Raw genomic sequence first — 114,268 nt, 5'->3', positions numbered from 1 at the left:
CGCCGAGCACGCCAAGCTTACGATAGTCTATGAAAACAAAGGATCCAGTTCCGTTTCGATCCCCTTCAACAGCATTCCAAACACGCTAAAAGATGGCCGCCTTTTGAGCGACTCGTTCCAAATTAGAGCCATCGATGGAACCACGCCAGCTTACCGAGGAATAAATGTCAACCTGACACAGGACGCACGCAGAGAGGTTGTGGTACTGGCCCCCGGAGAAAACAAAACAGTAACCATTGATATCTCTGCAAGTTATGATCTCCGCTCCGGCATGACGTATCGCATTTCGCCGCCCGGCGTACGCTACCAAGAAAACAAGTCCACCTCAACGACACCCCGTCAAGAGGGGGCGAGAAATTACATTTACGCGCCCGCTCCCTTCATCGACATTGTTGCCCCGAAAGGGGAATCAAGAGCGACACCGCAATCAGGACAAGCACGTAAAATCACTTCGGCTGCAACAAGGTGCGCACCAGATAAGCTTCGCGTGATCAACGAAGCCATGCCAGTGGCGCGAAAGCTCGCAGCTGATGCAAAAAGCTATCTTGATTCGCTCTACGGCTTTGAAGAGACCGAAACTTCGATAATAGCCACCTTCAGACAGACCCCAAGATACACGAGTTGGTTTGGCATCCATGGCAACCCAAACATTGTCAATCCCGTAAACATCACAGTACGTGAAATTATCGGTGCAACCGCCACAAGATTTGGAATGCTGCAACAACCATCTTGCGAGTGCCCCACTGAAATCGTCAACCGAGTCAATGCGTGGACGACCCCAGGCATCAACTACCTGATCAACTACTGCCCAAACTTCTTCTCACTGCCAAATGACGTACATAGCGAGAGCGGCTCAAAAGCAGTAACCATCTATCATGAGATTTCTCATTTTGACGATTTTCTGGCGAAAGGGACGGACGATTACGATGCCAACTTCGCGCTACCGTCTGAAGCAAGCGATTTAGCGAGAACCGATCGAGATCTTGCCGCAGAGCACTCATATGGACTGGAGTACTTTGCCAAGAACGCATTTTCGGAAGAATAACGCCCCTCTCCACGGCTCAAGATTCGAACAAGCCGTCGTCGGATTCGGCACAGATAGGCGTCCTCGCACAAGAGAAAGGACGCACCCCGTTAGCCACCAACGTCAGCGCCCGGTCTTCACCTCGGTCCACAGCCGGGTATAGAGCTTGTCGACCTCGGGCGTGTTGATCGAATAGGTGAACATCTTCGCCGCCACATCGGCCGGCGGGTAGATGGTCGGGTCGGTACGGATCGCTTCGTCCACCAGCGGCGTGGCCGTGGTCACCGGGTTGGCGTAGTGGATGAAGTTGGTGTTGGCCGCGGCGACCTTCGGCTCCAGCAGGTAATTGATGAAGGCATAGGCGGCCTCCGGGTGCTTGGCATCCTTGGGGATGGCCAGCATGTCGAACCACTGCGGGGCGCCTTCGCGCGGGATCGAGTACGCCACGGTCACGCCGTTGGAGGCCTCGGCCGCGCGGTCACGGGCCTGGATGATGTCACCGGACCAGCCCACGACCAGGCAGGTACCGCCGTTGGCCAGCGAGCCCACGTACTGCGAGGAGTGGAAGTTCTGCACGTACGGGCGGATGGTCTTGAGCAGCGCGGCGGCCTTCTCCAGCGTGGCCGGATCCTGGCTGTGCGGATCCTCGCCCAGGTAATGCAGCGCGATCGGGATCATGTCCGACGGCGTATCCAGGATCGTGATCCCGCAGTCCTTCATCTTGGCGATGTTTTCGGGCTTGAAGATCAGGTCCCAGCTGTTGGCGATCTCGGTGCTGCCACCGAAGCGCTGCTTGAGCAGCTCCACGTTGTAGCCGATGCCGGTGGTGCCGATCATGTACGGCACGCCGTATTCGTTGCCGGGATCCTGCTGCGCGATACGCTTCATCACGCTCGGATCGAGATTGGCCAGGTTCGGGATCCTGCTCTTGTCCAGCGGCAGGAACACGCCGGCCTTGATCTGGCGGCCGAAGAAGTTCAGCGTCGGCACGACCACGTCGTACCCGCTGTTGCCGGCCAGCAGCTTGGTTTCGACCATCTCATCGCTGTCGAACACGTCATAGGTCACCTTGGTGCCGGTGGCCTTCTCGAAATTCGGGATGGTGTCTTCCGCGATGTAATCGCTGTAGTTGTAGACGTTCAGCACCTTGGCGTCGTCCTGCTTGTCACCGCCGCCACAGGCGGTCAGCACGGATACGGCAATGCCGAGGGTGAGGATTCGCAGCTTCATCGGACTCTCCACAGGTCAGGTGCGAGTTGGGGGGAACCGGCCAGACCGGCGCAACGGGGGCCAGCCTACCGGGCATGTCCCCATTTTCCCAGCACACGGCCCTCACGGCCATGCCGGATGGGGTGCCTGGGGTCAGACGTTGAGCAGCAGGAACTCGCGCTCCCAGGAGCTGATCACCCGGAAGAAGGTCTCGTATTCCTTGCGCTTGACCGACACATAGGCGCGGCAGAAGCGCTCGCCGAGCATCTCGCGCAGCTCCGGGCAGCCTTCCAGCCCGTCCAGCGCCTCGCCCAGCGAGCGCGGCAGGTCGTAGCCGAGCTCCTTGGCGCTGCCGCTGATCGGCGCGGTCGGCGAGCCCTGCTCGCGGATGCCGAGCAGCCCGGCGGCCAGGGTCGCGGCGATCGCGAGGTAGGGGTTGGCGTCCGAACCGGCGAACCGGCTTTCCACCCGCATGTTCTCCGGCGTGTCCAGCGGCACCCGCAGCCCGCAGGTGCGGTTGTCGAAGCCCCAGTGCACGTTGCTGGGCGAGACTTCGCCGAACATCAACCGGCGGTAGGAGTTGACGTTCGGCGCGAAGAACGCCATCGCGGCCGGCACGTATTTCTGCAGGCCGGCCAGGTAGTGGCCGAACAGCGGGCTGAAATCCTCACCGCCATGCTCGCCGGTGAACACATTGCTGCCATCGCTGATCTTCAGCAGGCTCTGGTGGATGTGCATCGCACTGCCCGGCTCGTTCTCCATCGGCTTGGCCAGGAACGTGGCATAGATGCCGTGGCGCATCGCCGATTCGCGCATGGTGCGCTTGAACAGGAACACCTGGTCGGCCAGGTCCATCGCGTTGGCGTGGGTGAAGTTGACCTCCAGCTGCGCCGCGCCGGATTCGTGGATCAGCGTGTCCACGTCCAGCTTCATCGCATCGCAGTAGTCGTACATCAGATCGAGGATCGGATCGAACTCGTTGACCGCATCGATGGAGTAGGACTGGCGCGCCGTCTCCGGTCGCCCGGAGCGGCCGGCCGGCGGCAGCAGCGGGAAGTCCGGATCGGTGTTCTTCTGGACCAGGAAGAACTCCAGCTCTGGTGCCACCACCGGGCGCAGGCCCAGTTCGGCATAGGCATTGAGGACGCGACGCAGCACGTTGCGCGGGGCCAGCTCATGCGGCTCGCCGGTCTTGGTGAAACAGTCATGGATGACCTGCGCGGTCGGATCAGTCGCCCACGGCACCATTCGGACGGTGTCCGCGTCCGGGCGCAGGATCATGTCCGAATCCGAGGGGGAGGTCAGCTCGTAGTAGTCGTCCGGGAATTCGCCGGTGACCGTGGTGGCGAAGATGCCTTCCGGCAGGCGCGTGCCGTAATCGTGGGAGAACTTGTCGGCCGGAATGATCTTGCCGCGGGCATTGCCGGTGATATCCGGCACCAGGCACTCCACCTCGGTGATCCGCCGGTCCTTGAGCCAGCGCAGCAGCGTGCTCTCCTGCGGAACAGGCTTGGGGGCGGCGGCTTTGCGCGAACGCGTTCGGGTGGTCATGACCGGTCTGCTGTAAGGGAGTTGCGGCGACAAGCATCGCCGAAGGCATGGAAAATACTGTGATAGAACGGATTGTCGGCCACCCGCCACTCCGGATGCCACTGCACCCCGAGCACGAAACGATGCGTGGTGCTGCGCGCGGCCTCGATCAGGCCGTCCTCGGCGACGGCCTCGATCTGCAGCCCCTCGGCCAAGCGATCGATGCCCTGCCCGTGCACGGAATTGACCCGCGCCGACGATGCCCCGGCCCAACCGGCCAGCCAACCGCCGTCGGACAGCCGGATGTCATGTGCAGGACCATACTGCACCTCGACGGGCGCGTCCGGATCTTCACGATGATCGCTCAGCCCCGGCACCTCGTGCACACGCGGATGCAGGCTGCCGCCCAGGGCGACGTTCAACTCCTGGAAACCGCGACAGATCGCCAGCACCGGCAGGTCGCGCGCCAGCGCTTCGTGCAGGAGCGACAGAGCGTTCGCATCACGGGCCGGATCATGGCGGTTGCCCGGCCAACTGGGCGGCCCGGCATACAGATGCGGCTCGATGTTGCTCACCGCGCCGGTCAGCAGCACGCCCTGCAGGCGATCCAGCCAATCCGCGGCCGGCAACGGCGGCTGCAGGCTGGGCAGCAGCACCGGCGTGACGCCGGCCGCCTTGACCAGCGCGCGGAGGTACTTTTCACCCGCCGCCGCGAAGCGGTGATGGCCCAGCATCGCGCTGTCGGTGGGCAGGCCGACCCAGGGGGGCGAGACCATGCGTCATGCTCGGATGACCTGCGGCCACGTTACCCCTGCGCGCAGACCCCGCGCAACACGCGGCCGCGCTGGCGAAGCACGACCCATCACATGCCGGCGGCAAAGGCTGCGACAGACTGCGTACTGTTCCGCGCGTCGGTTGCTGGCATCCTCTGTCCATGATTGTCGTCCTCACCTTTTTCCGCCGGTGCCCGGCGTGACCGCCGCCGGCGAAGCGCACGCGCCGAGCTGGTACGCCGACAGCGTGCCTGGCACGCCACTGCGTGCGCCGCTGGCCGGCGACCTGAACGCCGATGTCTGCGTGCTCGGCGCCGGCTACACCGGGCTGTCCGCCGCCCTGACCCTGGCCGAGCGCGGCTATCGCGTCGTGCTGCTGGAGGCCCATCGTGTCGGCTGGGGCGCCTCCGGCCGCAACGGCGGCCAGGCCATCGTCGGCTACGGCTGCGAAGTGGATACGCTGGAGCATCTGGTCGGCGCCGAGGACGCGCGGGCGCTGTTCGCGTTTTCACGCGACGGCATGCGCCTGCTGCGCGACCGCATCGCCCGCCACCAGATCGACTGCGACTGGCGTGACGGCCATGCCAGCGTGCCGATCAAACCCCGCCAGGAACGCATGCTGCGTGCCGGGCTGATCGATCTGGCCCAGCGCTACGACTATCCCCTGGAGTGGTGGGACCGCGCGCAGTTGCGCGGACAGCTGGACAGCCCGCGCTACCGGGGGGCCATGTTCGATCCCCACAGCGGCCACCTGCATCCGCTGGCCTATGCGCAAGGCCTGGCGCGCGCGGCCGAGGGGGCCGGGGCGGTGATCCACGAACAGTCGCCGGTCCTGCAGCTGATCCGAGGGGCGCGGCCGCAACTGCGCACCGCGCACGGCACGGTGACGGCCGACCATGTGGTGATCGCCGGCAACGCGTGGCTGGAAGGCATCGCGCCGGAGCTGGAATCGCGGATCATGCCGGTGGGTACGTATATCGGCGCCAGTACGGTGCTGGGCCAGGCACGCGCGCAGTCGCTGATCCGCAACGACATGGCCGTGGCCGATGTCAGCTGGGCACTGGACTATTTCCGGCTGAGCCGCGACCACCGCCTGCTGTTCGGCGGCCAGGCCAGCTATTCCGCCCTGCCCCCACCCGGCCTGCGCGGGGTCATGACCCGGCGCATGCGCGCGGTGTTCCCGCAGCTGGCCGATGTGGAACTGGAGTACGTCTGGGGTGGCTATGTCGACATCACCCGCAACCGCGCCCCGCATTGGGGCCGGCTGACCCCGAATGTCTATTTCGCGCAGGGCTTCTCGGGCCACGGCGTGGCGGCAGCCGGGCTCGCCGGCCAGGTCCTGGCCGAGGCCATCGCCGGGCAGGCCGAGCGCCTGGATGTGTTCGAACGCATCCCGCACCGGCCCTTCCCCGGCGGGCGCATGCTGCGGACGCCGCTGCTGGTCGCGGCGATGTCCTGGTACAAGCTGCGCGATGCGTTGTGGTGATCCCGCGTAGACGCGATTCAGCCATTTGCGCCGCGTAGCGGCCGCCGCGCGTCGACCTAAAGTTGCGTGTGAAACCGCCGCTATCTGTCCCGACCCACTCGGAACCGAGCGTACGCCTCATGCCGGCACTGTTGCAGGGCGCTGTCCTCAGCGACCCCGGTGATGCCCTGCCCCAGCGGATCCTGCTGGTGGAAAACTCGCGCACGTTCACCAGCATGCTGGGCGAGGCGATCGAGCAGCGGCTGGAGCTGCCGGTCTCGGTGGCGACCAGCCTGGCCGAAGCCGGGCGGCTGCTCGATGAGGAACATGGCTGGTTCCTGGTCCTGACCGGGCTGGTCCTGGCCGATGGCGACCGCGACACCGTGGTCGATTACTTCCTGTCGCGCGGGCTGCCCACGGTGGTGGTCAGCGGCGTCTACGACGAAGACCTGCGCAAGCGCGTACTGCAGCAGCAGATCATCGATTACGTACTCAAGAACACGCCCGGCAGCATCGACTACCTGGTGTGGCTGGTGCAGCGGCTGGAGCGCAACCGGCGCATCGCCGCCCTGGTAGTGGACGACTCGATGTCGGCGCGGATGTACGCCGCCTCGCTGCTGCGCATGTACGGGCACGACGTCTACGAGGCCGCCGACGGTGCCGAGGGGCTCAAGGCGATCGAGGCCCATCCGGCGATCCGGCTGGCCGTGGTCGACCAGGAAATGCCCGGCATGGAGGGCGTGGAGTTCACCCGCCGCCTGCGCACCATGCGCTCGCGCGACAAACTGGCGGTGATCGGCATTTCCGGCAACACCGATCCATCGCTGATCCCGCGTTTCCTCAAGAACGGCGCCAACGACTTCCTGCGCAAGCCCTTCTCGCGCGAAGAGTTCTTCTGCCGCGTCTCGCAGAACGTCGATCAGCTCGAGCTGATCGGCACCCTGCAGGACCTGGCCACCCGTGATTTCCTGACCGGCCTGCCCAACCGCCGGTGTTTCCTGGAGCAGAGCCAGCGCCAGCTTCCGCAGCTGCACCTGGACGGTGAACAGGTCGCGGTGGCGATGATCGACATCGACCACTTCAAGCACATCAACGATACCCATGGCCACGAAGCAGGTGACGATGCGCTGCGCGCGGTCGCGGCGGCGGTCGCCCAGCACGCCCGCCAGGACGACCTGGTCGCGCGCTTCGGTGGCGAGGAGTTCTGCCTGCTGGTGCCGGGCCTGGACCAGGAGGCGGCGCTGGTCTACTTCGACGAACTGCGCCAGACGATCGCCGCGCTGGAGGTCGACCTGGGCCATACCACCCTGCGCATGACGGTCAGCATCGGACTGTGCTGCCTGCGCCCGCACCGCGATTCGCTGCACCGGCTGATCTCCGAGGCCGACCGGCAGCTGTACCTGGCCAAGGCGGGGGGCCGCAACCGGGTCCACTGCGCCACCGTGGCCACCGGCCCACGCCAGCGCGAGCCCGCCCTGGCGCCTTGATCGAGATCAACGCGGCCCCGGCCGCGACTGCCTAGAGTCGCCCCCAGTTGAACAGCGCGGGGAACGCACCATGGCACTTCTGGTCTGGCAGGACGATCTGAACATCGGCATCGATGTCATCGATCACCAGCACATGCGCATCGTGGAGATGCTCAACCACCTGCACGTCGCCCAGAAGAGCCTCGAGCGGCTGGCCGTGGCCGAAGTGATCGACGAGCTGGTGGACTACACGATGTCCCACTTCGCCTTCGAAGAAGAACTGATGGAGGAAGCCGGCTACCCGTTCTGCGCGGCGCACAAGCGCGTGCACGAGATTTTCGGCAAGCGCGTGGGCGAGTACCGGCTGCGCTTCCAGGCCGGCGAAGACGTCACCGAAGAGCTGCGCACCATGCTGTCGCGCTGGCTGTTCAACCACATCCGTGGCGATGACAAAGCCTACGCGCCGCAGGTCAAGCAGCACCTCAACCAGTTCGCGCGCGACCACCAGCAGGGCAGCTGGCTGGGCCGCACGCTGAAGCGCTTCTTCCGCTGATCAGCGCCCGCGCCGCCCCATCGCCAGCAGCGCCACGATGGTGATCAGCGCGGTCACGCACAGGTAGTAGCCCACCGCCACCAGCCCATAGCGTTCGGCCAGCCAGGTGGCCACGTACGGCGCCGGTGCGGCACCGAGGATGCCGGCCAGGTTGAACGACAAGGACGCGCCGGTATAGCGCACCTGGACTGGATAGATCTCGGCCAGGAAGGTGCCGCAGGGCCCATACGTCAGCCCCATCAGGAACAGCCCCAGCGCCAGGAAGCCCAGCACCAGCCAGGGGCTGCCCGCCTGGAACAGCGGCGCGAACACCACGCCGAAGGCGAGGATCAGGCCACTGGCGACGATCATGGTGCGGCGCGTGCCCCAGCGGTCGCCGTACAGCGCGGAAATCGGAATGCCCGCCGCGAAGAACAGGATGCCGACCATCTGCAGCAGCAGGAACTGCTCACGCGAATACCCCAGCACGGTGGTGCCGTGGCCCAGCGTGAACACCGTCATCAGGTAGAACAGCACGAAGGTGGCGAATGCCCCCAGGGTGCCCAGCACCAGAGTCAGTGGATGCTCGCGCAGCACGGTCAACATCGGCAGCTTGACCCGTTCGTTGCGGTCCAGCGCGGCCTGGAACTGCGGGGTCTCGTGGATGTTCAGGCGTACCCACAAGCCAATGCCGACCAGCAGCGAGCTGGCCAGGAACGGCACGCGCCACCCCCATTGCAGGAAGTCGGCCTCGCTCATCGCGCGCCCCAGCAGCAGGAAGATGCCGGCCGAGAGCAGGAAGCCCAGCGGCGCGCCCAGCTGCGGGAACATGCCATACCACGCCCGTTTGCCGGGCGGTGCGTTCTCGGTGGCCAGCAGCACCGCGCCGCCCCACTCCCCGCCCAGTCCCAGGCCCTGGCCGAACCGGCACAGCGCCAGCAGCGCCGGCGCCACCAGGCCGATGCTGGCATGCGTGGGCAGCAGGCCGATCGCCACGGTCGAGATGCCCATCGTGAGCAGCGCCGCCACCAGGGTGGCCTTGCGCCCGATGCGGTCGCCATAGTGGCCAAACACCGCCGAGCCGACCGGCCGCGCGATGAACGCGACGGCGAAGGTCGCCAGCGACTGCAGCATCGCCGCCCCGTCGCTGCTCTCCGGGAAGAACAGGTGCGGGAACACCAGCACCGCCGCCGTGGCGTAGATGTAGAAATCGAAAAACTCGATGGTGGTGCCGATCAGGCTCGCCAGCAGGATGCGGCGGGGGGAGTTCACGACAGGGGCGACAGCAGGTGTGGACATCGGGTACGCAGGAATAGGCAGCTGCCGGATTCTGCCACGCCCACCCCGGGCCTGCCGCGATGGTTGCAGACGAGACTGTCAGGCTGTGACCGGGTCGGCGACCTGCGCATCGGGCAGGAACTTCCCCTGCACCGCCCGGTCTCACCGCGGTCACCCCACCAGGACGGTAACGGATGTCTGCCTCAAGGAAGAGTGCCACCGCCTCACGCTGGACACAGCCGACCGCCATCGCCGTGGTGATCGTGATGCACGGGCTGATGCTGGGCGTGCTGCTGCGTTCACCGGCCCCCCGTGTTGCCGCTGATGAAGCGCGCCTGGCGCTGTACTGGTTGCCGACGCCGTTGCCTGCACCGGTTCCCCCGCCCACGACGGCCGCCCTGCCCTCCCCGGCGCAGGCCGCGGCACCGCGGCGCGTGCGTGCGCCCGTCGCGGCTACGCCCCGCCCCGCATCGCACGCCGCCGTGGATTCCCTGCCCGAGCCCGTGCCGCTGGACCTGAGCGTGCCGTCGTCGTTGACCGGCAGCGGCATCGACGCCGCGTCACTGGTGCCGCACGTGCTGGGCGACCGGGACGTCCATCCGGCATTCCAGCCCCGGCGCAAACGCTTCCGCATGAAGGCCGGCATGACGCCGGAGCAGATCGTGCAGGGCATCTTCCAGATGATCGGTGCCTGGCCGCCAGGCTACATGGTGGATCAGTGCGGACTCACCCGGCAGCAGATCGATTACCTGCGCAACGCCGTGGACGAGATGGATCGCGACCTGCTGCGCGAGTCGCTGATCCGCCACAGCCAGGACTGCTGAGGTACTCATTCGCCCAGATGAATCCAGGTTGCTTTGAGCTCGGTGTATTTGTCGAAGGCGTGCAGGGATTTGTCGCGGCCGATGCCGGACTGCTTGTAGCCACCGAACGGCGCGCTCATGTCGCCGCCGTCCCATTGGTTGACCCAGACACTGCCCGCACGCAGCCCGCGGGCCACGCGGTGCGCACGCCCCAGGTCGCGCGTCCACACACCGGCGGCCAGGCCATAGACCGAGTCGTTCGCCATGCGCAACGCGTCCTCTTCATGGTCGAAGGTCAGCACCGACAGCACCGGCCCGAAGATTTCCTCGCGGGCGATGGTGTGCTGCGGATCGACGTCATCGAATACCGTCGGCTCCACATAGCTGCCGCCCGGCACCACCTCGCGCCGCTTGCCGCCCAGCAGCAGGCGCGCGCCCTCGGCCTCGCCGCGTGCCACGTAGTCCAGCACGCGGCCCGCGTGCGCCTCATCGACCAGCGCGCCCATCGCGGCGTCCGGCTCGAACGGATGCTGCGGCTGCATGTGCCGGCCCTGTGCGAGCACCCGCGCCACGAAGGCATCCTTGATCGAGCGCTGGACCAGCAGGCGCGAGCCTGCCGTGCACACCTCGCCCTGGTTGTAGAAGATGGCGGTGGCGGCGGCCTGCGCGGCCTTGTCCAGATCCGGCGCGTCGGCGAACACCAGGTTCGGGCTCTTGCCACCGCACTCCAGCCAGGTGCGCTTGAGATTCGATTTACCCGCGCACTGCAGCAACCGGCGGCCCACGGCGGTGGAGCCGGTGAAGGCCAGCGCATCCACGTCCATGTGCAGCGCCAGCGGTTCGCCGGTGCGCTCGCCATGGCCCGGCAGCACATTGAACACGCCGTCGGGCACCCCGGCTTCGGCGACCAGTGCGGCGAGGCGGATCGCGCTCAACGGCGACCGTTCGGACGGTTTGAGCACGATCGAGTTACCCGCCGCCAGGGCGGGCGCGATCTTCCACGCCGCCATCAGCAGCGGGAAATTCCACGGCACGATCACCGCGACCACGCCGACCGGCTCGCGGGTGATCAGGCCCAGCGTGTCCAGCGCCGTCGGGGCGACCTCGCCGTACACCTTGTCGACCGCCTCGGCCGTCCAGCGCAGGCAGCGCAGCACCCCGGCCAGGTCGCCCTGGCGCGCGTCGCGCACCGGCTTGCCCATGTCGAGGGTTTCCAGCAACGCGAGTTCGTCGGCGTGCCGTTCAACGAGATCGGCCAGCCGCAGCAGGACCTGCTTGCGGTGCGACGGTGCGGCCCGCGACCAGTCCCCTGCGTCGAAACTGCGCCGCGCCGCCGCGACCGCACGGTCCACATCCACGGTATCGGCGTCGGCCACCTGCACCAGCACGCGGCCGTCGATCGGGCTGATGCAGTCGTAGCGCGCGCCGCTGGCGGCATCGACATACCGTCCATCGATGAAGGCCTGACCCTGGAAGGCCAGTGCATCGGCCTGGCGCTGCCAGTCGTCACGGGTGCGTGCGGTGGTCATGGGCGTCATCGTCGCGGTGTCATTCGGGTAAGGCGGTTATACCCGCCGCCGTCACGGGATGACGTGAGGCGGGTGCGATAAAGTCGTGACCATCGCGACCCTGCGGAGTGCCTCATGCCTCGTCCCGAATCGTCGTTGTCGACCCTGGCCAGCCAGGCGCCTGCAGACCTGGATGCGTATTGGATGCCGTTCACCGCCAACCGCCAGTTCAAGGCCTCCCCGCGCCTGCTGGTCCGCGCCGAGGGCATGTACTACCACGACGCCGACGACCGCCCGATCCTGGATGGTGCGGCCGGGCTGTGGTGCTGCAACGCGGGGCATGCGCGGCCCCGGATCGTGCAGGCGATCCAGCAGCAGGCCGCCACGCTGGATTTCGCGCCGCCCTTCCAGATGGGCTCGCCGCTGCCCTTCGTGCTGGCCCAGCGCCTGGCCGCGCTGGCGCCGGGCAGCTTGAACCATGCGTTCTTCACCAATTCGGGTTCCGAAGCGGTCGACACCGCGATGAAGATCGCGCTGGCCTACCATCGCCTGCGCGGCGAGGGCCACCGCACGCGCTTCATCGGCCGCGAGAAGGCGTATCACGGCGTCGGCTTCGGCGGCCTGTCGATCGGCGGCCTGCCCAACAACCGCAAGAGCTTCGGGCCGTTGCTGGCGGGCAGCGATTTCCTGCGTCACACGCTCGACCTGCAGCGCAATGCCTTCAGTCCCGGCCTGCCGCGCCACGGCGCCGAGCTGGCCGAGGACCTGGAGCGGCTGATCGCCCTGCACGATGCGTCCACCATCGCGGCGGTGTTCGTCGAGCCGATCGCCGGCTCGGCCGGCGTGATCCTGCCGGCGCCGGGCTACCTGCAGCGCCTGCGCGAAATCTGCGACCAGCACGGCATCCTGCTGGTGTTCGATGAGGTCATCACCGGTTTCGGCCGGGTCGGCAATGCCTTCGCCGCGCAGCGCTTCGGGGTCACCCCGGATCTGCTGACCCTGGCCAAGGGCCTGACCAACGGCGCAGTGCCGATGGGGGCGGTGCTGGCCAGCGATGCGATCCACGGTGCCTTCATGCAGGGTCCGCCGGCCGCGATCGAGTTCTTCCATGGCTATACGTATTCCGGTCATCCGCTGGCCTGTGCAGCCGCCCTGGCCGCCCTGGATACCTACGCCGACGAGCATCTGTTCGAGCGTGCCCTCGAGCTGGGCGACTACTGGCAGGAGCGGCTGCACAGCCTGCGCGGGCTGCCGCATGTGATCGACATCCGCAACTTCGGCCTGATCGGCGCGGTCGAGCTGATGCCGCGCAAGGATGCCCCGGGCGCACGGGGCTACGAGGTATTCGAGCGCTGCTTCCGCGACGGCCAGCTGCTGGTGCGCTGCACCGGCGATGTGATCGCACTGTCGCCGCCGCTGATCCTGGAGCGCAGCCACATCGACCGGATCGTGGACGTGCTGGGCGAGATGATCCGCGCGACCGGCTGAGCCTGAATCCATCGGCGACGACGGCGGCCGCCGCGATCCTTACAATGGTCGGTCACGTTTCGCTCGCGTACCGGATTGCATGGACATTGTCGTCAAAGAAGAACTCAAGGCCTACATCGACCCGCTGACCCCGGACGAGCACGACGCCCTGGAGCGCAGCATCCTCGCCGAGGGCTGCCGCGATGCGCTGGTGCTGTGGGGGGAGGTGCTGGTGGACGGCCACAACCGCTACGGCATCTGCCAGAAGCACGGCCTGCCGTTCCAGACGATCCAGAACACCCGGTTCCAATCGATGGACGACGTCCACCTGTGGATGATCGAACAGCACCTGGGCCGCCGCAGCGTGTCCGATTTCCAGCGCGGCGTGCTGGCGCTGCGCAAGCGCGACATCCTGGCCGAGCGTCATCGCGCCGACCAGGCCCAGCTGCAGAAGGAAAGCGACGGCGAGATCAGCGGCCCGGCCGATGCCGGTGACGAGGACAGCCCGCCATGGGCCGCCGCGCCGAAGGTCAGCCGCGCCGACATGGCCCGCGAAGCGCGCCTGAGCAGCAGCCAAGTGACGATGATCGAACGCATCCACAAGCAGGCCGCGCCGGAGCTGGTGGAAGCAGTCAAGACCGGGGTGATCTCGATCAGCGCCGCGGCCGCCGTGGCCGACCTGCCCGAAGACGAACAGCGCGCCGCGGCCGCCGCCGGCAAGGACGAACTCAAGCAGGCCGCCAAGCGCGTGCGCGAGTCCAAGCGCAAGCCGCGCAAGCCGGCCCAGGAGGTGCTGCACAGCGCCGATGGCGACGCCGAGGTCGACCCCAGCCGCGCCGCCGAGATCGCCGATGCGCTCAACGCACTGGGCGAAGGCCCGGCCGAGCTGCGCCAGCGCATCATCGCGCTGACCCTGGAGAACGACACCCTGCGCCAGCAGCTGGCCGCACTGCGCAAGCAGGTTGCGGACGTCTGAGGTAGTGGCGGGGGGGGGGGGGGGGCCGCCGGCGGCAGAGGGGGGGGGGGGGGGGGGGGGGGGGTGGGGGGGGGGGGGCGGGGCCCCGCCCCCCGGCACTACCTCGCAATCATCCTTCGGTCGTTAGACTGCCGCAATGACGCCGATCTCCCCGCCCGACCCGCGCCGCGCCCAGCTGCGCCGCCTCAAACTGATCGCCTTGGCCATGCTGGTGGCGATGCTGGCCGGATTCGCGGTCAGCCACTGGCACGGCGAACGGGGCATCTGGGCCTGGGTCTCGGCCTTCTGCGAAGCGGCCGCGGTCGGCGCGCTGGCCGACTGGTTCGCGGTGGTCGCGCTGTTCCGGCGGCCGCTTGGCCTGCCGATCCCGCATACCGCCATCATCCCGCGCAGCAAGGACCGCATTGCCGACAGCCTGGCGTTGTTCGTGCGCGACCAGTTCCTGGAACCGCAGGCGCTGCTGGCGAGGCTGCAGGTGTTCGATCCGGCCAGCCGTCTCGGCAGCTGGCTCGCCGAGCCCGCACGCGCCCGCATGCTGGCCGACATGGCGCGCGGCTGGGCGCTGCAGGCGCTGGATTTCCTCGATGAGGCCGCGGTCCGGCGCAGCATCCAGGGCTTCGTGATCCAGCAGCTGCGCCAGTGGAACGCGGCCGCCACCGCCGGTGAACTGCTCGGCCTGTTGACCGCCGACAACCGCCACCAGCGCGTGCTGGATGAAGGCCTGACCCGGATCAGCGAATGGCTGGGCAACGAGAAGGTCAAAGACCGCGCCTCCACCCTAATCGTGGGCTACATCCAGCGCGAGTGGCCCAAGCTGGCCAGCACCGTCAACTGGGTCAAACCGATCGACGAGATCGGTGACACCCTGGCCGAGCGACTGGCGCACGCGGTGCTGGAAGAACTGCAGCAGATCCTGGCCCAGCCCGAGCATCCGCTGCGCCGCGATTACGAAACCTGGCTGAGCGACTACATCCAGCGCCTGCGTGAAGACCCGGCCCTGGCCGAGAAAGTGGAGCAGCTCAAGCAGCAGGTGATCGACCACCCGGCCGTGCAGGAGTACGTGCAGGGCCTGTGGGCGCGCATCCACGCCAGCCTGCGTGCCGACCTGGCCAGCGAGGACTCTGCGCTCGCCGGCCATCTGCGCCGCAGCCTGGCCTCCGTGGGTGAGGCGCTGCAGGCCGACCCTTCGCTGCGCGAGGCGCTCAACCAGCACCTGATGGACGGTGCCGAGCGCCTGACCACCCGGCTGCGCAGCGGCGTGACCGAGCACATCGCGCAGACGGTCAAGAGCTGGGACGAACGCCACCTGGTCGAGCAGCTGGAACTGAGCGTTGGCCGCGACCTGCAGTTCATCCGCTTCAACGGCACCCTGGTAGGTGGTCTGATCGGCGTGATCCTGCACGCGCTGACGGTGTGGTTCCACTGGTAGCCCGACCCGCGTCGGGCCTGCCGCCGGACGCTGGCGAGGTCACCGCCAGCGTCGTCGGGTGCCTCAGCCGGCGACCGCGCGTACCGCCGCCACCAGTGCGTCCATCTGCGCCGGCGTGCTGAAGATGCCCGGCGTCACCCGCAGGCAGGCGCCGGAGGCCAACCCCTCGCGTGGCACCACGAACACCCCGGACTGCTTCACCATCCGCTGCGAGGTGGCGGTGTTGTCGCGCATCGTGGTCTGCCCGCGCACCCGGAACGAGGTGATCGCACTGGACAACCGCGGGTCGTCCGAGCCCAGCAGCTGGATGCGCGCGTCGCCGCGCAACGCGTCCATCCACTGATTGCGCAGGCGCAGCAGGCGCGCACGCTTGTTGGCCACCCCGATGCGCTCGTGCAGGTCCAGTGCGACCGGCAGTGCCATGTACGCCGCGAAGTTGACCGTGCCGGTGTGCACGCGGGTGCGGATGTCGTCGTGGTCCTGCTCGCCCATGTACGGATCCAGATCACGCACCCGTCCGCGGCGGACGTACACCGCGCCGACACCGACCGGCGCACCGATCCACTTGTGCAGGTTGATCCCGATGAAATCCACGCCCAACGCACGCAGCGGCGTATCCACCTGGCCGATGCCGTGTGCGGCGTCGAGCACCACCTCCACGCCGGCCGCCCGGGCCAGCGCGGCGATCTCGGCCACCGGCAGCAGCATCCCGTTGCGATGGTTGACGTGGGTCAGCAGGAGCAGGCGCACGCGCGGGTTGGCGGCCAGCGCGCGGCGGTAGGTCTCCACGATGCTGTCATGGTCGAACGGCTCGGGCAGCGTGATCGCCACCGGCTGCACGCCGCGCCGCGCCTGCAGCCACTGCATCGCGCTGATCATGCTGTCGTAGTCGGTGTCCGCGTACATCACCGCATCGCCCGGCGACAGCCCGCGGTAGCTGCCGATCAGCACCTGCATCGCTTCCGTCGCACCGCGGGTGAGCACGATCTCGTCGGTTTCCACCCCCAGCACCTGCGCCAGGCGCACGCGGGCCTCTTCAAACAGCGGCGGGAACGCCAGGCGACCGAACCAGGCGTTGCCGGCATTCACCGTGGCAGTGGCCTGCTGGTAGGCCTGCAGCACCGGGCGCGCCATCGCGCCCCAGTAGCCGTTGTCCAGCATCACGACCTCATCGGTGAGGTCGTACAGCGCGCGGACCTGCGCCCACCAGGTTTCGTCGGCGGCAAGCTCTGTGGGCGTACGCGTGCCCACTGCCGGCAGCGCCATCGGTTCAGCACCCATGGCGGTCGTGCCGGAAAGTAGCGTGGCGACCGGCAGGGCCAGTGCGCCCCGCAGCAGAGAGCGTCGTTGCCGGTCCATCAGTAGCGGATCCGGTATTCGGCGTAGAGGTTGCGGCCGTCGGTGTCATACGGCGCGTTCCGCGAATAGATCAGGCCGCGACTGGCCTGGAAGCTGGCCTCGTCCGGGTAGCGGTCGAACAGGTTGTCCGCGCCGATCCGCAGCGTCTGCTGCTCGGTGACAGTCCAGCTCACCGCCAGATCGACGAAGCTCATCGCCCCGAAGCGCTGGAAGATGTCGCCGGTGGCATTGCCCGAAGAGTCTGTCCATGCCCCGTAGTATCGCAGCTTCCCGAGCACGCTGAAGCGACCCCACGCGTAGGTGCTGCTGAGCGTGGCCTTCTGCCGCGGCAGGCGCTCTTCGAAGATGCGGCGCTGGCTTTCACTGGTGGCCACGCCGGTGGCACCGCTGTCCACCTGGGTCTGGTTGTAGTTGTAGCCCAGCGTGGTACTCAGTCGTCCCGCGCCAAGTGCGGTGGTGTGGCTGGCGACCACATCGACACCGCGCGTGGTGGTGTCGAAATCGTTGGTGTAGAAACTCACCGAGGTGTACGCCAGCGGGTTGGGCACGCCGGTCGGCACCGCGAACGAGGCCGACTGGCTGAAGCGGTCGGTGACCTTGATGTCGTACAGGTCCACCGAGCCGGAGAAGCCCAGGTCGTTCTTCCAGGTCAGGCCGAGCGAGGCGGTACGCGACTGCTCCGGCTTGAGCGGCTGGGCACCGAGCTGGATCGCGAGCGGATCGCTGGGCGACAGGCGGCCGGTGGTGAACACCTGCAGGGTCACGGTGTCCAGGCCCTGCTGGGTGCTCTGCGTATAGAGCTGGCCCGGGGTCGGCGCACGGAAGCCGGTGGAGACCGAGCCGCGCACCGCCAGGTCCGGGGTGAACTCGAAGCGGCTGGAGAGCTTGCCGTCCACGCTTTCACCAAAGGCGGAGAAGTGCTCGTAACGGGTCGCCGCGCCGACGGTCCAGCGTGCCGTCAACGGGGCTTCGACATCGATGTAGGCCGCGCGGCTGCGCTGGCTCCAGCGCCCGGCATTGGCCGCGCTGAAACCCGGCGCACCATTTGCCCCACCGGCCAGGCCGGTCACCGCACCCGGGCCGATCGCGTACGACGCCGGATCGCCGGCATCCACCCCGTAGGTTTCCTCGCGCGTCTCCGCGCCGAAGGCGATGTTGATCGGCGCGGCCAGCGCGCTGACCGGCAGCGAATAGACGAGATCCGCGTTGAGGTTCTTCTCTTCCTGCGAGAGGCGCCCAAGGTAGAACGAGGTTGGGCTGTCCGGGCCGAGCGAGGCGTTGATCGAATTGCCCAGCGTGTAGTCGATGCGATTGCGCCCGTAGGAGCCGCTCACATCCCATCGCCAGCGCTCGCCCCAGTAGCCGCGCAGGCCGAGCACGCCCTGCAGGTCGTCCTGCTCGTTGCCGTATTTCGGGCTGAAGCCGGTCGGGTACAGGCTGCGCGCATCCCAGCCGGGGAACACGCGGCTGCGGTTGTAGACCGAAGCGGTGCCATCGGGATTGCGCCAGTTGAAATCACTGACGCCTTCGCTGTGCCCGTACAGACCGAAGCCGTAAAGGTCGACGCTGTCGTTCAAGGCCAGGGTGAGGTTGAAGCCGAAATGGCGGTTTTCCAGGTCGGGCTGGCCCCAGCGCTGCACGGGATCGGGCACGACCAGATCCGGATGGGCGTTCTGGAAGGCGATCGCATCGGCGCGCTGGCGGCTGCGCGAGGTCGCATCGGACTTGTCCCAGTCGGCGAACAGCGACAGGCTGCCCTTGTCGCCCAGTGCAAAGCCGTGGCGGCCGCCGATCTTGCGGCCGGTGCCATCGCCCTCGCTGTATTCGGAGAGGCCCAGCGACAGCTCACCCCCGACGCGATCATCCAGGATGATGTTGATCACCCCGGCGATGGCATCCGAGCCGTATTGCGCCGACGCACCGTCGCGCAGCACTTCGATGCGCTGGATCGCATGCACCGGAATCTGGGCCAGGTCCGGGCCCTGCGCACCGCGTGCACCGAGCAGCGCAGAGCGGTGGAAGCGCCGGCCGTTGACCAGCACCAGGGTCTGGTCCGGCGAGAGGCCACGCAGCGTGGCCGGCCGCACGAACACCAGGCCGTCGTTCATCGGCATGCGTTGCACCACGAACGACGGCACCAGCTGGGCCAGCACATCGTTGAGGTCGGACGACTCGATCGCCTGGATCTCTTCCTGCGAGAACACGTCCACCGGGGCCAGCGTGTCGAACTGCGTGCGGTTGCTGCCGCGCGTGCCGGTGACGATCATCGTGTCCAGGGTGGCGGGGGCCGCGGCATTCCCTGCCGGAGCGGCCTCGGCGCGCGCATCGGCGGCGGTGGCGAAGGTAAGGACGGACAGCACCGCAACAGCAAGGGCACAACGATTCACTGACGACTCCGCGAACGAACAGATGGGGGGTGCCGTGACGGTGTGTCACGACATCCTCACAGTCTGTTGACGCGATATTGCCCGGCCGTGACACACAGGCGACGGTCTGCAGCCCACCGGACGTAGCCAAGCGCACGGCGTTTACCCGGTCCCGACACCACCCTGACGCTTGTCTCACTAAATGATAATGCCTATCATTCACCAATCCGCTGTGCGCCTGGCCAATTGACGCACCGAGGCCCTGCGCTTTCCCGCGCGACGGTCCCGTGTACCTCCCATGATCCGTGGTTCCTCGCACCGCCTTCTGCCTTTGGCAGCGTCGCTGCGCGCGCGTGCTGCCGATTCTCACACTGGAAGGGATGGCCACTATTCTTCATCACCGGCTGCGGCCGGTGATGCCCGTTTCCCCGATCGATCAGCAGGTTTCCGTGGACAGCACGCCGAACGCCAGCGCCAGGTTCAACCGTCTTGGTTCTTTCTTCACCCGCCCCTGGTTGGGCGTGTTGTCACGCTCGCTCGCCGCGATCTTCGGCGGCTACGCACTGGCCGCCACCTGCTCGATGTTCTTCGCCGTCGCCCTGCCGATCGCGCGTGGCCAGGCCGTGCTGACCGGCATGCTGGTGGCGATCGTGCTGTGCGCCTGCGCGGCGTTGTGGGCGTTCGCCACCCGCACCGCCCTGCGCGCCTGGGTCGGGATCCTGGTTCCCACCGTGCTGTTCTGGGTGGGCACCCGCCTGCTGCAGGGGGCCGCATGAAAAATGGATTCCGCCAGTCGATGGCCTGGCTGCACACCTGGACCGGCCTGCTGGTCGGCTGGCTGCTGCTGCTGATTTTCATGGCCGGCACCGCCAGCTATTACCGCGAAGAGATCAGCCGCTGGATGCGCCCGGAACTGCCGCGCAGCAGCGTCACCGCCGACGTGGCCGCCGAACGTGCGCTGACCTTCCTGCAGCACAAGGCCCCGCAGGCCGAGAGCTGGAACGTCACTCTGCCCGACCCCCGCAACCCGGCGATGCGCATGTTCTGGCGCAACCCCGAATCGATGGTCAAGCCGCCGGTGGAAGGCGAGCGTCGCCGGCGCGGCGGTGGTCGCTTCGGCGATGCCACCGTCGATCCGAACACCGGCGAGGAGATCGCCGCGCGCGAGACCCGCGGTGGCGACTTCTTCTACCGCCTGCATTTCGACCTGCACTACATCCCGGTGTACTGGGCGCGTTACCTGGTGGGGTTCTGCGCGATGTTCATGCTGGTGGCGATCATCACCGGCGTGATCACGCACAAGAAGATCTTCAAGGACTTCTTCACCTTCCGTCCGGAAAAGGGCCTGCGTTCGTGGCTGGATTTCCACAACGTCAGCGCGGTGATGGCCCTGCCGTACCACGCGATGATCACCTACACCGGCATCGTCACCCTGATGTTCATGTACCTGCCGTGGGGCGTGAGCGTGGCCTACCCCAAGGATGAGGAGGCGTTCTTCAGCGAGGCCTTCGCGCGCCTGGCCGAGATCGAGACCCCCGCCGAGGGACGCGCCACGCCCCTGCCGATCCAGCAGCTGCTGGACAGCGCCCGCGCCGAATGGAAGGGCGCGGACGTGGCCGGCTTCACCCTGTACCACCCGGGCGCGGCCAACGCGATCGTGGACATCACCCAGCGCGATGGAAAGCGCCTGTCGGTGGATACGCCGTCGCTGCGTTTCAATGCCATCACCGGCCAGTTGATCGAGGCCAGCCCGGCCTCGGGCGGCGCGACCCAGACCCGCGGCGTGATGTACGGCCTGCACCTGGCCCGCTTCGCGGATTGGGGCCTGCGCGCCCTGTTCTTCCTGTCCGGGCTGATCGGCTGCCTGATGGTGGCCAGCGGCGTGGTCCTGTGGGCGGTCAAGGAGCGGCCCAAGCACGCCAAGTCCGGCAAGACCGGCTTCGGCCTGCGCCTGGTCGACGCGCTCAACATCGGCGCGGTTGCTGGCCTACCGATCGCGTTCGCGACCTACTTCCTGGCCAACCGTCTGCTGCCCGTCCACATGGCCGAGCGTTCCGATGCCGAGGTCAATGCCTTCTTCTATGCCTGGGCCGCTGCCTTGCTGGCCGGCTTCGTCTGGCCGAAGCGGATGATGTGGACCTGGCAGCTGTATCTGGGTGGCGTGCTGTTCGCCCTGATCCCGGTGGTCAACGCACTCACCACGCATGCGCATCTGGGCGTGACCCTGCGTAGCGGTGACTGGGTGCTGGCCGGGTTCGACCTGACCATGCTCGCCTTCGGCGCGATGCTGGCCTACTGCGGCCATCGCATGCAGCGCTGGCAGCCCCCGCTGAGCGCGGCCGAAAAGAAGCGTCGCCAGCAGGCGGCCGCGGCGGAGGCCACGGCATGATGCTGCTCGCCATCACGCTGACCTTCTCGGCATTCACGGCGCTGTCGCTGGCCATGGACAAGCACCAACTGGACCTGCATGGCAAAGCCGGCGCCAGCGCATCCCGCATGCGGGTATGGCGCTGGGTGGGCTGGGCGCTGCTGACCGTCGCATTCGCGCTGTGCGTGCTGGACCACGGCTGGGCGATCGGTCCGGTGCTGTGGCTGGGCGCGCTGACGATCAGCGGGGTGGTGATCGCGTTCGGGCTGTATCCATACCGCCCGCGCTGGATCGCGCCGCTGGCGTGGGCGTTGCCGGTGGTGGGGCTGGCGGTGGCGCTCATCGCGCGCTGAGGGAACGGCCACGCATGACGTGGCCCTGCCTTCAGATCGATCCCTGCGGTGCACCCGCCGCCCCCCCCAGGTGCGTAGCTGCATCGCGATCGCCGCTCAGGGCACCAGTGAGAACATGTGCGCGGCGGCAGGACGGTCGTCGATGACCAGTCGGTTGCGCGCCACGCCCTCGCGCAGGGCGCCGGACTTCACCGCCACCCGTTCGCTGGCGAGGTTGCCCACGGCCACGACGATCTCCACCCGATGCAGGCCCAGCGGCCCGAATGCCTGGACGGCCAGTGCCTGCACGACGCGGGGCGCGACACCCTGGCCGCGACACGCCTGCCGGACCCAGTACCCCAGGTTGCAGAACCGGGGGTCGGCCTGGATCTTGTTCAGTCCCGCGCCGCCAACGAAGGCGGCGGTGTCGCGGTCGAATACCCCGTACTCGCAGGCCGTGCCTGCCGCCCAGCCGTCCCGGCAGGCCTGGAACCACTGCAGCGCCTGCTCGACGCTGTAGTCGACCGAGCTCCACGGCATCCAGCGCCGCATACCCTCGGCCGATTCGCGCACCGCCGCTGCGAACGCGGCGGCGTCGGCATCCTCGAACGGTCGCAGCAGCAGCCCGTCGGCGTGGAGGTGGCTGTCGTCCATGTCAGCCCCTTCCCGTCAGGCGCCGTAGCGGCGCAGTTCCCACGCGCGGTGGATGCGCGGGTTGCGTTCGAAGTCGGCACCGATGGTCTCGGGCGAAATCTCCTTGCACTCCGCGAATTCCTTGATCGCTTCGTCGTCCAGCTTGAAGCGGCGGAAGTTGTTGGAGAAATACAGCACGCCTTCCGGGCTCAGGCGCGCCACGGCCGCGCGCAGCAGGCGCACGTGTTCGCGCTGGATGTCGAAATCATCGGCGCGGGCCGAGTTGGAGAACGTCGGCGGATCGCAGAAGATCACGTCGAAGCGGTGGCGCTCTGCTTCCAGCCACGCCAGGGCATCGGCCTGGATCAACTGGTGCTGGCTGCCGCCCTTGCCGTTCAAGGCCAGGTTGTCGGCGCACCACTGCAGGTAGGTACCGGACAGATCCACGCTGGTGGTCGTCGCGGCACCGGCCACGGCGGCCTGCACCGAGGCGACGCCGGTGTAGCAGAACAGGTTGAGGAAACGCTTGCCCTGGGCTTCCTGCGCCATGTGCCAGCGCAGCGGGCGATGGTCCAGGAACAGGCCGGTATCCAGATAGTCAAACAGGTTCACGCGCAGCAGGGCATCGTTCTCGCGCACCAGCACGAACTCGCCGCGCTGCTCGAAACGACCGTACTTGCTGCCGCCCTTGCCACGCTCGCGCGACTTCAGCGCGACCTGCTCGGCCGGCACCTGGAAGACCTCACGCGCGGCCGACAGCAGCTCGTTGCGACGACGACGCACATCGACATCCGGAATGGTCGCCGGGGCCGCGTATTCCTGCACATGCAGGAAGGTGCGGCGGGCACCGCCATCTTCTTCGTAGACATCGATGGCGGCTGCGTATTCCGGCAGATCGGCATCGTAGACGCGGTAGCAGGTGATGCTCTCGCGCGTCCGCCACGTCTTGAACTTCTTGATGTTCTTGCGCAGGCGGTTGGCCACCATCTGCGCGCCTTCGCTGAGCTCGCGCGGCTGGCCGGTGTTCTCGCGCTGCGGCACCGCGATCGGGTCGCAGACGATCAGCGCGCACTCGATGGCGCCGTTGAACAGCTGGTACTTCTTGTTGGCGCGCAGGCCGGTGGCGAACGCCAGGTCGGCGCTGCCGCACAGCAGGCTGGCACGCCACTGCGGCACCGCGCGCTTGAGCGCGTCGCCGAGGCGGCGATACAGCAGGGCATCGGCGGCCAGGCGCTCGTCGTAGGGCGGATTGCAGACCACGCAGCCGGTTTCCTGCAGCGGCACCTGCACATCGGCCACGTCGCGCACGCCGAACCAGATCGCGTGCGAGACACCGGCGGTCTCGGCGTTTTCCTTGGCCGCGCGGATCGCATGCGGATCGATGTCGCTGCCGTGGATCACCTGCTTGAGCGCACCGCGGCCGGCTTCCTCGCGCGTGCGCGCTTCGGCCATCAAGGTGTTCCAGCTCTCGCGGTCAAAGCCCAGCCAGCGGCTCGGCGGGATGCTGCCGTGGCGCTGCAGGCCCGGGGCGACGTCGGCGGCCATCAGCGCGCCTTCGATCAGCAGCGTGCCACTGCCGCACATCGGGTCGAGCAGGCCACCGCCTTCACTGTGGATCTTCGGCCAGTTGGCGCGCAGCAATACGGCAGCGGCCAGGTTTTCCTTCAGCGGCGCCTCGTTCTGCGCCATCCGCCAGCCGCGGCGATGCATCGGGCCACCGCCCAGATCGATCGAGATCGTGGCCCGGCCCTTGCGCAGCGACAGATTGATCCGCACGTCCGGGAACTCGACGTTCACCGACGGCCGTTCCAGGCCCTGCGCGCGCAGGCTGTCGACCACGCCATCCTTGACCCGCTGCGCGGCGAAGCGCGCGTGGGTGATCTCGGTACCGGACACATGCGCGTCCACCGACAGGGTCAGCTCGGGGCTGATGTGCTGCTCCCACGCCATCGCCGACACGCCCTGGTAGAGCGAGCCCTCGTCCGGGCACTCGAACTCGGCCAGCGGCCACAGCACCCGGCTGGCCAGGCGCGACCACAGCACCACGCGCTGTGCCTGCGCCAGCTCGCCCTCGGCGTTGACGCCGGAAATGGTGGCGGTGGCCTTGTCCAGGCCGAGCGCCAACAGTTCGTCGGCGAGCAGATACTCCAGGCCCTTGGCGCAGGAAACAAAGAATTTCACGGAATCGGTATCGCAGGTCAGCGGAGAGGGGGTGCCCACGGGCACGGCAAGCAGCCGGGCACGGAGCCCGGGTGGCCATTGTACGTGACGTGGGCGGGATCGCCCGGTTACAGCGAGGCCAGCAATTCCTCGAACGCCCGGCTCGAGGCCTCGACGTGGTCGGTCAGCCGGTGCCCGTCATCCACCATCAGCAGGCGCGCCGAGCGGGCCTGGGCCCAGGCGATCACCTCGGCCGGCGGGATCAGCTCGTCGTGCCAGGCATGCACCACGCTGGTCGGCACGCGGGCCGCGTCCAGGGCCGGCATCGGCCCCATCCGGGTCGGCGGCACCATCAGGAACAGGCCACGGACCCGTACCTGCAGCGAGGCGATGGCCGAAATGTAGGACCCCAGGCTGGAGCCGGCCAGCACCACCGGGCCCTCGGCGGCACGGGCGGCGGCGAGGGTGACCAGGCGCTGCAGGCGGGCGCGCACGTCGCCCAGGCTGCTGACCTCCCGCTGGGCGTCCAGGTCGGTGTAGTCGGGGCGCTCGTGGGTCCAGCCCAGGCGTTCGGCCACCTCGGCCAGGGCGGTCACCTTGATCGCGTCGGGGCCACTTTCAAAGCCGTGGGAGAGGATGCAGTGGCCGCGGCTCATGCGCGTACCGCGCGGGAATCGATAGGAGCGTTCATGCCCAAATGCTAGCATCGCCGCATGCCCGACCGCGCCCCGCCCGCCATCGATGCACAGCCCCTGCCCTACCAGGACAGGCTGCTGCCGCGCACGCACGACGAGATCGATCTGGTGGTCATCCACTGCACCGAACTGCCTGACCTGGCCATGGCGCGCGCCTACGGCGAGCGTGTGCTGTATGAGAGCGGCGCCGGCAACAGCGGCCACTACTACATCGACCGCGACGGGCGCATCGTCCAGTACGTGGCGCTGGACCGCGTCGCGCATCAGGTCAGCGGCTTCAATCCGCGCTCGATCGGCATCGAACTGGTCAACACCGGGCGTTACCCGCACTGGTGGGATTCCCGGCACCAGGCGATGGACGAGCCCTACCCCGATCTGCAGATCGCGGCCCTGATCGATCTGCTGCAGCATCTGTGCGGGACGCTGCCGGCGCTGACACATATCGCCGGCCATGAGTGGCTGGATACGCGCGAGGAAGTGGCCAGCGACGATCCGGAGCGGCGCGTGCCACGCAAGCGCGATCCGGGTCCGTTGTTCCCGTGGCCGCGCGTGCTGGCGGCAGTGCCGTTGCAGGAACTGCGTGGGTGATGATCAGCCGGTGGCGACGGGACGCGACGGGTCGCTGACCCAGCCGCTCCACGAATCCGCATAGATCCGCGCACCTTCCAGCCCCGCGACGTCCATCGCCAGCAGCAGGTGGCAGGCGGTGACGCCGGAGCCACACATCAACACCACCTCGTCCGGCGCGTGGGTGCCGATCAGCGGCTGCAGCGCCGCGCGCAGATCGTCCGCAGGGCGCAACCGCCCGTCATGCACGTTCAACGCGAAAGGACGATTCACCGCGCCGGGCACGTGGCCGGCGACCGGATCCAACGGTTCCACTTCGCCACGGAAGCGTTCACCGGCCCGCGCATCGATCAGCCAGCCCGGCGCGTGCTTCAACCGCGCCTGCACCTCCTCCACCGAGGCGATCCGGTTGCGGTCGAAACGACCGGGGTACGGCGGCAACGGGGACACCTGCGGCAGCGCCGCCGTCACCGGCAAACCAGCCGCCTGCCAGGCGGCGAAGCCACCATCGAGCACCTGCACGTGCGCATGTCCGATCAGCCGCAGCAGCCACCAGAGGCGCGCGGCGGCCATGCTGCCGTCGCCGGCGTCGTAGACCACGACCCGGGTCTGCGGCCCGATGCCCCACTCGCCCAGGCGCGCGGCGAACGCGTCGCTGTCCGGCAGCGGGTGACGGCCATGGCCGGTACGGCCGAGATCGGACAGATCCCGGTTGAGATCGGCGTACAGCGCACCGGGCAGATGGCCCTGTGCATACAGTTGCGCACCGGACTGCGGGTCGGCGAGCGAGAAACGCGCATCCACCACCGTCAGCGGCGGGGCGGCACTGGCCGTCGCCCGTGCATCCATCAGGCGCGTGGCGCCCTCCTCCAGGGCCTTTGCGAGGGCGGTGACATCGATCAGTGGCGTGGTCATGCGGTCTGCTCCAGGCGGCGACGCAGGTTGTAGAGAATGGCGGCGGTCGCGCCCCAGATCCGCTGCCCGGGCCAGCCGTATTCGAGCACGTGGCGGATGCGCCCGCGATGGTCGATCTCGACGTGGTGCAGGTTGGCCGGATCCATCAGGTAGGACAGCGGCACTTCGAATACTTCCGCGACCTCCCCCGGTTCGGGTACGGCCACGAACGCGGGATCGATCACCGCCACCACCGGCATGACCCGATAGCCGGTGATGGTCACGAACGGGTCGAGATACCCGAGCACCTGCACCTGGTCGTGCTTGAGCGCGATTTCCTCGTCGCTCTCGCGGATCGCGGCCGCCACGGCGTCACGGTCGTCCGGCTCCATTCGGCCGCCGGGGAAGCCGACCTGGCCCCCATGGTGGCGCAGCGTGTCGGTACGCCGGGTCAGCAGCACCTGGGCGCCGCCCTCGCGCGGAATGATGCCGGCCAGCACGGCGGCTTCGACCGGTGGGCCGGGCGGCAGGAGATCGATGAGTTCGCTGCGGTTCCAGCCATCGCCCTGCGGCGGCTGGTCCAGCGGATGCAGTGCGCGCAGCAGGCGTTCGTGCTCGGCCAGCGAACCGCGCAGCGACTGACGCAGTTGTTCGCGCAGGGGCAGCGTGCGCTGCATGACGTGATGCTGTTCGGGTCGGCTCATGGTTCGCCAGCGGGTGATCTCATCCACGGTGCGCAGGCAGCCCGTGCAGATACCGGCGCGATCCAGTGCGCAGATTCCGATGCAGGGAGTGGGCGCGGCATGCGGGGATTCTTCCATCGATTGGACCGCTCAACAGTAGCGCGAATGCACGGAAACGAAAAACGCGCCGGTGTTTCCACCGGCGCGTTCTTGATGTTGCAGAAATTACTTGACGCTGACGAGCTTGATTTCGAACTGCACCGCAACGTTCGGCGGGAACGGCGTGCGCGGATCGGCACCATAAGCCTGTTCCGGCGGCAGCGTCACTTCCCACTTGGAGCCGGCCGGCATCTGCAGCAGGGCTTCACGCATGGCCTTCATTTCGACTTCGCTGACCTTGATGCCCGGGATCTGCTGGGCCGGGCGCGCTTCGGCCGGACGGGTGCCGAACGGATACGGACCGGCCACTTCCAGCTGCACGGTGCTGGCCTGGGTCGGCTTGGCACCCTTGCCTGCTTCGATCACGCGGTACTGCACGCCGCTCGGAAGCGACTGCACGCCGGCCTTGGCCTTGTTGGCGGCCAGGAACTGGGTGCTCTTGGTCTTGTTCTCGGCGGCAGCCTTGTCGTACTCGGCCTTGGCGGCCTGGGCACGACCCTGCTCACGCTTCTGGAAGGCTTCGACGGCGGGCTTCAACTGCTCGGCCGTGATCGACGGCTGCTTCTTGGCGTAGGCATCCTGCAGGCCCTTCACCACCGAGTTGATGTCCAGCTGCTCGCCGCGTGCGGTGAGTTCAGCCAGGTTGTTACCGTAGTCGTAACCGAAGTAATAGCTCAGCTTGCCCTTTTCGGACGAGGTGTCCTGGGCGAAGGCATTGCCCGTCAGGGCCAGGGCCGCGACGGCGACCGCGATAGAACGCAACTTCATCAAACTTTTCTCCAGGGGTGGTAACTCAGGACGCGTTGGGCCGCCCTGAGGCGACGGGTTAGGATAGCCGCCGCAACGTTGAACCGCCACTAACGACGGAGGCTCTGACCTGACTTCGTTTCAAGAGTTCAACATCACTATTTTTTAACGTTTTCAGGAGTCCTGCCGTGGCCGACGCCCTTATCGCGATTATGGACGATGGTGCCGTACGCACCGTGACGGTCAACCGCCCGGACAAGCTCAACGCCCTCGACCGGGCCACGCTGGAAGCCTTGGATGCCGCCTTCGCCGCGGCGGCCGCCGATCCGGACGTGCGGGTGGTGGTGCTGACCGGCGCCGGTCCCAAGGCGTTCGTTGCCGGGGCCGACATCGCCGAAATGAACGGCCTGAGCGCGGTTCAGGGTCGTGATTTCTCGCTGCTGGGCCAGGGGTTGATGCGGCGCATCGAGCGGATGCCCAAGCCGGTCATCGGCAAAATCAATGGATTCGCGCTGGGTGGCGGGCTGGAGCTGGCGATGGCCTGCCACCTGCGGGTGGCCGCCGAGACCGCCAGACTCGGCCAGCCGGAGATCAACCTGGGGCTGATCCCCGGCTTCGGTGGCAGCCAGCGCCTGCTGCGTCTGTGTGGCCGCGCCGCCGCGCTGGAGCTGTGCCTGCTCGGCGCCCCGATCACCGCCGCCCGCGCCGCGCAGTTGGGGATCGTCAACGAGGTCGTCCCGGCCACCGATCTGGATGCCCGCGTCCACGCACTGGCGTCGCAGCTTGCCTCGGCCGCGCCCCTGGCGCTGCGCGGCATCCTGGATGCCATCCACATCGGCGGCGAGTGCGCGCTGGGCGAAGGTCTGGAATACGAGAGCGCGCAGTTCGGCCTGATGTTCGCCACCGAGGACATGCGCGAAGGCACCAGCGCCTTCCTCGCGCGCCGCCCGCCGGTGTTCCAGAACCGCTGAGCCATGTCGCCTTCCGATACCGCTTCGCCAGCGCAGCTGCTGGCACTCGTGCGTGACGATCACTGGGACGCCGCGCTTGCGGCCGGCCTGATGGACTACGTCCCGCAGCCGGGCGACGAGCACCTGCTGGCCGACCATCCCGATCTGCCACAGCGCCTCCAGCACGCACAGCAGCAGCTGCAGCGCGCCTGGGATGCACGCGAACGCTATCGCCAACGCGGGCAGCGGCTCGCCCGTCGCGCCGCCGAACGGGAGGCGCGCCGCGCGCCGCCTCCCACACCCGACATCCAGAAACCCGCCCTGCCCTCGGCCGCCGCCGCGATTCTCGCGCGCGCCAAGGCGAAGGCGGCCGGGCGTTTCCCCTGATGGCCACGATGAAGAAAACCGCCGCACGCAGCGCGCGCATGCCCAAGGCCGATGTGATCGAAATGTTCACCCGCCTGCGCGAGCTCAACCCGCACCCCAGGACCGAACTGGAGTACAGCTCACCCTTCGAACTGCTGGTGGCGGTGACGCTGTCGGCGCAGGCCACCGACGTCGGCGTCAACAAGGCCACGCGCAAGCTGTTTCCCGTCGCCAACACGCCGCAGGCGATCCTCGACCTCGGTGAGGAGGGCTTGAAGAAGTACATCGCCACCATCGGCCTGTACAACGCCAAGGCAAAGAACGTGATCGCCGCCTGCGCGATGCTGGTCAACCAGCACGGCGGCGACGTGCCGCGCGATCGCGCCGCACTCGAGGCATTGCCCGGCGTTGGCCGCAAGACCGCCAACGTGGTGCTCAACACCGCGTTCGGTGAACCGGTGATGGCGGTCGACACGCACATCTTCCGCGTCTCCAACCGGACCGGCCTGGCGCCGGGCAAGGACGTGCGCGCGGTGGAGGACCTGCTGGTCAAGGTGATCCCCGCCGAGTTCCTGCTCGATGCGCATCACTGGCTGATCCTGCACGGCCGCTACGTGTGCAAGGCACGCAAGCCGGACTGCCCGCAATGCGTGATCCGCGACCTGTGCCGGTTCAAGGAAAAAACCGCCGCCTGAACGGGGGCGCGATTGCCATATGGACGCAACCCGGCGGTCATCTCCGCCGGGCATAAATGGCAGCCCCTGACGCCGCTTGGGATACGGCAGATGACGGTTTGTCTGAAACTGTCACATTTACGCAATCTTCACTAATTAGCCTGCGCAGCATCTTCCCACCTGCCTGCAAGGCTCCTTCCATGAAACTGCATCGCCAACTTCTTACTGCGGCCGTGGTGGCTGCGCTGTTCGTTCCGGCCGCTCACGCTGAAGTGGCCATCGATGTGATCGGCGGTTCGGAAATCACGTTCGAGGGCCTGGTCCAGGCCGACGGCAACTGGTTCGACAACGATCTGACCGACCTCAATGGCGGCGACGCCGGCAACGGCAAGAACAGCGAGTTCGAGCTGCGCCGCGCCGAGCTGGTGCTCAAGGGCAAGGGCCCGGGCAACGTGGAATGGGTGGTGGGCTACGACGCCAAGGCCGACAAGTTCCTGGACACCAACCTGAAGTACAAGCTGGCCGGCAACGCCAACCACTTCGTGCAGTTCGGCCAGTTCAAGCAGCCCAACAGCCTGGAAGAACTGTCCAGCACCAAGAACAACGACTTCATCTCCAAGGCCGCGGTCACCAACACCTATGCAGTGGCCCGCCGCCTCGGTGGCGCCTACAGCATCGGCGACAACAACTGGTCCGTCACCGCCAGCGGCTTCGGCCGCGAACTGACCCGCAACCTGGCCCACGGCAGCGGCTACGGCGCGCGTGGTACCTGGGCCCCGATCAATGACAAGGGCCAGGTCCTGCACTTCGGCCTGAGCTACGTCGACTACGACACCGATGCGGACACCCTGCGCGTGCGCGCCCGTCCGAACGCCGACCTGGCCACCGCGCGCCTGGTCGACAGCGGCAACCTGGTCGACACCGACCGCGTCAGCACGATCGGTGCCGAAGCGATGTACATCGGCGGCCCGTTCAAGGCGCAGGCCGAGTACTACACCAGCAAGGCCAAGCGCTACTCGCACGACAACTACAGCAGCGACGGCTACTACGTCAGCGGCCTGTGGAACATCAGCGGCGAGACCTGGGGCTACAAGGGCGGCACCCCGACCACCGGCCTGCCGGACGAGCCGGGCCGCGGCATGTGGCAGCTGGGCGCGCGTTACGACCACATGGACCTCAACGACGGCAACCTGTCGGCGAATCCGGTGGCCGGTCGCCCGCCGATCGTCGATGGCGTGCTCGGCGGCAAGATGGACATCTGGACCGTGGGCGTGAACTACTACTGGCGCTCCAACACCAAGTTCGCCCTGAACTACGTGATGGTGGACAGCAAGAAGTACAGCTCCACCGCCCGTACGTTCGTCAACGACGATCCGAACATCCTGGAAGCGCGCCTGCAGTTCTTCTGGTAAGCCCTGCAACACGCGTGTGACACAAAGGCGCAGCTTCGGCTGCGCCTTTTTTCGTGCCCGTGCGCGGGTATGCTGGGCGCCCTTTGCCCATGGATGGACCCCGATGCGTACCGCACTCCCGCTGCTGCTGGCCGTCGCGTGCAGTGCCGCCGCCCTGCCCGCCCACGCGCAGGACTGCCACGACGCCCGGGCCGCCGCGGAGGAGGCATACGTGGTGCGGGCAGACGGCGCGCTGCCCGATCGCCCCGGCTACACCCGTGACACGGCCGCCAGCGTCTGCCGGCGCTGGCCCGCGCGCCCCGAGCTGACCCTGGTGGCCACGCCCGTCTGGCGCGACGGTGGCGACAACGACGCCCGCGACGGCGATGTGGAGGTGCTGGTGATCGATTCCGACACCCTCGCCACGCGCGCATGGACGGTGCTGCCCGGCGCACTCGACAGCGATGCGGTCTTCTTCGACGGCATGCACCTGGATACCGCGCGCTACCAGCTCGCGCCGGACACCCTCGCGTTCGGCCTGCGCGTGCAGCGGCGCAATGGCTCCGGGCCCAATCCTTTCAGCGAAGAACAAGTGCAGCTGCTGGCGGTGCAGGCAGACACGCTGCGCACGCTTGGACCACCGATGGTGCTGCGTCGCTTCCAGGCCGAGTGGGACACCCGCTGCGCCGGTGAATCCACCGACGTAACGCGCACCGTCGCGGTCGGCCCGCAAGGCAGGCACGGTTTGGCCGACCTCGTCCTGCGCGAGCGCCGGGTCACCACGCACAGCTGGATGGACGGCGACACCTGCCGCGACCAGGACACGCCGGTGGAAGGCGAGCGCCACGTGCTGCGCTTCGACGGCCGCCGCTACGCGGTCCCGGAGGCGTTGCAGCCGTTGTGACACCCCGCCCGGAAGGCGTGTCACGAGGTGGTCATATGACAGTCGCTGCGCTGTCATCGAACCGTTATGGAATGAGCACCGGGCGGGACACCCCGCACCTTCATCCATCCCAGGAGCCACCCCGTGATCCACGCCTTCAAGTCGCGCGCCGCCGTTGCCGTCCTCGCCGCGTCGTCCGTGTTCGCCGCCAATGCCGCCGATGTGACCGGCGCGGGCGCCTCGTTCATCTACCCGGTCATGTCCAAGTGGTCGGCCGACTACAGCACCGCGACCGGCAAGAAGGTCAACTACCAGTCCATCGGCTCCGGTGGCGGCATCGCCCAGATCAAGGCCGCGACGGTTGATTTCGGCTCCTCCGATGCCCCGCTGAAGCCGGAAGAGCTGGCGGCAGCCGGCCTGGCCCAGTTCCCGTCGGTCATCGGCGGCGTGGTCCCGGTGATCAACGTGGCCGGCATCGCGCCGGGCGCGCTGAAGCTGGATGGCCCGACCCTGGGCAACATCTTCCTTGGCAAGATCAAGACCTGGAACGACCCGGCGATCGCCGCACTGAACCCGGGCGTCAAGCTGCCGGACGGCAAGATCACCGTCGTGCACCGCTCGGACGGTTCGGGCACCACCTTCAACTTCGTCAACTACCTCTCCAAGGTCAACCCGGAGTGGAAGACCAAGGTCGGTGAAGGCACGTCGGTCCAGTGGCCGGTCGGCATCGGCGGCAAGGGCAACGAAGGCGTCGCCGCCTACGTGAAGCAGATCAAGGGCGGCATCGGCTACGTCGAACTGTCCTACGCGCTGCAGAACAAGATGTCCTACGCCGCGATGAAGAACGCCTCGGGCAAGATCGTGCTGCCGAGCGACACCTCCTTCGCCGCCGCTGCCGCCAGCGCCGACTGGGCCAGCGCGAAGGACTTCTACCTGGTCATGACCAACGCCCCGGGCGCCGATGCGTGGCCGATCACCGCCACCAACTTCATCCTGGTCCGCAAGCAGCCCAAGAACGTCGCCAACGCCAAGGCCACCCAGGAGTTCTTCCGCTGGATCTACAAGAGCGGCGATGCCCAGGCCAAGCAGCTCGACTACGTCCCGCTGCCGGACACCCTGGTCAAGCAGATCGAGACCTACTGGTCGCAGAACCTGAAGTACTGATCGATCGACCGGGTCACCACCCACGGTGGTGACCTACCGGTAGGTACCGACGTTGGTCGGTACGCGTCGCCCCCGACGCAGCCACCGGACAGTGCAATGGCGCCGGAGGGTCCTCTCTCCCCCTTTCGGCGCCATCGGGCGCGGACCGCAAGGTTCCGCGCCTTTTTGTTGCCTGCCCCTGCGAGCCCGGCCCTTGTGCCGCAAGGCTTCGCGTGCGCCCGGTCACGGCGTCATCAAGCTGTAACAAAAACATCATTTCATAGTCGCGTCGCCGGAAAGACCGGCCCTTGTCCCGCTATGGAGTGACGCATGAAACTGCACACGGCCAGCATCGCCGCCCTTTCCCTGGCCATCGCGCTGGGTCTTTCCGCCTGCAAGCCGGGCGCTGAAGGCCAGGCCGCCGCGCCGGCCACCGACGCGCCCGCCGCCGCCCCTGCCGCAGGCGACCGCCTCACCGCCGAGATTTCCGGGGCCGGTGCCTCCTTCATCTTCCCGCTGGTGTCCAAGTGGTCGGCCGACTACAACACCGCCACCGGCGCCAAGATCAACTACCAGTCGATCGGCTCGGGTGGCGGCATCGCCCAGATCAAGGCCGGCACCGTTGATTTCGGTTCCTCCGACAAGCCGCTGAGCAGCGAAGAGCTGGCCCAGGCCGGCCTCGGCCAGTTCCCGTCGGCGATCGGCGGCGTGGTCCCGGTGGTCAACATCGACGGCCTGGAAGCAGGCAAGCTGCGCCTCAGCGGCGCCCTGCTGGCCGACATCTTCCTGGGCAAGGTCAAGACCTGGAACGACCCGGCCATCGTCGCCGCCAACCCGGGCGTCACACTGCCGGACGGCAAGATCACCCTGGTCCACCGTTCGGACGGTTCGGGCACCACCTTCAACTTCTCCAACTACCTCTCCAAGGTCAGCCCGGACTGGAAGAGCAAGGTCGGCGAAGGCACCTCGGTGCAGTGGCCGGACGGCGTGGGTGGCAAGGGCAATGAAGGCGTGGCCTCGTACGTGAAGCAGATCAAGGGCTCGATCGGCTACGTCGAACTGGCCTACGCGCTGCAGAACGGCATGCCGTATGCCTCGATGCAGAACGCCGCCGGCAACTGGGTGCAGCCGAGCGCGGAAACCTTCGCCGCTGCCGCCGCCAGCGCCGACTGGGCCAGCGCCAAGGACTTCAACCTGGTCATCACCAATGCCCCGGGCGACCAGGCATGGCCGATCACCGCCACCAACTTCATGCTGATGCACAAGCAGCCCAAGGATGCCCAGCGCAGCAAGGACACCCTGGCGTTCTTCAAGTGGGCGTTCGAGAAGGGCCAGACGCAGGCCAACGAACTGCACTACGTGCCGCTGCCGGCCGAGCTGGTCACCCAGATCGAAGCGTACTGGACCAGCGAGTTCAAGTGAAAAAGTCAGGCCCGCGCGCGGCGCGGGCCTGACCGATCGTCGTGCCGGGCGCGGCGCGGCCGCACCACGCGCCTCTGGTGTTGCGGGGCCGCGCCCGGCACTACCTCTTCTCTTTTCGGGCCCCCGCCTCAGCCATGAATGCCATCGCCCAGCCTGTTCCCGCACCGTCCCTCCGCGACCTGCGTGATGCCCGCAACGACAAACTGTTCCGCTGGGTCCTGATCGCCACCGTCGTCCTGGTGCTGGTCGCCCTGGCCTGCGCCGCGCTCTCGATGCTGTGGGGCGGCCGCCATGCCCTGCAGGAGCAGGGCCTGAGCTTCTTCTATTCGTCCGAATGGAATCCGGTCGAGAACAAATTCGGTGCCCTCGCACCGATCTACGGCACCCTCGTCACCGCACTGATCGCGATGGTCATCGCCGTGCCGGTGAGCTTCGGTATCGCCTTCTTCCTGACCGAGGTCGCCCCGCGCTGGCTGCGTGGCCCGGTCGGTACCGCCATCGAACTGCTGGCCGGTATCCCCTCGATCATCTACGGCATGTGGGGCCTGTTCGTGCTGGTCCCGGTAATGACCGAGTACGTCACCCCGTTCCTCAACGATCACCTCGGCACGATGCCGATCATCGGCCCGCTGTTCCAGGGTCCGCCGCTGGGCATCGGCGTGCTCACCGCCGGCTTCGTGCTGGCGATCATGGTGATCCCCTTCATCTCCTCGGTGATGCGCGAAGTGTTCCTCACCGTGCCGACCCGCCTGAAGGAATCGGCCTACGCGCTGGGCTCGACCAAGTGGGAAGTGAGCTGGGACATCGTCCTGCCCTACACCCGCTCGGCGGTGATCGGCGGCATCTTCCTCGGCCTCGGCCGCGCCCTGGGTGAAACCATGGCGGTGGCCTTCGTGATCGGCAACAGCGTGCGCCTGTCGCCCTCGCTGCTCGAGCCGGGCACCACGATTGCCGCGCTGATCGCCAACGACTTCGGCGAAGCCACTGAAACCTACCGCTCGGCGCTGCTGCTGCTCGGCTTCGTGTTGTTCCTGGTGACCTTCGTGGTGCTGGCGATCGCCCGCCTGATGCTGATGCGCCTGGCCCGCAAGGAGGGCAACTGATGTCCACCGCCAATGCACAACCGCTGTACCTGCGCCGCCGCATCGTCAACGTGGTCGCGCTGCTGATGTCCTGCCTGACCGCACTGTTCGGCCTGTTCTTCCTCGGCTGGATCCTGTGGACGTTGGCCTCCAAGGGCCTGGCCGGCATCAACCTGGACCTGTTCACCAAGATGACCCCACCGCCGATGCAGGACGGCGGCCTGGCCAATGCCTTCTTCGGCAGCGCCGTGATGTGCGGCCTGGCGATCGCGATCGGCACGCCGCTCGGCGTGCTGGCCGGCACCTGGCTGGCCGAGTACGGCAACTTCCGCAAGACCGGCACGGTGGTCCGCTTCGTCAACGACATCCTGCTCTCGGCGCCGTCGATCGTGCTGGGCCTGTTCGTCTACACCCTGTACGTGATGCAGACCGGCGGCCAGTTCTCAGCCTTCGCCGGTGCGCTCTCGCTGGCCTTCATCGTGCTGCCGGTGGTGGTGCGTACCACCGATGAAATGCTGCGCCTGGTGCCTTCGCAGATGCGTGAAGCGGCCCTGTCGCTCGGCATCCCGCAGTGGAAGGTGACGGTGCAGGTGCTGTACCGCAGCGCCGCCGCCGGCATCGTGACCGGCATCCTGCTGGCGCTGGCCCGCATCTCCGGTGAAACCGCCCCGCTGCTGTTCACCGCTTTCGGCAACCAGTACTGGAACAGCAACGTGTTCCAGCCGATGGCCTCGGTGCCGGTGGTGATGAACCAGTTCGCCGGCAGCCCGTACGAATCCTGGCAGGTGCTGGCCTGGGCCGGCGCGCTGGTGCTGACCGTGTTCGTGCTGCTGGTCAGCCTTTCCGCGCGCGGCATCCTGCTGCGCAACCGTATCTCCCATGACTGACCTTTCCACGGACATCGCCATGAACGATCTCTCCAACGCCGTGCCGATGCAGCGCATCGTGGTCCCGGCTTCGCATGAAAGCCTGCAGACCCCGGCGCCGATCAAGCTGGCCGCACGCGGGCTGGATTTCTACTACGACAAGTTCCATGCGCTGAAGGGCATCGACCTGGAGATCCCGGAAAAGCGCGTCACCGCGCTGATCGGTCCTTCCGGGTGCGGCAAGTCCACCCTGCTGCGCATCTTCAACCGCATCTACGCGCTGTACCCCAAGCTGGAAGCGCGCGGTGAAGTGATGCTGGACGGAGAGAACATCCTCTCGCCGAAGTACCCGATGAACCGCCTGCGCAGCAAGGTCGGCATGGTGTTCCAGAAGCCGGTGCCGTTCCCGATGACCATCTTCGAGAACGTGGCCTACGGCATCCGCCACCACGAGAAGCTGTCCAAGTCGGAGATGACCGACCGCGTCGAGCAGGCCCTGCGCCAGGGCGCGCTGTGGGACGAGGTGAAGGACAAGCTCAACCAGAGCGCGCTGGGCCTGTCCGGCGGCCAGCAGCAGCGCCTGTGCATCGCCCGCGCCGTGGCCCTGCGCCCGGACGTGCTGCTGCTCGACGAGCCGACCTCCGCACTGGACCCGATCTCCACCAGCCGCATCGAGCAGCTGGTCGAGGAGCTCAAGCACGATTACACCATCGTGATCGTGACCCACAACATGCAGCAGGCCGCGCGCGTCTCCGATTACACCGCCTTCATGTACCTGGGCGACCTGATCGAACACGACCGCACCGAAGTGATCTTCTCGCAGCCCAACAAGCAGCAGACCGAGGATTACATCACCGGTCGTTTCGGTTGATCGGTGCTGTCCCCTCACCAAATGCCCCAGCCAGGCGCGGCCTGGCTCTACCCGGATCGCAGACCATGAATCTTCCCAACGACCACATCGTCAAGAGCTACGACGAAGAACAGCAGCGCCTGGTGGCCGAGATCGTGCGCATGGGCGAGATGGCCGTCGCCCAGCTGGAGGCGTCCATGGACGTCATCGAGAAGCGCGACGAGAACGCCGCCCAGCGCATCATCGCCAACGACGAGGCCATCGACCAGCTTGAGCAGCAGATCAGCCACGACGTCATGCGGCTGGCGCTGCGTGGGCCGATGGCGCGCGACCTGCGCGAGATCCTGGCCGGCCTGCGCATCCCGGCCGACATCGAACGCATCGGCGATTACGCCGCCAACGTGGCCAAGCGCTCGATCGCGCTGAGCAAGGTGCCACCGCTGCCGCAGATCCAGGGCCTGCGTGCGCTGGGCCGCCTGGCCGCCCAGCAGGTGCGCCGCGCCATCGAAGCCTACCGCGACAACGACGCCGCCGCGGCGCTGGAACTGCGCGACGACGACGCCCGCCTGGACGCGCAGTACACCGCGCTGTTCCGCGAGCTGCTGACCTACATGATGGAAGACCCGCGCAACATCACCCCGTGCACCCACCTGCTGTTCATGGCCAAGAACCTGGAGCGCGTGGGCGACCATGCCACCAACATCGCCGAGAACGTCTGGTTCCTGGTGCATGGCGAGCAGGTACTGCCGCCGCGCGAGAAGCGCGACGAGACCAGCAGTACCGATCACGTCTGAGGTCTGCCTGAAGCGCAGGAAGAAGAAGCCGCTGCCTCCGGGTGGCGGTTTTTTTTTGCCTTGCTGTTGCGTTGCCATGATGGCAATCCCCCACACTTCACGAAACGTTGAATCCTGTGTGAGGATTCGATGAGTCGGGTAGGTCCACCATGGCCGCACCTGCTGCCCCCACGCAGCCATCCCGGGCCCCGGCCCATTCCAAGGAGATCCACCCGATGAGCACACCCACCCGTTCGCTGTCCCTGTTGGCGGCCACTGCGCTGGCCGCAGGCCTGGGGGTCACCGCCTCGGCATCCGCGTTGAGCATGACCGAGCTGGCCCAGGGCTATCTGGTGGCTGGCCAGGCGGCGACGAAGGCCGCCGAGGGCAAATGTGGCGAAGGCAAGTGCGGTGCGCACGGCGGCAAGGCCGGGACGAAGGCGGGCGACAAGGGCGCGACGACCGGTGCCAAGGCCGCCGAAGGCAAGTGTGGGGAAGGCAAGTGCGGCGCCGACAAAGCGAAGGCCACCGGCACCAAGGCCAAGGCTTCGGGCGACACGAAGACGGCGGAAGGCAAGTGCGGCGAAGGCAAGTGCGGTGCCAAGCACTGACGCGCTGGCCACTGGCCTGGACCGGTCGTCGCTGCCTGCGGCGGCGACCGGCCTTGGTCTGCGCCGGGTCCTGCTGCAGGACCTGCGCGATGCGCCCGCCGGCGATGTCGACTTCCTCGAGTGCGCCCCGGAAAACTGGATCGGCGTCGGCGGGCCGGCCGGCGACGCACTGGCCGAGCTGGCCACGCGCTACCCGCTGACCTGCCATGGGCTGTCGCTCTCGCTGGGCAGCACCGCGCCGCTGGATACCGTGCTGCTGGAACAGGTAGGACGCTTCCTGGACCGGCACAACGTGCCGCTCTACAGCGAACACCTGAGCTACTGCAGCGATGAAGGCCACCTCTACGACCTCCTGCCGCTCCCCTTCACCGATGAGGCGGTACGCCACACCGCGGCGCGCATCGCCCGCGTGCAGGACGTTCTCGGCAGGCGCATCGCGGTGGAAAACGTGTCCTATTACCTCGCCCCGGAACCGGCCATGGACGAGCTGTCCTTCACCAACGCCGTGCTGGCCGAGGCCGATTGCGACCTGCTGCTGGACGTCAACAACGTGTACGTCAACGCCTGCAACCATGGTTACGACGCCGACACGTTCATCGCCGGGCTTCCTGCCGCGCGCATCGTCTGCCTGCATGTCGCCGGCCATCTGGACGAAGCGCCCGACCTGAAGATCGACACCCATGGCAGCGCGGTGATCGACCCGGTCTGGGACCTGCTCGCCCGTACCTATGCGCGCATCGGCGCGCGCCCGACCCTGCTGGAACGCGATTTCAATTTCCCCCCGTACGCCGAACTGCGCGGCGAACTGCATACCATCCGCCGCCTGATGGCCGCCCATGCCGGAGCCGGGAATGACTGACGCCCCTTCGCACCTGCACGCGCAGCAGAGCGCGTTCACCGCGCACCTGCGCGACCCGGACCATGTCGCCGCACCCGCCGGACTGGACGCACGCCGGCTGGGGATCTACCAGCGGCTGGTGTTCAACAGCGTGCTGGGACTGCTTGGGACCGGCTTCCCGGTCTGCGTGCGACTGCTTGGCGAGGCGGCGTGGTCCACGTTGATCCGGCAGTTCTTCGCCCGACACCCCGCGCAGACCCCGTTGTTCACCGCACTGGCCGCCGAGTTCGTGCAGTGGTTGCAGCAACAGCCCGCGCTGCCGCACCTGGCACTGGCCGAACTGGCCCACTACGAGTGGGTGGAAACGGCCCTGTACCAGCTCGACGCGCAGCCCCTGCCGCCCTCCCCCGGCCTGGACCCGATGTCCGCGGCGCTGCAGCGTTCGCCGCTGGCCTGGCCGCTGCTCTATCGCTGGCCGGTGCACCGGCTGGGCGCCGAGGATGCACCGGAGCATCCAGATACCGGTCCTACCGGGCTGCTGGTCCGGCGCGATCCCGATGGCCAGGTCCGCTTCGCCACGATCAGCCCCATGGCCGCGCAACTGCTGGAGCGGATCGGCCAGCATCCCGGCCACAGCGGCGCCACCTACCTTCAGCATCTCGCCGAGGCACACGGTCTGGCGGTCGATGTGCTGCGCGTGCCCGGCGCCGCCCTGCTGCGCCAATTCCATGGCAACGGGGTAATAGGCCCCGCCGCGCCCGTTTCCTGATCCCTCCCCAACGGAATCTCCCCGATGAAGTCACCTCACCTGGCCGCGCTGCGCGACCGGCTGGACCGTGTTGCCCCGTGGTTCGCCCCGCTCGGCCTGCGCCTGCTGATGGGCTGGGAGTATTTCGAATCGGGTCGCGAAAAACTGCGCGGCCAGAACTGGTTCGAGGACCTGCAGCAGGCCTTCCCGTTTCCGTTCGACCAGTTGCCGGCGGCCCTCAACTGGCACCTCGCCACCTGGTTCGAGCTGGTTGGCGCGGCCTGCCTGCTGCTCGGGCTGGGCACCCGCCTGGCGGCCAGCAGCCTGCTGGTGCTGACCGTGGTCGCCACCGCCGCCGTGCACTGGCCGATGCACTGGGAGGGCCTGGGCGAGCTGGCGATGGGCTATGCCATCACCGACCAGGGCTTCGGCAACTTCAAACTGCCGCTGCTGTTCATGGCCATGCTGCTGCCCCTCGCCCTGCAGGGCGCCGGCCCGCTGAGCCTGGACCACCTGCTGCGCCGCCGCGCACGCACGCCTGTCTTCGCCTGAGCACGGGGAGGCGTACAGGGCGCTCTGCTAAACTGGCGCAATGACTGACGACCTCCCCCGCTCCGACGCGCCGGCTGCTGCCGACGCACTGCCCGCTGCTGCGCAGCGCTTGATGGCAACCCGCTTCCGCGGCTTCCTGCCGGTGGCGGTGGATGTGGAGACCGGCGGATTCGACTCTGATCGCCACGCGCTGCTGGAGATCGCCGCCGTTCCGATCGAGATGGACGAAAACGGCCTGCTCTATCCCGGGCAGACCGCCAGCGCCCACGTGGTGCCGGCCGAGGGGCTGGAGATCGATCCCAAGTCGCTGGAGATCACTGGCATCATCCTGGACCACCCGTTCCGCCTGGCCAAGGTCGAGCGCGATGCGCTGGACCACATCTTCACCCCGATCCGCGCCGCGATGAAAAAGTACGGTTGCCAGCGCGCGATCCTGGTCGGGCACAACGCGCACTTCGACCTGGGCTTCGTCAACGCGGCGGTCAACCGCACCGGCCACAAGCGCAACCCGTTCCACCCCTTCAGCGTGTTCGACACGGTCACCCTGGGCGGCATCGCCTATGGCCAGACCGTGCTGGCGCGCGCGGCCACGGCGGCCGGCCTGGGCTGGGATGCCGATGAAGCGCACAGCGCGGTGTACGACACCGAACAGACCGCGAAGCTGTTCTGCAAAGTCGCCAACAGCTGGCCGCGCTAGGCGAGGCCGCTCGGGCTCAGCCGATGCTGGTCCTGTCCCTGCCTTCGCTTTTCGCGCGGTACAGCGCGCGGTCGGCGCGCTGGTAGAGCAGCATCGGGGTGCGATCAGCGGCATCGAGTTCGACCAGGCCGGCGCTGAAGGTGACCTTCAGGCCCGGAATTCCCGCCCAGTCCGGATGATCGTGGAACAGCCCGCGCAGGCGCGCGCAGACCTGCGCCGCTTCGTCCAGGCGGGTGTCGTTGAGCAGCAGCGCGAACTCCTCGCCACCGGTCCGTGCCGGCATGTCCGAGTCGCGGCAGGCCGAGGCCAGCAGGCGCGCCACTTCGACCAGCACCACGTCGCCCACCGAGTGACTGTGCCGGTCGTTCACTTCCTTGAAGTGATCGATGTCCAGCACCACCAGGCACAGCGGGTGGCGGCTGCGCTGCGAACGGGCGAAGTCACGCGCCAGCGCTTCGTCGAAGGCACGCCGGTTCGGCAACCCGGTCAGCGCGTCTTCGCGCGCCTGCCGCTCGAACGCCTCGGCCTGCACCGCCAGGCGATCGGCCAGTTCGGTCTTCTCCTGGTTCAGTGCCTGCAGGTTGACCGTCTGCGTCTGCAGATCCAGCGTGGCTTCCTTCACCATCCGCGCCAACCGCACGTTGCTGGTCTTGTAGCGGTTGATCAGGTACCGGTACAGCGCGACCAGGCCGGCCAGCAGCAGCAGCGCGGCGATCAGCTGCACGCTGCGGCGCTGCCACAGGAACGGCTCCACCGTGAACTCCCAGACCGCCTCGCTGTCGCTCCAGACACCGCCGGGGTGCGCAGCCGAGACGTGCAGCGTGTAGTCGCCCGGCGGCAGGCCGATGAACTCCACGCTGCGCTGCTGGCCGCGTTCGATCCAGCCCTTGTCCAGGCCCTCCAGGCGGGTGCGGTAACGGATGCGCTCGGAGAGCAGATAGCTCAGCCCGACGTAGCTCACGCTCAGCCGGCGCCCGCCGGGAATCGAATTGTGATTGCTGCCCTGCCAATGCAGGGGCGCCCCATCGACCTGCACGTTCTCGATCACCGCCGGCGGCGCCAGGCGCTCGCGGAAGCGCTGCAGGCGCAGCGGATCGACCGTGCTCAGGCCACCGGCGGTGACCACCCAGAAGGTGCCGTCCTGGCGCAGGATCGCCGACGGACCGGAGCTGCCGTTGGCCTGCGAGTTGGCCATGCCGTCGATCTCGTTGTAATGCTCCACCTCCACCCGCGCGGCGCGGCCATCGGCGACGGCGTTGAGCATCGTCATGTCGGTGCGCAGCACGCCGCGGTTGCTGCTGATCCAGACGTTGCCGACCCGGTCGGGCACCAGCTGGAACACCGTATCCACCGGCATGCCCTGCTCCAGGCCGACCCGTGCGAGCTGGCCTTCCTGGTAGCGGTACAGGCCACGATCGGTGCTGATCCACATCGCATCGCCGATCTGCTGGAACCCGAACACACTGCGCCCGCCCCCCAGCGGCTGCAGATCGATGGACTGCACCCGGCCCCCCCGCAGCACCCGGATGCCTTCGATGGTGCCGATCCACAATGCGCCGTCGTCGTCATGCGCCAGCGCGGTGATCAGCCCGCCCGGCATGCCCGGGATCGCCGGCTGCTCGGCCCTGCCGGCATCGATGCGGACCACGCCTTTCTGCGTGCCGGCCCAGACCACGCCGTCGCGGTCGATGCTGATCGCACGGATGTTGCCGCCCGGCAGCCCTTCGGCCGTGCCGTAGCCACGCAGGCGCTGACCCTGTTCGTTGATCCGGAAGATGCCGTCACCGAAGGTGCCGACCCACAGCGTCCCTTCACGGTCCTGGGCCAGGCTCAGCACCGAGGGACTCTTGCCGACGTTGTTGCGCAACGGCACCGGGCTGAAGCGGCCCTGCGCGTCGCGCCGGTCCAGCCCGCTGGCGCTGCCGATCCAGAGCTGGCGCTGGCGATCCTCGAACACCGTCCGCACGTAGTCGCCGCTGAGGCCGTCGCGCTCGGTGAAGCTGCTGAACAGTGTTTCGCGCAGCCGGTACAGGCCGCCGTTGGCGCCGACCCAGATGCTGCCCTCGGCATCTTCGCGCAGGCTGACCACGCGTCCGCCCGGCAGTGACAGGCCCGTCGGCAGCCGCTCCAGGCCGTGCCGCGACAACCGCAGCAGACCTTGATTCTCGGTGCCCAGCCACAGGTCGCCATGGCGGTCCTGCAGCATCGCAGTGATGTGGGTCACGCCGGGCAGGCGGTGCTGCAGCAGGGGCGCCCCGTCCTGCATGCGGTAGATGCGCTCGCCGGCCACCACCCACATCACCCCGTCTGGCCCCCGGTACGGCCAGACCAGGCCACGTCCCAGCCCCCAGCTGTCCGGCGCGCGGCGCAGCACGCCGTCGGTATCGCGCACCACCAGCCCGTCCAGCGTGCCGACCCAGACCCGGTCCTGCGCATCCACCACCAGCTTGGTGAAACTCATCGCCATCGGCACGTCGGCCGGCGGTGGCTGGTAATCGATGACGCCATCCGGCCCCAGGCTGGCGATGCCCTTGCCTTCATACAGCAGCCAAAGGCGTCCATGGCTGTCCATCTGCATGGCCTGGATCAGCACCTGCGGGGTGTCGGCACGGTGCTCCCAGACCTGCCAGCGGCCGTCCGTCCCGCGCCGGGTCACGTTGCCGCGCGAGTCACTGATCCACAGCCCGCCGCTGCGGTCCACCAGCAGCGCGCCCACGCCGTTGTCGCGCAGACCGGGCGTGGTGCTGCGGTCGAACACCGTGAAATCCAGGCCGTTGTAACGGACCAGGCCCTCCCAGGTGGCGAACCACAGATGCCCTTCGGGGGTCTGCGCGATGTCGCGCAGGGAGTTGTGCGGCAGCCCGTTGCGCGAAGTCCAGACATCGATGGCGTAATCGCGCAGCGGCGGCGGGCCATCCTGCGCCGACAGCGGCCAGGGCGCCGCGCACAGCAGCAGCAGCCACAGCGCTGCGGCCTGCAGCGTCGGCAGGCCCGGAAACTTCAGTTGTACCGGCCGCCACCGGATCCTGCCCCCCCGATCGCTCATCCGTGTGGATCAGCCCTGGGCAGGCGCCGTGCGCATGGGGGGGACGGCCGTGCACCAGCGCGGAGGCTGGCAGAGTCGTACGCTCTCATGGGGGAGACGCTGGAAAGAGATGCCCATAGTAGGCAAATCCTTGCGTTTTGGGGGAGCCGGCGTCAGCTCCCGCGGGGTCCCGATGGCGCCCGCGCCGGCGACGTCCAGCGCACGATCGCCTCCAGCCCGCCCTGGGGATGGTTGCGCAGGTGCAGGGTCGCGCCATCCTTTTCGGCCAAGGCGCGGGCGATGGTCAGCCCCAACCCGGCACCCCCGGTCTGGCGCGAGCGCGAGGTCTCCAGCCGCACGAACGGGTCGAACACCGCTTCCAGTTCATCCTCGGCCAGGCCCGGGCCGCTGTCGCGGATGCGCACCTCTACGTCCTGCCCGACCTGCTTCACCCGCACGCGCGCGGTCTGGCCGTACATCACCGCGTTGTCGACCAGGTTGGAGAACAGGCGGTGCATGGCCAGCGGACGCAGCATCAGCACCGCCCCGCTCGGCTGTTCGAAATGGACATCGGCCCCGGCCTCGGCGGCATCTTCGACGATGCTCTCCAACAGCGAATCCAGGTCCAGCGCGGCGCGCTGCTCGGCGCTTTCGGCGCTGCGGGCCAACTCCAGGCCTTCGCGGATCAGCGCCTGCATCGCACCGAGATCGCCGATCAGGCGCTCGCGCAGCGCTTCGTCAGTGACGTTTTCCAGGCGCAGGCGCAGGCGGGTCACCGGCGTCTGCAGATCGTGGGTGATCGCCGCCAGCATCTGGGTGCGCTCACCGAGGTGGCGCTGCAGGCGCTTCTGCATGGCGTTGAAGGCTTCGGCCGCCCGGCGCACCTCGAACGGTCCGGTCACCGGCATCGGCGCGCCCTGCAGGTCATCGCCCAGCGCGGCGGCGGCATCGGCCAGGCGCTGCAGCGGTGCACTGGCCATCCGCGCCACGATGTAGGCCAGGATCGCGATCGCCACCACCAGCAGGGTCAGGAACAGCGGGTCCACGGCGAGCACGCCGTTGTGCGCGACGGCCGGGGAATCCAGCGCCAGCCGCAGGGGCGTGCCGTCGGTCAGCTGCAGCGTCACCACGCGGCACTTGGGCGGAATGAACGCCGGGTCGCGCTCCCGCGGTGGATGCCGCATCCTGTCCTTGTCGCGCGGGGGCGGCGGCAGCAGTTCCGGCAGCCGCGGCAGGCAGGAGCGGAACGAGGTGAAGGCAACCTGGCTGCTCGCCACCGGCCCGGGCCGGTCATCCAGGATTTCCATCAACGCCGCATCGGGCCGGCCGATGCGCGCGCCTTCCGGCAGTTGCCGCACACTCGGCCCGCCACTGGTGAGCAGGCGCTGGCGCAGCTCCGGGTTGCCGTCGAGCAGGTTCACGAACCCCTGCAGGCGATCCGCGATCCGGTTGAGGTTCTGCCGTTCGAATTCCTGCTGGCGCTTGGTGCTGGCCAGCATGGTCGCGCCGATCGCCGCCACGCTCATGCCCAGCAGCAGGATGACGAACAGGCGCCCCACCATCGAGGAAAAGAAGTGGCGCAGGCGTTTCATTCCAGGCTGACTGCCGCCGCGAGCACGTAGCCTTCGTTGCGCACGGTCTTGATCAGCCCGTCGCTGCCGCCGTCATCGGCGAGCTTGTTGCGCAGGCGGCTGACCTGCAGGTCGATCGCCCGGTCCTGCGACTCGTAGTTGCGGCCGCTGCTCAGCGAGACCAGCTGCTCGCGCGAGAGCACCTTGTTGGCATGCCCGACGAACACCCGCAGCAGGCGGAACTCGGCGCCGGACAAGACCACCACGCGCCCATCCGGATCGACCAGATGGCGGTGCTCCAGGTCGAACACCCAGCTGGCGAAGCGCGCGCGGCGGATCGCCAGCGGCTCCAGGTTGGCCGGCAATGCTTCGGTACGACGCAGCACGTTGCGGATGCGCGCGAGCAGCTCGCGCGGCTCGAACGGCTTGGCCAGGTAATCGTCGGCGCCCATCTCCAGGCCCAGCACGCGGTCGATCGGCTCGCTGCGTGCGGTCAACATGATCACCGGCGTGCTTGAACGCGCGCGCAGGTCGCGGCACAGGGTCAGGCCGTCTTCGCGGGGCAGGTTGAGGTCGAGCACGATCAGGTCCACATGCTCGCGCTCCAGCAGCTGGCGCATGCCGTGGCCATCGCTGGCGGTGCTCACCAGGTAACCGGCGCGGCCCAGCTGCTCGGCGAGCAGCTGGCGGATATCGTTGTCGTCATCGACGATCAGCAGTCTGTGCATGCTGTTGGCAGTCTCCATGCGGCGATCATCCCCTGTCGGGAGCTGAACCGCATCTCCTGGTTTGCGTACGTCTGTTTCAAAGGGCGATGCGGATACACAACGAAACGTGTCGTGCGCCGCAGGGATACATCTTGGTACACGGCGAGCATTGAGCCGGCGGTGAACGGTCTTCACAATGCTGACAACGCCGATGCACCGGCCTGCCGAGTTGACGATCATCGTGAAGCCCCGTTTGCCCAGAACCCGCCGTGCCCGCCTCCTGCTGTTGCTGGTGGTCCTCGTCCTGATCGCCGCGATTGTGGCATGGATGCTGCGCAAGCCGGCCGCGCCGACACTGGCCACCTCGCCGGTCAGCCGCGGGGATATCGAGCAGACGGTGGAAGCCACCGGCGTGATCGATGCCTACAAGCTGGTGAGCGTCGGTGCGCAGGCCTCGGGGCAGATCAAATCGCTGAAGGTCCAACTTGGCGATACCGTCAAGGAAGGCGACCTGATCGCCGAGATCGACGCCACCACGCAGCAGAACCAGGTGCTCAACGCCCAGGCGTCGCTGGACCAGGTCAAGGCGCAGCGCGCGGTGCAGCAGGCCAGCCTGCGCGAAGCCGAGCTCGAATTCGCCCGCCAGCAGCAGATGCTGGCCGCCGAGGCCACCTCGCGCGCCGAGTTCGATGCGGCCGACGCGAAGCTCAAGACCGCACGCGCCCAGATCCAGTCGTTCGACGCGCAGATCACCGGCCGTGAAACCGAACTGGGCACCGCCCGCGCCAACCTGGCCTATACCCGCATCACCGCACCCATGGACGGCACCGTGGTCGCGGTGGTCGCCGAGGAAGGCCGTACCGTGAACGCCAACCAGACCGCGCCGACCATCGTGATGCTGGCCCGGCTGGACCTGGTGACGGTGAATGCCGAAGTGTCCGAAGCCGACGTGGTCAAGATCAAGGCGGGCATGCCGGTGTATTTCACCACGCTGGGTGAGCCGGACCGCAAGTTCCACGCCACGCTGCGCCAGATCAACCCGGCACCGTCCTCGATCGCCAACGACAGCTCCAGCAGCTCCAGTTCGTCCAGCTCCAGCTCCAGCACCGCGGTCTACTACAACGCCTTGTTCGATGTAGAAAATCCCGATGGCACGCTGCGCATCGACATGACCGCCCAGGTCTCGGTGATGCTCAAGCAGGCCAAGGGCGTGCTGATCATTCCCGCCGTCGCGCTCGGTCCGAAGACCCGTGACGGGCAGTACAGGGTGCGCGTGGCGGATGCCGATGGCATGCCCGCCCCGCGCAAGGTCAAGATCGGCATCAACAACGGCGCCAATGCCGAAGTGCTGTCCGGCCTGGCAGAAGGCGACAAGGTCATCGTCGGCGAAGGCGGCGGTGCGCAGGGTGCCGGCGGCGGCAACCGCGGCGGTGGCGGCGTGCGGATCAGCGGCCCCGGCATGGGCGGGCCGCGTCGATGAGCAGCACCGCCACGGGCACGCCGCTGCTGCGGCTGCGCGACCTGCGTCGCGAGTTCCCCGCGGGCGATGAAACCATCGCGGTGCTGCGCGACGTCAACCTGGACATCGCAGCAGGCGAGATGGTGGCCATCGTCGGCCAGTCCGGCTCCGGCAAGTCCACGCTGATGAACATCCTCGGCTGCCTGGACCGGCCCACGCGCGGCAGCTACCAGGTCGCCGGCCGCGAAACCGGCCGCATGCTGCCGGACGAACTGGCCGAGCTGCGCCGCGAACATTTCGGCTTCATTTTCCAGCGCTACCACCTGCTCGGTGACCTGGACGCACGCGGCAACGTGGCCGTGCCCGCCGTCTATGCAGGCAGCCCCGGCCCGGTGCGCACCGCGCGCGCCGAACAACTGCTGCAGCGGCTGGGCCTGGGCGACCGCATGAACCACACCCCCGGCCAGCTCTCCGGCGGGCAGCAGCAGCGTGTGTCGATCGCGCGCGCACTGATGAACGGCGGCGAAGTGATCCTGGCCGACGAACCGACCGGCGCACTGGACACGAAATCCGGCGAAGAAGTGATGGGCATCCTCGGCGAGCTGCATGCCGAAGGCCACACCATCATCATCGTGACCCACGACATGAGCGTGGCCGAACACGCCCAGCGCATCATCGAGATCCGCGACGGCGAGATCATCGCCGACCGCCTCAATCCGAATGCACCGCGCTACCGCGCGCAGCGCCAGCCGACCGTAGCGGCCGGCAAGGGCCACAGCTGGCGGGCCGCGCGCGACCGCTTCACCGAAGCGTTCCGCATGGCCCTGCTGGCGATGAACGCCCACCGCCTGCGCACCTTCCTGACCATGCTCGGCATCATCATCGGCATCGCCTCGGTGGTCTCGGTGGTGGCGATGGGCAATGGCTCCCAGCAGCAGATCCTGCAGAACATCAGCGCGCTGGGCACCAACACCATCGACGTCTATCCCGGCCGCGGCTTCGGCGACATGCGTTCGGCCCGGGTGCAGACGCTCAAGGCCAGCGATGCCGATGCACTGGGCCGCCAGAGCTACATCGACAGTGCCACGCCCAGCGTGTCCTCCTCGGTGACCGCGCGCTACCGCAATCAATCGGCCACCGCGCAGGTCAACGGTGTAGGCGAGCAGTTCTTCCGGGTCAAGGGCGTGACCCTGATCGCCGGCAGCTTCTTCGATACCGATGCGGTGCGCAGCCTGGCCCAGGTGGCCATCATCGATGAGAACACCCGCACCCAGTTCTTCCCGAATGGCGAAGACCCGGTCGGCCAGGTGATCCTGCTCGGCAACGTGCCGGTGCGCGTGGTCGGTGTCGCGCAGCGGCAGAGCTTCGGCTTCGGCGGCAGCACCAGCCTGAGCGTGTGGGTGCCCTACACCACGGTGATGTCGCGCATGCTCGGCCAGAGCCATGTTTCCAGCATCACCGTGCGCGTGGATGACACCACGCCGATGGATGCGGCACAGGCCGCCATTTCCAAGCTGCTGATCATGCGTCACGGCACCGAGGACTTCTTCCTCAGCAACAGCGCCGAGATCCGCCAGACCATCGAGCAGACCACCCGCACGATGACGCTGCTGATCAGCGCCATCGCCGCGATCGCGCTGCTGGTCGGTGGCATCGGCGTGATGAACATCATGCTGGTCTCGGTGACCGAGCGCACCCGCGAAATCGGGGTGCGCATGGCCGTCGGCGCGCGGCAGAGCGATATCCGCCAGCAGTTCCTGATCGAGGCGGTGCTGGTGTGCCTGCTCGGCGGCCTGCTCGGCGTCGGCCTGTCGCTGGTGGTCGGCTGGCTGTTCGGCAAGTTCGCGCCGGACTTCCAGATGCTGTTCTCCACCGCATCCATCGTGGCCGCCTTTGCCTGCTCCAGCCTGATCGGCGTGGCGTTTGGTTTCCTGCCGGCCCGCAATGCCGCCCAACTTGATCCCGTGGAGGCGCTGGCGCGCGAATGAAGATTTCTCCTGCTCTGCTGCACCCTGCGTCACTGCGCCCGCTGGCGCTGGCCTGCGTGACCGCGCTGGCCCTGTCTGGCTGTGTCAGCACCGGCCGCTACCAGGTCGAGGCGCCGGCGGTGCCGGCCACCTATGGCCGTGGCGATGCCACCTTGAACGCCCCCACCGAGGCCGTCAGTGAACAACCGCGTGCGGCATCGGCGGATGTCCGCGCCGATGCCTGGTGGACCCAGTTCGACGACCCCGGCCTGGACCGCGTGATCGATCGTGCGCTGGCCGCCAACACCGATCTGGTCTCGGCCGGATTGGCCGTGCAGCGTGCGCGGCTGCAGGCCGGGTTGGCCGACAACGCCCTGTGGCCGCAGCCCTCGGGCAGCGTCGGCAGCAGCGGCAACCGCCCGATCGATCAGAGCGCGGACTGGAACCGCGGCAGCTCGGCCGGCGTGTCCCTGCAATGGGAGATCGACCTGTGGGGGCGCCTGCGCGCCCAGCGCGACATCGCCCAGTGGGACGCCCAGGCCAGCCAGGAGGACCTGCAGAACACCGCGCTGCTGGTGATCAGCGACGTGGCCACGCAGTACTGGACGCTGGCGTTCCTCAACCAGTCGATCGCCGCCGGCCAGGCCAACCTGGCGCGGCTGCAGCGCACCCGCGAGCTGGTCCAGGCGCGCTTCGATGCCGGTGCGGTATCGCGGCTGGAAGTACGCCAGGCCGCGCAGAGCCTGGAAGCACAACGTGCCGCGCAGAGTGCACTGGAGCAGCAGCGCGTCGCCGCGCGCAATGCGCTGACCGTGCTGCTGGATGGGCAACCGCTGGCGATGGCCGACGAGCCGCAGCAGTTGCAGCGCGTCGGCAGCCCGGTGATCGCCGAAGGCCTGCCGGCCGATCTGCTCGGCCGACGCCCGGACCTGCGCGCCGCCGAGCTGCGCCTGCGCAACAGCCTGAAGACCATCAAGGTCACCGCGACCCAGTACTACCCGGCGCTGAGCCTGACCGGCAGCGTCGGTACCGGTGCCACCTCGCTCTCGGACGTGCTGAAGAATCCGGTCGCCACCTTGGGTGCGGGGCTGTCGCTGCCGTTCCTCAACGTGCGCCAGGCCCAGTTGAACACCCGCCTGGCCGGCACCGACTACCAGATCGCGGCCAACGGGTTCCGCCGCACGCTGTACACCGCGTTGTCGGAAGTGGACAACGCCTTGTCGGCGCGCACCCAGTTCGCCACGCAGGTGGCGGCCTCGCAGGCGTCCTATGACGAAGCGGTGGAGATCGAACGGATGTACGAGGTGCGCTACCGGGTCGGTGCGACCGATCTGCGGACCTGGCTGGAAGCGCAGCAGACCCGGCGCGATGCCGAGCTGTCGCTGGCATCCGTGCGTCAACGGCAGCTGATCAACGATGTGACGTTGTTCAAGGCGCTGGGGGGAAGCGCGGGCTGATCGCCCGCGCCAGGTGCATCACCGGTAGAGCCACGCCATGCGTGGCTGTTTTTCAATCCGGCGCCGCACATTGGCTGCCTTTCGATCCGGCACCGCTCAGCCACGCATGGCGTGGCTCTACCCTACGGGCCTGTGCGCGGCTTACAGCCCGCGCTGACGCACTGCTTCGAACAGGCTCACGCCGGTGGCGACGGAGACGTTCAGGCTCTCGATATCGCCCGGCATCGGAATCTTGACCAGGCCATCGCAGTTCTCGCGGGTCAGGCGGCGCAGGCCGTCGGCTTCGCCGCCCAGCACCAGCGCCACGTTGCCCTTCAGGTCGATCGCGTACAGCGATTCGGTGGCTTCGCCGGCCAGGCCGTAGATCCACACGCCCTGCTTCTGCAGATCCTTCAGGCAGCGCGAGAGGTTGGTCACCTGCACCACCGGGATGCGGTCGGCCGCGCCGGCCGAGGTCTTGCGCACGGTCGCGTTGACCGAAGCCGACTTGTCCTTGGGAATGATCACCGCCGTGGCACCGGCCGCCGCCGCGCTGCGCAGGCAGGCGCCGAGATTGTGCGGGTCCTGGACTTCATCCAGGATCAGCAGCAGGGCTTTGCCCTCGGCCGCTTCGACCAGCCCTTCCAGCTCGTTCTCGCCCCAGGTCCGTGCGGCCTGGTAGCGCGCGGCCACGCCCTGGTGACGCACCGAACCGCCCACACCGTCCAGCGCCTGGGTGTTCACCTTGCGCACGTCGATGCCCTTGCGGCGTGCGTTTTCCTCGATCTCGGTCAGACGCGGATTCTTCGCACCGGCCTCGATGAGGACCTCGCGGACGTTCTCGGCATCATTCTCGATCGAAGAGGCGACGGCGTTGACGCCGACGATCCACTGGCTTTGCTTGCTCATTGCGGGGGGCGGGACCGGTAAAGGGGTTGGTAATGGTAGAGCATCGAGGCCCACCCTGCCCTGCCGGGCGTTCACGGGGGGCATTCACGGGGGCGCGTTCACCGCCGGCCTTCAGCCCGGCGGCCAGTCCGTGGTGTCGTGGTCCGGGTGCTGGCGGGAGACGATATGCAGCAGGAAGTCCCCGGCCGCAGTGTCCTCCTCGCTGCGCAGCGCGCTGAGCGCGCCCAGCGTATCCACGAACGGCAGCTTGGCCTCGATGCCGTACTGGATCGTCGGCGGCAGACGGGCCGGCTCGTCGAACGCACCGGCCGCCACCGCCACGCCGTCCGGCGCTTCATAGGTCAATGGGGTGCCGCAGTCGGCGCAGAAGCCGCGCTGGACCAGGTTGGACGACGCGAAACGCCGGGGTTCGCCGCGGGTCCAGCGGAAATCGCTGCCGCGCACCGATACCAGGGGGGCGTAATACGCGCCGAAGGCCTTCTGGCACATCCGGCAATGGCAGATCGAACTGTGGGTCAGCTCACCGACCACATGGAAGCGGATCGCGCCGCACTGGCAGCCGCCGCTGTATTCGGGGAAGGACTGCATGGGATCGCTCCGAAGGGGTCCGCGGGAAACAACATGCCTGCCCGCGGGGGGCGGGGGGACGGTGTGCCGACCAACGGTCGGCACCTACCGCGTACCGGCCGTGGGCCGGTACGCGACGATCAGTACTTCTGCTTCTGACGCTTGGCCGGCTGGCCGCGCGGCGGCAGTTCGGGCAGCGCATCGTCCTTCTCTTCGACCAGGCGGAAGTCGATCTTGCGCTCTTCCATGCTGGCCTTGAGCACCAGGATCCGCACCCGGTCACCGAGACGGTAGATCTTGCCGCGACGCTCGCCGTTGAGCGTCTTGCGTACCGCGTCGAACTGGTAATAGTCGTGCGGCAGCTGGGTCACGTGGACCAGGCCGTTGACCTTGGACTCATCCAGCTCCACGAACAGGCCGAAGCTGGTCACGCCACTGATCACGCCGTCGAACTGGCCACCCACGTGCTTTTCCATCCACGCGGCGCGGTAACGCTCGTCGACTTCGCGCTCGGCTTCGTCGGCACGACGCGCACGCTCGGAGCACTGCAGGGCCAAGGCGGCCATCTCACGCGGCGAGTAGGTGAACTTCTCCGGCGCGGCCCCGCTGAGCGCGTGCTTGATCGCACGGTGCACCAGCAGATCGGGGTAGCGACGGATCGGCGAGGTGAAGTGGGCGTACGCGTCCAACGCCAGGCCGAAGTGGCCCAGGTTGTCGGGCGAATACACGGCCAGGCTCTGGCTGCGCAGCAGCACCGATTCCAGCAGTGCCGCGTCGGGGCGATCGCGCACCTTCTTGAGCAGCTTGGTGAAATCGGCCGGCTGCACCTTCGACCACGGCGGCAGGCTCAGCTTGAATTCCTTCAGGAACTCGAGCAGATCGGCGTACTTGGATTCCGGCGGACGCTCATGGTCGCGGAACGGCGCCGGCACCTGCTTGGCCAGCAGGTAGCGTGCGGCCTGCACGTTGGCCGCGATCATGCATTCTTCGATCAGCTTGTGCGCATCGTTGCGCACCATCATCCCGGCCTGGGTGACTTCGCCGGTGTTGTCCAGCACGAAGCGCACTTCGGAGGTTTCGAATTCGATCGCACCGCGACGGGTACGGGCCTTGGCCAGCACGTGATACAGCTGGTACAGGCGGTCGACCTGCGGCATCAGCGGGCCGATCGCCTTGCGCGCGGCCGGGTCGTTCTCGCCCACCGCTTCCCAGACCTGGTTGTAGGTCAGGCGCGCGTGCGAGTTCATCACCGCTTCGTAGAAACGCGAATGGATGACTTCGCCTTCGCGGTTCACCTGCATGTCGCAGACGAAGCACATGCGGTCGACCTTGGGCATCAGCGAGCAGATGCCGTTGGACAGCGTTTCCGGCAGCATCGGCACCACGAACCCGGGGAAGTAGACCGAGGTCGCGCGCTTCTGCGCTTCATCATCCAGCGGCGTACCGGGACGGACGTAATTGGAGACGTCGGCGATCGCCACGACCAGGCGGAAGCCTTCGGCATTCGGTTCGCAGTAGACCGCGTCGTCGAAGTCCTTGGCATCCTCGCCATCGATGGTGACCAGCGGCGTGTTGCGCAGGTCTTCGCGGTGGCCGATCTGTTCCGGGGTGACCACCATCGGCACGGCGGTGGCTTCCGCCAGCACTTCGGCCGGGAACTCGAACGGCAGCTCGTGGCCGTGGATGGCGGTTTCCACCACCAGCGACGCGGTCAGCTTGTCGCCGAGCACGGCGATGATGCGGCCGATCGGCGGGCGACGGGTGTCCGGCGCCTGGGTCAGCTCGCAGACCACCAGCTGGCCGTCGCGGGCATCGCCGGTCTGGTCGGGCGGGATCTGCACATTGCGCTGCACGCGCTTGTCGTCGGGCACCACGTAATTGATGCCGAACTCGACGCTGAAGCGGCCGATCAGGCGGCTCATGCCACGCTCGAGCACGCGCGAAATGCTGGCCTCGCGGCGACCACGACGATCGATGCCGGTCACGTTGACCAGCACGCGGTCGCCATGCAGCACCTTGCGCATCTCGAACGGCGGCAGGAACAGGTCGTCACCGCCTTCGACCGGGCGCAGGAAGCCGAACCCTTCCGGGTTGGCGATCACCACGCCGGTGATCAGGTTGACCGCCTGCAGCGGCGCGAAACCGCCACGGCGGTTCTGCACCAGCTGGCCATCACGGCACATCGCACCCAGGCGCTTGCCCAGGGCATCGGCACGGTCCGGCTCGGTCAGGCCGAGATGGATGGCGATCTCGTCGGCGGTCTGCGGGCCATCGCAGCGGTCGAGCAGCTGCAGGATCGCCTCACGGCTGGCGATCGGCTGCGCATAGCGCTCGGCCTCGCGGGCGGCGAACGGATCCACCTGCACTTCACCATCCAGCGGAGCCGGATGCGGGCGGCGACGCGTCGGAATCGGCCCGGCGTGCGCGGGCTTGGCGCCCCGCTTGTTGCCGCGCGGCGGCTCAGGGGTGTTCAGGGATTCGGGCATCCAGGGGGGCAGCTTGCCGGCTTTCTTGGCGGCAGCGCGGGGGTTGCCCGACGGACCGGCAGCCTTCTTGGGCGCCGGGGACTTGGGGGCTTTCGCGCCCTGGGTCGGTTTCTTTGGTTTCATTGACCTCAATAGTAACCGCTACGGGTGTGCAGAATCGGTCAGCGGCACTCCTGTGCAGGATTGTGAAGAAATTTCACAAAACCGTTGACAAGCGTCCCGGACATGCCCAGAATTCGCCCCCTGAGTCGCCCAGGTGGCGGAATTGGTAGACGCACTAGCTTCAGGTGCTAGCGGGGGCAACTTCGTGGAGGTTCGAGTCCTCTTCTGGGCACCATGACTCAGTAAATGATCAAACCCGCGCAAGCGGGTTTTTTCGTTTCTGCGCCCCGCGCGATGTGCGGGTCATCCAAAGTGCGATGACGCGACGACGGTAGATCGTCGAAAAATTTCCCTCGCGATCCTGTTGACACACTCACGGTTCTCCCGCAGAATTCTCCTCCTGAGTCGCCCAGGTGGCGGAATTGGTAGACGCACTAGCTTCAGGTGCTAGCGGGGGCAACTTCGTGGAGGTTCGAGTCCTCTCCTGGGCACCATGACTCAGAAAATGATCAAACCCGCGCAAGCGGGTTTTTTCGTTTCCGGGCCAGGCATGCATGGATACATGCGTAGCGCGCGACGCCCGGCACCACCCCACAACGAAAAAACCCCGCCTTTCAGCGGGGTTTTTCGTTTCAACGTATCACGTCTTCAGTGCCCGCCGGCCGAGGCCGCACCCGCCCCTGCGCCGAACGGCGGCTTGGCCAGCCACAGGAAGGCGATGATGGCCAGGAAGATCCAGCCCAGCAGGAAGAAGATGTCGTTGAAGCCCATCTGCGAGGCCTGGTGGTTGATCATGTTGTTGAGCGCGGCCGCACCATGCTGCAGGTCTCCCTGCCCCATCGCGGTCACCTGGTCCTGCATGCCCGGGGTGTAGCCGGAGATGTGTTCGGTCAGGTGCGCGTGGTGTTCCTGGGTACGGCGTGCCCACAGCCACGTGGTCAGCGAGGCGGCGAAGCTGCCGCCCAGCGTACGCAGGAAGGTGGCCAGGCCGGAACCGGCGGCGATTTCGCGACCGTCCAGATCCGACAGCAGGATCTGCAGCACCGGCATGAAGAACAACGCCACGCCGATCCCCATGATCAGCTGGATGCCGGCCACATGGCCGAAGTCCACCTGCAGGTTGAAGCCCGAGCGCAGGAAGCTGGTGAACGACAGGAAGATGAAGGCGATCGTGGCCAGCATGCGCATGTCGAACCGCGAGGCGTACTTGCCCACGAACGGCGTCATGATCACCGGCAGCACGCCGATCGGCGCGGTTGCCAGGCCGGCCCAGATCGCCGTGTAGCCCATGTCACGCTGCAGCCACTGGGGGATCAGCAGCGCCACGCTGAAGAACGCCGCGTAGGCCACCACCATCGCCAGCGTACCGGCGCGGAAGTTGCGATGCCGGAACAGGCGCAGATCGACGATGGGATCCTTGTCGGTCAATTCCCAGATCAGGAACACTGCCAGGGCCACCACCGACACACAGGCCAGCACGACGATCTTGGTCGAACTGAACCAGTCTTCGTCGTTGCCGAGATCGAGCACCAGCTGCAGGGCGCCCACGCCGATCACCAGGGTGATCAGGCCGACGTAATCCATCTTCGGCTTTTCGACGTGTTCGGGGCGCCCCTTGAGCTGGTTGCCCACCACCAGCGCGGCGAAGATGCCCAGCGGCACGTTGATCAGGAAGATCCATTCCCAACTGTAGTTGTCGGTGATCCAGCCCCCGAGGATCGGGCCGGCGATCGGCGCGACCACGGTGATCATCGCCAGCAACGCCAATGCCTGCCCGCGTTTTTCACGTGGATAGAGCGAGACCAGCAGGCTCTGCGTGATCGGGTACATCGGGCCGGCGACGAAGCCCTGGATCGCACGCGAGACCACCAGCATGCCCATGCTCTGGGCCAGGCCGCACAGCAGCGAGGCCAGGGTGAAGGCCAGCGTGGCCCAGACGAACAGCTTGGTCTCGCCAAAGCGACGGCTCAGGTAGCCGGTCAGCGGCAGCGCGATCGCGGTGCTGACCGCGAACGAGGTGATGACCCAGGTGGCCTGCTGCGAACTGGCGCCGAGATTGCCGGCGATGGTCGGCAACGACACGTTGGCGATGGTGGTGTCCAGGACCTGCATGAACGAGGCCATCGCCAGCCCTGCGGTACACAGGGCGACGTTGGCCGGCCGGAAGGCCGTGCCTGGCGCCGCGGGGGCGCCCGGCGCGGCGGGAGCTTGTGCGGACATGGTGGCCTCAGCTCGCCTTGGCCTGCTGCGGCAGGTTGCTCTGGATGATCTGGTGGATCACATCGTCGGCGCTGTGCAGCTGCTTGGCGTAGACGTCGGTATCGAACACCTGGCCCTTGGCGGTTTCGGTCGGCAGCACGGTACCCTTCTGGTCGCGCAGGCTCACTTCGGCCTTGATCGACAGACCGATGCGCAGCGGATGCTCGGCGAGCTGCTTGGCATCGATGGCGATGCGCACCGGCACGCGCTGCACGATCTTGATCCAGTTGCCGCTGGCGTTCTGCGCCGGCAGCAGCGAGAACGCCGAACCGGTGCCCAGGCCGAGGCTGTCGATGCGGCCCTTGTAGGTGACGTCACCGCCGTACAGGTCCGAACGCAGCTCCACTTCCTGGCCCAGGCGCATGTGGCGCAGCTGGGTTTCCTTGAAGTTGGCTTCGACCCACATCTGCTCGGTCGGCACCACGGCCATCAGAGCATTGCCCGGCTGCACGCGCTGGCCGACCTGCACCGAACGACGGGCGACGTAACCGGTGACCGGCGCGACGATGCCGGCGCGGGCATTGTTGAGATAGGCCTGGCGCAGCTGCGCGGCGGCGGCCTGCACGTCCGGCTGGGTCGCGATCACGGTGTCATCCACCAGCGCGTTGCTGCGCTCGAAGGTCTCGCGCGAGCCGGCCACGGCGGCTTCGGCAGCGGCCAGTTCGGTGCGGGCATGCGCCAGTTCTTCGTTGGAGATCGCGCCGGTGTTGGCCAGATCCTTACGACGGTTGAAGTCCTCGCGCACGCGCTTCAGGGTAACCTGGCGCGCGTTCAATTCGGCCTGGGCGCCTTCCACGCTGCGGTACAGACCGCGCACCTGACGGACCGTCTTGGCGAGGTTGGCTTCGGCCTGCTGCAGGGCGACTTCGGTATCGGCCGGGTCCAGCTGGACCAGCAGCTGGCCGCGCTCGACGCGCATGCCGTCATCGGCGTTGATCCCGACCACGGTGCCGCTGATCAGCGGGGTGATCTGGACTTGGTTGCCCTGCACGTAGGCATCGTCGGTTTCTTCGAACCAGCGGCCGAACATGAAGTACCACAGGGCCAGCGCGGCCAGCAGCAGCACGACGATGACCAGCAGGCCGCGCAGCAGCTTGCCGCGACGGGAGGGAGCTGCCTTCTCGGCAGCGGGGGCGGAGGTCTGACTCATGGGATGACTCTCAGGAATGCGGGGATTCGGGGGTGGCGGCGACCGTGGCGGCGTCGCTGGTCGGGGTGAAACCACCGCCCAACGCCTGGCTCAGGCGGACCGAAACAAGGATTTGACGCGACTGCAGGCTGGCCAGCCGCTGCTGGGACACCAGCAACTGCTCTTCGACACTGAGCACGTCCAGGTAGCTGCCGATGCCGGCGCGGTAGCGCTGCTCGGCCAGGTCATGGGCGGCGCGCGCGGTGCTGACGGCCTGGGCCTGGGCACTGGCCTGGTCGGCCAGCGAACGCACCGCGTTGACCTGGTCGGCGACGTCACGCAGCGCGTTGACCACGGACTGGTTGTAGTCGGCCACGGCCAGGTCGTACTGCGCGTCGGTCTTGCCCAGGTTGGCGCGCAGGCGGCCGCCGTCGAAGATCGGCAGGCTCAGCGCCGGGCCGAGGAAGGCGAACGTCGAGCCACTCTTGAGCAGCTGGTCCACTTCACTGGAGACCACGCCGCCCAGGGCGGTCAGGTTGAGACTGGGGTAGAACGCGGCCTTGGCCGCGTGGATCTCGCGGTTGGCCGCCTCCACGCGCCAGCGCGCGGCGACGATGTCCGGGCGACGACCGAGCAGTTCACTCGGCAGCACGCCGGGCAGCTGCAGCGCCAAGGGGTTCAGCATCTGCGGGCGTTCGATCTGCAGGCCACGGTCCGGGCCCTGCCCGACCAGCGCGGCGAGCGCGGTGCGGGCTTCATCGATCTGCTGCTGCGCGGCCTGCTGTTGCTGCTGCGCGGCCGGGATGCGGGCCTCGGCCTGGCGGGTCTGCAGGTCGCTGTCGATGCCAGCGGCGCGACGCTGGCGGGTCAGGTCCAGGGTCTTCTGCGAGCGCGCCAGTTCTTCACTGGCCACGTCGTGCAGTGTCCACGCGTAGCCCAGCTGCGCGTACGCCTCGGCGATGGCGGCGGAGAGATTCAGGCGCGCGGCCTGGGCGTCCACTTCCGCGGCGTGACCGCTGTCCACGGCGGCTTCCCAGGCGGCGCGCTTGCCGCCCCACAGGTCGATGCCGTAGCTGAAGCTCAGGTAGGCCTGGCCGCTGCCGGCGTAGCTGCCACCGAGTTCGTCACCGACCATCGATTCGGGCAGGCGCACGCCGGTGTAGCCGCCGGAGGCGGAAACGCTGGGCAGGCGATCGGCGCGGGCGGTGCCGATCTGGGCACGGGCCTGGCGCAGGCGCGCATCGGCCGCCTCCAGCCCGGGATTGCGCTGCAGGCCTTCGGCGATCAGGGCGTCAAGCTGGGGGTCGCCCAGCGCGCGCCACCAGTCGGTGGCCGGCCAACCGGGCTGGCTCAGGCCGTTGGCGGCCAAGGTGCGCTGGGTCTGCAGGCTGTCTGCGTCGAGCAGACGACCCTGCGGCTCCAGGCCGCGGCTGCTGGCACACGCGGCCAGCGCAAGCGCCAGCACGGAGACCAGCACCGGCCGCAACGGGCGCAGTGGATGAGAGCGTTCAAACATGGAAGTCATGGCGTTACCAGTGAGTCGCGTACACGGGTCATGAGGGAAAGCAGCTGCGCGCGTTCGTCCGAAGACAGATCACGCATGGCGTCGTCGATGGTCTGGTCCCCGCGCTGTTTGAGGCGGGCCCACAACTGGCGGCCCGGCTCGGTCAGCACGATCTGCAGTGCCCGCCGGTCCTGGGCATGCGGCTCGCGCCGCACGCAATCCAGGGCTTCCAGCTTGTCCAGCAGGCGGGTCACCGCGCTCGGCACCTGGTCCAGGGCCTGGGCCAACTCGTTGGCGGTGCACGGGGCACGCGCCGCGAGCACCTTCAGGCCGAGATAGTGGGTGAAGCCAATACCGAGGTTTTCCTCGGCCATCGACGTGTCTAGCTGACGGACCAGGCCATCGCGCACTTGGCGCAGCAGGAGTCCGAAGCTGGGGGGATGGGCATCAGGGCAGATCATGGGTGAGCATTCTCTTCCAAAAAATATATTTCTCAATAGAAATATTTAATCTGGAACCAAATGCTGTGTTGCAACAATCAGAACAATGGGCAGGTCGCTACCTTAATGGCGCCCTGGACTGGCCCGGTATTACAATTTGGACAATGGATAACACTTTCAGGCCAGAGCGCGAGACCGACGCCACCCAGATGATCCGCAACCAGGTCTTGGACTGGTTCGAGCGCGACGATGGACTGGGCGTGCTCGGCTTCCGGATCGAGAGCGCCCGCGGGCTGGACCGGGAGATCGACTGGCACCAGCACCGGCGCGCACAGCTGATCTGCGTCGAGGCGGGCCTGCTCACCACCCGCACCCGCCATGGCACCTGGTCGCTGCCGCCCGGCTGCGCCGGCTGGATGCCGCCGGGAGAGCCGCACACCGTGGATATCTGTGGGCCGCTAAGGGGCTGGGGCATCATCGTCAGCGCGGCGATGGCCCACGACCTGCCCGACGAGCCCTGCGTGGTGGCCATTTCCGATCTGCTGCAGGCCTTGTCGCTGCGGGTCACCGCGTGGGTGCCGGCGGCCGAACCCAGCCTGCGCCAGCAGCACATGATCGAGGTCCTGCTGGACGAAATCCGCAATGCCCCGCGCCAGCGCATGCATCTGCCGATGCCGCAGGACCGGCGCCTGCTGCGGATCGCCTCGCAGCTGATCGCCGATCCGGCCGACGGCCGCAGCCTGGAGCAATGGGCCCAGTGGGCGGGCCTGTCGCCGCGTACACTGACCCGGCACTTCCGCGATGAAACCACGCTCAGCTTCGCCCAGTGGCGCCAGCAGGCCCGGTTGGCCGAGGGCCTGCGCCGCCTGTCCGATGGCCAGAGCGTGTCCGACATCGCGCACGAACTGGGGTTCAGCAGCCCCAGCGCCTTCGTCACGGTGTTCCGCCGCCACTTCGGCAGCCCGCCCGGGCGCTATCTGGCGCGCAGCGGACACCCCCTGAACCCATCACGCGGCTTGGCATCCCCGGCCGCATCCGGATAATCATCCGCCTGCGAGGGCGACAGCCGTCGCCGTCCCTTGCCACAGGTAACAATCCCGCATGACCGATCTTGCCCGCCCCGCGTTCCACGGCTTTGAACAGCTGCCCCTGCGCGAGTACGCCGAACGGGCGTACCTGGACTATTCGATGTACGTGGTGCTCGACCGCGCACTGCCGTTCCTCGGCGACGGCCTCAAGCCGGTGCAGCGCCGCATCATCTACGCGATGAGCGAGCTGGGTCTGAACGCGTCCTCCAAGCCGAAGAAGTCCGCGCGTACCGTCGGTGACGTGATCGGTAAGTACCATCCCCACGGCGACAGCGCCTGCTACGAAGCGCTGGTGCTGATGGCCCAGCCCTTCTCGTACCGCTACCCGCTGATCGAAGGCCAGGGCAACTTCGGCTCGACCGACGATCCCAAGTCGTTCGCGGCGATGCGTTACACCGAGTCCAAGCTGACCCCGATCGCCGAAGTGCTGCTGGGCGAGATCAACCAGGGCACCACCGACTGGACCCCGAACTTCGACGGCACCCTGGAAGAGCCGACCTGGATGCCGGCGCGCCTGCCGCACCTGCTGCTCAACGGCACCACCGGCATCGCCGTCGGCATGGCCACCGACGTGCCGCCGCACAACCTCAACGAGATCGTCAGCGCGCTGCTGCACCTGCTCGACGATCCCGATGCCACGGTCACCGACCTGTGCGAGCACGTGAAGGGCCCGGACTACCCGAGCTTCGCCGAGATCATCACCCCGATCGCCGATCTGCGCACCATGTACGAGACCGGTTACGGCAGCGTGCGGGCGCGCTCCACCTTCCTGAAGGAGAACGGCAACATCGTGATCAACGCGCTGCCGTTCCAGGTATCGCCGTCGAAGGTGATCGAGCAGATCGCCGCGCAGATGCGCGCCAAGAAGCTGCCGTGGCTGGAGGACATCCGCGATGAGTCCGACCATGCCAACCCGGTGCGCGTGGTGCTGGTGCCCCGCTCCAACCGCGTGGACGCCGAGCAGTTGATGGGCCACCTGTTCGCCACCACCGACCTGGAGCGCAGCTACCGGGTCAACCTCAACGTGATCGGGCTGGACGGCCGCCCGCAGGTCAAGAACCTCAAGACCCTGCTCAGCGAGTGGCTGCAGTTCCGCAGCACCACCGTGACCCGCCGCCTCAACCACCGCCTGGAGAAGGTCGAGCGTCGCCTGCACATGTTGGACGGCTTGCTGGTCGCCTTCCTCAACCTGGATGAAGTGATCCACATCATCCGCACCGAGGACGAAGCCAAGCCGGCGCTGATCGCGCGCTTCGCGCTGAGCGAGGAACAGGCCGAGTACATCCTGGAGACCAAGCTGAAGCAGCTGGCCCGCCTGGAAGAAATGAAGATCCGCGGCGAGCAGGACGAGCTGGCCAAGGAACGCGACAAGATCGTCGGCATCCTGGAGAGCAAGGCCAAGCTGAAGAAGCTGATCCGCGACGAGCTGGTGGCCGATGCGAAGAAGTTCGGCGATGACCGTCGCTCGCCGCTGGTGCAGCGTGGCGCGGCGCAGGCCATCGACGAGACCGAGCTGGTACCGAGCGAACCGATGACGGTGGTGCTTTCGGAGAAGGGCTGGATCCGTGCGGCCAAGGGCCACGACATGGACCCGGCCACCCTGTCCTATCGTGATGGCGATGCGCTGCTCGGCTCCGTGCGCGCACGCAGCACGCAGCAGGTGGCGTTCCTGGACAGCGAGGGCCGTGCGTACTCGACCCTGATCCACACCCTGCCCTCGGCCCGTGGCAACGGCGAGCCGCTGACCGGTCGCTTCTCGCCGGCCCCGGGCAGCGCCTTCATGACGCTGGCCAGTGGCGAGAACAACACGCGCTTCGTGCTGGCGTCCACCCACGGCTATGGCTTCGTGACCCGCTTCGAGAACCTCACCGGCCGCAACAAGGCCGGCAAGGCGATGCTCAACCTGACCTCCGGTTCCAAGGTGCTGACCCCGGCCGTGGTCGCCAATCCGGAGACGGACCGCATCGTGGCCGTGACCAGCTCGGGCAACCTGCTGGCGATCGCCGCCAGCGACCTGCCGGAACTGGACAAGGGCAAGGGCAACAAGATCATCGACATCCCCAAGGCCAAGCTCGCCACCGAGCGCGTGGTCGCGGTGGTGTCGGTGGCGCCGGGCAACACGCTGCTGGTGCGCAGCGGCCAGCGCACGATGAACCTGTCCTTCAAGGACCTGGACACCTACCTGGGGACCCGCGCCACCCGCGGCCATCTGCTGCCGCGTGGCTGGCAGAAGGTGGAAGGGCTGGCGGTGGAATAACGGTCCCGCGTCGACGTGGATCGGAACGGCCGGGGAAACCCGGCCGTTTTTTTTGCGCCCACGGAAAAGGCCGGGTTTCCCCGGCCTCTCTGTTCGAATCCACGTCGGCTGGCTGGCGAAGGCTGGCTGGCGTGTGGAACCCGATGCCGTACTCAGTGCGCGGCGGTACCTTTCGCATCCATCTTGCTGGTCTGGTACAGCGCCAGGCCGATCCGCTTGATCAGGCCAAGCTGCTGCTCCAGCCACCAGGCGTGGTCTTCTTCGGTGTCCTTCAACTGCACCAGCAGCATGTCGCGGCTGACGTAGTCCTGGTGCTGTTCGCACAGCTTCATGCCGGCAGCCAGGTTGTTGCGGACGCTGTATTCGGTGTCCAGGTCCTTCTGCAGCATCTCTTCCACGGTCACGCCGGGCTCGAACACATGCGGGCGCATGTCCGGGTCGCCGCCGAGGAAGAGGATGCGGCGCAGCAACGCATCGGCGTGCTGGGTCTCTTCTTCCATTTCGTGGTTGAGGCGCTCATAGAGCGCGAACAGGCCCTGGTCTTCGTAGCGGCGCGAATGGATGAAGTACTGGTCGCGCGCGGCCAACTCGCCGCGCAGCAGTTCCTTCAAGCAGGCGATGACGTCCGGGTTGCCTTTCATGGGGGTGCTCCTGATGAATCAATGCGCGCATGGTGCCCTATCTGGAATTCCGGTGATCTAATCGGAATCAGTTGCAGTTGCGCTTCCACCGCTCCATCGCATTCAGCAACGGCCCGGTCATGGCCGTGGTCACCAGCGCCATGATCACCAGCACGGCAAACAGGCGATCCCCCAGGAAGCCCAGCTCGTAGCCCAGGTTGAGCACGATCAGCTCCATCAGGCCGCGGGTGTTCATCAGGGCACCGAGCTTCCACGCCTCATGGCTGCCCATGCCCGCACTGCGCGCGGCGCTCCAGGTGCCGATCAGCTTCCCGAGCGTAGCCACCACGATCACGATCAGGCACAGCACCAGGTCGCTGGCCTGCAGGGCATCGGCGCGCATGCGCAGGCCGGTCATGGCGAAGAACAAGGGCAGCAGCAGGGTGACCGCGAACGGCTCGACACGCTCGGCCACGGTATGCCGCAGGGTGGCGTTGCCGGACACCGCCACGCCGGCCGCGAACGCGCCGAACAGCGCGTGGATGCCCAGCATCTCGGTGACCAGGGCTGAGCCCAACGCCATCAACAGCATGATCAGCAGCCAGCGTCCTTCCTGGCCTGGTGCGATCACCAGGCGGGAGAACCACGGGCGCACCACGCCCAGCATCAGCGCGACGAAAGCGACCACGCAGACCAGGTTGATCGTCGCGGGCACCCAGCCCTGCGATTGCGCAGCCGCCACGATCAGCGCCAGCAGGCACCATGCGGTGGCATCACCGAGCGCGGCGCAGGCGATGGCGGTCTGGCCCAGCGGCGTGCCGGTCATGCCTCGGTCGGCCAGGATGCGCAGCAGCACCGGGAAGGCGGTGATGCTCAATGAGATGCCGACGAACAACGCAAAGCCGGTGAAGCCCACGCCCGGCGGTGCGTGCGCGCCGTACAGCCAGATCGCCAGCAGCACGCCCAGCACGAACGGCACCGCGATGCCGGCATGGCTGACCACGAAGGCGAAACGACGTCGTCCGCGCAGCCCGCCCAGGTCCAGCTCCGCACCGGCCACCAGCAGGAACATCAGCACGCCGAGCTGGCTGAGAAGGCCGAGCGAACCGAGCGATGCCGGCGGGAACAGCATGCCGTGCACCTGCGGCAACAGGGCGCCCAGCACCAGCGGCCCCATCATCAGGCCGGCCGCCATCTCACCGATCACACCCGGCTGGCCGAGGCGACGGAACACCCAGCCCGCGGCCTTGGCGACCATCAGCAACACCAGCAACTGCAGCAGGAACAGACCGAGCGGCGCATGCAGATGCGCGGCCCAGTCGGCGCCCAGCGAGGACTCGGCACGGGCCGCCTGTGCGGTCACGGCCGGGCCGGCAAACCGCGCCAGGCCCAGGCCGATCAACAGCGGCAGTGCCACCCAGCCCAGGTAGCGCCATGCCAGCCCGCTGCGGCGCATGCCGGTGGTGTCAGAGTCCATGACCGATCCCCATCGATTGAAGGGGCGATTCTACGGTCTGCACGCGCTGCCACACCACCGCGGACGACGCGGCGGTGTGGTACATCCGTCAGGCCAGCGCCTGCTCGTGCACGCCGGCGATCGCGCGCCCGGACGGATCGGCCATCGCGGCAAAGCTGGCGTCCCATGCGATGGCGGCCGGCGAGGAACATGCGATGGACTTGCCACCCGGCACGGTTTCCGCCGCGGCCTGGGTCGGGAAGTACTGCTCGAACACGTGGCGGTAGAAGTAGGCTTCCTTGGTCTGCGGCGGGTTGTGCACGAAGCGCTTGTCCGCCGCCGCCATCACGCGGTCGCTGACCTGGGCTTCGGCATGTGCCTTGAGCCCGTCGATCCACCCGTAGCCGACGCCGTCACTGAACTGTTCCTTCTGGCGCCACAGGATCGCGTCCGGCAGGTAGCCTTCGAAGGCCTCGCGCAGCACCGCCTTCTCGATCCGGCGTGCACCGGCGGGGCCCTGCCCGACCATCTTGTGCTTGGCATCGATGCGCATGGCCACATCGAGGAACTCGCGGTCCAGGAACGGCACGCGCGGCTCCACGCCCCAGGCCATCATCGACTTGTTGGCGCGCAGGCAATCGTAGTTGTTGAGCGCGTCCAGCTTGCGCACCAGCTCTTCGTGGAACTCCCGTGCGTTCGGCGCCTTGTGGAAGTACAGATAGCCACCGAAGATCTCGTCGCTGCCTTCGCCGGACAGCACCATTTTCACGCCCATCGCCTTGATCCGGCGCGCCAGCAGGAACATCGGCGTAGACGCGCGGATGGTGGTGACGTCATAGGTCTCCACGTGGCGGATCACTTCCGGCAGCGCATCCAGCCCCTCTTCGAAGGTGTACTCGAAGCCGTGGTGCACGGTGCCCAGTGCTTCGGCGGCGATGGCGGCGGCAGCCAGATCGGGCGAACCCTTCAGACCGATCGCGAAGGAGTGCAGGCGCGGCCACCAGGCTTCCGTCTGATCGCCATCTTCGACACGGTGGCGGGCATAACGCGCGGCGACCGCAGCGACCAGCGACGAATCCAGACCACCGGAGAGCAGCACGCCATAGGGCACGTCGGTCATCAACTGGCGGTGCACCGCGCGCTCGAACGCCTCGCGCAGCTCGACGCGGTCGGCCTCGACGCCTTCCACCGCGTCGTAATCGCGCCAGGGGCGTTCGTAATAGCGGGTCAACGTATCGGTGGCACTGTCGTACCAATGGCCCGGCGGGAACTGCGCGGCGTCGGCGCAGATGTCCACCAGCGACTTCAGTTCGGAGGCCACCACCAGGCGGCCGTCCTTGTCGTGGCCCCAGTACAGCGGCACCACGCCGATCGGATCACGCGCGATCAGCACGCGCTGCTGGGCGCGGTCCCACAGCGCGAAGGCGAAGATGCCGTTGAGGCGGTTCAGGAAGGACGCCGGGCTGTCCTCGCGGTACAGGGCGTTGATCACCTCGCAGTCCGAGCCGGTCTGGAAAGCGTACGGCTGGGCCAGTTCGGCCTTCAGTTCGCGGTGGTTGTAGATTTCGCCGTTGACCGCCAGCGCCAGGCCGCCGTCATCGGACAGCAGCGGCTGCGAGCCACCGGCCGGATCCACGATGGCCAGCCGCTCGTGGACCAGGATGGCGCCGTCATCGACATACACCCCGCTCCAGTCCGGGCCACGATGGCGCTGGCGCTGCGAGAGGTCCAGCGCATGGCGGCGCAGTGCGGGGAGGTCGTCGCCGGCCTGGAGGCCGAAAATACCGAAGATCGAACACATGGGAACAGCTCCTGATAATGGGGGAATACACGTGTTGCAGGCATTCGACCGGCCACCCGGGCCCGGAAGGGGTAAACCCGGGCCACAAAAAAACCCGCATCGGTCGATGCGGGTTTTCTGGGGTCCGGGCGTGTTGCTTGTACTAGCCCTGGTCGCAGTCCCGCATCGGCCGCGCACGATTATTCGCGCGCAGATTGGTGCGGTTGGTATTGTTGACAGCGGTGGCCGGGAACGAGGACATGGACCGACCGTAACCGGGTTTCGACGGCGGTGCAACTGTTGCGATGGCAACCAAACCGACCGTCGCGGACAACCAGGCGCTCCGGGGCCGGGCGATAATCACCGCCCTTACGCATCACCTGGCTGGCATGACCCTTCGCATCGGACGCATCGCTTCACGCCTGGGCGGCATCGCCCTCACCTTCGCCCTGGTCGCCTGCAGCAGCGCCCCGTCACGGACGCCCGCAAGCATCGTGCAGTCGGTCGAGGCCAAGGCCGCCGACGGCAGCTTCGACAGTGCCTGGGACGCGGCGAAAACCTACGAAACCTTCAACGATCCGCGCGCGGTGACGTGGTATGAGCGTGCCGCCGCCGTCACCCCGTGGAGCTTCCACAACCCCCAGGCCGAAGAGGCGCTGGGCCGGATCTGGACCCACGGTGAGCTGGTGCACGGCACCGGCCCCAACATCGTCCAGGGCACGGCGCTGCGTGCCTCGCCGCGGAAGGCCGAGCGCTGGTACCGCACCGCGGCCGAGCACGGCAACCCGATGGCCATGCTGATGCTGGCCAAGTTCCATCGCGAACGCGGTGACGCAGCGAGCGCGCTGCGCTGGGACCTGCGCGCGACCATCTACCACCACATGCAGTCCGAATCCTCGCGGCTGCCGCAGGCGATCGCGCCACAGCCGGATGGCACCCTGCATCCGCTGGTCGTCGACATCCAGCGGCGTGCGCAGCGTGGCGATGCCGACGCCCAGGTGGATCTCGGCGCGATGTACGAACTCGGCATGGGCCTGCCGCGCGATGGCATCGAGGCACTGCGCTGGTATCGGCGTTCGGCCGACCAGGGCAATGTGTACGGCCAGTACTTCAGCGGCCTGCTGCTGGGGCGTGGGCGCGCGGGCGTGACCAAGGATCTGGACGCCGCCGCCGGATGGTTTGCGAAGGCCTATGCGCAGAAGTTCTATCTCGCCGGGGAAACCTACTGGCGCAAGACCATCGAGCCGCCGTTCTGGACCTTCGGGTAGTGCCGGCTTGCGTGAGGGTAGTGCCGGCCGCTGGCCGGCTCGCGTGATTGCGTGGCGACGTGGGGAGCCGGCCAGCGGCCGGCACTACCGCGACGTAGGTCTACGACGTGGCTTGTACACACTCCAGAGGGACGTTCAAGTCTGCCGCTCGCGTGCTGCATCACCCAGAATGGCGGCATGAATACCGCTACCTTCCGCGATGAGACCGTCACCCGCGAGCGCATGCAGGCCATCATCGCCGCACATCCGCGGGCAGCCATTTTCGAGAGCTGCAGCTTCGATCACGGCGACTTCTCGCGGCTGGACATGGATGGCGTCCAGTTCCACCAGTGCTCGGTCACCGGCGCGTCCTGGCTGGCGGCCTCACTGGAAGAAAGCCAGTGGACGAAGTGCCGTGGCAGCCAATGCGATTTCAGCTCGGCGCTGCTCAGCGACGCGCGCTTCTCGCACTGCGATCTCAACAACAGTCACTGGCGCCGCGCGACGTTGTCCTCGGTGCAGTTCCAGGACTGCAAGCTGACCGGCGCGCACCTGCAGGAAGTCACCGGCTGGGCACTGGAATTCCGCGATTGCCTGCTGGTGAGCGCGGACCTGCGCGGGATGTCGTTCCGCAAGGCCCAGCTGGAGGGCATGGATTTCTCCGAGGCTGAGCTGTCCGGCTGCGACTTCCGCGATGCGGTGTTCAACGGCGGCAGCCTGCGCAACGCACAGACGCGGCTGACCCGGTTTGAAGGTGCGGACCTGCGCGGCACCGACATCAGCGGGCTCAACGTGATGGATGCCAAGCTGTTCAAGAAGGCGGTGATCTCGCAGCGCCAGGCGGCGGCCGCGTTGGCGTCGTTCGGGCTGATCGTGGCGTAAGGGCGAACTCGCGCGACTGAGGCGGTAGGCGCCGACCGTTGGTCGGCGCAGCACGTGCATCAGGCCAACAAACGCTCGATCAAGCGCTGGTACAGCGCCGGCAGCGCTTCCAGATCCGCCACGCGGACGTTCTCGTCGACCTGGTGGATGCTCGCATTGACCGGCCCCACTTCGATGCACTGCGCGCCCAGCGGCGCGATGAAGCGCGCATCGGAGGTACCACCGCCGGTGCTCTCCTCCGGCGGCGCACCGGCGAACTCACCCAGGACGTCGCGGGCAACCCTGCGCAGCGTGCCTTCCGGGGTGTAGAACGGCTCGCCACTGCGATGCCACGTGAGGGTGTACTCGAGCGCATGCCGCTCCAGCAGCGTGGCGATCTCCCGCTCCAGCGCCGGCGCAGTCCAGTGTGGGTTGTAGCGCAGGTTGAACAGCACCTGCAGCTCGCCGGGGATCACGTTGTTCGCACCGGTGCCGGCATGGATGTTGGAGACCTGCAGGCTGGTCGGCGGGAAGCTCTCGAAGCCATCGTCCCAGTGCCGTGCAGTCAGTTCCGCCAGTGCCGCGGCAGCGAGATGGATCGGATTGCGCGCCTTGTCCGGATACGCGACATGGCCCTGCACGCCTTTCACCGTGAGCGTTCCCGACAAGCTGCCGCGGCGGCCGACGCGCAGCAGATCGCCGAGCACGGCGGTGGAGGACGGCTCACCGGTGATGCACCAGTCGATGGCCTGGCCGCGCGCGCGGAAGATGTCCGCCACGCGCCGCACACCGTCGATGGCGTCGCCTTCCTCGTCGCTGGTCAGCAGCACGGCCAGCGTGCCGGGATGGTCCGGATGGGCGGCCACGAACTGCTCGGCGGCCACCACGAAGGCGGCCACGCTGCCTTTCATGTCGGCCGCGCCGCGCCCGTACAGCACGCCCTCGCGGATCTGCGGATCGAACGGATCGCTGGTCCAGGCCGAGACCGGGCCGGTCGGCACCACGTCGGTATGCCCGAGCAGCACCAGCACCGGCGCGCCCTGCCCGTGTGTGGCCCACAGGTTGTCGACCTCGCCCAGGCGCAGGTGTTCGCAGTGGAAGCCGGCGCGTTCAAGACGGCCGGCCAGCAGCGCCTGGCAACCGGCGTCCTCGGGTGTGACCGAGGCGCGCGCGATCAGGTCGCAGGTCAGCGCGACGACGTCGTTCACGCGCCCACTCCGAACCGCTGCTTGAAGCCGTTGTCCGAGAAGCCCTGGGTCATCACGCCCTCGGCGCTCACCACCACCGGGCGCTTGATCAGCTGCGGGTACTCGCGCAGCAGCAGCTTCCATTCGGCCTCCGAATCGGCCGCTTTGCGGTTCTCCGGCAGCTGCCGCCACGTGGTGGAGGACCTGTTGATCAACGCGGGGAAGCCACCGGCCTGGGCCGCCCAGTCGATCAGGGTCTCCGGCGTCGGCTTCTCGTCGCGGTAGTCGACGAAGGTGTACGGCACCTGGAAACGGTCCAGCCACTTGGTGGCTTTTTTGCAGGTGTCGCAGTTCTTCAATCCGTACACAATCGTGGTCATGGCGGTACTCAGTCGGCCAGGCCGCGCAGCAGGTCGTTGACGCTGGTCTTGCTGCGGGTCTTGGCATCGACCTGCTTGACGATCACGGCGCAGTACAGCGAGTGCGAGCCGTCCTTGGACGGCAGCTGGCCGGAGACCACCACGCTGTAGGGCGGCACCGAGCCGTAGCTGATCTCGCCGGTGGCGCGGTTGTAGACGCGGGTGCTCTGGCCGAGGAACACGCCCATGCCGATCACGCTGTGGTGGCCGACCACGAAGCCTTCCACCACTTCCGAACGCGCACCGATGAAGCAATGGTCTTCGATGATGGTCGGGCTGGCCTGCAGCGGCTCGAGCACGCCACCGATGCCGGCGCCACCGGACAGATGGCAGTGCTTGCCGATCTGGGCGCACGAACCGACCGTGGCCCAGGTGTCGACCATGGTGCCCTCGCCCACGTAGGCGCCGATGTTGGTGAAGCTCGGCATCAGCACCACATCCTTGCCGAAGTAGCTGCCGCGACGCGCGATCGCACCGGGCACCACGCGCACGCCGGCGCGACGGAACTTGGCTTCATCGAAGCCGGCGAAACGCGACTCGACCTTGTCCCAGAAGGGCGCCGGGCGCGCGTCCACCACGGCCATGTCATTGACGCGGAAGTACAGCAGGACCGCCTTCTTCAGCCACTCGTTGACCTTCCAGCCACCGTGGCCATCCGGCTCGGCAACGCGGAACTCGCCGGTTTCCAGGCCATCGATGACGCGGCCGACCAGCGGCTTGGTGGAACCTTCGATCTCATGCAGGGTCAGCGTGGCACGGCGCTCGAACGCGCTCTCGATGCCGAACTTGAGCTCTTCCACGCCCGGCGTGGCCGGCTTGCGCAGCGACTTGCGCGCGATGGTGGCGTCACGGCTGGCACTGCGCTTGGCGGCGCTCTCGGCCGGGGTAGCGGCAGCCTTGCGGGCCGGTGCCTTTTTCACGGCCGCCTTCCTCACTGCGGGTGCCGCCTTTTTCGCTGCGACAGCGGTCTTCTTCACCGCAGGCGCGGCAGCAGGGGTCTTGGCCGCCGCGGTCTTCGCGGCGGTCTTCTTGGCAGGCTTGGTGGCCATCAGTGGGGGTCTCCGGCGTTTCGATCAGGGTCCAGGCAGGCGAGCATCGTGTCTTGCAGCTGCCGTCTGGCGGATTCGGTCAGGGCGTGATCATGCTCATCGCTGATCACGAACATGTCTTCGGCGCGCTCGCCGAAGGTGGCGATGCGCGCATCATGCACGCGCAGCCGCTGGTTGCGCAGCACGAACGCCACGTCGGCCAGCAGGCCGGGGCGGTCGGGCGCGACCAGGCTGAAACGGGTGCTGGTGGTGTCGCCATCGGTGATGTCGCGGAACTCGATGCGCGGCGCGAAGCGGAAGTGGCGCAGCTGGCGCGGGATGACCCGGCGCGACGGGCGCAGGCGGGTCAGGTCGCCGGCCAGCGCTTCACGCAGGCCGGCTTCCAGGCGCAGCGCATCACCGTCGGCGAAGCTGTCAGCCGGGGTCACTTCGAACGTATCGAAGATGGTGTCGACCGGGCCGTCCAGCACGCGGGCGCGATGGATGCCGTAGCCCTTGCGGTCCAGCGTCATCACGATCGCGGCGAACAGTCCGTCGCGATCGGGCGAGTGCACGAACACTTCCAGCGCATGGTCGTCCGGGGTGATCCGGCGCACCTTGACCAGGGTCTGGCCCTGCTTGATCGGCACCAGCGCGGCCGCCTGCCAGGCGAGCTGCTCGGGTCGCAGCCGGATGAAACTCTCATCGGGCATCACCGTGAACTGGCGCTCGATGGTCGCATCGTCATAGCCGCGCTCGCGCACCAGCTGGCGCACCGATTCGCGCGCTTCGGCGACACGCTCGGCGGCCGGCATCTGGTTTTCCAGGCCATCGCGCAGCGCGCGTCGCGCGGCGAAATACAGGTCGGCCAGCAGACGATCCTTCCACGCATTCCACAGCTTGGGGCTGGTACCGGCGATGTCGGCGCAGGTCAGCAGATAGAGGTAGTCGAGCCGGTCGCGGCTGGCCACCAGGGTGGCGAAGCGATGGATCACGTCCGGATCGGAGTTGTCCTGCTTCTGCGCGGTGATCGACATGCGCAGGTGCTGCTCGACCAGCCAGGCCACCAGCTCGGTATCGGAACTGCTCAGCGCCAGCGCCTGGCAGAACTCACGCGCATCCACCGCACCGAGTTCCGAGTGATCGCCGCCGCGGCCCTTGGCGATGTCATGGAACAGGCCGGCCAGCAGCAGCAGCTCCGGCTTGCGCAGGCGCGGCCACACTTCATGTGCGATCGAGAAGCGCTCGTCGGCACGGCTGGTGGCAAACAGGCCGATGTTCCGCAGCACCATCAACGTGTGCTGATCGACGGTGTAGACATGGAACAGATCGAACTGCATGCGCCCGGAGACCTGCGCGAACGCGGGGATCCATTGGCCCAGCACGCCCAGGCGCGCCATCCGCGCCAGGGTGTCGACCGCGCGCGGGCTGCGCAGCAGCGCAAGGAACTGTTCGCGGGCGGCGGGGCTGGCGTCGGTATACGCAGCCAGCTCGGGCAATGCTTCGGCCAGCGCGCGGGCGGTCAGCGAATGCAGGCCGCGCACGTCCGGGTTGTAGGCCCAGCTGGAGAACAGCGCGAACACCTGTTCGATGTCGCCCTGCGGCCACGCGGCATCATTGGCCGCCAGGTAGCCGCGACGCAGCGAGAAACCGACGCTGACCGGCTCGGGCACCGCTTCGCCATCGAACTGTTCTTCAAAGCGCTGCAGCAGGCGATCACTGATCCGCCGCACCACGGTGGCGCTGCGGTAGAAGCCCTGCATCATTTTTTCCACGGCCAGGCTTTCGATGTCGTCTTCGAAACCCAGGCGGGCGGCGAGTGTCTTCTGGTAATCGAAGCGCAGGCGCTCTTCCGGCCGGTTGGCGACCAGGTGCAGGCCGAAGCGCAGCCGAGCCAGCGCACAGCGCTCGCGCTTGAGCGCAGCCGCCTCATCCGGGCCGAGATGGCCCAGGCCGACCAGGGCTTCCAGGTCGCGCACGCCGAACGCGCGCAACGCCATCCAGCCCAGCGTATTGAGATCACGCAGCCCGCCGGGGCCGTCCTTGATATCCGGCTCGAGGTTGTCGGCGGTGTCGCCGAAGCGCTGGTGGCGGGCCAGCAGCTCCTCGCGCTTGGCAAGGAAGAATTCGCGTGGGGGCCACAGGCCCTCCACGTTGACCGCCGCCTTCAGGGCCTGGCGGGCCGCGTCATCGGCGACCACCGGGCGCGACTCGATCAGTGCGGTCAGCACGGTCTGGTCGGCGCTGGCCTGGGTGCATTCGGCCGGCGAACGCACCGCGTGGCTGACCGGCAGGCCGCAATCCCACAGCAGCGCGAAGAAGCGCGCCAGACCGGATTCGTGGCGTCGCTGCTGCTCGGGCGTGCCCAGCACCAGCACGTCGATATCCGAGCGCGGGAACAATTCGCCGCGCCCGTAACCGCCGACGGCGAACAGCGCCAGCCCCGACCCCGCCGGCAGGCAGCGATGCCAGGCCAGCCGGATCAGGTGATCGGCCGCGCGGGCGCGCAGCGCGAGCAGGCGCTCGATGTTGTCGCCCTGGTCGAAGCGGCGATACAGCCGCGCGTCGGTCTGTTGCAGCGACTGGCGCGCCAGTGCCGCCCAGTCCGGGTCGGCGACGGATTCGGCCGGCGCGTCCAGCATCGGGCTCGCCGGCAGCATGCTCAGACCTGCGATTCGCCGGGCGAGAGGGTCAGCACGTCGACGCCGGTCTCGGTGACCGCGACCATGTGCTCCCACTGCGCCGACAGCTTGCGGTCCTTGGTGACCACGGTCCAGCCGTCCGGGAGCACCTTGTTGTAGCGGGTGCCCTCGTTGATCATCGGCTCGATGGTGAAGGTCATGCCGGGCTGCAGCACCAGGCCCTGGCCCGGACGGCCGTAATGCACTACCTGCGGCTCGTCGTGGTAGACCTTGCCGATGCCGTGGCCGCAGTACTCGCGCACCACGCTGAAACGTTCGGCTTCGGCATAGCTCTGGATCGCATGGCCGATGTCGCCCAGCGTCGCGCCCGGCCGCACCGCGCGGATGCCGCGCCACATGGCTTCGTAGGTCGCATCGACCAGGCGCTTGGCCATGACGGACGGGGTGCCGACGCAGTACATGCGGCTGGTATCGCCGTGCCAGCCATCCTTGATCACGGTCACATCGATGTTGACGATGTCGCCGTCCTTGAGGACCTTGGCTTCGCTGGGGATGCCGTGGCAGATCACGTTGTTGACCGACGTGCAGACCGTCTTGGGGAAGCCGCGGTAACCGACATTGGCCGGCGTCGCCTTCTGCACATTGATGATGTGGTCATGGCAGATGCGGTCCAGCTCTTCGGTCGTCACGCCCGGCTTGACGTGGGGGGTGACGATGTCGAGCACCTCGCTGGCCAGACGGCCGGCGATACGCATCAGTTCGATTTCCTCGGGGGTTTTCAGATTCACGCTCATGGCGCCCATTATCGCCGATCCGGGGCAATCTGAACGGGATCGGGTGGAACGCTGACAGCCGCGGTTTGGGCACAGGGCGAGTCAGGTCGATGAATGAATGCGATGGGCGTCGCAGAAATCGGTTTTGTGCCGAAAACGGCCATCGAATCGCCCAAATCTCACGGGGTCCCTACGCCGGCAAACCTATAACCAGATCAACACCGTTCCACCGCCCCACCGTTCGGCAGCATCGTGTTGTTCAGCAAAGGACCCGCGTCCAAGGAGCATGCCCATGCGATTTCTCCGTCCCGCCCTGCTGAGCCTGGCCTTCGCCAGCCTCGCTTCGCCCGCCCTGGCGGCCGATACCACGACCTTCAACGTCAAGATCATCATCACCAAGGCCTGCACGATCACCGCAGCCGCCGCCACGGACGTGGATTTCGGCTCCGCACTGTCCACGGCCACCACCCCTTCCAATGCCCAGGGCACCATCACGGCACAGTGCTCGGCGCTGACCCCGTACACCGTCGCGCTCAATGCCGGCTCCAATGCGGGCACCGCCAACGATGTGACCACGCGGCGCATGAAGAACACCGACGCCGGCGTCACCGCCAACAATTTCGTCGGCTACCAGCTCTATCGCGACGCCGCGCACACCGATGTGTGGGGCGCCACGGCGGGCACCAACACCGCCGCCGGCATCGGCACCGGTCTTGCGCAGACGCTCAATGTCTACGGCCAGATCGCCAACCCCAGCGTCAACAACGCCGCTGCGGGTAACTATCAGGACACGATCACCGCCACGATCACCTACTGAGGTCCGCCATGCCGATTTCCGCAGGGCGTCGCCCTGGGCGGTTCGGGTGCGCGGCCCTGGGCTGGCTGTGGCTGCTGATGGGGAGCGCCACCGCCGCAAGCCTGCAGGTCGCCCCTACATCACTGCAGCTCACACCGCGGCAGAACGCCGATGCACTCTGGCTGACCAACAGCGGCACCTCGCCCGTACAGGTGCAGGTGCGGGTGTTCGAGTGGCGCCAGGACGCCGGCCAGGATCACCTTGTGCCCACCACGGACCTCCAGGTGAGTCCGCCGATGCAGTCGCTGGCCGCCGGCCAGCAGCAGCTGATCCGGGTCGTGCGCAGCGTGCCCACCCCGCCCGCATCGCAACGCGCTTACCGGGTGGTGGTCGATGAACTGCCCACGGTGGATCCGCGCCGCACCGGGATGCAGTTCGTCCTGCGCTATTCGATGCCGGTATTCGTCCAACCCGACGCGGACGCCCCGCTGCGACACGCCCTGCAGGCGCGCCTGACCCGGCTGGATGACGGGCGACCGGCCCTGGAGGTGTCCAACAGCGGCAACAGCTACGCGCAGCTGGCCGATCTCGGCCTGGGCCCGGCCAACCGCCCCCAGATCATCCATCCCGGCCTGCTCGGCTATGTCCTTGGCGGACAGACCATGCGCTGGCCACTGGAGGTTCCGGCGGCCCGCCTGGCGGGCGCCACGTTCTCGGCAAAGATCAATGGCGAGTCGGCCCAGACGCCACTGCCCGCCGCGCCCCCGGCTCGCTGAGGCCTGCATGCGGATGCTGCTTACCGCGACGCTGACCCCATGCGCCGCGATGGCAGCCGACGCAGACATCGGCGCTTCGGGCGATGCGATGCTGCCCCCGCCCACGCCGCTGACCGCGGCGCAGACGCTGTACCTGGACGTGACGCTCAACCAGACCCCGCGCGGGTTGCTGCCGTTCACCGAGCTGCAGGGCCGGCTGATGGCCGCCGGCGCCACGCTGCGCCAGCTCGGCTTTCCGGCACGCGGCGAGGAGCCGGTCGCGCTCGATCAGCTCGGCGGCGTGGTCGTGCGCTACGACGCGGCATTGCAGACGCTGGCCCTGGACGTTCCCCTGGAACAATTGTCGCTGCCCACCACGCGGCTGGAGCGCCCGACCGAGACCGCACCGGCGGCAGCCGCCTCGCCCGGCGTGGTGCTCAACTACGACGTCTATGGGAGCCACAACGAAGGCGGCGGCAACCTGGCCCTGACCACCGAGCTGCGCGTGTTCGGGCTGGGCCAGGGGGTGCTGGAGACCAGTGCGCTGCTGCGCACGTACCAGGACCCGGCCGATCATCAATGGCAGGGCGAAAGCGTGCGCCTGGACACCGCGTGGCGCCTGGATTTCCCGGATTCCGCGGTCTCCCTGACCGTGGGCGACTTCTACAGCGGCTTCGTGGACTGGAGCCGACCGGTGCGGATGGGCGGCGTCCAGGTGGGACGCAATTACGGGCTGCAGCCCTACCGCGTGCTGACCCCCACGCCCACCTTCCTCGGCGAGGCGGTCGTCCCCTCCAATGTGGAGCTGTATGTGGACGGCCTGCGCCAGTACAACGGCGAGGTGCCGATCGGCCCCTTCCAGCTGGCCGCGCAGCCCGGCATCAACGGCACCGGCAATGCGCAGGTGGTGATCACCGACGCCTTCGGCCGCATGCAGACGCTGGATTTTTCCTTCTACGGTACGCAGCAGCTGCTGGCCAAGGGCCTGTCCGACTGGTCGGCCGGCGTGGGCAGGATGCGCCGGGACTACGGTATCCGCTCCTTCGCCTACGAAACGCCGGTGATCGGCAGTGCCACCTGGCGCTACGGCGCGAGCGACCGGTTTACCGCCGAGGCGCATGCGGAAGGCGGTGGCGGCGTACTCAACGGCGGTGCCGGCGGCTGGTGGCTGCTGGGCGGCGCCGGCGTGGTCAACGCTGCTTACGCGCACAGCCGCCATGCGGGACTGCAGGGCGGCCAGTATTCCCTGGGGTACAGCTGGAACAACCGCCGATTCAACGTCAACGTGCTGACCCGGCGAACGCATGGCGCGTATCGCGACCTTGGCGCGCTGCAGGACACGCTGCCGCCGGACATCAGCGAGCAGGCCACGCTGGGCATCAACCTGCAGGGCGCCGGCTCGCTCAGCGCCAGCTACCTGCGGCTGCGCTATCCCGACGCCGACGACAACCGCTACGCCAGTCTGTTCTGGTCGCGCAGCTTCGGCGATCGCTGGTCGGCCTACCTCTCGTTCAACCAGAACCTGGCCGACAGTGATGACCGCAGCGCGTATCTGTCCGTCTCGGCCGCGCTCGGGCGCAACCGGCAGAGCAGCGTGTCCGCACAGCGCAACGGCGAGCGGCCGACCTATGTCGCCGATCTGTCCCAGCCCGTGCCGGGCGACGGCAGCCAGGGCGGTTATGGCTGGCGGGTGCAGGCGCGCGGGGGCGACGACGGTGCCGGCGGACTGGCCGAACTCGGCTGGCTCAACCGGGTCGGGCGCTATTCGATGGGCTATGCGCGCCAGGGTGATCTCGACTACGGCTACGCCAGTGCCAGCGGCAGCGTCGTCTGGATGGGCGGACACGTCTTTGCCGCCCGCGAAGTACCCGACGCCTTTGCAGTGGTGTCCACCGATGGTTTCGGCGGAATCCCGGTGCGGCTGGAAAACCGGCTGATCGGCAGCACCGACAGGAACGGCCTGCTGCTGGTCACCCCGTTGCTGTCCTGGCAACGCAACCGGCTGTCCATCGACACGCTGGACCTGCCGGCGGACATGCGCGCCGATCGCGTGGATACCTGGGTCACGCCGCGGCAGAGCGCAGGACTGGGCGTCGACTTCGGCCTGCGCCGCACCCAGGCGATGCATGTGGTCCTGCACGATCCCGCCGGCGCCCCCCTGCCCGTCGGCAGCCAGGTGCGCCTGCCCGGCGGCGGTTCCGCCACGGTGGGCTACGACGGCGAAACCTACCTGGAGGACGTGGCCACGCCGGTCCAGCTCGAGGTCGACCTGCCCGACGGGCAATGCCGCGTGCACCTGGCGCCGCCCGTCGCCGCGACCTCGCCGGGCGTGCCCTCGATCGGCCCCCTGCGCTGCCTGCCGCTGCCGGCGCCGCTGCCATGACGGCCGTGCGACTGCTCGCGATCGTGCTGGCGGTGATGGCGTCGTGCTGGGCAGCGCCGGCGCGCGCGGATACGACGTGCACGGCCACGCCACCGACCGCCCTGGCGTTCGGCACGATCACCAATGGTGCGGCGAACCCGACCAACGCCACGACCAGCTTCACCATTACCTGCAACACGGCCGCGCTGAGCATCCTGGGCAGCGCCAGCGTGCGTGCCTGCCTGAAGATCGGCACCGGCAGCACCGGCAGCACGCTGCTGCCGACCCGCAGCATGACCAACGCCACCACCGACCCGATGGCCTTCCAGCTCTATACCAACGCTGGACGCACCACGGTATGGGGCGCGGTGCCGGGCGCTTCACCGCCGGCGGCGGTGGTGACCCTCAGCTACAGCGTGCCCTTGATCACCGGCGGCAGCGGCGCACAGTCGGTCACCGTGCATGGCCAGATTCCCGCCGCCCAGGTGCTGTCGGCCGGCGCTTTTACCAGCAGCTTCACCGCCGCCAACGTCAGCCTGGAATACGCCTACAACGAGAGCATCATCGGCACCGCCCAGCCGCCGGCGCTGTGCACCAGCACCAGCGGGGTCAGCGGACACAAGACCGCCGACGGCGCGTTCCCGTTCACGGTCAGCGCCAACGTCCTGCCCCAGTGCAGCACCTATGTCACCACCGACATGGACTTCGGCAGCAACGCCGGCGCGATCAGCGCCAACCTCGATCGCACCTCGACGATCGGGCTGACCTGCATCAATCGCACCGCCTACAGCATCGGCCTGAACAACGGACAGAACGCATCGGGCAACGTGCGCCGCATGCGATTCACCGCACCGGACAGCAGCGTCTACTACATCCCCTACGAGCTCTACCGCGATGCGGCGCGCTCACAGCGCTGGGGCAACACGATCAACACCGATACCCAGGCCGGCACCGGCACCGGCGCCGCGCAGAGCCTCACCGTCTACGGGCGGGCGCCGCCCACCACCGGGGCGATTCCCGCCCGGGGCAGCTACAACGACGTGATCACGGTGACCATCACCTATTGAGGGGAAGAACGCTCAAGGCGCGCTGATCGCAGCCGTTAACGGTCGCATCCCCTGCCGTCCGATATTCGATGCCCCCGCGACCGCCGTCCCTCGTCCTGGCCTGCCTGCTGGCTGCCTGCGCCACCGCGCCCGCTGGCGCACGTCCGGGCGTGGGCACGGCCACCACGCTGCGGATCGGGGTACGGATCATCGCCGACTGCTACGGTGCCGGGGCGCGCGACATCAGCTGCCGGCCGGCCCGGCAGCGCAGCGATGACACGCGCCCGGTACCTGCCCAGGTCGCGGCATTGAGTCCCGCCGAGGCCACCGACCGCCCCGTCCCGGTCACCGTGACCTACTGATGCGCTGGCTGCTGGCCCCCTTGCTGGCGGTGGTGGGCATCCTCCCGGTGCGGGCCCTGGAGATCCGCCCGGTCAGCGTCTCGGTCCCGGCGGGCACCTCGCATGCCGAGGTGTGGCTGGAAAACACCGAAAACACGCCCTGGGATGGCCAGGCCCGCCTGTACCGCTGGGAGCAGGCCGGCGACCAGGAGCGCCTGCTGCCCGCCGGCGGGGTCGCGGTCAGCCCCGTCCATCTCACCCTCGCTCCAGGCCAGGGCCAGCGGGTGCGCGTGGTCCGGCTTGGCGGCGCCCCCGACGTCGTCCAGCAGGCCTATCGGCTGGTGCTCAGCCCCGGGCCGGATGCGTCGGCCGGAACCGCGCGCTATTCGCTGCCGGTGTTCCTCGAGCCGCAGGCGGTGGCGCCCCGCTCGCGGCTGCGGGTGGCGATCGCCGGCGGCACCGGCGCCCCGCTGCTGCGGCTGTACAATGACGGCGCGGCACACGCCCACCTCGCCGATCTGGCGTTCGTGGATGCCCAAGGCCGGCGACACGGCCTGATCGACGGGCTGGCGGGATATGTCCTGCCGCACAGCGCCCGCAGCTGGACCCTGCCGCCGCGCCCGGATGGCTACGCCGGCGGCCGCTTCCAGGCCCGCTTGGACCACGCCGCAGAGGCCGCCCTGCCCTCCGCGGCGCCCGAGATTGCGGCGCCAGCACAAGGCGGGCTATAATCGACCGGATCTCCTGCCTCATCGAAGCAGGAAACACGTCAACACCGGACGTCACCGGTGAATCCACACCTGCCGCCCATATCCGTGCCGGGGTGCTCCGCAAGGAGTTCGGTCACGGAAGCGACAGGGAAGCCAAACCCCGGAACCACCCGCCTTGCGGCGGACCGCCCAACTATTACCCGTGGCGGCCGGTTCCCTATCAGGAGTTACTGCAATGCCCCAGGTCACCATGCGTCAGATGCTGGAAGCCGGCGTCCATTTCGGCCACCAGACCCGTTACTGGAACCCCAAGATGGGCCAGTACATCTTCGGCGCCCGCGGCAAGATCCACATCATCAACCTGGAAAAGACCGTTCCGCTCTTCAATGACGCGATGAACTTCATTTCCAGCGTTGCGCAGAAGCGCGGCACCATCCTGTTCCTGGGCACCAAGCGCAGCGCCCGCGAGTCGATCCGTGAAGAAGCCGAGCGTTGCGGCATGCCCTTCATGAACCAGCGTTGGCTGGGCGGCACCCTGACCAACTTCCGTACCGTGAAGCAGTCGGTTGCCCGCCTGAAGGAACTGGAAGCCGGTGAGACCGACGGCAGCTTCGAGAAGCTGGTCAAGCACGAAGTGCTGGGCCTGCGTCGCGAGCGCGACAAGCTGGAAGCCTCGCTGGGCGGCATCAAGGACATGAACCGTCTGCCCGACGCGATCTTCGTCATCGATATCGGCCACGAAGACATCGCCATCAAGGAAGCCAAGAAGCTCGGCATCCCGGTGATCGCTGTCGTCGATACCAACTACAACCCGGAACTGGTCGATTACGCGATCCCGGGCAACGATGACGCCATCCGCGCCGTGCAGCTGTACGCCCGCGCCGCTGCCGACGCCGTGCTGGAAGGCAAGGCTGCTGCTCCGCACGCTGCCACCGTCCGTGAAGAAGAGTTCGCCGACGCTGCCGCCACCGAAGAAGCCAAGCCGGCCCGCCGCGCTCCGGCCAAGAAGGCTGCTGCCGCTCCGGCCGCCGCTGAAGCCCCGGCTGCTGAAGCTCCGGCTGCCGACGCTCCGGCCGCTGGCGAAGCCCAGGCCTGATCCAGGCCCACGGTGGGCGCAGCGCGCCCACCGTTCCTGTCCGCAGCCGATGGCGCGACGACAGGACACTGTCATACGGGCCGGCCACCATGCCGGCCCAACCCCTTTCTTTCGTGAGGAAATCCCGTGGAAATCACTGCTTCCCTGGTCAAGGAACTGCGCGAGCGCACTGGCGCCGGCATGATGGAGTGCAAGAAGGCACTCGTCGAAAACGGCGGCGACATCGACGCCTCGGCCGAATGGCTGCGCAAGTCCGGCCTGGCCAAGGCCGACAAGAAGGCTGACCGCGTGGCTGCCGAAGGCATCATCGTGGCGGCCCAGGACGGCGGCAAGGCCGTGCTGGTCGAAGTCAACTCCGAAACCGACTTCGTCGCCAAGGACAGCAACTTCCTGGACTTCACCAAGGCTGTCGCCGGTACCGCGCTGAGCTCGGGCGCTGCCGACATCGACGCCCTGAAGGCGGCCAAGCTGCCGTCCGGCGAGACGATCGAAGAAGCCCGCGCCGCCGTCATCGCCAAGGTCGGCGAGAAGGTCGACGTGCGTCGCATCGTGCGCCTGGAATCGACCAACAACGTCGCTGCCTACGTGCACGGCGGCCGCATCGGCGTGCTGGTTGAACTGGCCGGTGGCAGCGAAGAGCTGGCCCGTGGCCTGGCCATGCACGTGGCTGCCATGAACCCGCCGCACAACAAGGCTGCCGATGTGCCGGCCGAGTTCGTCGCCAAGGAAAAGGAAATCGAACTGGCCAAGATGTCCGACAAGGACAAGTCCAAGCCGGCCGATATCCTGGAAAAGATCATCAGCGGCAAGATCGCCAAGATCGTCAACGAAGTGACCCTGTACGGCCAGCCGTACGTGCTGGACACCAACCAGTCGGTCGAGCAGGTCCTGAAGGCCGCCGGTGCCGAAGTGGTCGGCTTCCAGCGTCTGGCGGTCGGCGAAGGCATCGAAAAGGTGGTGGAAGACTACGCCGCCGAAGTGATGAAGCAGGCCGGCCTGGCCTGATCCATCGCAGGACTGCCGCAACGCAGTCCCTGTAAGACGAAAAAGCCCGGCTTGCGCCGGGCTTTTTCATGTCTGGGGGATCTGCAGGGCTCAGCTCACCCCTTGGCCTGGAAGGTGACTTCCTCGTAGGGCTGCACCACCACCCAGCCTTCACCGGCGAACCGCATCTGCAGGCTCTCGCCCGAGCCGCGGCCGAGCAGCGTCCCCAGCGAAATGTCGGTGACCAGCTCCGGGGTCAGGGTGCCGGCCCAGGCCACGGTGGCATTCGGATCGGTGAAGATCGGCCCCGTCCGGGCATTGACCGGCAGGGTCAGCGGCTCGTAGTGCGAGGTGATCGCCACGATGCCGTGGCCACTCAGACGGATGTTGAACAGACCCCCGGAGAGCATGCCGGCGACCTTGCGCATCATCGTGATCTTCGACTGCACGCCGGACTCGAACGCCAGCACATCATTGCCATTGACGAAGATCGATTCCCCGTCCAGCCGCAGCAGGGTGATCTGCTTGCCGGCATCGGCCAGGTAGACGCGGCCCTGACCTTCAGCCTTCATCAGCTTCAGCCCTTCGCCACTGGCCATCTTCTTCAACAGCGTGCCCAACCCCTGCTCCAGGATGCCTTCCCGGGTGAACTTGACCGCCCCCTTGCGCGCGACCATGGCGCCGGACTTGGCCCAGACCATGCCGTCCAGACGGACTTCCAGCAGATGCGGATTCTCCAGCTCGAAGGCGTCGGCACTGACATCCTTTTCCTGGGTGGTGGCGAGGAACTGCTCGAGGGTACGTACGGTCATTGCGCTGGACTGCCATGGGGACGGGAGCGCGATGGTAGCCTCCCGGCGTTGCAAAGGGTGACGGAGCCGGACGTGCATGCACGCAATCCACCCGCCGACACCCCGGCCGCCTCCCTTCCTGCGATGGATGTGATACCAAGGTAGGCACCTGCCGTACTGCACGCGACGCCACCCCTGGCTTTGCTTTGTGTGCCGGATCGGGGCAATACTCCCCAACCGATCTGCCGCGTCAACGCAAGAAATCAAGGACGAAACTGTGATGCACCTCAGGTATTCTTGCCCCAACATACTGAAAGCCCCGCCATGCCTCCCGAGCTGACAGCCGCCCTGGCGCTCTGCCGCAACCTGCCCTCCCCGCCCGGTATTGCCCTGCGCATCATCGAACTGGCGCAGGATCCGGAAGCGGACATCACCACCGCCGCCGACATCATCGCCATCGACATGGCGCTGAGCGCCCGCATGCTGCGCATCGCCAATTCGCCGCTGTATGCCAGCCGGCGCCGGATCGAGAACCTCGGCCAGGCATTGACCATGCTCGGCCTCAACGCCACGGTCAGCCTCGCGCTGGGCTTCACCGTGACCCAGAACCTGACCGCGGCCGGCGACGGCCAGGACCTGCGTGAGCGCGCCTGGCGCCGCAGCATCCTCAGCGCACTGGCGGCCAGCCTGCTCGGCCAGGCCCGTGGCCTGCGCAAGGCCGAGGAGCTGATGCTGGCCGGCCTGCTGCAGGACATCGGCGTGCTGGCACTCGCCCAGGCGCAACCGGAGATCTACCTGCCGCTGCTGCGCCAGGCGACCGACAACGACGCCCTGGTCGCGCTGGAGCGCGAGCACCTGCAGTGCACCCATGCCGATGTCGGGGCGTGGGTCGCCGAAGAGTGGGGCCTGCCGCGCTACCTGGTGGACAGCATCGCGCACAGCGAATCGCCCGCCACCAGCGAAGACAATTTCCAGAACTGCGTGGCCCTGTCCGGCGCCGTGGCCGATATCTGGCTCGGCCCCGATGCGGATGCCGCGCGCGAACACGCCCTGCAGCAGGTGCACGACACGCTCGGGCTGGACAGCGCCCAGTTCGACCAGGTGCTGGCCCGCATCGGCGAATCGCTGCCGGACATCAGCACGCTGTTCGAGACCCCGCTGTTCTCGCCGTCGCGCGTGCAGCAGCTGATCGACCACGCCCAGGAGCTGGCCACCCTGCGCAACCTGCGCGAGATGCAGGACGCCGCCCTGGCCCGCCAGCGCGCGGACGAGTTCGAAGCCCGGGCCAACCGGCTGGCCGAACAGGCCCACCGCGATGCCCTGACCGGCGTGCTCAACCGCCGCCAGCTCGAAGCCGTGCTCGAGCAGGAGTTCCTGCGCGCGACCCGGCATGGCTGGCCGCTGTCGGTCGCCTTCATCGACCTGGACGATTTCAAGAAGATCAACGACGCCCACGGGCACCTCATGGGCGACCAGGTGCTGCGCATGTTCGCCACGAAGCTGCAGGAGCAACTGCGCAACAGCGATACCGTGGCGCGCTTCGGCGGCGAGGAATTCATCGCACTGCTGCCCAACACCACCGAGCCGGTCGCCCTTGAAGTCGTGCGGCGGGTACTGGCCACCATCGTCAACACGCCGATGGCCGAGGCCGCCAGCGGCCCGCTGTTCGTCACCTTCTCGGCCGGCGTCGCTACCCAGGGTGGATATGAGCGTTTCGCCGATGTTCAGGACCTGCTGAAGGCCGCCGACGACGTGCTGTACCGGTCCAAGAACCTGGGCCGGAACCGCGTCATCGCGCGCTCGCCGAGCACCGCGCCGGCCTGAGCCGGATCCGCGTGCGGGGCCGTTTCCGCGGCGCCCGCGGCGCCTCCATACGCCGCAGTGCAGCAAATTTATGCTGCCCGATGGCCCGGCTTCCAGTAGAATCCGGGCGTTTTCCACGCACCCAGAGATCGCCATGTCAAAGCTCGCCTATCGCCGCATCCTGTTGAAAGTTTCCGGGGAGGCGCTGATGGGAGACGAGGACTACGGCATCGACCCCAAGGTGATCCACCGCCTCGCCCGCGAGGTGATGGAAGCGCAGGCAGCCGGTGCCGAAGTGGCGCTGGTGATCGGCGGCGGCAACATTTTCCGCGGCGCCGGCCTGGCAGCCGGCGGCATGGACCGGGTCACCGGTGACCAGATGGGCATGCTCGCCACCGTGATCAACGCGCTGGCCATGCAGGACGCCCTGGAGAAGCTGGGCGCCAAGGCCCGCGTGATGAGCGCGATCAAGATCAACGACGTCTGCGAGGATTACATCCGTCGCCGCGCCATCCGCCACCTCGAAAAGGGCCGCCTGGTGATCTTCGCCGCCGGCGTCGGCAGCCCGTTCTTCACCACCGATTCCGGCGCTGCCCTGCGCGCGATCGAAATCGGCGCGGACCTGCTGCTGAAGGCCACCAAGGTCGACGGCGTGTACGACAAGGACCCGAACAAGTACAGCGATGCGGTCCGTTTCGACAGCCTGACCTACGACGAAGTGATCCGCCGCGGCCTGGAAGTGATGGATACGGCCGCCTTCGCGCTGGCCCGCGACAGCGATCTGCCGCTGCGCGTGTTCGACATGGGCCAGCCGGGCGAGCTGCTCAAGATCCTGCACGGCGACAACATCGGCACCCTGGTCCAGGGCCGCGACAACGCCTGAGCCTGAGCGGCGCCCCACGCCGGGCGCCCGGAACGGCCCGGAAAGGGTCGGTATTCGCCTATAATCGCCCGATTCCCAGTGACATCCAGGATTCGGGCGATGCTCAACGAAATCAAGCAGGACGCGCAGACGCGCATGGCAAAGAGCATCGATGCTCTGAAGCACACCCTCACCTCCATCCGCACCGGCCGTGCTTCCCCGGCCCTGCTGGATCGCATCACCGTCAAGGCCTACGGCACCGACACCCCCCTGAACCAGGTCGCTTCGATCAGCGTTTCCGAAGGCCACTCGCTGGTCATCACGCTGTTCGACAAGGGCATGATCAAGGACGTCGAGAAGGCGATCTACGCCTCCGACCTCGGCCTGACCCCGAACGTGGCCGGCACCGTCATCCGCCTGAACCTGCCACCGCCGACCGAAGAGCGCCGCAAGGAGCTGGGCAAGCAGGTGCAGAAGGAAGGCGAAGGCGCCAAGATCGCCATCCGCAACATCCGCCAGGACGCCAACAAGGCGATCGCGAGCCTGATCAAGGACAAGGCGATCAGCGAAGACGACAAGAAGCGCGGCGAAGACGACATCCAGAAGCTGACCGACAAGTCCATCAAGGACGTCGATAGTGTTGTCGCCGAGAAAGAAAAGGAACTGATGGCGGTCTGAGCCCCATGACCCAGGCCCCGACCAGCGGCTCTGCCGCGCCCATGCCGCGCCACGTCGCCATCATCATGGATGGCAACGGGCGCTGGGCACAGAAGCGTCGTCGCCCGCGCGTGATCGGCCATCGTGCCGGCGCGCGCGCGGTCAACCGCACCATCGATTTCTGCCTCGACCACGGCATCGCCGCGCTGACCCTGTTCGCCTTCTCCAGTGAGAACTGGGGCCGGCCGACCGATGAAGTCGATGCGTTGATGAAGCTGTTCCTCAATGCCCTCGACCGCGAAGTGGACGAGCTGCATCGCCGTGGCGTGCGCGTGCGTTTCATCGGCGAGCGCGAGCGTTTCGGCGCCGGCCTGGTCAGCCGCATGCAGCTGGCCGAGCAGCGCACGGCCGACAACCGCGCGCTCACCCTGAGCATCGCCGCCAGCTACGGCGGCCGCCAGGACATCGCCCGCGCCGCGCGCGAACTGGCTGCCGAGGTCGCGGCCGGCCGGCTGCTGCCCGAGCAGATCGACGAAGCGATGCTCAGCAGCCGCGTCGCCTTGGCCGACCTGCCGCCGCCGGACCTGTTCATCCGCACCGGTGGCGACACCCGCATCAGCAATTTCCTGCTCTGGCAGCTGGCCTACACCGAACTGTGGTTCACCGACGTACTGTGGCCCGAGTTCGATGCCGCCGTCCTGCAGCAGGCGATCGACGCCTATGCCTCGCGTGAACGCCGTTTCGGCCTGACCAGCGCCCAGATCGCCGCCTTGGCCACCGAGACCTCTTCCCCATGACCAAGACCCGAGTCATCGCCGCGCTGATCATGGCGCCGGTCGCCATCCTCGCCATCCTGATGCTGCCGACCCAGTGGCTGGCCGCCGCCGCGGCCGCCGTGTTCCTGATCGGCCTGTGGGAATGGCTGAAGCTGGCCGACGTCGAAGACACCCTCGCCCGCACCATCCTGCTGGTGCTGAACCTGGTGCTGATGGTGCTGATCGTGTGGGCCGATGCCGGCTCGCTGGTGCTGTACCAGATCGCCGCGCTGGTGGGCATCGGCTGGTGGCTGCTGGCCCTGCTGTGGCTGCGCTTTTTCAACTTCGGCGCCAGCCCGAGCAGCCCGGCGCGTGCGCTCAAGCTGCTGGCCGGCACCCTGGCGATCGTCCCGGCCTGGGCTTCACTGGTGCTCATCCATGCCAGCGGTGACAACGGCCACCTGTGGCTGCTGACCGCGCTGGCCGTGGTCTGGGCCGCCGATTCGGGCGCCTACTTCGCCGGCCGTACCTTCGGCCGCACCAAGCTGGCCCCGCGCATCAGCCCCAACAAGACCTGGGAAGGCCTGGGTGGCGGCATGGTCGCCGGCCTGATCGTGGCGCTGGGCTTCGGCTGGCTGGCCGGCATCGACAGCGGCCACCTGGTGGGGCTGGTCATCACCGCCGTGGTCACCGTGTTCGCTTCGGTCCTGGGCGATCTCTACGAGAGCCTGATCAAGCGCCACGCCGGTGCCAAGGACTCGGGGCACATCATCCCCGGCCATGGCGGCGTGCTCGATCGCATCGACGGCGTGCTCGCCGCCCTGCCGGTGTTCGCACTCGGCAAGGAAATCTTCGGATTCTGATCATGGCCAGCGTTTCCGCTCCCCGCCAGGTCGCCGTGTTCGGCGCCACCGGTTCCATCGGCGCATCCGCGCTGGATGTGATCGCGCGCCACCCGGACCGTTACCAGGTCACCGTGCTGGCCGCCGGCCGCCAGGTCGATGCGCTGGTCGCGCTGTGCGCCACGCACCGTCCGGCCCACGCGGTGATCGCCGACGCATCGCTGTATGCCGCCCTGCGTGATGGCCTGCGTGACGCCGGCCTGGCCACCCAGGCCCATGCGGGCGCTGCGGCGCTGGACCAGCTGGCCGCCAGCGATGTCTGCGACACCCTTGTCGCGGCAATCGTCGGCGCCGCCGGGCTGTCCTCGACCCTGGCCGCGGCCGCGGCCGGCAAGCGCATCCTGCTGGCCAACAAGGAATCGCTGGTGCTGGCCGGCGAGCTGCTGATGCGGCAGGCCGCCGCCGCCGGGGCCGAGATCATCCCGATCGACAGCGAGCACAGCGCGATCTTCCAGTGCCTGCGGTCGCGCGACGCGAGCCTGGACGGGGCCGGCGTCCGCCGGATCATCCTGACCGCGTCCGGTGGGCCGTTCCGTGGCCGTACCCGCGAGCAGCTCGCCCAGGTCACCCCGGCCCAGGCCGTGGCCCACCCGAAGTGGTCCATGGGCCCGAAGATCTCGGTCGATTCGGCGACGTTGATGAACAAAGGGCTGGAAGTCATCGAGGCGCACCACCTGTTCGGCGTCCCCGGCGAGCGCATCGACGTGCTGGTCCACCCGCAGAGCCTGGTCCATTCACTGGTCGAATTCGTCGACGGCTCGACCCTGGCCCAGATGGGCCTGCCGGACATGCGCACCACGCTGGCCGTGGGCCTGGGCTGGCCGCAGCGGATCGAATCCGGGGTCGGCGGGCTGGATCTGCTGACCCAGGGCCGGCTGGATTTCGAAGCGCCGGACACCGAGGCCTTCCCGTGCCTGACGCTGGCCTGGCAGGCGATGGCCGCCGGTGGCACCGCCCCGGCGATCCTCAATGCGGCCAATGAAGTCGCTGTTTCAGCGTTTCTTCAGGGGCGGGCAGCTTTCCTTGCCATTCCCGCGCTGGTCGCTAACGCTCTGTCAACACTGTCGACCGAGTCCGCCGATACACTGGAGGGCCTGCTGACCGCCGATCAGCGCGCCCGCCAGATCACCCAAGCCGCCATCGACCACGCCTGAATGCCCCACACGCCCTCTTACAGTGCTGATCACCATGGGTGATTTCATCGGATCCGTCTGGTGGATGATCGTCAGCCTTGGCCTGCTGGTGACCTTCCACGAGTTCGGCCATTACTGGGTCGCCCGCCGTTGCGGGATCAAGGTGCTGCGCTTCTCTGTCGGATTCGGCAAGCCGCTGTGGTCGCGCCGCAACCGCGCCGGCACCGAGTTCGCCATCGCCGCCATCCCGCTGGGCGGCTACGTGAAGATGCTGGATGAACGCGAGGTCGAGGTCCACCCTGCCGAGCGCGGCCAGGCCTTCAACCACAAGACCGTTTGGCAGCGGATCGCCGTGGTCGCCGCGGGCCCGGCCGCCAACCTGATCCTGTGCATCGCCCTGCTCTGGGCGATGTTCGTGCTCGGCAAGCAGGATTACTCGGCCACCATCGGCCGTACCACCGGCATGGCCCAGATCGCCGGGCTGCAGCCGGGCGACCGCGTGGTCAAGGTGGATGGCCGCAGCGTGGCCACCGCCGGTGAAGCCAGCATGGCGCTGACCACCGCGGCGATGGACCGTCACGATGCCAAGGTCGAGGTCCTGGACGGCCTGGACCAGGTGCAGACCCGCACCCTGCCGCTGTCGCAGCTGCCGGCCGGCTTCGATGAACGCCGTGTTCCCCAGCTGACCGGGCTGAGCTGGCAGTTCTGGCTGCAGCCGGCGCTGGTCGACAAGGTCCTGCCCGAGGCGGCCGCCCAGGGCGTGCTGCTGCCGGGCGACCTGATCGTGGCCGTGGACGGCCAGCGCATCGAAGGCGCCGACCAGGTCCCGGCGCAGATCGCCGCGCTGGGCCAGCGCGGCGGCCCCGGCATGATCGACGTCCTGCGCGGCGGCGAGCGGCTGGCGCTGGAGATCACCCCCCGCCAGGGCGTGGACGGCCGCGGCCAGCCCACCTGGCAGATCGGCATCGGCTTCCCCGAGAGCCATGCCCCGGCGTATGACGCCGAACTCAAGTTCGGGCCGTTTGCGGCGGTCCCGGTGGCCCTGCGTGAAACCGCCCGGATGGCGGGCGATTCGCTGGGCATGATGCGCCGCATCGTCACCGGCAACGCCTCGCTGCAGAACATCTCCGGCCCGGTCACCATTGCCCGGGTCGCCAATGTCTCGGCCAAACGCGGCCTGGACTGGTTCCTGTATTTCCTGGCCCTGCTGTCGCTGAGCCTGTGCATCATCAACCTGTTGCCCATCCCCATCTTGGACGGCGGGCACCTGCTGTATTACCTTATCGAGTTGGTCAAGGGCAGCCCGCTGAGCGAGCGCGCCATGGCTGCCGGGCAGTATGTGGGCCTGGCGCTGCTGGCCGGGCTGATGGGATTGGCGTTCTACAACGACATCCTCGGCCTGGTCCCGCGATGAACTTTTTTCCTTTTGTCGTCGTCTTATGCGCCGGCATCCCGCAATGTTGAAATCGACTCCAACCGGACGTGACATGACGCGACTCCCCAATCGCCGCCTGCTGGCCCTCGCACTCGTTGCCGGTTTCGGCGCGCCCGCCCTGGCGCAGGCAGCCGAGCCCTTCACCGTCAGCGACATCCGCGTGGATGGTCTGCAGCGCATCACCTCCGGTACCGTGTTCACCTACCTGCCGGTGGAACGTGGCGACACCATCACCGACAACAAGGTCGGTGAAACCATCCGTGCGCTGTACAAGACCGGCTTCTTCGAAGACGTCCAGCTCAACCGCCAGGGCGACATCCTCGTGGTCACGGTCAAGGAACGCCCGGCGATCAACAAGTTGACCGTCACCGGCAACAAGGACATCAAGAGCGACCAGCTGCTCAAGGGCCTGAGCGACATCGGCCTGACCGAGGGCGGCACCTTCGATCGCCTGAGCCTGGACCGCGTGACCCAGGAACTGCGCCGCCAGTACAACGACCGTGGCAAGTACAACGTGGACATCACCCCGACGGTGAGCCCGCTGGACCGCAACCGCGTCGACATCGCCATCGCGATCAAGGAAGGCAAGGCCGCCAAGATCCAGCACGTCAACCTGGTCGGCACCGAGAAGTTCCCGGCCAAGGACATCCTGGAAACCTGGGAATCCAAGGAGCACAACTGGGCTTCGTGGTACCGCCGCGATGACCAGTACTCCAAGGAAAAGCTGTCCGGCGACCTGGAAAAGCTCAACGGCTGGTACCTGGACCGCGGCTACGTGGATTTCAGCATCGACTCCACCCAGGTCTCGATCAGTCCCGACAAGCGCGACATGTTCATCACCGCCGGCGTGACCGAGGGTGAGCAGTACAAGATCTCCGAGATCAAGGTCACCGGCGACACCATCCTCCCGCAGGAAGATGTCGAGCGCATGGTGATCCAGAAGTCCGGCGACACGTTCTCGCGTGCGCTGCTGGAATTCAGCTCGGACCAGATCACCAATTCGCTGTCCAACATCGGCTACGCGTTCGCCAAGGTGAACCCGATCCCGACCAGCAACCGTGCCGACCGCACGGTGGCCATCAACATGCAGGTCGTTCCCGGCCCGCGCGTGTCGGTGCGCCGCATCACCTTCAAGGGCAACACCCGCACCTCCGACGAAGTGCTGCGTCGTGAAATGCGCCAGTTCGAGAACAGCTGGTACTCGCAGGCCGCGATCGACCGTTCCAAGATCCGTCTGCAGCGCTTGGGCTACTTCGAGTCGGTGGACGTGGAAACGCCGCCGGTCACCGGCAGCAACGACCAGGTCGACGTGGTCTACAACGTCAAGGAAACCACCTCGGGCAGCTTCGTGTTCGGCCTGGGCTACTCGCAGTCCTACGGCATGACCACCTCGGTGCAGCTGTCGCAGAACAACTTCCTCGGCGGCGGCAACCGCGTGTCGGTCGAAGCGTCGCGCAGCAGCTACCTGCAGCGTTACGGCTTCTCCTACACCAACCCGTACTTCACCGATGACGGCGTCTCGCTGGGCTACAACCTGTCCTGGCGCGAACTGGATTATTCCGACTTCAACACCGCGCAGTACAACAGCACCAACGGTGCCGCGCAGGTGGTGTTCGGCGTGCCGATCACCGAGAACGACACCGTCTCGCTGATGGTGGGCATCGACAGCAACCAGATCACGACCTATCCGGGCTCAACCCCGCAGGCGATCATCGATTACATCAACGTGATCGGCAGCAAGACCTTCCATTCCTGGCGCACCGAACTGGGCTGGGCGCGCGACACCCGCAACGACTACTTCATGCCGACCCGTGGTACCTACCAGCGCGTCGGCCTGGAAACCACGCTGCCGGGTTCGACCATCGAGTACTACAAGCTGAACTACCAGTTCTCCAAGTACTGGCCGATCATCCCGCAGCTGGTCATCAACACGCGTGCCGAGGTCGGCTATGGCGACAGCTACGGCGATGACAAGACCGCGATGGTGCCGGACAAGGACGGCAACCTGCGCTCGGTCACCGCGACGGGCCTGCCGTTCTACGAGAACTTCTACGCTGGTGGCACCAACTCGGTGCGTGGTTTCGAGGACAACACCCTCGGGCCGCGTTCGGAACCAACCAGCAGCTACAGCCGCGGCCAGCCGCTGGGTGGCTCGCTGAAGACCGTCGGTTCGGTTGAAGCCTACTTCCCGCGCCTGTTCGACAGCCCGTCGGCCCGCATCTCGGCCTTCGTGGACTTCGGCAACGTCTACACCGGCGTGGACAACTTCAAGGCCAACGAACTGCGCGTCTCCACCGGTGTGGCCCTGCTGTGGCGCGCCCCGGTCGGCCCGATCTCGATCAGCTACGCCTTCCCGCTCAAGAAGGAAGATGGCGACGAAGTCGAGCGCCTGCAATTTACGTTTGGCGGCCAATTCTGAGAATTGACCACCAAACGTACCCAAGGTTTGCGTCGCAAACCTCGGGGCCTGTCCTGCCTCCTTAACCCCGCGCCTGTCGGCGCGCCCCCTTCAACAAGAAGGGGGCTCTCCACCAGACGCGGTACGCATTCGCCGGGCATTGCCCGGCGTTTTCGTTTTGGGATTGGGACCGATTGGGGGAAGGCTTTTAGCTTCGGGTTGGTGCCGACCGTTGGTCGCCACGAACGTCCGGGATCATTGCGAGCCGGCCAGCGGCCGGCACTACCCTGCCGCGCGCGCTGAACCATCGGGGGTCGTGGCGGGTAGCCCTGGCCAGGACCGTTGGGCCGCATGGATGCGGCCCACGAGCCCCCATGGATGGGTTTACGGCGCGTCCAGGATCGGGCTGCCCGCCACGGACCCGCGCGATAGCCCCGGATGCGCCACGCCGCAGCAAACCGACCAAGACACCCCAAAGCCCCCGCCCCGCATGACCGTTTCGGCAGCACACGGTAAACTCCCCCGGTGAACACTCCTACCTATACCGCCCAGCAACTCGCCGAGCAGTTTGGCCTGCAGGTCCATGGTGATGGCAGCACTGCCATCCATGGCGTGGCTACGCTCGCCCATGCCGGCCCCGGCCAGCTCACCTTCCTGGCCAACCCGCGCTACCGCGCGCAGCTGGCCGACAGCCAGGCCGCGATCGTCGTGCTGCGCGCCGAGGATGCCGAGGCCGCGCCGGGCGCCGCCCTGGTCGCCAAGGACCCGTACACCACGTTCGCCAAGATTGCCGCCCTGTTCGACATCGCACCGCCGCGCGCCCCGGGCATCCACCCCAGCGCCTGCATCGATCCGGACGCACAGGTCGCCGCCAGCGCCCACATCGGCCCGTTCGTGACCATCGGCGCCCGCAGCGTCGTCGGTGAGAACTGCATCGTCGGTCCCGGCAGCATCATCGGTGAAGACTGCACCCTCGAGAACGGCTGCGAACTGATCGCCCGCGTAACCCTGGTCACCCGCGTCAAGCTCGGCAAGCGCGTGCGTATCCATCCGGGCGCCGTGCTCGGTGCCGACGGCTTCGGCCTGGCCATGGATGCCGGCCACTGGATCAAGGTGCCCCAGCTCGGCGGCGTGCGCATCGGCGACGACTGCGAGATCGGCGCCAACACCTGCGTCGACCGTGGCGCGCTGGAAGATACCGTCCTCGAAAACGACGTGCGCCTGGACAACCTCGTGCAGGTCGCCCACAACGTACAGATCGGCGCCCACTCGGCCATCGCCGGCTGCACCGGCATCGCCGGCAGCGCCAAGATCGGCCGCTACTGCCTGCTCGGCGGTGCCGTCGGCGTCGTCGGCCACCTCGAAATCTGCGACAAGGTCGTCATCACCGGGAAGTCGGTGGTGCGCAACTCCATTCATGAGCCGGGCGAGTACTCCTCCGGCACCCCACTGACCGACAACCGCACGTGGCGTAAAAACGCCGCGCGCTTCAAGCAGCTCGATGCGCTCGCCCGGCGCATCCTGTCTGTGAGCAAGGAGAAGGAATGAGCAACAACCAGAATCTGCCGGACATCAACCTGATCCAGCAGTTGATCCCGCACCGCTATCCGTTCCTGCTGGTGGACAAGGTGATCTCGCTCGATTTCGAGAACCGGAAGATCGTCGCCACCAAGAACGTCAGCATCAACGAGCCGTTCTTCCAGGGCCACTTCCCGGGCCAGCCGATCATGCCCGGCGTGCTGATCATCGAAGCCATGGCGCAGGCCGGCGGCGTGCTGACCCAGCTCACCCTGGGCCGCGATGCGCAGTCCAAGCTGTTCTACATGGTCAAGGTCGACAAGGCCCGCTTCAGCAAGCAGGTCGTGCCCGGCGACGTGCTGGAGATGCACGTGGAAATCAAGCGCGTGATCCGCAACATGGCGGTGTACGACTGCGTGGCCAAGGTCGATGGCGAGATCGTCGCCTGCGCCGAAGTGCTGTGCGCCGGCACCCGCGAATGATCCAGGCAGGAGAACTGCAATGAGCGACAACGCCCCTCTCATCCACCCCACCGCGGTCATCGACCCGTCGGCGACGCTGGCTGCGGATGTGCGCGTGGGTGCGTTCTGCCTGATCGGCGCGGACGTGGAGATCGGTGCCGGCACCGAGATCGGTCCGCACTGCTCGATCCATGGCCCGACCCGGATCGGCCGCAACAATCGTTTCATCGGCCATGCCGCGATCGGTGGCGAGCCGCAGGACAAGAAGTACAAAGGCGAGCGCACCGAACTGGTGATCGGCGATGACAACGTCATCCGCGAGTTCGTCACCATCAACCGCGGCACCGTCGGTGGCGGCGGCGTCACCACGGTCGGCAACGACAACTGGATGCTGGCCTACACCCACGTCGCGCACGACTGCCACGTCGGCGACCACTGCGTGTTCTCCAACAACACCACGCTGGCCGGCCACGTCACCGTCGGCGACTACGTGATCATCAGCGGCTTCGCCGGTGCCCACCAGTTCTGCCGCATCGGCGCCCACGCTTTCCTCGGCATGGGTGCACTGACCAATGGCGACGTTCCGCCGTTCACCATGGTCGGCAGCGACACCCTGGGCCGCCCGCGCGGGATCAACAGCGAAGGCCTCAAGCGCCGCGGCTTCGATGCCGAGCGCATCGCCAGCATCAAGCGCGCCTACCGCACCCTGTACGTGGCCGGCCTGCCGCTGGCCGAGGCCAAGGTCCAGCTGGCCGAACAGGCCACCCACAGCGCCGACGTGAAGGACCTGCTGGACTTCATCGAAAGCGCCGAGAGGCCCCTGCTGCGATGACGGGTCCAGGCGGGCACACCCCGGGCATCACGACCGCCGAGATCATTCCGCTTGCCGCGATGGCGACCAGCGTCGAACAGACGCTGGCCGTGCGCACCTCCGACCGGCCGGTGCGGATCGCCCTGGTCGCCGGTGAAGCCTCCGGCGACCTGCTCGGTGCCGGCCTGGTCCGCGAACTGCGCCTGCGCTTCCCCAATGCCGAGTTCGCCGGCATCGGCGGCGATGCCATGCGCAGCGCCGGCTGCCAGACCTGGTTCGACGCCAGCGAACTGGCGGTGATGGGGCTGACCGAAATCCTCCGCCACCTGCCGCGCCTGCTCAAACTGCGTCGCGAGTTCCGCGCGCGTGCCCTCGCGTGGCAGCCGGATGTGTTCATCGGCATCGACGCACCCGACTTCAACCTCGGCGTGGAGCGCTGGCTGAAGGAACGCGGCATCCGCACCGTCCACTACGTCAGCCCCTCGGTCTGGGCCTGGCGCGAAAAGCGTGCCGAGAAGATCGGTGCCAGCGCCGACCTGGTGCTGTGCCTGTTCCCGATGGAGCCGCCGATCTACGCCCGGCACGGCGTCGATGCCCGCTTCGTCGGCCACCCGATGGCCGATGACATCGCCCTGCACAGCGACCGCGAAGAAGCGCGTGCCGAGCTCGGCCTGCCCTCCAACGCGAAGGTGCTGGCGGTACTGCCCGGCAGCCGCCTGGGGGAAATCAGCAAGCTCGGCGAACCGTTCTTCGAAGCCGCCTGGCAGGTTTCCGAACGCATCCCCGGCCTGCACGTGGTGGTCCCGGCCGCCAACGCCGCCTGCCGCCAGCTGATCAGCGAACAGCTCTCCGCCTCGGCCCTGCCGGTCGCCCACTCGCACCTGCTCGACGGCAACGCGCGTACCGCGATGATCGCCGCCGACGTGGTCGTGCTCGCCTCGGGCACCGCCACGCTGGAGACCATGCTGGTCAAACGCCCGATGGTGGTCGGCTACCGCGTCGCCGAACTGACCTACCGCATCGTCAAGGCGCTGGGCCTGCTCAAGGTCGACCGCTTCGCCCTGCCCAACATCCTGGCCGGCAAGGACCTTGCCCCGGAACTGATGCAGCACGACTGCACCCCGGACAAACTGGCCGCCGCCATCCTGCAGTGGTTCGATCACCCGCAGCGCGTGATCGATCTGCAGGGCACCTACGAGCGCCTGCACCTGCAGCTGCGCCGCGATGCCTCCGCACGCGCCGCCGATGCCGTCACCGACCTGCTCGAACGCGGCCCCCACCGCAACCGCGCCGCATGAGCCGCCGTCACGCCGCAGCCGCCTCGCTGGCCCTGTTCGACGGCGCTGCCCTGGCCACCGTCGCCCCGCGCTACGTCGCCGGCGTCGATGAAGCCGGCCGCGGCCCGCTGGCCGGCCCGGTCGCGGTCGCCGCCGTGGTGTTCTGCCCCGACCGACCGCGCCTCAACGGCCTGGACGACTCCAAGCAGCTCACTGCCGCCCGCCGCGACCAGCTCTACGACAGGATTCTCGACCGTGCCCTGGCCTGGCACGTGGTGATGGTGGACGTCGGCGAAATCGACGCGCTCAACATCTACCAGGCCACGATGCTCGGCATGCGCCGCGCCGTCGAAGGCGTCGCCCACGTCGCCCAGTTCGCCCGCATCGACGGCAACGTCGTCCCCAAGGGCCTGCCCTGCCCGGCCCAGGCGCTGATCGGCGGCGATGCCCTCGACCGCGCCATCATGGCCGCCTCGATCCTCGCCAAGGTCAGCCGCGACCGCTTCATGCAGTCGCTGCACGATACGCACCCCGAGTACGGCTTCGACCAGCACAAGGGCTACGGCACCCCCGCGCACCTCGCGGCCCTGCGCAGCCACGGCCCCTGCCCCCAGCACCGCCGCAGCTTCGCCCCCGTGCGCGCGTGCCTGGACGCCGACCGCAGCAGCGTTCCCGCCTGAGTGATGCCGTTGCCGGGCACCGCCCGGCACGGCCCCCAGCGCAGGACGGCTGCGACGGGAAACCTGAACCCCACCGCCAGCCCGCGCCCCCGCAACACCCCTGTCAAGCCTTGTTCGCGTGCACCGCCACGGCTACCCTGACCGGGCATCACATTGGTTCGGCATGTCCACTTCCCGTTTCGTACATCTCCACGTCCACACCGAATTTTCGCTGGCGGATTCGACCATCCGTGTCCCGGCGAAGCCGGATCAGGCTGACCCGAAGAAAGCCAAGCAGGCCAACCTGCTCAGCCGCGCGGTCGAACTGAAACTGCCTGCCCTGGCCGTGACGGACCTCAACAACCTGTTCGCGCTGGTCAAGTTCTACAAAGCCGCCGAAACCGTGGGCATCAAGCCCATCGCGGGCGCCGACATCATGATCGCCGAAGAAGGCATGACGCCCTGGCGCATGACCCTGCTCTGCCGCGACCGCGAAGGCTACCTCAGCCTCTCCAGGCTGCTCACCCGCGCCTGGATGGAAGGCCACCGCCCCGAAGGCGGCGTCGCCGTCCACCCGGACTGGCTCAAAGCCGGTTGCCACAACCTGTTCGCACTGGCCGGGCGTGACAGCCTCGCCGGCCGCCTCGCCGGCGACGGCCGCCACGACCTGGCCGAGCAACAGCTCGCCGACTGGCAGCGCGTGTTCGGCGATGGCCTGCACCTGGAGCTGACCCGTACCGGCCGTGACGGCGAAGAAGCCTTCAACCAGTTCGCCCTGCAGGCCGCCGGCCAGCGCGGCCTGCCGGTGATCGCCAGCAACGACGTGCGTTTCCTGCAGCCGGAAGACTTCAACGCGCACGAAGCGCGCGTGTGCATTTCCTCCGGCCGCGTGCTGGACGATCCCAAGCGTCCGCGCGACTACAGCGACCAGCAGTACCTCAAGTCCGCCGAGGACATGTGCGCGCTGTTCGCCGACATCCCCGACGCGATCGACAACACGCTCGCGCTGGCCGAACGCTGCAACATCGAAATGCGCCTGGGCACGTACTTCCTGCCCAACTATCCGGTGCCCGAGGACGAAACCCTCGACAGCTGGATCTGCAGCGAATCGCGCAAGGGCCTGGAAGCACGCCTCGAAAAGAACCCGCTGGCACCGGGCAAGACCCGCGCCGATTATTTCGAGCGCCTCGAATTCGAACTGGCGACCATCATCAAGATGGGGTTCCCCGGTTACTTCCTGATCGTGGCCGACTTCATCCAGTGGGGGAAGAACCAGGGCATTCCGATTGGTCCCGGCCGTGGTTCCGGTGCCGGTTCGCTGGTCGCCTGGGCGCTGCAGATCACCGATCTGGATCCGATCCCGTACAACCTGCTGTTCGAGCGGTTCCTCAACCCCGAACGCGTGTCGATGCCCGACTTCGACATCGACTTCTGCATGGACCGCCGCGACGAAGTCATCGACTACGTCGCGCGTAAATACGGACGCGACCGCGTCAGCCAGATCATCACCTACGGCACCATGGCGGCCAAGGCCGTGGTGCGCGATTCCGGCCGCGTGCTGGGCTTCCCGTACGGCCTGGTCGACGGCGTTTCCAAGCTGATCCCCAACATCCTGGGCATCTCGCTCAAGGATGCGATGGGCGAAGGCAAGGATTCGGAGATGGCCTCGCCGGAGCTGATCCAGCGCTACCAGAACGAAGACGACGTCCGCGACCTGATCGACCTGGCGCGCCAGCTCGAAGACCTCACCCGCAACGCCGGCAAGCACGCCGGTGGCGTGGTGATCGCGCCGGAACCGCTGGCCGAATTCTGCCCGCTGTTCGCCGAACATGACGAAGGCGGCCGCGGCCGCAACCCGGTCACCCAGTTCGACAAGAACGACGTCGAAGAAATCGGCCTGGTGAAGTTCGACTTCCTCGGCCTGCGCACGCTGACCATCATCGACTGGGCGGTCAAGGCGATCAACAAGCGCCATGAGCGCGCCGGCATCCCGCCGGTGGACATCACCGCGCTGCCGCTGGATGACGTGCCCACCTACAAGGACATCTTCGCCAACGGCAACACCGGTGCGGTGTTCCAGTTCGAATCCTCGGGCATGCGCCGCCTGCTGAAAGACGCGCGCCCCGACCGCTTCGAAGACCTCATCGCGCTGGTGTCGCTGTACCGCCCCGGCCCGATGGACCTGATTCCCTCCTTCAACGCGCGTAAGCACGGGCAGGAAGAAATCATCTACCCCGATCCGCGCACCGAAGCGATCCTGAAAGACACCTACGGCATCATGGTGTACCAGGAGCAGGTGATGCAGATGGCGCAGATCGTCGGCGGCTACTCGCTGGGCGGCGCCGATCTGCTGCGTCGTGCGATGGGCAAGAAGGTGCCGGCCGAAATGGCCAAGCACCGCGAGATCTTCCGCGAAGGCGCGGCCAAGGACGGCGTCGTCGAAGCCAAGGCCGACGCGATCTTCGACCTGATGGAGAAGTTCGCCGGCTACGGCTTCAACAAGTCGCACGCTGCTGCCTACGCGCTGGTCAGCTATCAGACCGCATGGCTCAAGCGCCATTACCCGGCCGAGTTCATGGCCGCGACGCTGTCCTCGGACATGGACAACACCGACAAGGTGGTCGGCTTCCTCGCCGAAGTGCGCAACCTCGGCCTGACCGTGCTGCCACCGCGCGTGAATGAATCCGCGTACATGTTCGAAGCCTCCAGCGCCGACACCATCGTGTACGGCCTGGGCGCGATCAAGGGCGTCGGCCAGGGCGCCTGCGAAGCGATCGTGGAAGAACGCCAGCGTGGCGGCCGTTATGCGTCGCTGCTGGATTTCTGCATGCGCGCCGAATCCGGCAAGCTCAACCGCCGCACGCTGGAAGCGATGATCAACTGCGGCGCGATGGACGGGCTCGGCAAGAACCGCGCCTCGCTGATGCTGCAGCTGCCCGAAGTACTCAAGGCCACGGACCAGATGGCGCGCGAGAAGGCCTCCGGCCAGAACTCGCTGTTCGGCGCACCCGATCCGGTCAGCACGGCGATGCAGCTGGAGCTGCCCGAAGCCAAGGAGTGGGCGCTGGGCCAGCTGCTGGAAGGCGAGCGCGAAACGCTGGGCTTCTACCTCAGTGGCCATCCGTTCGATCCCTACGCCGATGACGTCAAGGAACTGGTCGGTACCGACCTGGGCAAGCTGGAGAAGTTGATCCCGCCGGCACGTCCGAGCAAGGACGGCGAGAAGCGCGCCTGGCGCCAGGAAACCCCGGTGATCCTCGCCGGCCTGGTGGTCGGCGTGCGCCGCAAGGGCGAAAGCCAGATCTTCATGCAGCTCGAAGACGGCAAGGGTCGCGTCGAATGCAGCGCCTTCACCGATGGCCTGGCCGAGTTCGGCCACCTGATGACCAAGGACCGCATCCTGGTGGTCAAGGGCGGCCTGCGCGAAGACGAGTTCAACGGCGGCTACGCGCTGCGCATCCGCCAGGTCTGGGATTACGAAGACATCTGCGCGAACTACGCCACGCGCCTGTCGCTGCGGGTGGACCTGCGCCAGGACGGCGCGGTGTGGAACCGCATCAACGCCCTGCTCGACCGGCATCGCCCGGGCCGCACGCCGCTGCGCCTGGACCTGCTGCTCGGCTCGGAGCAGGGCCCGGTGGCCGGCATGCTCGACGTCGCCGGCGAGATCGCCGTGCGCGTGGACAGCCAACTGGTCGACGCCCTGCGCGCCGATCCCGCGGTACGCACGGTGAAGGTGCGCTACAGCCCGCCGTGGGCGAACTGATCCTTTTTTCTGTTGCAACACAGGTGTTTTGTTTTGATCAAGCGTTTTGCCGTGCTGCTGAGTGCAGCCGTCGCCATCACCGGCTGCTCCGGCCCCGCCCAGACCTTCGAGATCGACAACCCGGGCGCCACGCCACTGACCCTGCGCATCGATGGCAATGAACTGCCGATCGCCGCGCACGCCTCGCGGCCGGTCAAGCTGAAGCCGGGTGAACATCATCTGCAGACCGAACAGCTGGGCGACGTGCGTTTCATCGTCTACGCCAGCGGCAAGGGCGGGTTGATCAACCCGACCCTGGCCGAGTACGTGATCGCCAACGAGATCTACGTCACCGGCGAGGACAAGCTGCAGCACTTCGGCAGCCTGAAGAACCAGATCGCGCTGGGCGGCGTGACCTTCGAAGGGCCGTACCAGGCCACCCACGACCTGTTCATCGACCAGGCCTGGAGCTTCGGCGTCCGCGAGCCGTTCCCCGAGGTCCAGACCGTGTCCCACGTGGACGCCAGCGGCGGCCGGATCAACGCGAAGATCTTCACCGCCCCGGATTTCATCGCTTACGTCGAAGCAGGCATGGGCCAGCCGGGCGCTTACGCGCGCCAGCAGCCCAAGGGCTACGCTGCCCCTGTCTACACACTGGACGCCGCGCCGACCGCCCTGCCCGCGCTGGATCCGGCCTTCGAAGCCCATGCCGGCCCACTGCGCGAGCTGTACAGCCGTTACCTGCAGGCCACCACCGCCGATGCGCAGCTGCAGCTCCAGCAGGAGGCCTTCCAGGCCCAGATGGCGTTCACCGCCGCGACCGCCACGCTGGGCTCCGGCCTGTCCAAGGAGGCGAACGAGGGCTACAACACCTTCGTGCGGACCCGCAGCACGCTGATGGGCAGCGCGGCGCTGGTCGTCCCCTGACCTGACTGGCGCCCTTGGCCCCGCTGCGCTACCGTCGGTTTCCAGACGACGGCGTACGGGGCTTTTCGGCGCATTCGGCTACACTTTCCCTCTTTTCTTCACGACGGTTTCCGATGAATCCGAACTACCTCGACTTCGAGCAACCCATCGCTGATCTGGAGGCGAAGATCCAGGAACTGCGCAGCGCCAGCGCCGGACCTGCGGTCAATGTCGAGGCCGAGGTCAATGCCCTGCAGGACAAGCTGCGGGTGCGCACCGCGCAGATCTTCCGCAACCTGACCTCCTGGCAGGTGCTGCAGCTGGCCCGGCATCCGTCCCGCCCGTACACCGAGGACTACATCCGCATCATCTGCGATGAGTTCCAGGAACTGGCCGGCGACCGCGCCTTCGCCGACGACAAGGCGATCATCGGCGGCCTGGCCCGCATCGGTGGCCGCTCGGTGATGCTGATCGGCCATCAGAAGGGCCGCGACACCAAGGAAAAGATCAGGCGCAACTTCGGCATGCCCAAGCCGGAGGGCTACCGCAAGGCGCTGCGCCTGATGAAGATGGCCGAACGCTTCGGCCTGCCGGTGCTGACCCTGATCGATACCGCCGGCGCCTGGCCGGGCATCGACGCCGAATCGCGCGGCCAGTCCGAAGCGATCGCGCGCAACCTGATGGAAATGGCCGAACTGAAGGTGCCGGTGGTCTGCACCGTGATCGGTGAAGGCGGCTCGGGCGGCGCACTGGCACTGGGCGTGGGCGACCGCACCGTGATGCTGGAATACAGCGTGTACTCGACCATCAGCCCGGAAGGCTGCGCCTCGATCCTGTGGAAGGACCCGGCCAAGGCCAAGGACGCCGCCGAACAGCTCGGCCTGACCGCCCCGCGCCTGAAGAGCCTGGGCCTGGTCGACAAGGTCCTGCGTGAGCCGACCGGTGGCGCCCACCGCAATCCCAACCAGATGGCCAAGCGCCTCAAGGCCGTGCTGCTCAACGAGCTGGACGTGCTGGAGAAGCTGCCGGTCGATGAGCTGCTGCAGAAGCGTTACGAGCGCCTGCGCAGCTACGGGACCTACGAAACAGCCTGATCGGGCTGCGGCGCAGACGAAGAAGCCGGACGCGCAAGCGCCCGGCTTTTTTTTCAGAACGGCTTGGCGAGGACCAGCCAGACCACGCCGATGAACAGCACCAGCGGCAGTTCGTTGAACCAGCGCAGCGCGCGCGAGGACGGCAGCACCCTGCCCTTGACCGCGCCTTTCAGCAGCCGCCCGGTCCACGAGTAGTACACCAGCAGCAGCACCACCAGGCCGAGCTTGGCATGCAGCCAGCCCGCCGCGCCGGGGGCGACCATGGTCGGGAAATCCGGAATCACGCGGTAGCCCAGCCACAGCACCAGGCCCAGGATCAGCGCGAGGCCGAACATCATGTGGCCGAACCGGTACAGGCGCAGGCCCATCAGCTGCAGCCGCTCGGTCACCGGCAGCTGGCCGGCGGTCTCGCTGAGGTTGACCAGGATCCGCGGCAGGTAGAACACCGCCGCCATCCACGCCACCACGAACAGCAGATGGAAGGTTTTGACCCAGTAGTAACTCTGCATGCGCTTGCTCCCGCGGCTGGCGTAGGTTGGCCGCCATTCTCGCACGCCCGGTAGAGACACCCCACGGGTGGCTGACGCGACCCATCGCCACACCCCAACGACGCATCCACGCGCGTCACGCCGTACGATAGGCGCCGCTTCCACCCACGTGCACATCCTCCATGGACAAGACCTACGACGCCGCCTACTTCCAGCGCTGGTACCAGCCTGACCAGACCGGTGGCGCCGCGCGCCTCGCCCGCAAGGTGGCGCTCGCGGTGGCCAGTGCCGAGTACTATCTGGAACGGCCGATCCGCAGCGTGCTCGATATCGGCTGCGGCGAAGGTGCCTGGCGTGCCCCGCTGCTCAAGCTGCGGCCGCGCGTGCAATACCTGGGGTTCGACAGCAGCGATTACGCGGTCCACCGCTACGGCCGCAGCCGCAACCTGCACCCGGCCAGGGTCGGCGATTTCGCGTGGCTGCGCCCGTGCGCGCCGGTCGATCTGCTGATCTGCTCCGACGTGATGCATTACGTGCCCAGCCGCGAGCTGCGCCCGGCGCTGGAGGGCTTCGCCGAACTGACCGCCGGCGTTGCCTTCCTGGAGGCGTTCACCGCCGAGGACGACTTCGACGGGGATCACGAGGGCTTCCAGGCGCGGCCGGCCCGCTGGTACCGCAGCCAGCTCAAGCGCGTCGGCTTCACCGCGCTGGGCTCGCACTGCTGGCTGTCACCGGCGCTGGCCGGCCATGCGGCCGCGCTGGAACGCGGCGCACCGTGAGTCTCCATAACAACTGAGACAGGACCCGCATTAACGCGCCCGCGCCACGGGTACGCTATGCTGCGCGGCAACATAAGACCATACATATTGGACGTCATGCTATATCAGCTGCATGAGTTGACCCGCAACCTGCTCGCCCCGTGGGTGCACCAGGCCCAGGCCAACGCGAAGTTCTTCGCCAATCAAGGTCATTGGTGGTCACAGATGCCCGGCGCGGATCGCCTGGCCGCTGTGAACGAGCTGTTCCACCGCATCGGCAAGGATTACGAGAAGCCCGAGTGGGGCATCAACGAAATCGACGTCGAGGGCGAGCGCGTGCCGATCGTCGTCCACGAAGAGATCAGCAAGCCGTTCTGCAAACTGCTGCGCTTCAAGCGCCACAGCAATGAAGCCGACCAGCTGCACACCATGCTCAACCAGCCGTTCGTGCTGGTGGTGGCGCCGTTGTCCGGTCACCACGCCACGCTGCTGCGCGATACCGTGCGCACCCTGCTCCGCGACCACCGCGTGTACGTGACCGACTGGGTCGATGCGCGAATGGTGCCGGGCAGCGAAGGCGAGTTCGGGCTGGATGACTACATCGCCTATGTGCAGGAATTCATCCGCCACCTCGGTGCGGAGAAGCTGCATGTGGTCAGCGTCTGCCAGCCGACCGTGCCGGTGCTCGCCGCGGTCTCGCTGATGGCGAGCCGTGGCGAAACCACGCCGCGTTCGCTGGTGATGATGGGTGGCCCGATCGATGCGCGCTGCAGTCCGACCGCGGTCAACAACCTGGCCACGCAGAACCCGATGTCGTGGTTCGAGAACAACGTGATCCACACCGTACCGGCCACCTTCCCGGGTGCCGGCCGCCGCGTGTATCCGGGCTTCCTGCAGCATGCGGGATTCCTGTCGATGAACCCGAGCCGCCATTTCAGTTCGCACTGGGATTTCTATGCCGACCTGGTCAAGGGCGACATGGAAGATGCCGACGCGCACCGTCGTTTCTACGACGAGTACAACGCAGTGCTCGACATGCCGGCCAAGTACTACCTCGACACCATCCGCGTGGTTTTCCAGGAGTTCCTGCTGCCGCGCGGTGAGTGGTACGTGCAGGGTGAACGCGTGGATCCTACCGCCATCACCGGCACTGCGCTGCTGAGCATCGAAGGCGAGCTGGACGACATCGCCGGGCTCGGCCAGACCGAAGCCGCGCAGGCGCTGTGCACCGGCATCCCGGCCGCGCATCGCGAACACTTCATCGTCGAAGGCGCCGGCCACTACGGTATTTTCAGCGGCCGCCGCTGGCGCGAAACGGTCTACCCGAAGGTGCGCGATTTCTTCGCCGCCCATGCGCAGACCGTGGCGAGCAAGCCGAAGAAGGCCGCGAAGATCGCGAGCAACGTCACGCCGCTGCGCCGTAAAGCGGGCTGAGCGATCCGTACCGACCAACGGTCGGTACCTGCAGCGCCGGTAGAACGCTTGACGAACGCCCCCCGACTCGGGGGGGCACGCTGTGGGTAGCGCCGACCGCTGGCCGGCTGCGCTTTCATCCAGCAGCCTGGGGAGCCGGCCAGCGGCCGGCACTACCGGATCCTCGTGTCCCGTTTACAGCCGCACCAGCAGGTGCTTGGCCATCATTCCGTGCAGGCGCCCGATGCCGCGGGCCAGGTGCAGCGTCGCGAACAGCAGCAGCACGCCGACCACCGCCAGCAGCGGTGTGATCCAGACCGGCAGCATCTGGCTGCCGTCGATGTGCAGTCCTACGTAGCTGCTGGAGAACAGCGCCGCCACCGGCGCCCAGATCAAGCCCATCGAGGTCGACAACAGCGTGGTGGCGATCGTGAAGTAGACGATGCCCAGCGGCAGCATCAGCACGAAGTAGAGCAGGGTCAGCCAGGTCCGCCCGTCAGTGAACATGTCGCCGATGCGCTGCAGCCAGCTGCGGCTGCGGTCGGAGTACGTCGGCCGGCGCGGCATGCGCTCGCCCAGCAGGGCTTCCACCAGCCGTCCTTCCAGCAGTGACAGGCCGCGCACCGAGCCGAAGAACAGCACCGCCACCGGGATGCCGATGATCAGCACCATCAGGCCTAGCGACAGCGACAGGCCGGTGACCACCCAGGTGAAGAAAAACGTGCCGGTGGCGAGCGACAGCAGCATGTAGAACAGCGCGCCATAGGTGCGGGCCTCCAGCGCGACACCGAAGAAACGGGCCAGTGCCGAGCGCGGCCTGGGCGGGGCCGGCGGAGGCACCGATTCCGCGCCGGTGCTGACCGGCGCGGCGCGTCGCAGCGGCGCCGTCCCGGCACTGGGCGTGCGCAGCGCGCGGTTCACGGTGATCTCGGTTTCGCGGTAGATCTCGGCGACTTCTTCCGGCGCACCATAGCTGCCGGCGACATCGGCGATCACCTCGGCCTCGCTGCGGCCGGGCTGGGCGGCCAGCTCCGAACGCAGGTATTCCTCGGCGTCGTACAGGGCGTCCTGCACCATCGCCGGATCGGCGTCGTGCAGCGCCGCGCGCAGCTGGGCCAGATACGCGGGAATGGTGGTCGGCAAGGCCCGACCGGCCACGGACTCGATGTTCATTCGGTTACCCCTTCCAGGACGGAATCGACGGAATCACGGGTGGCGCGCCACGCGGCGGTCCATTGCCTGAGCACTTCGTGGCCCGTGTCATTGATGCGGTAGTAGCGGCGCGGCGGACCCGCCACCGACGGTTCAACATGGCTTTCCAGCAACCCGGCCCCTTCCAGGTTGCGCAGCACCGGGTACAGCGCGCTCTGCTTGCCGCTCAGCACGCCCTCGCCGATCCGCTCCAGCTCCTTGGCGATCAGGTACCCGTACAGCGGCTCGCCGGCCTTGGCCAGGACCGCCAGCAGGGCCAGTGAGACCGTGCCGGAGCTGAGCTCTTTCTGGAACTTCTTCAGGTGGACGTCGTGGTCGCTCATGGCGGTCTCCGCTAGCGTGGAGTCCACACTAGTCCGAAGTTCGCTATAGCGGATGTGTCGTTAGTCACCGTGCCGGTGGGCATGGCCGGCTGGCCGTGGCTGGCGTGCTCGCGCACAATCGGGGCACTACCTTCCTGAACGGGTCCGCCATGTCGCCACGTCGTCCTGCCCTGCTCGCCCTCGCCCTGGCCTGCCTGCTCCCCACCCTGGCCAGCGCGGCCACGCCTTACCGCAGCCCGCAGCAGATCCTGGACGCCTCGCCGGACAGTGACTGGCGCACGCCCGACCCGGCCAACCTGCTGTACATGAACCTGCCGGCCGGCCGCGTCATCATCGAGCTGGCCCCGGCATTCGCGCCGCAGCACGTGGCCAACATCCAGACCCTTGCCCACGAGCATTTCTGGGATGGCGAGAGCATCTACCGCGCGCAGGACAATTTCGTGGTGCAGTTCGGCGATGCCGACGCCGATGATGCCGCCAAGGCAAAGCCGCTCGGCAGCGCCACGCGCAAGCTCCCGGCCGAGTTCCAGCGCGACAGCAAGGGGCTCAAGGTCAGCCTGCTGCCCGACCGTGATGGCTGGGCCGACCAGACCGGTTTCGTCGACGGCTTCCCGGTGGGCCAGGACCGCAAGGACGGCAAGACCTGGCTGGCGCATTGCTATGGCGCGCTGGGTGCCGGCCGCAACAACGAGGAAGACAGCAGCATCGGCGCCGAGCTGTACGTGGTGACCGGACAGTCACCGCGTCAGCTGGACCGCAACATCACCCTGGTCGGCCGCGTGCTGCAGGGCATGGAACTGCTCAGCGCCCTGCCGCGCGGCCCGGCGCCGATGGGCTTCTACACCGATCCGGCGCAGCGCACCGCGATCCAGTCGATCCAGCGTGCGAGCGACGTCCCGGCGGCGGAGCGCCCCAAGCTGCAGGTGCTGCGCACCGACTCCAGGACCTTCGCCGATGCGACCGAAGCACGCCGCAACCGCGTCGATGATTTCTACAAGCGCCCGGCGGGCCACATCGACCTGTGCAACATCCCGGTGCCGGTGCGCTGAGGATGAGATAACCGACGCGTCAGCGTCCGGATGCCCCGGTGGAGCCACCCCATGGGTGGCTGCACGCGGAACCGCCGGCCTATCGCTGCGATGCCGCCACGCTGCCAAGAATCAGCACACCCGCCACCACCATCGCGCCGGTCACCGGTTCGCCCAGGAACAACCAGGCGAACAGTGCGCCGAACATCGGCACCAGATAGGTCACGGTCGAGGCGCGCGCCGGGCCGATGCGGGCGATGAGGCGGTAGAACATCAGGAACGCCAGGCCGGTGCAGACCACGCCCAGGGCGATCGCGCAGGCCCAGGACAGCATCGGGATCGGGCCGGTCGGCCAGTGGGTCAGCGCCATCGGCAGCAGCAGGATCGCCGCGCAACCCAGCGTGGCGCCGGCCGAGGCCGCCGGCGGCAGGCCGGTCATGTGGCGCTTCACCAGATTGACGCCCAGGCCGTACAGCAGCGCCGCCAGTGCACCGGCCAGCACCGCCGCGCCGATGCTCAGGCCGGAGACCTTGGCGGTCGCCAGCACCACCACCCCCGCGAAGCCGACCAGCAGGGCGATCGCGCGGCGCATGCCGATCTTCTCGCCGAAGAACAGGAAGGCCATCAGGGCGGCGAACAGCACCGTCATCGCATTGCAGATCGCACCGATCGCCGCCGGGGCGCGCTGCGCGGCCCAAGCGAACAGCACGAACGGGATGGCCGAGTTGATCAGGCCGATCGGCGCCAGCCACAGCCAGCGGCGGGCCGGGAACTGCGCCCGCGCCTGCCACAGGAACGGCAGCAGCACGAGCGCGCCGAGCAGCAGCCGCACTTCCACCAGCGCGTAAGGGCCGAAGGCCGGCACGGCCACGCGCATGAACAGGAACGAGCAGCCCCAGATCGCGCCGAGCACGGTCAGCTCCAGCGGCGTGCGCCAATCGCGCTCGACCGCGCCGGCGGCCAGCGGCGCCCCGCTCATGGCCGGCCCCCCAGGCAGGGCAGACACGCGGGGCGAGCGGTAAGGGACGGCAACATGCGCGTGAATCCTGGGAGGAAGGGCGACAGCATCCGCCCGCCGTTGCACGCCCACAAGCGCGTAGTATCCGTGCAAGCCACAAATATGATTTGGGTCTCGACCATGATCCTTCGCCCTGCCCTGCTGCCCGCCCTGGGGGTGTTCGCGGTAGCCGCCCGCCACCAGAACTTCGCCCATGCCGCACAGGAACTGCACCTCACCGCCAGTGCGGTCAGCCACCACGTGCGGCGGCTGGAGGATCTGCTGGGCACGGTCCTCTTCCAGCGCCATGCGCGCGGCGTGCGGCTGACCGCCGAGGGCCGCCAGCTGGCCGATGCAGCCGCGGCGGCATTGAGCGATCTCAATGCGGTGGCCGGCAACCTGCATCCCCAGGCCGACATCGTGCCGCTGCGGGTCACCACCATCCGCTCGCTGTCGTACTGCTGGCTGATCCCGCGCCTGCCGCGTTTCACCCACCAGCATCCGCGCATGCGCATCGAGCTGCAGACCAGCACCGAGCTGGTCCGCTTCGACGAGACCGGCCCGGAGCTGGGTATCCGCTATGGGCTGGGCCAGTGGCCCGGCATGACCGCGCATCACCTGATGGACGACGAACTGTGCCCGGTCGCCTCGCCGTCCCTGGCGGGCGTCTCGACGCTGCGGGAACCGGCGCAGATCGCTGCCCTGCCGCTGCTCAGCGACATGTCACCGCAGGGCTGGCGCGACTGGTTCCGCGCTGCGGGCGTGCGCGGGCTGGATCTGCCGTCGCTGCACACCTTCAGCGACAGCACCGATGCGATGCGCGCAGCGGTGTATGGCATCGGCGCGGTGCTCGCCCGCAAACACATCGCGCAGCCCTATCTGCAGCGCTACGAACTGGTGCGCCTGCCCGGGCCTGCGCTCAAGGCACGCTACGCCTACTACGTGGTACACGCCGAGCACCGCCCGCTCAGCCCGACCGCGCAGGCGTTCATGGACTGGCTCAAGCGCGAGGCGCTGGACGAACGCACACCGCTGCCCGCGCTGCCCGACGAACTGCTGGGGTTGCCTCCTGCCGACGGCACGCACGACTGAACCGGACGGCGCGCTCGGTCGCGCGTCCTCACCCGGCCTTTTCCGTCCGCTGGCTAGGCTGGAGTCCCTTTCCCCCGAGGCTCGACCCATGGCCCTGTTGCGACTGCGAATCACCGGCACCGAAGACGATGCACGTGCCATCACCGACCTGCTGCAGAGCATCGAGGGGATCGAACACGTCGAAGAAACCGACGACCTGATGCCGCACATGGACGACGACGATTCCAGCTCGGCCGGCCTCTCCGACGACATCGGCCCCGGCACCCACGAACTGGAAGTGGAAGTCGGCAATGCACTCGGCGCCCAGCGCGTGCGCGATGCCGTGCAGGAGCTGGCGCTGGAGCTGGATGTCTTCGTCGAATACGAGCAGGACGAAGGTTGAGTCAACGGTCGTGGGGGGGGGGGGGGGGGGGGGGGGGGCCGGGGAGCGACCAACCCCCCCGCCCGCCGGGGGCGGACAGGGGCCGCCCGC

The 114,268-nt window shown here is 67.6% G+C and carries 99 protein-coding genes, 2 tRNA genes and 1 pseudogene (1 of these 102 cut by a window edge); 66 read left to right on the top strand and 36 right to left on the bottom strand.

The window, feature by feature from the left end; genetic code table 11:
- On the top strand, positions 1–1,045 hold the 3' portion of the coding sequence (locus ABE424_RS02580; protein ID WP_346478562.1) for a M35 family metallo-endopeptidase. 104 nt of this gene lie to the left of the window's left edge; only the last 1,045 of its 1,149 coding nucleotides appear in the window; its start codon lies beyond the left edge, outside the window; it ends in the stop codon at positions 1,043–1,045.
- Positions 1,046–1,147: 102 nt separating this feature from the next.
- Here the strand turns inward: ABE424_RS02580 and ABE424_RS02575 are convergent, their stop codons facing one another.
- From ABE424_RS02575 to ABE424_RS02565, 3 genes are all read right to left on the bottom strand, one after another.
- Complete coding sequence (locus tag ABE424_RS02575) at positions 1,148–2,254, bottom strand: polyamine ABC transporter substrate-binding protein (protein WP_102789220.1); 1,107 nt, start codon at positions 2,252–2,254, stop codon at positions 1,148–1,150.
- Between the two features lie 132 nt (positions 2,255–2,386).
- A complete protein-coding gene (locus ABE424_RS02570) occupies positions 2,387–3,784 on the bottom strand; it encodes a glutamine synthetase family protein (RefSeq protein WP_176989561.1) in 1,398 nt (465 codons plus the stop codon).
- Positions 3,781–4,539, bottom strand: a complete 759-nt coding sequence (locus tag ABE424_RS02565; RefSeq protein ID WP_346490770.1) for a gamma-glutamyl-gamma-aminobutyrate hydrolase family protein — start codon at positions 4,537–4,539, stop codon at positions 3,781–3,783. The genes ABE424_RS02570 and ABE424_RS02565 overlap by 4 nt, the downstream gene beginning before the upstream one ends.
- Positions 4,540–4,735: 196 nt before the next feature.
- Here ABE424_RS02565 and ABE424_RS02560 point away from each other — a divergent pair, with 196 nt between their 5' ends.
- The 3 genes from ABE424_RS02560 to ABE424_RS02550 all read left to right on the top strand — a co-directional run bounded on the left by ABE424_RS02560 (position 4,736) and on the right by ABE424_RS02550 (position 8,020).
- Positions 4,736–6,022, top strand: coding sequence for an FAD-binding oxidoreductase (locus ABE424_RS02560; RefSeq protein ID WP_346490769.1), 1,287 nt, complete (start codon positions 4,736–4,738; stop codon positions 6,020–6,022).
- Positions 6,023–6,141: 119 nt separating this feature from the next.
- Positions 6,142–7,488: a diguanylate cyclase gene (locus tag ABE424_RS02555; RefSeq protein ID WP_346490768.1), complete on the top strand. Its 1,347-nt coding sequence runs from the start codon at positions 6,142–6,144 to the stop codon at positions 7,486–7,488.
- Positions 7,489–7,558: 70 nt separating this feature from the next.
- The gene (locus ABE424_RS02550) at positions 7,559–8,020 is read left to right on the top strand and encodes a bacteriohemerythrin (protein WP_346478557.1); all 462 of its coding nucleotides are present in this window, start codon (positions 7,559–7,561) and stop codon (positions 8,018–8,020) included.
- Here the strand turns inward: ABE424_RS02550 and ABE424_RS02545 are convergent, their stop codons facing one another.
- A complete protein-coding gene (locus ABE424_RS02545) occupies positions 8,021–9,298 on the bottom strand; it encodes an MFS transporter (RefSeq protein WP_176989555.1) in 1,278 nt (425 codons plus the stop codon).
- 173 nt (positions 9,299–9,471) lie between these two features.
- On the opposite strand from ABE424_RS02545, the gene ABE424_RS02540 reads away from it, so the two are divergent.
- Positions 9,472–10,101, top strand: a complete 630-nt coding sequence (locus ABE424_RS02540) for a hypothetical protein (RefSeq protein ID WP_346490767.1) — start codon at positions 9,472–9,474, stop codon at positions 10,099–10,101.
- A 5-nt stretch (positions 10,102–10,106) separates the two neighbouring features.
- On the opposite strand, the gene ABE424_RS02535 is transcribed toward ABE424_RS02540, so the two are convergent.
- On the bottom strand, positions 10,107–11,609 hold the full coding sequence (locus ABE424_RS02535; RefSeq protein ID WP_346490766.1) for an aldehyde dehydrogenase: 1,503 nt from the start codon (positions 11,607–11,609) through the stop codon (positions 10,107–10,109).
- 114 nt (positions 11,610–11,723) lie between these two features.
- Between ABE424_RS02535 and ABE424_RS02530 the strand changes: the two genes are divergently transcribed.
- From ABE424_RS02530 to ABE424_RS02520, 3 genes are all read left to right on the top strand, one after another.
- Complete coding sequence (locus tag ABE424_RS02530) at positions 11,724–13,076, top strand: aspartate aminotransferase family protein (RefSeq protein ID WP_346490765.1); 1,353 nt, start codon at positions 11,724–11,726, stop codon at positions 13,074–13,076.
- A gap of 79 nt (positions 13,077–13,155) precedes the next feature.
- Complete coding sequence (locus ABE424_RS02525) at positions 13,156–14,031, top strand: plasmid replication/partition related protein (protein ID WP_346490764.1); 876 nt, start codon at positions 13,156–13,158, stop codon at positions 14,029–14,031.
- Between the two features lie 136 nt (positions 14,032–14,167).
- Positions 14,168–15,460 carry a DUF445 family protein gene (locus tag ABE424_RS02520; protein ID WP_179459321.1) on the top strand — a complete coding sequence of 431 codons (1,293 nt, stop codon included), beginning with the start codon at positions 14,168–14,170 and terminating at the stop codon, positions 15,458–15,460.
- A 63-nt stretch (positions 15,461–15,523) separates the two neighbouring features.
- Here the strand turns inward: ABE424_RS02520 and ABE424_RS02515 are convergent, their stop codons facing one another.
- Together ABE424_RS02515 and ABE424_RS02510 are read right to left on the bottom strand one after the other, a co-directional pair.
- Positions 15,524–16,819, bottom strand: a complete 1,296-nt coding sequence (locus ABE424_RS02515; protein WP_346492308.1) for an aminotransferase class V-fold PLP-dependent enzyme — start codon at positions 16,817–16,819, stop codon at positions 15,524–15,526.
- Positions 16,819–19,206, bottom strand: a complete 2,388-nt coding sequence (locus tag ABE424_RS02510) for a TonB-dependent receptor (RefSeq protein WP_346492307.1) — start codon at positions 19,204–19,206, stop codon at positions 16,819–16,821. The genes ABE424_RS02515 and ABE424_RS02510 overlap by 1 nt, the downstream gene beginning before the upstream one ends.
- A 359-nt stretch (positions 19,207–19,565) precedes the next feature.
- On the opposite strand from ABE424_RS02510, the gene ABE424_RS02505 reads away from it, so the two are divergent.
- The 3 genes from ABE424_RS02505 to ABE424_RS02495 are packed head-to-tail and all read left to right on the top strand — an operon-like array spanning position 19,566 to position 21,906.
- Positions 19,566–19,961 (top strand): DUF3649 domain-containing protein, encoded by a 396-nt coding sequence (locus ABE424_RS02505; RefSeq protein ID WP_346478549.1) that lies wholly within the window; start codon positions 19,566–19,568, stop codon positions 19,959–19,961.
- Positions 19,958–21,574 carry a PepSY-associated TM helix domain-containing protein gene (locus tag ABE424_RS02500; protein ID WP_346492306.1) on the top strand — a complete coding sequence of 539 codons (1,617 nt, stop codon included), beginning with the start codon at positions 19,958–19,960 and terminating at the stop codon, positions 21,572–21,574. Before ABE424_RS02505 ends, ABE424_RS02500 begins: the two co-directional genes overlap by 4 nt.
- Complete coding sequence (locus ABE424_RS02495) at positions 21,571–21,906, top strand: DUF3325 domain-containing protein (protein ID WP_176989546.1); 336 nt, start codon at positions 21,571–21,573, stop codon at positions 21,904–21,906. Before ABE424_RS02500 ends, ABE424_RS02495 begins: the two co-directional genes overlap by 4 nt.
- Before the next feature lie 96 nt (positions 21,907–22,002).
- On the opposite strand, the gene ABE424_RS02490 is transcribed toward ABE424_RS02495, so the two are convergent.
- The 3 genes from ABE424_RS02490 to ABE424_RS02480 all read right to left on the bottom strand — a co-directional run bounded on the left by ABE424_RS02490 (position 22,003) and on the right by ABE424_RS02480 (position 25,334).
- Positions 22,003–22,539 carry a GNAT family N-acetyltransferase gene (locus ABE424_RS02490; protein WP_346492305.1) on the bottom strand — a complete coding sequence of 179 codons (537 nt, stop codon included), beginning with the start codon at positions 22,537–22,539 and terminating at the stop codon, positions 22,003–22,005.
- Between the two features lie 15 nt (positions 22,540–22,554).
- Positions 22,555–24,699, bottom strand: coding sequence for a bifunctional 23S rRNA (guanine(2069)-N(7))-methyltransferase RlmK/23S rRNA (guanine(2445)-N(2))-methyltransferase RlmL (rlmKL, locus tag ABE424_RS02485; RefSeq protein ID WP_123729701.1), 2,145 nt, complete (start codon positions 24,697–24,699; stop codon positions 22,555–22,557).
- Between the two features lie 107 nt (positions 24,700–24,806).
- Positions 24,807–25,334 (bottom strand): hypothetical protein, encoded by a 528-nt coding sequence (locus ABE424_RS02480; RefSeq protein ID WP_346492304.1) that lies wholly within the window; start codon positions 25,332–25,334, stop codon positions 24,807–24,809.
- 57 nt (positions 25,335–25,391) lie between these two features.
- Here ABE424_RS02480 and ABE424_RS02475 point away from each other — a divergent pair, with 57 nt between their 5' ends.
- Entirely contained in the window at positions 25,392–25,961 is a 570-nt protein-coding gene (locus tag ABE424_RS02475; protein WP_346492303.1) for an N-acetylmuramoyl-L-alanine amidase, read from the top strand.
- A 3-nt stretch (positions 25,962–25,964) separates the two neighbouring features.
- On the opposite strand, the gene ABE424_RS02470 is transcribed toward ABE424_RS02475, so the two are convergent.
- From ABE424_RS02470 to ABE424_RS02460, 3 genes are all read right to left on the bottom strand, one after another.
- The gene (locus ABE424_RS02470) at positions 25,965–26,855 is read right to left on the bottom strand and encodes a sulfurtransferase (protein WP_346492302.1); all 891 of its coding nucleotides are present in this window, start codon (positions 26,853–26,855) and stop codon (positions 25,965–25,967) included.
- Positions 26,852–27,655: a CoA pyrophosphatase gene (locus ABE424_RS02465; RefSeq protein ID WP_346492301.1), complete on the bottom strand. Its 804-nt coding sequence runs from the start codon at positions 27,653–27,655 to the stop codon at positions 26,852–26,854. The genes ABE424_RS02470 and ABE424_RS02465 overlap by 4 nt, the downstream gene beginning before the upstream one ends.
- Positions 27,656–27,742: 87 nt before the next feature.
- Positions 27,743–28,444 (bottom strand): FKBP-type peptidyl-prolyl cis-trans isomerase, encoded by a 702-nt coding sequence (locus ABE424_RS02460; RefSeq protein WP_176989918.1) that lies wholly within the window; start codon positions 28,442–28,444, stop codon positions 27,743–27,745.
- A 167-nt stretch (positions 28,445–28,611) separates the two neighbouring features.
- Here ABE424_RS02460 and ABE424_RS02455 point away from each other — a divergent pair, with 167 nt between their 5' ends.
- From ABE424_RS02455 to rnt, 16 genes are all read left to right on the top strand, one after another.
- Positions 28,612–29,394: an enoyl-CoA hydratase-related protein gene (locus ABE424_RS02455; protein WP_346492300.1), complete on the top strand. Its 783-nt coding sequence runs from the start codon at positions 28,612–28,614 to the stop codon at positions 29,392–29,394.
- Between the two features lie 3 nt (positions 29,395–29,397).
- Positions 29,398–29,760: a hypothetical protein gene (locus ABE424_RS02450; RefSeq protein WP_346492299.1), complete on the top strand. Its 363-nt coding sequence runs from the start codon at positions 29,398–29,400 to the stop codon at positions 29,758–29,760.
- A complete protein-coding gene (gene nth / locus ABE424_RS02445) occupies positions 29,760–30,434 on the top strand; it encodes an endonuclease III (RefSeq protein WP_346492298.1) in 675 nt (224 codons plus the stop codon). The genes ABE424_RS02450 and nth overlap by 1 nt, the downstream gene beginning before the upstream one ends.
- A gap of 179 nt (positions 30,435–30,613) precedes the next feature.
- Positions 30,614–31,825, top strand: a complete 1,212-nt coding sequence (locus ABE424_RS02440) for an OprO/OprP family phosphate-selective porin (RefSeq protein WP_346492297.1) — start codon at positions 30,614–30,616, stop codon at positions 31,823–31,825.
- Positions 31,826–31,928: 103 nt separating this feature from the next.
- Positions 31,929–32,708, top strand: a complete 780-nt coding sequence (locus ABE424_RS02435; RefSeq protein WP_346492296.1) for a hypothetical protein — start codon at positions 31,929–31,931, stop codon at positions 32,706–32,708.
- Between the two features lie 123 nt (positions 32,709–32,831).
- Positions 32,832–33,851 (top strand): phosphate ABC transporter substrate-binding protein PstS, encoded by a 1,020-nt coding sequence (gene pstS, locus ABE424_RS02430; RefSeq protein WP_070471808.1) that lies wholly within the window; start codon positions 32,832–32,834, stop codon positions 33,849–33,851.
- A gap of 309 nt (positions 33,852–34,160) precedes the next feature.
- On the top strand, positions 34,161–35,252 hold the full coding sequence (pstS, locus tag ABE424_RS02425) for a phosphate ABC transporter substrate-binding protein PstS (RefSeq protein WP_259260177.1): 1,092 nt from the start codon (positions 34,161–34,163) through the stop codon (positions 35,250–35,252).
- 134 nt (positions 35,253–35,386) lie between these two features.
- The gene (gene pstC / locus ABE424_RS02420) at positions 35,387–36,355 is read left to right on the top strand and encodes a phosphate ABC transporter permease subunit PstC (RefSeq protein ID WP_346492295.1); all 969 of its coding nucleotides are present in this window, start codon (positions 35,387–35,389) and stop codon (positions 36,353–36,355) included.
- Entirely contained in the window at positions 36,355–37,221 is an 867-nt protein-coding gene (gene pstA / locus ABE424_RS02415; protein WP_121041559.1) for a phosphate ABC transporter permease PstA, read from the top strand. The genes pstC and pstA overlap by 1 nt, the downstream gene beginning before the upstream one ends.
- 19 nt (positions 37,222–37,240) lie before the next feature.
- Complete coding sequence (gene pstB / locus ABE424_RS02410; RefSeq protein WP_070471812.1) at positions 37,241–38,071, top strand: phosphate ABC transporter ATP-binding protein PstB; 831 nt, start codon at positions 37,241–37,243, stop codon at positions 38,069–38,071.
- Positions 38,072–38,136: 65 nt separating this feature from the next.
- Positions 38,137–38,844 carry a phosphate signaling complex protein PhoU gene (phoU, locus tag ABE424_RS02405; protein ID WP_176989927.1) on the top strand — a complete coding sequence of 236 codons (708 nt, stop codon included), beginning with the start codon at positions 38,137–38,139 and terminating at the stop codon, positions 38,842–38,844.
- A gap of 215 nt (positions 38,845–39,059) precedes the next feature.
- Positions 39,060–39,434: a hypothetical protein gene (locus ABE424_RS02400; protein WP_346492294.1), complete on the top strand. Its 375-nt coding sequence runs from the start codon at positions 39,060–39,062 to the stop codon at positions 39,432–39,434.
- A complete protein-coding gene (locus tag ABE424_RS02395; protein WP_346492293.1) occupies positions 39,421–40,293 on the top strand; it encodes a DUF692 domain-containing protein in 873 nt (290 codons plus the stop codon). Before ABE424_RS02400 ends, ABE424_RS02395 begins: the two co-directional genes overlap by 14 nt.
- Positions 40,286–41,041, top strand: a complete 756-nt coding sequence (locus tag ABE424_RS02390) for a putative DNA-binding domain-containing protein (RefSeq protein WP_346492292.1) — start codon at positions 40,286–40,288, stop codon at positions 41,039–41,041. Before ABE424_RS02395 ends, ABE424_RS02390 begins: the two co-directional genes overlap by 8 nt.
- Positions 41,042–41,065: 24 nt before the next feature.
- Positions 41,066–41,572 (top strand): DoxX family protein, encoded by a 507-nt coding sequence (locus tag ABE424_RS02385; protein WP_346492291.1) that lies wholly within the window; start codon positions 41,066–41,068, stop codon positions 41,570–41,572.
- A gap of 112 nt (positions 41,573–41,684) precedes the next feature.
- Positions 41,685–42,269 (top strand): ribonuclease T, encoded by a 585-nt coding sequence (rnt, locus tag ABE424_RS02380; protein WP_176990127.1) that lies wholly within the window; start codon positions 41,685–41,687, stop codon positions 42,267–42,269.
- Positions 42,270–42,285: 16 nt separating this feature from the next.
- Here rnt and ABE424_RS02375 read toward each other — a convergent pair whose 3' ends face one another.
- The 3 genes from ABE424_RS02375 to ABE424_RS02365 all read right to left on the bottom strand — a co-directional run bounded on the left by ABE424_RS02375 (position 42,286) and on the right by ABE424_RS02365 (position 47,611).
- Positions 42,286–45,315: a two-component regulator propeller domain-containing protein gene (locus ABE424_RS02375; protein ID WP_346492290.1), complete on the bottom strand. Its 3,030-nt coding sequence runs from the start codon at positions 45,313–45,315 to the stop codon at positions 42,286–42,288.
- Positions 45,316–45,467: 152 nt separating this feature from the next.
- The gene (locus tag ABE424_RS02370) at positions 45,468–46,886 is read right to left on the bottom strand and encodes an ATP-binding protein (protein ID WP_346492289.1); all 1,419 of its coding nucleotides are present in this window, start codon (positions 46,884–46,886) and stop codon (positions 45,468–45,470) included.
- Positions 46,883–47,611: a response regulator transcription factor gene (locus ABE424_RS02365; RefSeq protein WP_346490244.1), complete on the bottom strand. Its 729-nt coding sequence runs from the start codon at positions 47,609–47,611 to the stop codon at positions 46,883–46,885. The genes ABE424_RS02370 and ABE424_RS02365 overlap by 4 nt, the downstream gene beginning before the upstream one ends.
- Positions 47,612–47,783: 172 nt before the next feature.
- Here ABE424_RS02365 and ABE424_RS02360 point away from each other — a divergent pair, with 172 nt between their 5' ends.
- From ABE424_RS02360 to ABE424_RS02350, 3 genes are read left to right on the top strand one after another with little or no spacing between them, the layout of a single operon-like run.
- Entirely contained in the window at positions 47,784–49,052 is a 1,269-nt protein-coding gene (locus ABE424_RS02360) for an efflux RND transporter periplasmic adaptor subunit (protein ID WP_346492288.1), read from the top strand.
- On the top strand, positions 49,049–51,019 hold the full coding sequence (locus ABE424_RS02355) for a MacB family efflux pump subunit (protein WP_346492287.1): 1,971 nt from the start codon (positions 49,049–49,051) through the stop codon (positions 51,017–51,019). Before ABE424_RS02360 ends, ABE424_RS02355 begins: the two co-directional genes overlap by 4 nt.
- Entirely contained in the window at positions 51,016–52,455 is a 1,440-nt protein-coding gene (locus ABE424_RS02350) for a TolC family protein (protein WP_346492286.1), read from the top strand. Before ABE424_RS02355 ends, ABE424_RS02350 begins: the two co-directional genes overlap by 4 nt.
- A gap of 141 nt (positions 52,456–52,596) precedes the next feature.
- On the opposite strand, the gene rlmB is transcribed toward ABE424_RS02350, so the two are convergent.
- The 3 genes from rlmB to rnr all read right to left on the bottom strand — a co-directional run bounded on the left by rlmB (position 52,597) and on the right by rnr (position 56,519).
- On the bottom strand, positions 52,597–53,343 hold the full coding sequence (gene rlmB / locus ABE424_RS02345) for a 23S rRNA (guanosine(2251)-2'-O)-methyltransferase RlmB (RefSeq protein WP_176989936.1): 747 nt from the start codon (positions 53,341–53,343) through the stop codon (positions 52,597–52,599).
- A gap of 111 nt (positions 53,344–53,454) precedes the next feature.
- A complete protein-coding gene (locus ABE424_RS02340; RefSeq protein WP_346492285.1) occupies positions 53,455–53,931 on the bottom strand; it encodes a GFA family protein in 477 nt (158 codons plus the stop codon).
- Positions 53,932–54,050: 119 nt separating this feature from the next.
- Positions 54,051–56,519: a ribonuclease R gene (gene rnr, locus ABE424_RS02335; protein ID WP_176989938.1), complete on the bottom strand. Its 2,469-nt coding sequence runs from the start codon at positions 56,517–56,519 to the stop codon at positions 54,051–54,053.
- Between the two features lie 127 nt (positions 56,520–56,646).
- On the opposite strand from rnr, the gene ABE424_RS02330 reads away from it, so the two are divergent.
- Together ABE424_RS02330 and ABE424_RS02325 are read left to right on the top strand one after the other, a co-directional pair.
- Positions 56,647–56,733: transfer RNA gene (locus ABE424_RS02330), tRNA-Leu, on the top strand.
- 172 nt (positions 56,734–56,905) lie between these two features.
- Positions 56,906–56,992: transfer RNA gene (locus ABE424_RS02325), tRNA-Leu, on the top strand.
- 154 nt (positions 56,993–57,146) lie between these two features.
- Here ABE424_RS02325 and ABE424_RS02320 read toward each other — a convergent pair.
- From ABE424_RS02320 to ABE424_RS02305, 4 genes are read right to left on the bottom strand one after another with little or no spacing between them, the layout of a single operon-like run.
- Positions 57,147–58,718, bottom strand: coding sequence for a DHA2 family efflux MFS transporter permease subunit (locus ABE424_RS02320; RefSeq protein ID WP_176989939.1), 1,572 nt, complete (start codon positions 58,716–58,718; stop codon positions 57,147–57,149).
- Between the two features lie 7 nt (positions 58,719–58,725).
- Positions 58,726–59,907, bottom strand: coding sequence for a multidrug efflux MFS transporter periplasmic adaptor subunit EmrA (gene emrA / locus ABE424_RS02315; RefSeq protein WP_346478525.1), 1,182 nt, complete (start codon positions 59,905–59,907; stop codon positions 58,726–58,728).
- Positions 59,908–59,917: 10 nt separating this feature from the next.
- Entirely contained in the window at positions 59,918–61,402 is a 1,485-nt protein-coding gene (locus tag ABE424_RS02310) for an efflux transporter outer membrane subunit (protein ID WP_176989941.1), read from the bottom strand.
- Positions 61,403–61,407: 5 nt separating this feature from the next.
- Entirely contained in the window at positions 61,408–61,851 is a 444-nt protein-coding gene (locus tag ABE424_RS02305) for a MarR family transcriptional regulator (protein WP_019184373.1), read from the bottom strand.
- Positions 61,852–61,994: 143 nt separating this feature from the next.
- Here ABE424_RS02305 and ABE424_RS02300 point away from each other — a divergent pair, with 143 nt between their 5' ends.
- A complete protein-coding gene (locus ABE424_RS02300; RefSeq protein WP_179459359.1) occupies positions 61,995–62,873 on the top strand; it encodes a helix-turn-helix transcriptional regulator in 879 nt (292 codons plus the stop codon).
- 58 nt (positions 62,874–62,931) lie between these two features.
- A complete protein-coding gene (gene parC, locus ABE424_RS02295) occupies positions 62,932–65,175 on the top strand; it encodes a DNA topoisomerase IV subunit A (RefSeq protein ID WP_346492284.1) in 2,244 nt (747 codons plus the stop codon).
- Positions 65,176–65,327: 152 nt separating this feature from the next.
- On the opposite strand, the gene bfr is transcribed toward parC, so the two are convergent.
- The 3 genes from bfr to asnB form a co-directional block, all read right to left on the bottom strand.
- Positions 65,328–65,816 (bottom strand): bacterioferritin, encoded by a 489-nt coding sequence (gene bfr, locus ABE424_RS02290; RefSeq protein WP_176989944.1) that lies wholly within the window; start codon positions 65,814–65,816, stop codon positions 65,328–65,330.
- 67 nt (positions 65,817–65,883) lie between these two features.
- On the bottom strand, positions 65,884–67,272 hold the full coding sequence (locus ABE424_RS02285) for a cation:proton antiporter (RefSeq protein ID WP_346492283.1): 1,389 nt from the start codon (positions 67,270–67,272) through the stop codon (positions 65,884–65,886).
- 88 nt (positions 67,273–67,360) lie between these two features.
- The gene (asnB, locus tag ABE424_RS02280; protein WP_346492282.1) at positions 67,361–69,052 is read right to left on the bottom strand and encodes an asparagine synthase B; all 1,692 of its coding nucleotides are present in this window, start codon (positions 69,050–69,052) and stop codon (positions 67,361–67,363) included.
- A gap of 368 nt (positions 69,053–69,420) precedes the next feature.
- Here asnB and ABE424_RS02275 point away from each other — a divergent pair, with 368 nt between their 5' ends.
- Both ABE424_RS02275 and ABE424_RS02270 read left to right on the top strand, forming a co-directional pair.
- The gene (locus ABE424_RS02275) at positions 69,421–70,299 is read left to right on the top strand and encodes a tetratricopeptide repeat protein (RefSeq protein WP_346492281.1); all 879 of its coding nucleotides are present in this window, start codon (positions 69,421–69,423) and stop codon (positions 70,297–70,299) included.
- Between the two features lie 177 nt (positions 70,300–70,476).
- The gene (locus tag ABE424_RS02270) at positions 70,477–71,160 is read left to right on the top strand and encodes a pentapeptide repeat-containing protein (RefSeq protein WP_346492280.1); all 684 of its coding nucleotides are present in this window, start codon (positions 70,477–70,479) and stop codon (positions 71,158–71,160) included.
- Between the two features lie 59 nt (positions 71,161–71,219).
- On the opposite strand, the gene dapE is transcribed toward ABE424_RS02270, so the two are convergent.
- From dapE to map, 5 genes are read right to left on the bottom strand one after another with little or no spacing between them, the layout of a single operon-like run.
- Entirely contained in the window at positions 71,220–72,347 is a 1,128-nt protein-coding gene (gene dapE / locus ABE424_RS02265; RefSeq protein ID WP_346492279.1) for a succinyl-diaminopimelate desuccinylase, read from the bottom strand.
- On the bottom strand, positions 72,344–72,706 hold the full coding sequence (locus ABE424_RS02260; protein WP_346492278.1) for a Spx/MgsR family RNA polymerase-binding regulatory protein: 363 nt from the start codon (positions 72,704–72,706) through the stop codon (positions 72,344–72,346). Before ABE424_RS02260 ends, dapE begins: the two co-directional genes overlap by 4 nt.
- 8 nt (positions 72,707–72,714) lie before the next feature.
- A complete protein-coding gene (gene dapD / locus ABE424_RS02255; protein ID WP_346492277.1) occupies positions 72,715–73,794 on the bottom strand; it encodes a 2,3,4,5-tetrahydropyridine-2,6-dicarboxylate N-succinyltransferase in 1,080 nt (359 codons plus the stop codon).
- Positions 73,794–76,433, bottom strand: coding sequence for a [protein-PII] uridylyltransferase (locus ABE424_RS02250; protein WP_346492276.1), 2,640 nt, complete (start codon positions 76,431–76,433; stop codon positions 73,794–73,796). Before ABE424_RS02250 ends, dapD begins: the two co-directional genes overlap by 1 nt.
- Positions 76,434–76,435: 2 nt before the next feature.
- Entirely contained in the window at positions 76,436–77,209 is a 774-nt protein-coding gene (map, locus tag ABE424_RS02245) for a type I methionyl aminopeptidase (RefSeq protein ID WP_206677554.1), read from the bottom strand.
- Between the two features lie 271 nt (positions 77,210–77,480).
- Between map and ABE424_RS02240 the strand changes: the two genes are divergently transcribed.
- The 8 genes from ABE424_RS02240 (at position 77,481) to tsf (ending at position 85,299) form a co-directional block, all read left to right on the top strand.
- Positions 77,481–78,005: a spore coat U domain-containing protein gene (locus ABE424_RS02240; RefSeq protein ID WP_346479443.1), complete on the top strand. Its 525-nt coding sequence runs from the start codon at positions 77,481–77,483 to the stop codon at positions 78,003–78,005.
- 8 nt (positions 78,006–78,013) lie between these two features.
- Positions 78,014–78,760, top strand: a complete 747-nt coding sequence (locus tag ABE424_RS02235) for a molecular chaperone (protein WP_346479444.1) — start codon at positions 78,014–78,016, stop codon at positions 78,758–78,760.
- Between the two features lie 7 nt (positions 78,761–78,767).
- Complete coding sequence (locus tag ABE424_RS02230) at positions 78,768–81,122, top strand: fimbria/pilus outer membrane usher protein (RefSeq protein ID WP_346492275.1); 2,355 nt, start codon at positions 78,768–78,770, stop codon at positions 81,120–81,122.
- Positions 81,119–82,168, top strand: coding sequence for a spore coat U domain-containing protein (locus tag ABE424_RS02225; protein ID WP_346492274.1), 1,050 nt, complete (start codon positions 81,119–81,121; stop codon positions 82,166–82,168). Before ABE424_RS02230 ends, ABE424_RS02225 begins: the two co-directional genes overlap by 4 nt.
- 68 nt (positions 82,169–82,236) lie before the next feature.
- A complete protein-coding gene (locus ABE424_RS02220; protein ID WP_346492273.1) occupies positions 82,237–82,509 on the top strand; it encodes a hypothetical protein in 273 nt (90 codons plus the stop codon).
- Positions 82,509–83,219, top strand: coding sequence for a fimbria/pilus periplasmic chaperone (locus ABE424_RS02215; protein ID WP_346492272.1), 711 nt, complete (start codon positions 82,509–82,511; stop codon positions 83,217–83,219). The genes ABE424_RS02220 and ABE424_RS02215 overlap by 1 nt, the downstream gene beginning before the upstream one ends.
- 214 nt (positions 83,220–83,433) lie before the next feature.
- Entirely contained in the window at positions 83,434–84,294 is an 861-nt protein-coding gene (gene rpsB / locus ABE424_RS02210) for a 30S ribosomal protein S2 (protein WP_346479449.1), read from the top strand.
- Positions 84,295–84,420: 126 nt separating this feature from the next.
- Positions 84,421–85,299, top strand: coding sequence for a translation elongation factor Ts (tsf, locus tag ABE424_RS02205; protein ID WP_346492271.1), 879 nt, complete (start codon positions 84,421–84,423; stop codon positions 85,297–85,299).
- Between the two features lie 95 nt (positions 85,300–85,394).
- Here tsf and ABE424_RS02200 read toward each other — a convergent pair whose 3' ends face one another.
- Entirely contained in the window at positions 85,395–86,090 is a 696-nt protein-coding gene (locus ABE424_RS02200; protein ID WP_346479450.1) for an AIM24 family protein, read from the bottom strand.
- Positions 86,091–86,393: 303 nt separating this feature from the next.
- Here ABE424_RS02200 and ABE424_RS02195 point away from each other — a divergent pair, with 303 nt between their 5' ends.
- From ABE424_RS02195 to ABE424_RS02120, 16 genes and pseudogenes are all read left to right on the top strand, one after another.
- Positions 86,394–87,893: a GGDEF domain-containing protein gene (locus tag ABE424_RS02195; RefSeq protein ID WP_346492270.1), complete on the top strand. Its 1,500-nt coding sequence runs from the start codon at positions 86,394–86,396 to the stop codon at positions 87,891–87,893.
- A gap of 133 nt (positions 87,894–88,026) precedes the next feature.
- Entirely contained in the window at positions 88,027–88,755 is a 729-nt protein-coding gene (pyrH, locus tag ABE424_RS02190) for a UMP kinase (RefSeq protein WP_019184398.1), read from the top strand.
- A gap of 99 nt (positions 88,756–88,854) precedes the next feature.
- Positions 88,855–89,412, top strand: coding sequence for a ribosome recycling factor (frr, locus tag ABE424_RS02185; RefSeq protein WP_123728764.1), 558 nt, complete (start codon positions 88,855–88,857; stop codon positions 89,410–89,412).
- A 41-nt stretch (positions 89,413–89,453) separates the two neighbouring features.
- Positions 89,454–90,188 (top strand): polyprenyl diphosphate synthase, encoded by a 735-nt coding sequence (gene uppS, locus ABE424_RS02180; protein WP_179459647.1) that lies wholly within the window; start codon positions 89,454–89,456, stop codon positions 90,186–90,188.
- Complete coding sequence (locus ABE424_RS02175; protein ID WP_176989963.1) at positions 90,185–91,009, top strand: phosphatidate cytidylyltransferase; 825 nt, start codon at positions 90,185–90,187, stop codon at positions 91,007–91,009. The genes uppS and ABE424_RS02175 overlap by 4 nt, the downstream gene beginning before the upstream one ends.
- 2 nt (positions 91,010–91,011) lie before the next feature.
- Positions 91,012–92,202, top strand: a complete 1,191-nt coding sequence (locus ABE424_RS02170) for a 1-deoxy-D-xylulose-5-phosphate reductoisomerase (protein WP_346490397.1) — start codon at positions 91,012–91,014, stop codon at positions 92,200–92,202.
- 34 nt (positions 92,203–92,236) lie between these two features.
- The gene (gene rseP, locus ABE424_RS02165) at positions 92,237–93,595 is read left to right on the top strand and encodes an RIP metalloprotease RseP (RefSeq protein WP_346492269.1); all 1,359 of its coding nucleotides are present in this window, start codon (positions 92,237–92,239) and stop codon (positions 93,593–93,595) included.
- 73 nt (positions 93,596–93,668) lie between these two features.
- Positions 93,669–96,035: an outer membrane protein assembly factor BamA gene (gene bamA / locus ABE424_RS02160; protein WP_346492268.1), complete on the top strand. Its 2,367-nt coding sequence runs from the start codon at positions 93,669–93,671 to the stop codon at positions 96,033–96,035.
- 504 nt (positions 96,036–96,539) lie between these two features.
- Entirely contained in the window at positions 96,540–97,562 is a 1,023-nt protein-coding gene (gene lpxD / locus ABE424_RS02155; protein WP_121041474.1) for a UDP-3-O-(3-hydroxymyristoyl)glucosamine N-acyltransferase, read from the top strand.
- Complete coding sequence (gene fabZ, locus ABE424_RS02150; protein ID WP_179459384.1) at positions 97,559–98,014, top strand: 3-hydroxyacyl-ACP dehydratase FabZ; 456 nt, start codon at positions 97,559–97,561, stop codon at positions 98,012–98,014. Before lpxD ends, fabZ begins: the two co-directional genes overlap by 4 nt.
- A gap of 19 nt (positions 98,015–98,033) precedes the next feature.
- Positions 98,034–98,825, top strand: coding sequence for an acyl-ACP--UDP-N-acetylglucosamine O-acyltransferase (gene lpxA, locus ABE424_RS02145; RefSeq protein ID WP_176989967.1), 792 nt, complete (start codon positions 98,034–98,036; stop codon positions 98,823–98,825).
- Positions 98,826–98,929: 104 nt separating this feature from the next.
- A pseudogene (lpxB, locus tag ABE424_RS02140) lies at positions 98,930–100,102 on the top strand (lipid-A-disaccharide synthase); the annotation flags it as partial.
- The gene (locus tag ABE424_RS02135) at positions 100,099–100,761 is read left to right on the top strand and encodes a ribonuclease HII (protein ID WP_176989969.1); all 663 of its coding nucleotides are present in this window, start codon (positions 100,099–100,101) and stop codon (positions 100,759–100,761) included. The pseudogene lpxB and the gene ABE424_RS02135, both read left to right, overlap by 4 nt.
- Before the next feature lie 163 nt (positions 100,762–100,924).
- Positions 100,925–104,506 (top strand): DNA polymerase III subunit alpha, encoded by a 3,582-nt coding sequence (gene dnaE, locus ABE424_RS02130; protein WP_346490481.1) that lies wholly within the window; start codon positions 100,925–100,927, stop codon positions 104,504–104,506.
- A gap of 33 nt (positions 104,507–104,539) precedes the next feature.
- Complete coding sequence (locus ABE424_RS02125) at positions 104,540–105,412, top strand: hypothetical protein (protein WP_346492267.1); 873 nt, start codon at positions 104,540–104,542, stop codon at positions 105,410–105,412.
- A 113-nt stretch (positions 105,413–105,525) separates the two neighbouring features.
- Positions 105,526–106,485 (top strand): acetyl-CoA carboxylase carboxyltransferase subunit alpha, encoded by a 960-nt coding sequence (locus tag ABE424_RS02120; RefSeq protein ID WP_176989972.1) that lies wholly within the window; start codon positions 105,526–105,528, stop codon positions 106,483–106,485.
- A 53-nt stretch (positions 106,486–106,538) separates the two neighbouring features.
- On the opposite strand, the gene ABE424_RS02115 is transcribed toward ABE424_RS02120, so the two are convergent.
- A complete protein-coding gene (locus tag ABE424_RS02115; RefSeq protein ID WP_346492266.1) occupies positions 106,539–106,994 on the bottom strand; it encodes a CopD family protein in 456 nt (151 codons plus the stop codon).
- A 161-nt stretch (positions 106,995–107,155) separates the two neighbouring features.
- Here ABE424_RS02115 and ABE424_RS02110 point away from each other — a divergent pair, with 161 nt between their 5' ends.
- Together ABE424_RS02110 and phaZ are read left to right on the top strand one after the other, a co-directional pair.
- Positions 107,156–107,752 carry a class I SAM-dependent methyltransferase gene (locus tag ABE424_RS02110; RefSeq protein WP_346492265.1) on the top strand — a complete coding sequence of 199 codons (597 nt, stop codon included), beginning with the start codon at positions 107,156–107,158 and terminating at the stop codon, positions 107,750–107,752.
- Positions 107,753–107,809: 57 nt separating this feature from the next.
- Positions 107,810–109,165, top strand: a complete 1,356-nt coding sequence (gene phaZ, locus ABE424_RS02105; protein WP_176989975.1) for a polyhydroxyalkanoate depolymerase — start codon at positions 107,810–107,812, stop codon at positions 109,163–109,165.
- Positions 109,166–109,339: 174 nt separating this feature from the next.
- Here the strand turns inward: phaZ and ABE424_RS02100 are convergent, their stop codons facing one another.
- Complete coding sequence (locus tag ABE424_RS02100; RefSeq protein ID WP_346492264.1) at positions 109,340–110,317, bottom strand: sensor domain-containing protein; 978 nt, start codon at positions 110,315–110,317, stop codon at positions 109,340–109,342.
- Entirely contained in the window at positions 110,314–110,679 is a 366-nt protein-coding gene (locus ABE424_RS02095) for a PadR family transcriptional regulator (RefSeq protein WP_176989977.1), read from the bottom strand. The genes ABE424_RS02100 and ABE424_RS02095 overlap by 4 nt, the downstream gene beginning before the upstream one ends.
- Before the next feature lie 149 nt (positions 110,680–110,828).
- Between ABE424_RS02095 and ABE424_RS02090 the strand changes: the two genes are divergently transcribed.
- Positions 110,829–111,728 (top strand): peptidylprolyl isomerase, encoded by a 900-nt coding sequence (locus ABE424_RS02090; protein ID WP_346492263.1) that lies wholly within the window; start codon positions 110,829–110,831, stop codon positions 111,726–111,728.
- 79 nt (positions 111,729–111,807) lie between these two features.
- Here ABE424_RS02090 and ABE424_RS02085 read toward each other — a convergent pair whose 3' ends face one another.
- Positions 111,808–112,686, bottom strand: coding sequence for a DMT family transporter (locus ABE424_RS02085; protein ID WP_346479487.1), 879 nt, complete (start codon positions 112,684–112,686; stop codon positions 111,808–111,810).
- Positions 112,687–112,845: 159 nt separating this feature from the next.
- Here ABE424_RS02085 and ABE424_RS02080 point away from each other — a divergent pair, with 159 nt between their 5' ends.
- Both ABE424_RS02080 and ABE424_RS02075 read left to right on the top strand, forming a co-directional pair.
- Entirely contained in the window at positions 112,846–113,796 is a 951-nt protein-coding gene (locus ABE424_RS02080) for a LysR substrate-binding domain-containing protein (RefSeq protein WP_346479459.1), read from the top strand.
- 88 nt (positions 113,797–113,884) lie between these two features.
- On the top strand, positions 113,885–114,178 hold the full coding sequence (locus tag ABE424_RS02075) for a hypothetical protein (protein WP_019184421.1): 294 nt from the start codon (positions 113,885–113,887) through the stop codon (positions 114,176–114,178).
- The last annotated feature ends 90 nt before the right edge of the window (positions 114,179–114,268 follow it).

The sequence above is a fragment of the Stenotrophomonas sp. TWI1149 genome (assembly GCF_039673155.1).
Lineage (GTDB): Bacteria > Pseudomonadota > Gammaproteobacteria > Xanthomonadales > Xanthomonadaceae > Stenotrophomonas > Stenotrophomonas maltophilia_AA.
The sequence above is the reverse complement of the archived record's forward strand: the minus strand, read 5'-3'. Positions and strand labels throughout refer to the sequence as shown.

Excerpts from the sequence above, each read along its gene's own strand:
- ABE424_RS02575 (WP_102789220.1), bottom strand. The coding sequence starts at position 2,254 with ATGAAGCTGCGAATCCTCACCCTCGGCATTGCCGTATCCGTGCTGACC.
- ABE424_RS02570 (WP_176989561.1), bottom strand. The coding sequence starts at position 3,784 with ATGACCACCCGAACGCGTTCGCGCAAAGCCGCCGCCCCCAAGCCTGTT.
- ABE424_RS02565 (WP_346490770.1), bottom strand. The coding sequence starts at position 4,539 with ATGGTCTCGCCCCCCTGGGTCGGCCTGCCCACCGACAGCGCGATGCTG.
- ABE424_RS02555 (WP_346490768.1), top strand. The coding sequence starts at position 6,142 with ATGCCGGCACTGTTGCAGGGCGCTGTCCTCAGCGACCCCGGTGATGCC.
- ABE424_RS02550 (WP_346478557.1), top strand. The coding sequence starts at position 7,559 with ATGGCACTTCTGGTCTGGCAGGACGATCTGAACATCGGCATCGATGTC.
- ABE424_RS02545 (WP_176989555.1), bottom strand. The coding sequence starts at position 9,298 with ATGTCCACACCTGCTGTCGCCCCTGTCGTGAACTCCCCCCGCCGCATC.
- ABE424_RS02540 (WP_346490767.1), top strand. The coding sequence starts at position 9,472 with ATGTCTGCCTCAAGGAAGAGTGCCACCGCCTCACGCTGGACACAGCCG.
- ABE424_RS02535 (WP_346490766.1), bottom strand. The coding sequence starts at position 11,609 with ATGACCACCGCACGCACCCGTGACGACTGGCAGCGCCAGGCCGATGCA.
- ABE424_RS02530 (WP_346490765.1), top strand. The coding sequence starts at position 11,724 with ATGCCTCGTCCCGAATCGTCGTTGTCGACCCTGGCCAGCCAGGCGCCT.
- ABE424_RS02525 (WP_346490764.1), top strand. The coding sequence starts at position 13,156 with ATGGACATTGTCGTCAAAGAAGAACTCAAGGCCTACATCGACCCGCTG.
- ABE424_RS02520 (WP_179459321.1), top strand. The coding sequence starts at position 14,168 with ATGACGCCGATCTCCCCGCCCGACCCGCGCCGCGCCCAGCTGCGCCGC.
- ABE424_RS02515 (WP_346492308.1), bottom strand. The coding sequence starts at position 16,819 with ATGGACCGGCAACGACGCTCTCTGCTGCGGGGCGCACTGGCCCTGCCG.
- ABE424_RS02505 (WP_346478549.1), top strand. The coding sequence starts at position 19,566 with ATGGCCACTATTCTTCATCACCGGCTGCGGCCGGTGATGCCCGTTTCC.
- ABE424_RS02500 (WP_346492306.1), top strand. The coding sequence starts at position 19,958 with ATGAAAAATGGATTCCGCCAGTCGATGGCCTGGCTGCACACCTGGACC.
- ABE424_RS02495 (WP_176989546.1), top strand. The coding sequence starts at position 21,571 with ATGATGCTGCTCGCCATCACGCTGACCTTCTCGGCATTCACGGCGCTG.
- ABE424_RS02490 (WP_346492305.1), bottom strand. The coding sequence starts at position 22,539 with ATGGACGACAGCCACCTCCACGCCGACGGGCTGCTGCTGCGACCGTTC.
- ABE424_RS02480 (WP_346492304.1), bottom strand. The coding sequence starts at position 25,334 with ATGAGCCGCGGCCACTGCATCCTCTCCCACGGCTTTGAAAGTGGCCCC.
- ABE424_RS02475 (WP_346492303.1), top strand. The coding sequence starts at position 25,392 with ATGCCCGACCGCGCCCCGCCCGCCATCGATGCACAGCCCCTGCCCTAC.
- ABE424_RS02470 (WP_346492302.1), bottom strand. The coding sequence starts at position 26,855 with ATGACCACGCCACTGATCGATGTCACCGCCCTCGCAAAGGCCCTGGAG.
- ABE424_RS02465 (WP_346492301.1), bottom strand. The coding sequence starts at position 27,655 with ATGGAAGAATCCCCGCATGCCGCGCCCACTCCCTGCATCGGAATCTGC.
- ABE424_RS02460 (WP_176989918.1), bottom strand. The coding sequence starts at position 28,444 with ATGAAGTTGCGTTCTATCGCGGTCGCCGTCGCGGCCCTGGCCCTGACG.
- ABE424_RS02450 (WP_346492299.1), top strand. The coding sequence starts at position 29,398 with ATGTCGCCTTCCGATACCGCTTCGCCAGCGCAGCTGCTGGCACTCGTG.
- nth (WP_346492298.1), top strand. The coding sequence starts at position 29,760 with ATGGCCACGATGAAGAAAACCGCCGCACGCAGCGCGCGCATGCCCAAG.
- ABE424_RS02440 (WP_346492297.1), top strand. The coding sequence starts at position 30,614 with ATGAAACTGCATCGCCAACTTCTTACTGCGGCCGTGGTGGCTGCGCTG.
- ABE424_RS02435 (WP_346492296.1), top strand. The coding sequence starts at position 31,929 with ATGCGTACCGCACTCCCGCTGCTGCTGGCCGTCGCGTGCAGTGCCGCC.
- pstS (WP_259260177.1), top strand. The coding sequence starts at position 34,161 with ATGAAACTGCACACGGCCAGCATCGCCGCCCTTTCCCTGGCCATCGCG.
- pstC (WP_346492295.1), top strand. The coding sequence starts at position 35,387 with ATGAATGCCATCGCCCAGCCTGTTCCCGCACCGTCCCTCCGCGACCTG.
- pstA (WP_121041559.1), top strand. The coding sequence starts at position 36,355 with ATGTCCACCGCCAATGCACAACCGCTGTACCTGCGCCGCCGCATCGTC.
- pstB (WP_070471812.1), top strand. The coding sequence starts at position 37,241 with ATGAACGATCTCTCCAACGCCGTGCCGATGCAGCGCATCGTGGTCCCG.
- phoU (WP_176989927.1), top strand. The coding sequence starts at position 38,137 with ATGAATCTTCCCAACGACCACATCGTCAAGAGCTACGACGAAGAACAG.
- ABE424_RS02400 (WP_346492294.1), top strand. The coding sequence starts at position 39,060 with ATGAGCACACCCACCCGTTCGCTGTCCCTGTTGGCGGCCACTGCGCTG.
- ABE424_RS02390 (WP_346492292.1), top strand. The coding sequence starts at position 40,286 with ATGACTGACGCCCCTTCGCACCTGCACGCGCAGCAGAGCGCGTTCACC.
- ABE424_RS02385 (WP_346492291.1), top strand. The coding sequence starts at position 41,066 with ATGAAGTCACCTCACCTGGCCGCGCTGCGCGACCGGCTGGACCGTGTT.
- rnt (WP_176990127.1), top strand. The coding sequence starts at position 41,685 with ATGGCAACCCGCTTCCGCGGCTTCCTGCCGGTGGCGGTGGATGTGGAG.
- ABE424_RS02375 (WP_346492290.1), bottom strand. The coding sequence starts at position 45,315 with ATGAGCGATCGGGGGGGCAGGATCCGGTGGCGGCCGGTACAACTGAAG.
- ABE424_RS02370 (WP_346492289.1), bottom strand. The coding sequence starts at position 46,886 with ATGAAACGCCTGCGCCACTTCTTTTCCTCGATGGTGGGGCGCCTGTTC.
- ABE424_RS02365 (WP_346490244.1), bottom strand. The coding sequence starts at position 47,611 with ATGGAGACTGCCAACAGCATGCACAGACTGCTGATCGTCGATGACGAC.
- ABE424_RS02360 (WP_346492288.1), top strand. The coding sequence starts at position 47,784 with ATGCACCGGCCTGCCGAGTTGACGATCATCGTGAAGCCCCGTTTGCCC.
- ABE424_RS02355 (WP_346492287.1), top strand. The coding sequence starts at position 49,049 with ATGAGCAGCACCGCCACGGGCACGCCGCTGCTGCGGCTGCGCGACCTG.
- ABE424_RS02350 (WP_346492286.1), top strand. The coding sequence starts at position 51,016 with ATGAAGATTTCTCCTGCTCTGCTGCACCCTGCGTCACTGCGCCCGCTG.
- rlmB (WP_176989936.1), bottom strand. The coding sequence starts at position 53,343 with ATGAGCAAGCAAAGCCAGTGGATCGTCGGCGTCAACGCCGTCGCCTCT.
- ABE424_RS02340 (WP_346492285.1), bottom strand. The coding sequence starts at position 53,931 with ATGCAGTCCTTCCCCGAATACAGCGGCGGCTGCCAGTGCGGCGCGATC.
- rnr (WP_176989938.1), bottom strand. The coding sequence starts at position 56,519 with ATGAAACCAAAGAAACCGACCCAGGGCGCGAAAGCCCCCAAGTCCCCG.
- ABE424_RS02320 (WP_176989939.1), bottom strand. The coding sequence starts at position 58,718 with ATGTCCGCACAAGCTCCCGCCGCGCCGGGCGCCCCCGCGGCGCCAGGC.
- emrA (WP_346478525.1), bottom strand. The coding sequence starts at position 59,907 with ATGAGTCAGACCTCCGCCCCCGCTGCCGAGAAGGCAGCTCCCTCCCGT.
- ABE424_RS02310 (WP_176989941.1), bottom strand. The coding sequence starts at position 61,402 with ATGTTTGAACGCTCTCATCCACTGCGCCCGTTGCGGCCGGTGCTGGTC.
- ABE424_RS02305 (WP_019184373.1), bottom strand. The coding sequence starts at position 61,851 with ATGATCTGCCCTGATGCCCATCCCCCCAGCTTCGGACTCCTGCTGCGC.
- ABE424_RS02300 (WP_179459359.1), top strand. The coding sequence starts at position 61,995 with ATGGATAACACTTTCAGGCCAGAGCGCGAGACCGACGCCACCCAGATG.
- parC (WP_346492284.1), top strand. The coding sequence starts at position 62,932 with ATGACCGATCTTGCCCGCCCCGCGTTCCACGGCTTTGAACAGCTGCCC.
- bfr (WP_176989944.1), bottom strand. The coding sequence starts at position 65,816 with ATGAAAGGCAACCCGGACGTCATCGCCTGCTTGAAGGAACTGCTGCGC.
- ABE424_RS02285 (WP_346492283.1), bottom strand. The coding sequence starts at position 67,272 with ATGGACTCTGACACCACCGGCATGCGCCGCAGCGGGCTGGCATGGCGC.
- asnB (WP_346492282.1), bottom strand. The coding sequence starts at position 69,052 with ATGTGTTCGATCTTCGGTATTTTCGGCCTCCAGGCCGGCGACGACCTC.
- ABE424_RS02275 (WP_346492281.1), top strand. The coding sequence starts at position 69,421 with ATGACCCTTCGCATCGGACGCATCGCTTCACGCCTGGGCGGCATCGCC.
- ABE424_RS02270 (WP_346492280.1), top strand. The coding sequence starts at position 70,477 with ATGAATACCGCTACCTTCCGCGATGAGACCGTCACCCGCGAGCGCATG.
- ABE424_RS02260 (WP_346492278.1), bottom strand. The coding sequence starts at position 72,706 with ATGACCACGATTGTGTACGGATTGAAGAACTGCGACACCTGCAAAAAA.
- dapD (WP_346492277.1), bottom strand. The coding sequence starts at position 73,794 with ATGGCCACCAAGCCTGCCAAGAAGACCGCCGCGAAGACCGCGGCGGCC.
- ABE424_RS02250 (WP_346492276.1), bottom strand. The coding sequence starts at position 76,433 with ATGCTGCCGGCGAGCCCGATGCTGGACGCGCCGGCCGAATCCGTCGCC.
- map (WP_206677554.1), bottom strand. The coding sequence starts at position 77,209 with ATGAGCGTGAATCTGAAAACCCCCGAGGAAATCGAACTGATGCGTATC.
- ABE424_RS02240 (WP_346479443.1), top strand. The coding sequence starts at position 77,481 with ATGCGATTTCTCCGTCCCGCCCTGCTGAGCCTGGCCTTCGCCAGCCTC.
- ABE424_RS02235 (WP_346479444.1), top strand. The coding sequence starts at position 78,014 with ATGCCGATTTCCGCAGGGCGTCGCCCTGGGCGGTTCGGGTGCGCGGCC.
- ABE424_RS02230 (WP_346492275.1), top strand. The coding sequence starts at position 78,768 with ATGCGGATGCTGCTTACCGCGACGCTGACCCCATGCGCCGCGATGGCA.
- ABE424_RS02225 (WP_346492274.1), top strand. The coding sequence starts at position 81,119 with ATGACGGCCGTGCGACTGCTCGCGATCGTGCTGGCGGTGATGGCGTCG.
- ABE424_RS02220 (WP_346492273.1), top strand. The coding sequence starts at position 82,237 with ATGCCCCCGCGACCGCCGTCCCTCGTCCTGGCCTGCCTGCTGGCTGCC.
- ABE424_RS02215 (WP_346492272.1), top strand. The coding sequence starts at position 82,509 with ATGCGCTGGCTGCTGGCCCCCTTGCTGGCGGTGGTGGGCATCCTCCCG.
- rpsB (WP_346479449.1), top strand. The coding sequence starts at position 83,434 with ATGCCCCAGGTCACCATGCGTCAGATGCTGGAAGCCGGCGTCCATTTC.
- ABE424_RS02200 (WP_346479450.1), bottom strand. The coding sequence starts at position 86,090 with ATGACCGTACGTACCCTCGAGCAGTTCCTCGCCACCACCCAGGAAAAG.
- ABE424_RS02195 (WP_346492270.1), top strand. The coding sequence starts at position 86,394 with ATGCCTCCCGAGCTGACAGCCGCCCTGGCGCTCTGCCGCAACCTGCCC.
- pyrH (WP_019184398.1), top strand. The coding sequence starts at position 88,027 with ATGTCAAAGCTCGCCTATCGCCGCATCCTGTTGAAAGTTTCCGGGGAG.
- frr (WP_123728764.1), top strand. The coding sequence starts at position 88,855 with ATGCTCAACGAAATCAAGCAGGACGCGCAGACGCGCATGGCAAAGAGC.
- uppS (WP_179459647.1), top strand. The coding sequence starts at position 89,454 with ATGCCGCGCCACGTCGCCATCATCATGGATGGCAACGGGCGCTGGGCA.
- ABE424_RS02175 (WP_176989963.1), top strand. The coding sequence starts at position 90,185 with ATGACCAAGACCCGAGTCATCGCCGCGCTGATCATGGCGCCGGTCGCC.
- ABE424_RS02170 (WP_346490397.1), top strand. The coding sequence starts at position 91,012 with ATGGCCAGCGTTTCCGCTCCCCGCCAGGTCGCCGTGTTCGGCGCCACC.
- rseP (WP_346492269.1), top strand. The coding sequence starts at position 92,237 with ATGGGTGATTTCATCGGATCCGTCTGGTGGATGATCGTCAGCCTTGGC.
- bamA (WP_346492268.1), top strand. The coding sequence starts at position 93,669 with ATGACGCGACTCCCCAATCGCCGCCTGCTGGCCCTCGCACTCGTTGCC.
- fabZ (WP_179459384.1), top strand. The coding sequence starts at position 97,559 with ATGAGCAACAACCAGAATCTGCCGGACATCAACCTGATCCAGCAGTTG.
- lpxA (WP_176989967.1), top strand. The coding sequence starts at position 98,034 with ATGAGCGACAACGCCCCTCTCATCCACCCCACCGCGGTCATCGACCCG.
- ABE424_RS02135 (WP_176989969.1), top strand. The coding sequence starts at position 100,099 with ATGAGCCGCCGTCACGCCGCAGCCGCCTCGCTGGCCCTGTTCGACGGC.
- dnaE (WP_346490481.1), top strand. The coding sequence starts at position 100,925 with ATGTCCACTTCCCGTTTCGTACATCTCCACGTCCACACCGAATTTTCG.
- ABE424_RS02120 (WP_176989972.1), top strand. The coding sequence starts at position 105,526 with ATGAATCCGAACTACCTCGACTTCGAGCAACCCATCGCTGATCTGGAG.
- ABE424_RS02115 (WP_346492266.1), bottom strand. The coding sequence starts at position 106,994 with ATGCAGAGTTACTACTGGGTCAAAACCTTCCATCTGCTGTTCGTGGTG.
- ABE424_RS02110 (WP_346492265.1), top strand. The coding sequence starts at position 107,156 with ATGGACAAGACCTACGACGCCGCCTACTTCCAGCGCTGGTACCAGCCT.
- phaZ (WP_176989975.1), top strand. The coding sequence starts at position 107,810 with ATGCTGCGCGGCAACATAAGACCATACATATTGGACGTCATGCTATAT.
- ABE424_RS02100 (WP_346492264.1), bottom strand. The coding sequence starts at position 110,317 with ATGAACATCGAGTCCGTGGCCGGTCGGGCCTTGCCGACCACCATTCCC.
- ABE424_RS02095 (WP_176989977.1), bottom strand. The coding sequence starts at position 110,679 with ATGAGCGACCACGACGTCCACCTGAAGAAGTTCCAGAAAGAGCTCAGC.
- ABE424_RS02090 (WP_346492263.1), top strand. The coding sequence starts at position 110,829 with ATGTCGCCACGTCGTCCTGCCCTGCTCGCCCTCGCCCTGGCCTGCCTG.
- ABE424_RS02085 (WP_346479487.1), bottom strand. The coding sequence starts at position 112,686 with ATGAGCGGGGCGCCGCTGGCCGCCGGCGCGGTCGAGCGCGATTGGCGC.
- ABE424_RS02080 (WP_346479459.1), top strand. The coding sequence starts at position 112,846 with ATGATCCTTCGCCCTGCCCTGCTGCCCGCCCTGGGGGTGTTCGCGGTA.
- ABE424_RS02075 (WP_019184421.1), top strand. The coding sequence starts at position 113,885 with ATGGCCCTGTTGCGACTGCGAATCACCGGCACCGAAGACGATGCACGT.